Annotated in this window: 94 protein-coding genes, 1 tRNA gene and 1 riboswitch; of the genes, 41 read left to right on the forward strand and 54 right to left on the reverse strand. The window is 57.4% G+C overall.

The window, feature by feature from the left end; translation table 11 throughout:
• Positions 1–93 precede the first annotated feature (93 nt).
• The 5 genes from AC2FHX_RS19955 to glyA all read right to left on the reverse strand — a co-directional run bounded on the left by AC2FHX_RS19955 (position 94) and on the right by glyA (position 5598).
• Positions 94–516 carry a universal stress protein gene (locus tag AC2FHX_RS19955; RefSeq protein WP_496703572.1) on the reverse strand — a complete coding sequence of 141 codons (423 nt, stop codon included), beginning with the start codon at positions 514–516 and terminating at the stop codon, positions 94–96.
• Positions 517–594: 78 nt separating this feature from the next.
• Positions 595–1968 (reverse strand): alanine/glycine:cation symporter family protein, encoded by a 1374-nt coding sequence (locus tag AC2FHX_RS19960; RefSeq protein ID WP_496703570.1) that lies wholly within the window; start codon positions 1966–1968, stop codon positions 595–597.
• 25 nt (positions 1969–1993) lie between these two features.
• Positions 1994–2938, reverse strand: coding sequence for a lipoyl synthase (gene lipA, locus AC2FHX_RS19965; protein WP_281995889.1), 945 nt, complete (start codon positions 2936–2938; stop codon positions 1994–1996).
• A gap of 14 nt (positions 2939–2952) precedes the next feature.
• Complete coding sequence (gene lpdA / locus AC2FHX_RS19970) at positions 2953–4335, reverse strand: dihydrolipoyl dehydrogenase (RefSeq protein ID WP_496692961.1); 1383 nt, start codon at positions 4333–4335, stop codon at positions 2953–2955.
• Between the two features lie 9 nt (positions 4336–4344).
• Positions 4345–5598, reverse strand: a complete 1254-nt coding sequence (glyA, locus tag AC2FHX_RS19975) for a serine hydroxymethyltransferase (RefSeq protein WP_496692960.1) — start codon at positions 5596–5598, stop codon at positions 4345–4347.
• Positions 5599–5778: 180 nt separating this feature from the next.
• Between glyA and AC2FHX_RS19980 the strand changes: the two genes are divergently transcribed.
• A complete protein-coding gene (locus AC2FHX_RS19980; RefSeq protein WP_282022285.1) occupies positions 5779–6348 on the forward strand; it encodes a helix-turn-helix domain-containing protein in 570 nt (189 codons plus the stop codon).
• Positions 6349–6352: 4 nt separating this feature from the next.
• Here AC2FHX_RS19980 and AC2FHX_RS19985 read toward each other — a convergent pair whose 3' ends face one another.
• The gene (locus tag AC2FHX_RS19985; protein ID WP_496692959.1) at positions 6353–7231 is read right to left on the reverse strand and encodes a LysR substrate-binding domain-containing protein; all 879 of its coding nucleotides are present in this window, start codon (positions 7229–7231) and stop codon (positions 6353–6355) included.
• Positions 7232–7334: 103 nt separating this feature from the next.
• On the opposite strand from AC2FHX_RS19985, the gene AC2FHX_RS19990 reads away from it, so the two are divergent.
• Positions 7335–8960: a GMC family oxidoreductase gene (locus AC2FHX_RS19990; RefSeq protein WP_496703567.1), complete on the forward strand. Its 1626-nt coding sequence runs from the start codon at positions 7335–7337 to the stop codon at positions 8958–8960.
• Between the two features lie 62 nt (positions 8961–9022).
• Here the strand turns inward: AC2FHX_RS19990 and AC2FHX_RS19995 are convergent, their stop codons facing one another.
• Together AC2FHX_RS19995 and ychF are read right to left on the reverse strand one after the other, a co-directional pair.
• Positions 9023–9526: a GNAT family N-acetyltransferase gene (locus AC2FHX_RS19995; RefSeq protein ID WP_496703565.1), complete on the reverse strand. Its 504-nt coding sequence runs from the start codon at positions 9524–9526 to the stop codon at positions 9023–9025.
• Between the two features lie 11 nt (positions 9527–9537).
• Entirely contained in the window at positions 9538–10635 is a 1098-nt protein-coding gene (ychF, locus tag AC2FHX_RS20000; protein WP_281995894.1) for a redox-regulated ATPase YchF, read from the reverse strand.
• A gap of 194 nt (positions 10636–10829) precedes the next feature.
• On the opposite strand from ychF, the gene AC2FHX_RS20005 reads away from it, so the two are divergent.
• The 7 genes from AC2FHX_RS20005 (at position 10830) to AC2FHX_RS20035 (ending at position 16849) form a co-directional block, all read left to right on the forward strand.
• A complete protein-coding gene (locus tag AC2FHX_RS20005) occupies positions 10830–11315 on the forward strand; it encodes an acyloxyacyl hydrolase (protein WP_496703563.1) in 486 nt (161 codons plus the stop codon).
• A 78-nt stretch (positions 11316–11393) separates the two neighbouring features.
• Positions 11394–12185 carry a tryptophan synthase subunit alpha gene (trpA, locus tag AC2FHX_RS20010; RefSeq protein WP_142639469.1) on the forward strand — a complete coding sequence of 264 codons (792 nt, stop codon included), beginning with the start codon at positions 11394–11396 and terminating at the stop codon, positions 12183–12185.
• 152 nt (positions 12186–12337) lie between these two features.
• On the forward strand, positions 12338–13504 hold the full coding sequence (locus AC2FHX_RS20015) for an alpha-hydroxy acid oxidase (protein ID WP_282022282.1): 1167 nt from the start codon (positions 12338–12340) through the stop codon (positions 13502–13504).
• Between the two features lie 243 nt (positions 13505–13747).
• Positions 13748–14401: a 50S ribosomal protein L25/general stress protein Ctc gene (locus AC2FHX_RS20020; protein WP_142639464.1), complete on the forward strand. Its 654-nt coding sequence runs from the start codon at positions 13748–13750 to the stop codon at positions 14399–14401.
• A gap of 137 nt (positions 14402–14538) precedes the next feature.
• Positions 14539–15219 (forward strand): aminoacyl-tRNA hydrolase, encoded by a 681-nt coding sequence (gene pth / locus AC2FHX_RS20025; protein ID WP_496703580.1) that lies wholly within the window; start codon positions 14539–14541, stop codon positions 15217–15219.
• Between the two features lie 82 nt (positions 15220–15301).
• Positions 15302–16465 (forward strand): serine hydrolase domain-containing protein, encoded by a 1164-nt coding sequence (locus tag AC2FHX_RS20030; protein WP_496703561.1) that lies wholly within the window; start codon positions 15302–15304, stop codon positions 16463–16465.
• A 9-nt stretch (positions 16466–16474) separates the two neighbouring features.
• Positions 16475–16849 (forward strand): DUF2237 family protein, encoded by a 375-nt coding sequence (locus AC2FHX_RS20035; RefSeq protein WP_496703559.1) that lies wholly within the window; start codon positions 16475–16477, stop codon positions 16847–16849.
• Between the two features lie 42 nt (positions 16850–16891).
• On the opposite strand, the gene AC2FHX_RS20040 is transcribed toward AC2FHX_RS20035, so the two are convergent.
• The 19 genes from AC2FHX_RS20040 to miaB form a co-directional block, all read right to left on the reverse strand.
• Positions 16892–18037 (reverse strand): slipin family protein, encoded by a 1146-nt coding sequence (locus AC2FHX_RS20040; protein WP_496703557.1) that lies wholly within the window; start codon positions 18035–18037, stop codon positions 16892–16894.
• A gap of 401 nt (positions 18038–18438) precedes the next feature.
• A tRNA-Asn gene (locus AC2FHX_RS20045) sits at positions 18439–18513 on the reverse strand.
• Between the two features lie 366 nt (positions 18514–18879).
• On the reverse strand, positions 18880–20127 hold the full coding sequence (trpB, locus tag AC2FHX_RS20050; protein WP_496703555.1) for a tryptophan synthase subunit beta: 1248 nt from the start codon (positions 20125–20127) through the stop codon (positions 18880–18882).
• A gap of 92 nt (positions 20128–20219) precedes the next feature.
• Positions 20220–20870 carry a phosphoribosylanthranilate isomerase gene (locus tag AC2FHX_RS20055; RefSeq protein WP_496703554.1) on the reverse strand — a complete coding sequence of 217 codons (651 nt, stop codon included), beginning with the start codon at positions 20868–20870 and terminating at the stop codon, positions 20220–20222.
• A gap of 8 nt (positions 20871–20878) precedes the next feature.
• Positions 20879–21229 carry a lipopolysaccharide assembly protein LapA domain-containing protein gene (locus AC2FHX_RS20060; protein WP_271951622.1) on the reverse strand — a complete coding sequence of 117 codons (351 nt, stop codon included), beginning with the start codon at positions 21227–21229 and terminating at the stop codon, positions 20879–20881.
• Positions 21230–21235: 6 nt separating this feature from the next.
• A complete protein-coding gene (ihfB, locus tag AC2FHX_RS20065) occupies positions 21236–21520 on the reverse strand; it encodes an integration host factor subunit beta (protein ID WP_037310872.1) in 285 nt (94 codons plus the stop codon).
• 270 nt (positions 21521–21790) lie between these two features.
• Positions 21791–23467: a 30S ribosomal protein S1 gene (rpsA, locus tag AC2FHX_RS20070; protein WP_142639449.1), complete on the reverse strand. Its 1677-nt coding sequence runs from the start codon at positions 23465–23467 to the stop codon at positions 21791–21793.
• A gap of 300 nt (positions 23468–23767) precedes the next feature.
• Entirely contained in the window at positions 23768–25453 is a 1686-nt protein-coding gene (locus AC2FHX_RS20075) for a tryptophan halogenase family protein (protein ID WP_142639447.1), read from the reverse strand.
• Between the two features lie 254 nt (positions 25454–25707).
• Complete coding sequence (locus AC2FHX_RS20080; protein WP_271951586.1) at positions 25708–26223, reverse strand: hypothetical protein; 516 nt, start codon at positions 26221–26223, stop codon at positions 25708–25710.
• Between the two features lie 101 nt (positions 26224–26324).
• Entirely contained in the window at positions 26325–26942 is a 618-nt protein-coding gene (locus AC2FHX_RS20085; protein ID WP_281973467.1) for a (d)CMP kinase, read from the reverse strand.
• A gap of 5 nt (positions 26943–26947) precedes the next feature.
• Positions 26948–28300 (reverse strand): 3-phosphoshikimate 1-carboxyvinyltransferase, encoded by a 1353-nt coding sequence (aroA, locus tag AC2FHX_RS20090; RefSeq protein ID WP_281973466.1) that lies wholly within the window; start codon positions 28298–28300, stop codon positions 26948–26950.
• 69 nt (positions 28301–28369) lie between these two features.
• Positions 28370–29080, reverse strand: coding sequence for a tRNA (guanine(46)-N(7))-methyltransferase TrmB (trmB, locus tag AC2FHX_RS20095; RefSeq protein ID WP_185956732.1), 711 nt, complete (start codon positions 29078–29080; stop codon positions 28370–28372).
• Positions 29081–29209: 129 nt separating this feature from the next.
• The gene (metK, locus tag AC2FHX_RS20100; protein ID WP_142639436.1) at positions 29210–30391 is read right to left on the reverse strand and encodes a methionine adenosyltransferase; all 1182 of its coding nucleotides are present in this window, start codon (positions 30389–30391) and stop codon (positions 29210–29212) included.
• Between the two features lie 5 nt (positions 30392–30396).
• A riboswitch (SAM-SAH riboswitch) is annotated at positions 30397–30445 on the reverse strand.
• Positions 30446–30487: 42 nt separating this feature from the next.
• Complete coding sequence (gene lnt, locus AC2FHX_RS20105) at positions 30488–31984, reverse strand: apolipoprotein N-acyltransferase (RefSeq protein ID WP_496703551.1); 1497 nt, start codon at positions 31982–31984, stop codon at positions 30488–30490.
• The gene (locus tag AC2FHX_RS20110; protein WP_142639432.1) at positions 31981–32868 is read right to left on the reverse strand and encodes a hemolysin family protein; all 888 of its coding nucleotides are present in this window, start codon (positions 32866–32868) and stop codon (positions 31981–31983) included. The genes lnt and AC2FHX_RS20110 overlap by 4 nt, the downstream gene beginning before the upstream one ends.
• Before the next feature lie 35 nt (positions 32869–32903).
• Positions 32904–33398 carry an rRNA maturation RNase YbeY gene (ybeY, locus tag AC2FHX_RS20115; protein ID WP_142639430.1) on the reverse strand — a complete coding sequence of 165 codons (495 nt, stop codon included), beginning with the start codon at positions 33396–33398 and terminating at the stop codon, positions 32904–32906.
• Positions 33399–33437: 39 nt separating this feature from the next.
• Entirely contained in the window at positions 33438–34460 is a 1023-nt protein-coding gene (locus AC2FHX_RS20120; RefSeq protein ID WP_142639428.1) for a PhoH family protein, read from the reverse strand.
• A gap of 142 nt (positions 34461–34602) precedes the next feature.
• A complete protein-coding gene (locus AC2FHX_RS20125; protein WP_282022276.1) occupies positions 34603–35367 on the reverse strand; it encodes an outer membrane protein in 765 nt (254 codons plus the stop codon).
• Positions 35368–35549: 182 nt separating this feature from the next.
• Positions 35550–36869, reverse strand: a complete 1320-nt coding sequence (miaB, locus tag AC2FHX_RS20130) for a tRNA (N6-isopentenyl adenosine(37)-C2)-methylthiotransferase MiaB (protein WP_281973461.1) — start codon at positions 36867–36869, stop codon at positions 35550–35552.
• Positions 36870–36990: 121 nt separating this feature from the next.
• Between miaB and AC2FHX_RS20135 the strand changes: the two genes are divergently transcribed.
• A complete protein-coding gene (locus AC2FHX_RS20135) occupies positions 36991–37854 on the forward strand; it encodes a glycosyltransferase family protein (protein WP_496703578.1) in 864 nt (287 codons plus the stop codon).
• A gap of 5 nt (positions 37855–37859) precedes the next feature.
• Here AC2FHX_RS20135 and AC2FHX_RS20140 read toward each other — a convergent pair whose 3' ends face one another.
• Positions 37860–38657: a phytanoyl-CoA dioxygenase family protein gene (locus tag AC2FHX_RS20140; RefSeq protein ID WP_496703548.1), complete on the reverse strand. Its 798-nt coding sequence runs from the start codon at positions 38655–38657 to the stop codon at positions 37860–37862.
• A gap of 86 nt (positions 38658–38743) precedes the next feature.
• Between AC2FHX_RS20140 and AC2FHX_RS20145 the strand changes: the two genes are divergently transcribed.
• A complete protein-coding gene (locus AC2FHX_RS20145; protein ID WP_496703546.1) occupies positions 38744–39634 on the forward strand; it encodes a LysR family transcriptional regulator in 891 nt (296 codons plus the stop codon).
• 2 nt (positions 39635–39636) lie between these two features.
• On the opposite strand, the gene irrA is transcribed toward AC2FHX_RS20145, so the two are convergent.
• Positions 39637–40053 (reverse strand): iron response transcriptional regulator IrrA, encoded by a 417-nt coding sequence (irrA, locus tag AC2FHX_RS20150; protein WP_142639421.1) that lies wholly within the window; start codon positions 40051–40053, stop codon positions 39637–39639.
• A gap of 187 nt (positions 40054–40240) precedes the next feature.
• Here irrA and fabA point away from each other — a divergent pair, with 187 nt between their 5' ends.
• From fabA to AC2FHX_RS20170, 4 genes are read left to right on the forward strand one after another with little or no spacing between them, the layout of a single operon-like run.
• Positions 40241–40750, forward strand: coding sequence for a bifunctional 3-hydroxydecanoyl-ACP dehydratase/trans-2-decenoyl-ACP isomerase (gene fabA, locus AC2FHX_RS20155; protein WP_142639419.1), 510 nt, complete (start codon positions 40241–40243; stop codon positions 40748–40750).
• 31 nt (positions 40751–40781) lie between these two features.
• Positions 40782–42011: a beta-ketoacyl-ACP synthase I gene (gene fabB, locus AC2FHX_RS20160; protein WP_496703544.1), complete on the forward strand. Its 1230-nt coding sequence runs from the start codon at positions 40782–40784 to the stop codon at positions 42009–42011.
• Between the two features lie 5 nt (positions 42012–42016).
• Positions 42017–42808, forward strand: a complete 792-nt coding sequence (locus AC2FHX_RS20165) for an enoyl-ACP reductase FabI (RefSeq protein ID WP_142639415.1) — start codon at positions 42017–42019, stop codon at positions 42806–42808.
• 59 nt (positions 42809–42867) lie between these two features.
• Positions 42868–43053, forward strand: coding sequence for a hypothetical protein (locus AC2FHX_RS20170; protein ID WP_496692941.1), 186 nt, complete (start codon positions 42868–42870; stop codon positions 43051–43053).
• Positions 43054–43068: 15 nt separating this feature from the next.
• On the opposite strand, the gene AC2FHX_RS20175 is transcribed toward AC2FHX_RS20170, so the two are convergent.
• A complete protein-coding gene (locus AC2FHX_RS20175) occupies positions 43069–43497 on the reverse strand; it encodes an FKBP-type peptidyl-prolyl cis-trans isomerase (RefSeq protein ID WP_142639411.1) in 429 nt (142 codons plus the stop codon).
• A 109-nt stretch (positions 43498–43606) separates the two neighbouring features.
• Between AC2FHX_RS20175 and AC2FHX_RS20180 the strand changes: the two genes are divergently transcribed.
• From AC2FHX_RS20180 to AC2FHX_RS20220, 9 genes are all read left to right on the forward strand, one after another.
• The gene (locus tag AC2FHX_RS20180) at positions 43607–44293 is read left to right on the forward strand and encodes a haloacid dehalogenase type II (RefSeq protein WP_496692939.1); all 687 of its coding nucleotides are present in this window, start codon (positions 43607–43609) and stop codon (positions 44291–44293) included.
• On the forward strand, positions 44293–45120 hold the full coding sequence (locus AC2FHX_RS20185) for an alpha/beta fold hydrolase (RefSeq protein WP_496703541.1): 828 nt from the start codon (positions 44293–44295) through the stop codon (positions 45118–45120). The genes AC2FHX_RS20180 and AC2FHX_RS20185 overlap by 1 nt, the downstream gene beginning before the upstream one ends.
• Positions 45117–46091, forward strand: coding sequence for a threonine ammonia-lyase (locus AC2FHX_RS20190; RefSeq protein ID WP_282022271.1), 975 nt, complete (start codon positions 45117–45119; stop codon positions 46089–46091). Before AC2FHX_RS20185 ends, AC2FHX_RS20190 begins: the two co-directional genes overlap by 4 nt.
• Before the next feature lie 57 nt (positions 46092–46148).
• Positions 46149–46937, forward strand: coding sequence for a 3-oxoadipate enol-lactonase (gene pcaD / locus AC2FHX_RS20195; RefSeq protein ID WP_496692936.1), 789 nt, complete (start codon positions 46149–46151; stop codon positions 46935–46937).
• Between the two features lie 12 nt (positions 46938–46949).
• Positions 46950–47675 carry an alpha/beta fold hydrolase gene (locus tag AC2FHX_RS20200; RefSeq protein ID WP_496703538.1) on the forward strand — a complete coding sequence of 242 codons (726 nt, stop codon included), beginning with the start codon at positions 46950–46952 and terminating at the stop codon, positions 47673–47675.
• Positions 47676–47748: 73 nt separating this feature from the next.
• Positions 47749–48948 carry a TCR/Tet family MFS transporter gene (locus tag AC2FHX_RS20205; protein WP_496703537.1) on the forward strand — a complete coding sequence of 400 codons (1200 nt, stop codon included), beginning with the start codon at positions 47749–47751 and terminating at the stop codon, positions 48946–48948.
• Between the two features lie 82 nt (positions 48949–49030).
• Complete coding sequence (locus AC2FHX_RS20210; RefSeq protein WP_496703576.1) at positions 49031–50125, forward strand: zinc-binding dehydrogenase; 1095 nt, start codon at positions 49031–49033, stop codon at positions 50123–50125.
• Between the two features lie 24 nt (positions 50126–50149).
• Positions 50150–51382, forward strand: a complete 1233-nt coding sequence (locus AC2FHX_RS20215; protein WP_496703535.1) for a mandelate racemase/muconate lactonizing enzyme family protein — start codon at positions 50150–50152, stop codon at positions 51380–51382.
• Positions 51383–51491: 109 nt separating this feature from the next.
• Complete coding sequence (locus AC2FHX_RS20220; RefSeq protein WP_496692965.1) at positions 51492–51785, forward strand: ArsR/SmtB family transcription factor; 294 nt, start codon at positions 51492–51494, stop codon at positions 51783–51785.
• Here the strand turns inward: AC2FHX_RS20220 and AC2FHX_RS20225 are convergent.
• Entirely contained in the window at positions 51782–54778 is a 2997-nt protein-coding gene (locus AC2FHX_RS20225) for an ABC transporter transmembrane domain-containing protein (RefSeq protein ID WP_496703574.1), read from the reverse strand. The two genes, AC2FHX_RS20220 and AC2FHX_RS20225, sit on opposite strands and share 4 nt — an antisense overlap.
• Positions 54779–55022: 244 nt before the next feature.
• Between AC2FHX_RS20225 and AC2FHX_RS20230 the strand changes: the two genes are divergently transcribed.
• Positions 55023–55382: a DUF3307 domain-containing protein gene (locus tag AC2FHX_RS20230; RefSeq protein WP_496692932.1), complete on the forward strand. Its 360-nt coding sequence runs from the start codon at positions 55023–55025 to the stop codon at positions 55380–55382.
• Between the two features lie 20 nt (positions 55383–55402).
• Here the strand turns inward: AC2FHX_RS20230 and AC2FHX_RS20235 are convergent, their stop codons facing one another.
• The 7 genes from AC2FHX_RS20235 to AC2FHX_RS20265 form a co-directional block, all read right to left on the reverse strand.
• Positions 55403–56125, reverse strand: coding sequence for a hypothetical protein (locus AC2FHX_RS20235; RefSeq protein ID WP_496703533.1), 723 nt, complete (start codon positions 56123–56125; stop codon positions 55403–55405).
• 55 nt (positions 56126–56180) lie between these two features.
• Entirely contained in the window at positions 56181–57485 is a 1305-nt protein-coding gene (locus AC2FHX_RS20240) for an NAD(P)/FAD-dependent oxidoreductase (RefSeq protein ID WP_496703531.1), read from the reverse strand.
• On the reverse strand, positions 57482–58156 hold the full coding sequence (locus AC2FHX_RS20245; protein WP_142639389.1) for a TetR/AcrR family transcriptional regulator: 675 nt from the start codon (positions 58154–58156) through the stop codon (positions 57482–57484). The genes AC2FHX_RS20240 and AC2FHX_RS20245 overlap by 4 nt, the downstream gene beginning before the upstream one ends.
• Positions 58157–59701 (reverse strand): trimethylamine methyltransferase family protein, encoded by a 1545-nt coding sequence (locus AC2FHX_RS20250; RefSeq protein WP_142639387.1) that lies wholly within the window; start codon positions 59699–59701, stop codon positions 58157–58159.
• 2 nt (positions 59702–59703) lie between these two features.
• Positions 59704–62106: a GcvT family protein gene (locus tag AC2FHX_RS20255; RefSeq protein WP_496703529.1), complete on the reverse strand. Its 2403-nt coding sequence runs from the start codon at positions 62104–62106 to the stop codon at positions 59704–59706.
• Between the two features lie 111 nt (positions 62107–62217).
• Positions 62218–62847, reverse strand: coding sequence for a glutathione S-transferase (locus AC2FHX_RS20260; RefSeq protein WP_142639383.1), 630 nt, complete (start codon positions 62845–62847; stop codon positions 62218–62220).
• An 18-nt stretch (positions 62848–62865) separates the two neighbouring features.
• Complete coding sequence (locus AC2FHX_RS20265) at positions 62866–63396, reverse strand: class I SAM-dependent methyltransferase (protein WP_142639381.1); 531 nt, start codon at positions 63394–63396, stop codon at positions 62866–62868.
• A gap of 200 nt (positions 63397–63596) precedes the next feature.
• Between AC2FHX_RS20265 and AC2FHX_RS20270 the strand changes: the two genes are divergently transcribed.
• The 5 genes from AC2FHX_RS20270 to AC2FHX_RS20290 are packed head-to-tail and all read left to right on the forward strand — an operon-like array spanning position 63597 to position 70806.
• Entirely contained in the window at positions 63597–65369 is a 1773-nt protein-coding gene (locus AC2FHX_RS20270; protein WP_496690375.1) for an ABC transporter ATP-binding protein, read from the forward strand.
• A complete protein-coding gene (locus AC2FHX_RS20275) occupies positions 65362–67272 on the forward strand; it encodes an ABC transporter substrate-binding protein (protein ID WP_281973447.1) in 1911 nt (636 codons plus the stop codon). The genes AC2FHX_RS20270 and AC2FHX_RS20275 overlap by 8 nt, the downstream gene beginning before the upstream one ends.
• A 14-nt stretch (positions 67273–67286) precedes the next feature.
• The gene (locus AC2FHX_RS20280) at positions 67287–68315 is read left to right on the forward strand and encodes an ABC transporter permease (RefSeq protein ID WP_271951540.1); all 1029 of its coding nucleotides are present in this window, start codon (positions 67287–67289) and stop codon (positions 68313–68315) included.
• Positions 68312–69466: an ABC transporter permease gene (locus AC2FHX_RS20285; protein WP_142639373.1), complete on the forward strand. Its 1155-nt coding sequence runs from the start codon at positions 68312–68314 to the stop codon at positions 69464–69466. Before AC2FHX_RS20280 ends, AC2FHX_RS20285 begins: the two co-directional genes overlap by 4 nt.
• On the forward strand, positions 69463–70806 hold the full coding sequence (locus AC2FHX_RS20290) for a CoA transferase (protein WP_496703526.1): 1344 nt from the start codon (positions 69463–69465) through the stop codon (positions 70804–70806). The genes AC2FHX_RS20285 and AC2FHX_RS20290 overlap by 4 nt, the downstream gene beginning before the upstream one ends.
• Before the next feature lie 97 nt (positions 70807–70903).
• Here AC2FHX_RS20290 and AC2FHX_RS20295 read toward each other — a convergent pair whose 3' ends face one another.
• A complete protein-coding gene (locus AC2FHX_RS20295; RefSeq protein WP_496703524.1) occupies positions 70904–73279 on the reverse strand; it encodes a mechanosensitive ion channel domain-containing protein in 2376 nt (791 codons plus the stop codon).
• Between the two features lie 368 nt (positions 73280–73647).
• Here AC2FHX_RS20295 and AC2FHX_RS20300 point away from each other — a divergent pair, with 368 nt between their 5' ends.
• Genes AC2FHX_RS20300 through AC2FHX_RS20330 form a run of 7 tightly spaced genes read left to right on the forward strand, consistent with a single transcriptional unit; the run spans position 73648 to position 80144 of the window.
• Positions 73648–74862, forward strand: coding sequence for a glycosyltransferase family protein (locus tag AC2FHX_RS20300; protein ID WP_185956733.1), 1215 nt, complete (start codon positions 73648–73650; stop codon positions 74860–74862).
• The gene (locus AC2FHX_RS20305; RefSeq protein ID WP_282022261.1) at positions 74859–76106 is read left to right on the forward strand and encodes a glycosyltransferase; all 1248 of its coding nucleotides are present in this window, start codon (positions 74859–74861) and stop codon (positions 76104–76106) included. Before AC2FHX_RS20300 ends, AC2FHX_RS20305 begins: the two co-directional genes overlap by 4 nt.
• Positions 76106–77182: a glycosyltransferase family 4 protein gene (locus tag AC2FHX_RS20310; protein WP_282022260.1), complete on the forward strand. Its 1077-nt coding sequence runs from the start codon at positions 76106–76108 to the stop codon at positions 77180–77182. Before AC2FHX_RS20305 ends, AC2FHX_RS20310 begins: the two co-directional genes overlap by 1 nt.
• A complete protein-coding gene (locus AC2FHX_RS20315) occupies positions 77179–77763 on the forward strand; it encodes a histidine phosphatase family protein (RefSeq protein WP_496703522.1) in 585 nt (194 codons plus the stop codon). The genes AC2FHX_RS20310 and AC2FHX_RS20315 overlap by 4 nt, the downstream gene beginning before the upstream one ends.
• Positions 77760–78908: a glycosyltransferase family protein gene (locus AC2FHX_RS20320; protein WP_496703520.1), complete on the forward strand. Its 1149-nt coding sequence runs from the start codon at positions 77760–77762 to the stop codon at positions 78906–78908. The genes AC2FHX_RS20315 and AC2FHX_RS20320 overlap by 4 nt, the downstream gene beginning before the upstream one ends.
• Positions 78898–79671 carry a polysaccharide deacetylase family protein gene (locus AC2FHX_RS20325; RefSeq protein ID WP_496678906.1) on the forward strand — a complete coding sequence of 258 codons (774 nt, stop codon included), beginning with the start codon at positions 78898–78900 and terminating at the stop codon, positions 79669–79671. The genes AC2FHX_RS20320 and AC2FHX_RS20325 overlap by 11 nt, the downstream gene beginning before the upstream one ends.
• Positions 79668–80144: a class I SAM-dependent methyltransferase gene (locus tag AC2FHX_RS20330; protein ID WP_496678904.1), complete on the forward strand. Its 477-nt coding sequence runs from the start codon at positions 79668–79670 to the stop codon at positions 80142–80144. The genes AC2FHX_RS20325 and AC2FHX_RS20330 overlap by 4 nt, the downstream gene beginning before the upstream one ends.
• On the opposite strand, the gene AC2FHX_RS20335 is transcribed toward AC2FHX_RS20330, so the two are convergent.
• On the reverse strand, positions 80145–81284 hold the full coding sequence (locus AC2FHX_RS20335; protein ID WP_496703518.1) for an alpha-D-ribose 1-methylphosphonate 5-triphosphate diphosphatase: 1140 nt from the start codon (positions 81282–81284) through the stop codon (positions 80145–80147).
• A gap of 52 nt (positions 81285–81336) precedes the next feature.
• Here AC2FHX_RS20335 and AC2FHX_RS20340 point away from each other — a divergent pair, with 52 nt between their 5' ends.
• Positions 81337–82020, forward strand: coding sequence for a DUF1045 domain-containing protein (locus AC2FHX_RS20340; protein ID WP_496703516.1), 684 nt, complete (start codon positions 81337–81339; stop codon positions 82018–82020).
• On the opposite strand, the gene AC2FHX_RS20345 is transcribed toward AC2FHX_RS20340, so the two are convergent.
• Genes AC2FHX_RS20345 through phnG form a run of 9 tightly spaced genes read right to left on the reverse strand, consistent with a single transcriptional unit; the run spans position 82002 to position 87669 of the window.
• Positions 82002–82550 (reverse strand): ribose 1,5-bisphosphate phosphokinase PhnN, encoded by a 549-nt coding sequence (locus tag AC2FHX_RS20345; RefSeq protein WP_282022253.1) that lies wholly within the window; start codon positions 82548–82550, stop codon positions 82002–82004. The genes AC2FHX_RS20340 and AC2FHX_RS20345 overlap by 19 nt on opposite strands.
• A complete protein-coding gene (gene phnL, locus AC2FHX_RS20350) occupies positions 82547–83230 on the reverse strand; it encodes a phosphonate C-P lyase system protein PhnL (protein ID WP_282022252.1) in 684 nt (227 codons plus the stop codon). Before phnL ends, AC2FHX_RS20345 begins: the two co-directional genes overlap by 4 nt.
• Before the next feature lie 11 nt (positions 83231–83241).
• Positions 83242–84012 carry a phosphonate C-P lyase system protein PhnK gene (gene phnK, locus AC2FHX_RS20355; RefSeq protein ID WP_496703514.1) on the reverse strand — a complete coding sequence of 257 codons (771 nt, stop codon included), beginning with the start codon at positions 84010–84012 and terminating at the stop codon, positions 83242–83244.
• Between the two features lie 5 nt (positions 84013–84017).
• Complete coding sequence (locus AC2FHX_RS20360) at positions 84018–84422, reverse strand: VOC family protein (protein ID WP_282027594.1); 405 nt, start codon at positions 84420–84422, stop codon at positions 84018–84020.
• A complete protein-coding gene (locus AC2FHX_RS20365) occupies positions 84419–85279 on the reverse strand; it encodes an alpha-D-ribose 1-methylphosphonate 5-phosphate C-P-lyase PhnJ (RefSeq protein ID WP_142639343.1) in 861 nt (286 codons plus the stop codon). Before AC2FHX_RS20365 ends, AC2FHX_RS20360 begins: the two co-directional genes overlap by 4 nt.
• Positions 85272–85544, reverse strand: a complete 273-nt coding sequence (locus AC2FHX_RS20370; RefSeq protein ID WP_496703511.1) for a hypothetical protein — start codon at positions 85542–85544, stop codon at positions 85272–85274. Before AC2FHX_RS20370 ends, AC2FHX_RS20365 begins: the two co-directional genes overlap by 8 nt.
• Positions 85541–86632 (reverse strand): carbon-phosphorus lyase complex subunit, encoded by a 1092-nt coding sequence (locus AC2FHX_RS20375; RefSeq protein WP_496703509.1) that lies wholly within the window; start codon positions 86630–86632, stop codon positions 85541–85543. The genes AC2FHX_RS20370 and AC2FHX_RS20375 overlap by 4 nt, the downstream gene beginning before the upstream one ends.
• Positions 86633–86635: 3 nt before the next feature.
• The gene (gene phnH, locus AC2FHX_RS20380) at positions 86636–87211 is read right to left on the reverse strand and encodes a phosphonate C-P lyase system protein PhnH (protein WP_496703507.1); all 576 of its coding nucleotides are present in this window, start codon (positions 87209–87211) and stop codon (positions 86636–86638) included.
• Positions 87211–87669, reverse strand: a complete 459-nt coding sequence (gene phnG, locus AC2FHX_RS20385) for a phosphonate C-P lyase system protein PhnG (RefSeq protein WP_496692910.1) — start codon at positions 87667–87669, stop codon at positions 87211–87213. Before phnG ends, phnH begins: the two co-directional genes overlap by 1 nt.
• A 102-nt stretch (positions 87670–87771) precedes the next feature.
• Between phnG and phnF the strand changes: the two genes are divergently transcribed.
• Entirely contained in the window at positions 87772–88482 is a 711-nt protein-coding gene (phnF, locus tag AC2FHX_RS20390) for a phosphonate metabolism transcriptional regulator PhnF (protein ID WP_496703505.1), read from the forward strand.
• A gap of 118 nt (positions 88483–88600) precedes the next feature.
• On the opposite strand, the gene AC2FHX_RS20395 is transcribed toward phnF, so the two are convergent.
• The 5 genes from AC2FHX_RS20395 to phnC form a co-directional block, all read right to left on the reverse strand.
• Positions 88601–89215 carry an LbetaH domain-containing protein gene (locus AC2FHX_RS20395; protein WP_142639333.1) on the reverse strand — a complete coding sequence of 205 codons (615 nt, stop codon included), beginning with the start codon at positions 89213–89215 and terminating at the stop codon, positions 88601–88603.
• Positions 89216–89238: 23 nt separating this feature from the next.
• On the reverse strand, positions 89239–90606 hold the full coding sequence (gene phnE, locus AC2FHX_RS20400; RefSeq protein ID WP_496703502.1) for a phosphonate ABC transporter, permease protein PhnE: 1368 nt from the start codon (positions 90604–90606) through the stop codon (positions 89239–89241).
• Positions 90603–91484: a phosphonate ABC transporter, permease protein PhnE gene (gene phnE / locus AC2FHX_RS20405; RefSeq protein WP_496698859.1), complete on the reverse strand. Its 882-nt coding sequence runs from the start codon at positions 91482–91484 to the stop codon at positions 90603–90605. The genes phnE (AC2FHX_RS20400) and phnE (AC2FHX_RS20405) overlap by 4 nt, the downstream gene beginning before the upstream one ends.
• A gap of 63 nt (positions 91485–91547) precedes the next feature.
• Positions 91548–92450, reverse strand: coding sequence for a phosphonate ABC transporter substrate-binding protein (phnD, locus tag AC2FHX_RS20410; RefSeq protein ID WP_496703501.1), 903 nt, complete (start codon positions 92448–92450; stop codon positions 91548–91550).
• A gap of 68 nt (positions 92451–92518) precedes the next feature.
• Positions 92519–93340: a phosphonate ABC transporter ATP-binding protein gene (gene phnC / locus AC2FHX_RS20415; RefSeq protein WP_496703499.1), complete on the reverse strand. Its 822-nt coding sequence runs from the start codon at positions 93338–93340 to the stop codon at positions 92519–92521.
• 163 nt (positions 93341–93503) lie between these two features.
• Between phnC and rpe the strand changes: the two genes are divergently transcribed.
• Positions 93504–94193, forward strand: a complete 690-nt coding sequence (gene rpe / locus AC2FHX_RS20420) for a ribulose-phosphate 3-epimerase (protein ID WP_496703498.1) — start codon at positions 93504–93506, stop codon at positions 94191–94193.
• Between the two features lie 272 nt (positions 94194–94465).
• Positions 94466–94930 carry a hypothetical protein gene (locus AC2FHX_RS20425; RefSeq protein ID WP_496692904.1) on the forward strand — a complete coding sequence of 155 codons (465 nt, stop codon included), beginning with the start codon at positions 94466–94468 and terminating at the stop codon, positions 94928–94930.
• The last annotated feature ends 271 nt before the right edge of the window (positions 94931–95201 follow it).

Here is a 95201-nt window from a genome sequence, read left to right on the forward strand (position 1 = left end):
CAGCCCGCAAAATCAACCAACTTCCCACCCAACTCAACATGCAAACCATGCAAAGGCGTGCGCTTAATATCCGTCATTTCAGGTACCTTTCGATCAGCGGGACTGGTCACGAACTACCATGACGGTGCAATGCGCATTGCGCACCACGCGTGCCAGGTTCGGACCAATTTCATAATTCGGGAAATCGCCCTTGGTCGACGCCATGACGATCAGGTCGAAGCCCTCTTTATGAGCAAGCTTCAGAATTTCGCGATAGACGCTGCCCTCTTGGACATGGACAGCTACGCCAGCAGCGCCACAATTGTCCAAAATGGTCTGAACCGCGTTACGCACATGTTCTCTGGCACCCGCGCCATAATTGGCAGGCAGGTTCGGAAGCTGGATGATCTCGGGGATGACGGCGACCGCGTGCAGTTCGGCACCGTAGAATTTCGCCTGTTCCAATGCGACCGGCAATGCCTGTTTCCAGGAACGGTCGTCAGAGTGATCAATCGGCAGCAGGATTTTCGTGGCCATCACGCCTCTCCTCGAGATAGGAATACTGTTTCAAGTCGGGGGGCCGGAATGGCCCCCCGTAGGTTTTCAGTGCCCGGTTTATTCGGCAGGCGTGCCGCCCGGTTCTTCGGATTTGCCACCGGAGGCAAAGAACTCTTTCGTCAATTTGAAGACGATTGGGCTCAGCAATGCCAAGGCGATCAGGTTCGGGATAGCCATCATGGCGTTCAGCGTATCTGCAAGCAGCCAGATAAAGCCCAGATCCGCGGTTGCGCCGAAGTAGATCATGATAATCCACAAGACGCGGTATGGCACCAAAGATTTCACACCCAACAGGAACTCGACGCATTTTTCGCCATAGAACGACCAACCGAGGATGGTGGTAAAGGCAAAGATCGACAGCGCAATGGCGATCAGATAGCCACCAATGCCCGGCAACGACATTTCGAAGGCGGCCGAAGTCAACGCGGCACCGGATTCACCCGTGGTCCACGCACCTGAGGCGATGATTGCCAAACCGGTGATCGAGCAGACGATGATAGTGTCGATGAACGTTCCCAGCATCGCGATCAGGCCCTGGTTTACCGGACCTTTGGTTTCGGCTGCTGCGTGCGCGATCGGGGCGGAACCCAGACCGGCTTCGTTCGAGAAGACACCGCGCGCCACACCAAAGCGGATGGCGGCCCAAACGGCGGCGCCCGCGAAACCACCTTCGGCGGCCGAGGGTGTGAAGGCATGGGTAAAGACCAGCGACAGAGCGTTGCCGATTTCACCGATGTTGATCAGCAGCACGATGAGACCGGCAGTGATATAGGCAATCGCCATTAACGGAACCAGCTTACCGGCAACAGCGCCGATACGAGTGATACCGCCTAGGATTACGGCTGCGGTCAGGACCATCAGCACGATACCGGTGACCGAAGTATTCAGGCCGAAATTGGCTTCGAGAACCTGTGCAACACCATTGGCTTGCACACCGTTGCCGATACCAAAGGCTGCAACTGCGCCGAACAGGGCAAATGCAACACCCAGCCAGGCCCATTTCGCACCCAGACCGTTCTTGATGTAGTACATCGGACCACCGACAAAGTTGCCCAGCTCGTCCTTCTCACGGTATTTCACCGCCAGAACAGCCTCGGCATATTTGGTGGCCATGCCCACCAGGGCGGTCATCCACATCCAGAACAAAGCGCCCGGACCGCCCAGGAAGACAGCAGTAGCCACACCGGCGATGTTACCCGTACCGATTGTCGCCGACAGCGACGTCATCAGTGCGTTGAACGGGCTGATCTGCCCATCGCCCTGACTTTCTCGACCGGCGAACAGCAGCTTAAAGCCCGTGCCGATACGCAGGATCGGCATGAATTTCAGCCCCACCTGCAGGAAGAAGCCAACGCCAAGAATGAGGACCAGCATCAGCGGCCCCCACACGACGCCATTGATGGCCCCTACGATTGAATTTAACGCTTCCATGGTATTCCTCCCTAGCGCGTTTGGATTATGCCCCGGCAGCAATCGCCCGTTGGCGAGCTTGCTTGAGGGCGGCAAAGTCTTCGTCCGCGTGGAACGACGAACGGGTCAGCGGCGTGGCTGACACGTGCAGAAAGCCCTTTGAGCGTGCGATCTGCTCAAGCTGGGCGAATTCTTCCGGTGTCCAGAACCGGTCAATCGGGTGATGTTTTGCGGTCGGCTGCAGGTATTGCCCCACTGTCAGAAAATCAACATTCGCGGCGCGCAGGTCATCCATCACCTGCCGCACATCGCCAAGGCTTTCACCCAGCCCGACCATCAGGCCGGATTTGGTAAAGATCTCGGGGTTGGCGCGCTTGGCATCGTCCAACAGACGCAGCGAAGTGTAATACCGCGCGCCCGGACGCACCGTGGGATACAGATGCGGAACCGTTTCGAGATTGTGATTGAATACGTCGGGGGCGGCCGCAAATACCAGATCGGCCGCGTCCCCTTTGCCCAGAAAGTCGGGGGTCAGAACTTCTACCGTTGTGCCGGGATTCTGGTGGCGCACAGCACGGATGGTTTGGGCAATATGTTCAGCGCCGCCATCAGCCAGATCATCCCGGTCAACCGAGGTGATCACGACATGACGCAGGCCCAGCTTTTTCACCGCAACGGCCACACGGCCGGGTTCGAACTGGTCCAGAGCGTCGGGGCGGCCAGTGGCAACGTTGCAGAAGGAACAGCCACGGGTACAGACCTCGCCCATGATCATCATGGTGGCGTGGCGCTTGGACCAGCATTCGCCGATATTTGGGCAAGCAGCCTCTTCGCAAACGGTAGCCAGATTATGGTCACGCATCAGGCGGCGGGTTTCGTAATATTCTGCACTCTCAACCCGTTTCTTCCGAATCCATTTCGGTTTACGCGGAATGACACTGTCAGCCTTTTTGGCTTTTTCCGGGTGGCGAGGGCGAAGCTGGATGGTCATCTGGCTGATCCTCGTTAAGCGTGAATCGCACGGCCCAGGGCGTCAAGGCAGGCCTCTTTGACCGCCTCGCCCATGGCAGGGTGCGCATGACAGGTTGCGGCAACTTCAGCAACTGTTGCGCCTTTGGTCATGGCCAGAACCAGCTCGGCAATCAGGTCGCCGCCATGCGCGCCGCAGATATGCGCGCCCAGGATTTGACCGTCATCGCCAGCCAGAACCTTGACCGCACCATCCGTTTCACCGGTCGAACGCGCCCGAGAATTGGCCATGAAGGCGAACTTGCCGACCGCGTAGTCAGTGCCAGCCTCTTTCAGCGCCTCCTCGGTCAAACCGACCGAGGCGACCTCGGGGTCGGTGTAAACCACGCCCGGAACGGTGTTGTAATCCACATGCCCGGCCTGACCGGCCAGGATTTCGACACAGGCGACGCCGTCTTCTTCGGCCTTATGCGCCAGCATAGGTCCGGGCACACAATCACCAATCGCATAGATACCGGGCACCGAGGTCTGGAACGCTCCATCGACCTCGATAAAACCGCGTTGGTTGATGGCAACGCCCAGATCTTCCAACCCCAGTCCGCGCGTCACAGGGCGGCGGCCTACAGCGATCAGGACCTTGTCGGCCTCGATCACTTCTTCCTTGTCCTTGCCAACTCGGTCCACGATCAGGGACAGGCCCGCGTCGGTTTTCCCGACCGATTTCAACGCCCTGCCCAGTTGGAATTTCAGCCCGCGCTTTGACAGGGCGCGCTGTGCCAGCTTGGCGATCTCTCCATCAATGCCGGGCAGAACACGGTCGAGATATTCAACCACCGTGACTTTGGCACCCAGACGCGCCCAGACCTGACCCAGTTCCAATCCGATGACACCGGCACCGATCACCACCAGATGATCCGGCACGGTGTCCAGCGCAATCGCCCCGGTTGAGCTGAGGATATCTTGCTCGTCAATCTCAATCCCCGGCAGCGAGGTGGGCTCGGACCCGGTGGCGATCAGGATGTTCTTTGCCTCATGGATCGTGTCGCCGACCTGAACCTGCCCTGCAGCCGGAATACTGGCCCAACCTTCGATCAGGTCGATACCGTTCTTTTTGAACAGGAATCCGATCCCTTTGGTCAGGTCACCAACGATCTTGTCCTTGCGCCCCATCATCGCGCCGATGTCGATGCTGGCCCCCTCGACCTCAATGCCATGGGAGGAGAGATGGCTGATCTCGGCATATTTGGCCGAGGAGGTCAGCAACGCTTTGGAGGGTATGCACCCCACATTCAGACAGGTCCCGCCAAGAGCACCCCGCCCCTCGACGCAAGCGACATTCATGCCCAGCTGAGCGGCACGAATGGCCGCTACATATCCGCCGGGGCCACCGCCAATAACGATCAGGTCATAGGTGCTCATTATTTAACCTCAATAGATCGGATGGCTCGCGCACAGGGCGCGGACTTTTTCACGAGTTTCTTTTTCGACGGTCGCATCCCCGTCAGAAGACTGAGCCAAAGCGTCCAGCACGTTGCCAATCAGATGACCGATCGTCGTAAACTCTTCGGGGCCAAATCCACGGCTGCATCCGGCAGCGGTGCCCAGACGAATACCACTGGTAATCGTTGGCTTTTGCGGATCGCCGGGAACACTGTTTTTGTTGCAAGTAAAACCTGCACGCTCAAGCGCGGCTTCGGCATCTTTGCCGGTCACGCCGATGGGGCGCAGATCGACCAACATCAGATGGTTCTCGGTTCCGCCAGAAACGATGTCACAGCCTCGCGCCATCATCACATTCGCCAAAGCCGCCGCGCTGTCGACTACGCGCTGCATGTAGGTTTTGAACTCAGGCTTCAAAGCTTCACCAAAGGCTACGGCCTTGCCCGCGATCACATGCATCAGCGGGCCACCCTGCAGACCCGGAAACACAGCCGAGTTGATCTTTTTGGCCAGTGTTTCATCATTGGTCAGGATGATCCCGCCGCGTGGTCCACGTAGGGTCTTATGAGTGGTCGACGTCACCACATGAGCGTGCCCAACAGGCGACGGATGCAGCCCAGTCGCCACCAGCCCCGCGATATGCGCCATATCTGCCAGCAGCCAGGCCCCAACCTTGTCAGCGATTGCCCGAAAGCGCGCAAAGTCGATTTTCTGCGAATAGGCCGATGCGCCCGCGATGATCAGCTTGGGCTTCTCAGCTTCTGCCAATGCCTCGACCTGATCATAATCAATCAGCCCGGCATCGTTCAGACCGTATTGCACCGGACGGAACCATTTGCCCGATTGCGCGGGTTTCGCGCCGTGGGTCAGGTGCCCGCCAGCATCCAGCGACATTCCCAATATCGTGTCACCGGGGCTAAGCAGCGCCAGCTTGACCGCTCCATTCGCCTGAGCACCGGAATGAGGTTGTACGTTTGCGTATTCGCACCCAAACAGTTTCTTCAACCGCTCGATAGCTTCGGATTCGACCTCGTCGACATATTCGCAGCCACCGTAATACCGGCGACCGGGATACCCTTCGGCGTATTTGTTGGTCAGCACAGACCCCTGCGCATCAATCACCGCCTGCGAGACGATGTTTTCAGATGCGATCAGTTCGATCTGATCCGCCTGACGGGCACCCTCACGGGAAATCGACGCAGAGATTACCGGATCGGCCTCAGCCAGCGACGTTTTAAACATGGTCTCCTCCCACGGTTCCGAATCCAAATTGCGAAACTTTGTTTCCTATAGTGGAATTTTCATCCTTAAGGCAACATTTTTCTTACAATGGTGAATTTGATTTTGATTGGAAATTATGCAAGCATCGATAAAACAGGGGGATTTCACGTGGCGGAAGAGAATTTAACGGATGTTTCCGGAATGGACGATCAGGACGAGGGTATGGCTCTGGGCCGCTCGATCCGCGACGCGCGCCGTGCAAAAGGCTGGACATTGGAAGAAGCCGGTCGTGCTGCCGGGATCGGTCGATCAACCCTGTCAAAAATCGAAAACAACCAGACAAAGCCCAGCTTTGATATTGTTCGGCGGCTCACACAGGCGCTTGACCTCAGTACACCGCAGCTATTTCTACAGTCCGGTCAATCGGGTATATCAGGCCGTCGCGATTATACGCCCAAGGGCGACGGTGAGATCAAGGACACCTCCACATATATCCATGAGTTGCTGTGTTCAGAGCTGACCAGCAAACGGATGCTGCCCTATATCGCGACAATCAAGGCGCGCGACATTTCCGAATTTGATAACTGGATTCGCCATTCTGGAGAAGAGTTCATGTTTGTCCTCAGCGGAGAGCTGACTTTTGTGTCGGAACACTACCGTCCGCTGCCGATGAAAGCCGGGGACTCGCTCTATTATGACAGTGGAATGGGGCACGGCTGTATTTCAACCAGTACCGAAGATGCCCGTGTGCTATGGGTATCGCTGGAATAGCCCGCTAATAGAGTGACGTCACCCAACTTGCGAAAACCTGTACCTCGATGCGGTCTTCAGCGCCTTTGCGCTTAACCAGATAGTGCGAAGGCTGAATGGGTAGACGGTAATCAAAGGGTGCCACCAGCAAACCCTGCTTAATGTACTCATGGGCAAAGCTCTCTAATACCATGGCCGCGCCCTGCTCCGCCGTGACGGCCTGCAGGGCCAAAAGTGACGAATCCATTCGAAGCGTTCTGGAGGGCGCGCCCAAATTGAGCGTGTATTGATCGGACAATCTCATCCAGTCATTCTCGGACCCTTTGATTGTAACGACCCGGCCCTGAGCCAGATTTTGAATGCTCAGATCTGCGCCAAAAGATGCCGCATAATCGGGATGGCAGACCGGCACCGCACATTCATGGCCCAGATGCGAGACGATCCCGTCATCCCAGTCACCATAGCCGAACCGGATATCAATATCGCTTTCTTCCTCTCCAAACCGGTTCGCCCAGACGAAGGTGGAGAGGTCCACTTTGATGTCGGGGTGCAGGTCTTCAAACTCAGCCAGTCTTGGTGCGATTACCAGCCCCGCACATGAGATGGAGGCCCGTATTTTGACCACCCGCCTGCGGGAATTGGTGAAAAGGCCGCTGGTTGCGTCTCTTAACTCGGAGAACGTCTTTTGAACCGGCATCGCATAGGCCCGCCCGATTTCGGTCAGGGCAACCCCGCGCGGCAAGCGTTCGAACAGGGATACGTTTAGATGCTTCTCTAACAACCGTATCTGTTGACTGACGGCGGCTGATGTCAGCCCCAGCTCTTCTGCTGCCGCAGAGAAACTGTTGTGACGCGCGGCAACTTCAAAAGCCCGCAACCAGGTGACATGGGGCAGTTTCGCCATTTCTTACCTTCAATGTAAATTATGCCTAATGGGTAATATACATTGTTTGTATTGACAATCATTGCGTGCAAATCATGGGGCCAATTACCCAGAACGGTTCGAGATGACGCAGACCTTCGACTATATCATCGTGGGCGCCGGATCTGCCGGCTGCGTGCTGGCAAACAAGCTGAGCGCGTGTGGCAGCCATAAAGTATTGCTGATAGAAGCCGGTGGAACCGATCGCCGTTTCTGGATCAATGTACCGCTGGGATACGGCAAAACCTTCAACGATCCCAAGGTGAACTGGTGTTACTCGGCCCAGGCTGATCCCGGGTTGAACAACCGTCAGGCCTATTGGCCGCGCGGGCGGGTTATTGGCGGATCAAGCTCGATCAACGCCATGGCCTATCTGCGCGGCCTCTCGCATGATTTTGACGACTGGGCCAAGGCAGGTGCCGACGGTTGGAACTGGCAGACCGTGCGCCAGACCTATGAGGCGATCGAGACCCATGTCGAAAGAGGCCAAACGCATTCGCCCGAGGGCGGCCCCCTTGTGGTCAGCGATGTCAGCAAGGGCATGCACCCGTTTTCCCGCCACTTCCTGGAGGCCTCACGGCAGATGGGCTGGCATGTTTCGGACAATCTGAACGGTCAGGACGCCGAAGGGATGATGAACCTGCGCAGCACCGTCAAAAACGGCCGCCGCTGGTCATCCGCTGCTGCGTTCCTGCGCCCTGCGCTGAAACGCAGCAATCTGCGGGTGGTATCCAATGCTCTGGTGCAGAACGTCATTCTGGATCAGGGCAAAGCCACCGGTGTCCGCTATCACGTTGGGGGTCAAATGGCCGAGGCCATGGCGACCCGTGAAGTTATCCTATCTGCCGGAGCCGTAAACTCGCCACAGCTCTTGCAGCTTTCGGGGATCGGGCCTGCGAACCTGTTGAAAAAGCACGGCATCAAAGTGCGCCATAACCTGTCGCAGGTTGGACAGGGATTGCAGGATCATCTTGGCATATCCCATTTCTTTCATGCGACCGAGCCGACATTGAATAATACGCTAGGCAATCGGTTGGGACAGATGTTGTCCGGTATTCGTTATCTGTTGACCCGCAGCGGGCCACTCAGCGTCCCCGTCAACCAGGTCAGCGGCTTTGTGCGTTCGGACGAAACCGCCGAATTTGCTGATATGCAAATCTATTGCAATCCGATGTCCTATAAGACCGACACCAAAGGACAGCCGGGCGTTGATACCGAAGCAGGCTTTCTTCTGTGCGCCCAGCCCTGCAGGCCGACAAGCAGAGGGGAGATCAACATCCGTTCGGCAGATCCCATGGATGCACCCGCCATCCAACCGAACTCTCTCTCCACAAACCATGACTGCGACATGGCTATCAAAGCGGGTCGGGTGTTACAGAAACTGGCGCAGACTGAGGCGATCCGCAGTGTTACGCGGACCAGGATAGAACCAGATGTTACGCGGATGAATGACGACCAGATGTTAGAGAATTTCCGCGCCAACGCCGGAACTATATTTCATCCAAGCTGTACATGTCGCATGGGGACATCGGAACAGGATTCAGTTCTGGATTCTCGACTGCGGGTGCATGGGGTGGCAGGCCTTAGGGTGGTCGACGCGTCCTCTTTTCCGAGCATCACCTCAGGCAACACCAATGCGCCTGTGATGATGCTGGCCGCGCGCGGCGCGGACCTCATTCTGGAAGATGCCACAAAGCGCATGAACGCTTGAAGCAGGGGGAAAGAAGACCATCTTCCAAAATATTTGGTCTGGAAAGAGGCCTCATTCCCTGATCAGGAAAAGTGCAACGCATAGACGTTGTTCAAATACTTCTGATCGTCGATCTGAAAGTGGGTCTCTCCAATGAACTCGAAACCCTTGGCCAGATAGAACTTGATGGCCGAGGCGTTTTCAGCATTGGTCATCAGCCAGACCAAATCTGCCCCCTGATCCCGGCAATGTTCCAGCGCGGCTGCCAAAAGACGACTTCCGATGCCTTTTCCGTGATGGCGCGGCTGGACGTAGAATGTCGATATCTCCATGCCCCACCACCCGGAAACAGGGGCGCTGCGTGCAGGGGAAACACGGATGAACCCGTCAATCCCCTGATTATTGTCGGACACCAGAACTAATTCATCCGGGTTTTGAATCTGTCCTAGGATTTTGCCTAGCGTGAATTCCGACAAGGCGAAATCTGCAAAAATCCCACTGACACCATGTTTGAGGTAGGTTCCGATCCAAACCTCAATCGAGATGGCAGCGATACTGGAGGCATCTGACTTTTCTGCAGTTCGCAATGCCAAGGCGCTTAAGTATTAAACAAGAAGTGCATCACATCGCCATCCTTGACGACATAGCCCTTGCCTTCGGCGCGCATCTTGCCTGCCTCTTTGGCGCCCTGCTCTCCATTTGCCGAAACATAGTCGTCATACGCGATCGTTTCAGCACGGATGAAACCCTTTTCGAAATCGCCATGGATGACGCCAGCTGCCTGCGGCGCGGCGGTGCCGGTGCGGATGGTCCAGGCGCGGGCCTCTTTCGGGCCGACGGTGAAATAGGTTTCCAGCTTCAGCAGGTCGTAGCCTGCGCGAATCAGACGGTCGAGACCGGGCTCTTCCAGCCCCATTTCCTCGAGGAACATCTGCGCTTCGTCCTCTTCCAGCAGGCTAATCTCTTCTTCGATCTTGGCACTGATAATGACGTGCGAGTTGCCTTGCGCTGCGGCCATTTCAGCCACACGGGCTGAATATTCATTGCCCTCGGCGGCCTCTTCTTCCGAGACGTTGCAGACATAGAGAACCGGTTTGGTGGTCAGCAGTTGCAGCATTTTCCACGCCTTGTCGTCTTCGTCGCTAACTTCGACCAGACGCGCGGGTTTGCCGTCTTCCAGCATGGCCTGCGCTTCGGCAAGCAAACGTTCCTGTTGCTGTGCCTCTTTGTCGTTGCCCTTCAGCTTGCGCACCAGATTGGCACGACGCTTTTCGATACTTTCCAGATCGGCCAACATCAACTCGGTCTCGATCGTGTCGGCATCAGCCACTGGATCAACGCGGCCATCGACATGGGTCACATCACCATCTTCGAAGCAGCGCAACACATGAGCGATGGCGTCAGTCTCACGGATGTTGGCCAGAAACTGGTTGCCCAACCCCTCGCCCTTTGACGCGCCCTTTACCAGGCCCGCGATATCCACAAACGTCATTCGCGTCGGGATGATCTGCTTTGAACTTGCAATCGCCGCCAGCTTGTCCAGCCGGTCATCGGGCACGGCCACATCACCCACATTGGGTTCAATGGTGCAGAACGGGAAATTCGCCGCCTGAGCAGCCGCTGTCTTAGTCAGCGCATTGAAGAGAGTCGACTTGCCCACATTCGGCAAACCCACGATTCCCATTTTAAAGCCCATCTCGGCCTCCTGAAGCGATACGACGGCGTCTTCTATTCACGTCCGGGCAAATGCGCAACCCGGACGGCGGTAACAGGTCGAGTCCCAGTTGCAACATCACTTATCTGTTAATCAAACGTGTACTTCGAATACTTGATTCTGCCACTGCCACGTCACCAACTGACAGGGAGTTGAGAAAACCAAGAAGTACTGAGATGAAAACACTTTTCTTAATGAGCACTTTGCTGGCCACCACGACCATGGCACACGGGCAGTCCATCGTATTGGGAGCAGGATATGCGGATTTCACCCACACCAGCAGCAATGATCAGGCGGTCGTGTCACTGGAATATCAGCACAGCCCGTTTCACGAAGCCACGAGCCTCAGTGCTGGCTGGGGTGTGGCTCTGACGGTGGATGCAGATGCCGACACGCATATTGGCGCCGGTTTGGTCGGTCTCTATACGATCTCTGACCGGTGGTTCGCAGAGGCCAGCGTGATGCCTGGCTACTACAACGCCTCAAATGATGACAATGATCTCGGCGGAAATTTCCAGATCCGCAGCCTTTTCGGAATTGGATATGCCCTGGAAAACGGAAACAAGCTCTCGCTGGCCATCACCCATAATTCGAACGCGAGCACGGACAGTTTCAATCCCGGCGTCAACTCAGTGTTCATGCGTTATCACTACGGGTTCTGAAGCAATCTGGCGCGGCGGGATTGATTTCCGTGCAAAGTTTCTGCACATCAGGTTCAAATCCGTATGCAAGGACCGCAGATGACCCGTATCGACGCCAAGTTCGCCGCCCTCAAGGCCGAGGGCAAAAAGGCCTTCGTATCCTACATCATGGCCGGTGACCCCGATTTCGACACCTCGCTTGAGATCGTCAGGGGCTTGCCCGGTGCCGGTGTCGACGTGATCGAACTTGGGCTGCCGTTCACCGACCCAATGGCGGATGGTCCGACCATCCAGGCAGCAGGACAACGCGCCCTAGAGGGCGGGATGACCCTGCAACGCACACTGGATCTTGCACGTGCTTTTCGGGAAACGGATGATACAACGCCTATTGTGCTAATGGGGTATTACAATCCCATCTACAGCCGCGGTGTGGAAAGGTTTCTGGCGGACGCTACTGAGGCTGGCATCGACGGCCTGATCGTCGTTGACCTGCCTCCCGAAGAAGATGACGAACTTTGTCTGCCTGCACAGGCGGCTGGATTGAATTTTATCCGCCTCGCCACGCCGACAACGGATGACAAACGGCTTCCGCGCGTTCTTCAGAACACTTCGGGATTTGTGTATTACGTCTCGATCACGGGGATCACAGGTGCAGCCGAAGCCCAGGCCACGAATGTAGGCCCCGAGGTCTCTCGGATCAAATCCGCCACGGATTTGCCAGTGATCGTGGGCTTTGGAATCAATACCCCGGAAAAATCGCGGGCAATCGCAACTGTTGCCGATGGCGCTGTGGTCGGCTCGGCCATTGTCAGCCAGATCGCCGCCGGGAAGTCGGTTGGTGAAGTTCTGGATTTTGTCAAATCGCTGGCAGATGGGGCACATTCGGCCTGATCCAACGACCGGTTTCGCAATCTTGACCGCAGTCGGCGCAACCCGGCTGCGGTTTTTCTATTGCACCTAACGTTGCGCACAGAAACGTGGCGTTGCGAGGCTTTCGAAAAATTGGTAAAGAAAAAGGACCAATCTTTCGAAAGCCGCATCTCATGCCCGTCATCACCAATATCCAAGACCTCAAACACATCTATGAACGACGCGTCCCGCGCATGTTCTTTGACTATGCCGAAAGCGGCAGCTGGACCGAGCAGACCTTTCGCGACAACAGCTCGGATTTCGAAGATATCCGCCTGCGCCAGCGAGTAGCGGTTGATATGACCGGGCGCACGACGGCGTCGCAGATGATCGGACAGGATGTTACCATGCCTGTTGCCCTTGCCCCCGTTGGTCTGACCGGCATGCAGCACGCGGATGGTGAGATCAAAGCCGCCAAAGCAGCCGAGGCTTTTGGCGTCCCCTTTACCCTGTCCACGATGTCAATCAATTCTATCGAGGAGGTGGCCGAGAACACCACTGCGCCCTTCTGGTTCCAACTCTACACCATGAAGGATCAGGACTATGTCTCTCGGCTGATCCAACGCGCCAAGGATGCAAAATGTTCGGCCCTTGTGATCACCCTGGACTTGCAAATACTCGGGCAGCGCCACAAGGACCTAAAGAATGGTCTGTCCGCGCCGCCAAAGCTGACGCCCAAGACCATCGCCAATCTGATGACAAAATGGACCTGGGGCATCGAAATGTTAGGCGCCAAACGGCGGAACTTCGGCAATATTGTTGGCCATGTTGATAATATCACTGATACAAGATCGCTGGGCACATGGACGGCGGAACAATTCGACCCCAGCCTGGATTGGGGCAAGGTTGAAAAGCTGATGAACCAATGGGGCGGCAAGGTGATCCTCAAAGGTATCCTGGATTCCGAGGATGCCAAGATGGCCGCCAAGCTGGGCGCCGATGCCATCGTGGTTTCAAACCACGGCGGACGCCAGTTGGACGGGGCGCTCAGTTCCATTCGTGTCCTGCCCGAGATTATGGACGCTGTCGGGAACGACATCGAAGTGCATCTGGACAGTGGCATCCGATCTGGCCAGGACGTTCTGAAAGCACTGGCACTTGGCGCGAAGGGCACCTTTATCGGGCGCGCCTTTGTTTACGGTCTTGGCGCAATGGGCCAGAAAGGCGTGACCACGGCACTTGAGATCATTCAGAAAGAACTTGATACGACCATGGCACTTTGCGGTGAACGCAATGTGAGCGATCTGGGCCGGCACAATTTGCTTGTCCCGAAAGACTTCGGAGGGAGCTGGACAGATTGATCGCGCGCATGGGGGCTCTGTCCTTGTCGCCGATTGGCCGCCTCCCCCGAGATATTTAGAGCCAGTTGAAGTAAGGATTCCCTGCTCCATCTGGCCGAAAATACTTCGGAGCGCGAGACGGAGCCTCGTAAAATAGACGAGCTGCAAAAACCCCTTTCCAAACTCAATGAATCAAGCTAAGGACGCGGCTTCACGCGGGTATACAGCCTTGGAGGATACCCGCCCTAACATTGGAGAAATATCATGGCTGGAGAGATTCCTGATCTCGTAGCTCTGGAACGGACGGGGACAGGCAAGGGCGCCGCTCGTCAGGCACGCCGCGACGGCATGGTTCCGGGCATTGTTTTTGGTGGCGACAAAGAGCCGCTGCCGATCCAGATCCCGTTCAACGAACTGTTCAAGCGCCTGAAAGCGGGCCGGTTCAAGTCGACATTGTGGAACCTGAAGGTTGAAGGCCAGGAAGACGTTCGCGTCATCTGCCGCGACGTTCAGCGTGACGTTGTCAAAGACCTGCCGACCCACCTGGACCTGATGCGCCTGCGTCGGACCACCAAGATCGCACTGTTTATTCCGGTTGATTTCATCAACGAGGAAGAGGCCCCCGGCATCAAGAAAGGCGGCGTTCTGACCGTTGTCCGTCCTGAGGTCGAGCTGATGTGTACCGCTGGTGAGATTCCTGAGAAGATCACCGTTGATCTGACCGGTCTGAACATCAACGACGTTGTCACCATCTCGTCGGTCGATCTGCCTGCTGGCACCAAGCCGACCATCGACCGTGACTTTGTGATCGCCAACATCTCGGCCCCAACCGGCCTGGCCACAAGCGATGACGAAGAGGGCGAAGAGGGTGATGTTGCACCCGATGAAGTCGAAGTCGTCGGAAGCGAAGAAGAATAAGGCCCGACCCAAAGTTTCGGTTTTTGTGACGGGGCCCCATTGGGGTCCCGTTTTCTTTTGCCCGTTGGGCTGGAAAATCGGCCCCAATCCGTGCCATCAACCAGTTGCGATATCGCGCTTGAGACAAGGACATGACGATGAAGCTGTTTGTCGGCCTGGGAAATCCCGGATCAAAATATGCTCGAAACCGGCACAATATTGGCTTTATGGCCGTTGACCGGATCGCCGAGGATTGCGGCTTTGGTCCTTGGAAATCCAAATTTCAGGCCGAAATCGCCGAAGGGCGGCTTGGTCAAGAAAAGGTTTTGCTTATCAAGCCTCAGACCTTCATGAACCGGTCCGGTCAATCGGTGGGCGAGGCCATGCGATTTTACAAGTTGGATTCGACCGACGTCACTGTCCTACATGATGAATTGGATCTGGCGCCGGGTAAGGTCCGCGTCAAGGCAGGCGGAGGCCATGCCGGTCATAACGGGCTTCGGTCGATCCACGAACATATCAGCCCAGCCTATGATCGGGTGCGCCTTGGGATCGGTCATCCCGGGCGGAAAGAATTGGTTTCGCCATATGTCTTGGGCGATTTCGCAAAGGCTGACAGCGACTGGTTGGAAGATGTCCTGCGCGGCGTTGCAGATGGCGCAGGGCACCTGGCTAATGGCGATGGCGGTAAGTTCATGAACGCTGTTGCCCAGCGAACGGCACCGCCGCGTTCGTCCAAGTCACCGTCCGAGCACCCAAAACCAACGGCCCAGACCATTACCGAACCCGCCGAGGACAGCAGGTCAGCCATGCAGAAGCTGATGGACAAGTTCAAATAGCGCCCTTTGCCGTTGCCCCTACGTCCGGATTGCGGAATGTTCCCGGGCAGGCTCCAATACCGGCAATCATGGGAGGCGACAAATGAGAGCTTTGTTTAAATGGGTGCTGCGTATCGCGCTGATGCTTGTGCTGGCAGCCGCCGTTGTCGGGTTCTGGAAACGCGAGGAAATTCAACGCTTGATGGCGGTGAACTCATTGTTTTCCCCCGAAAAGATCGTTCACAATTTCTCGCATATGGATGCAGCTTTCAAAACCGTCAACTTGCCGCGCGGGGATGGGGCCACATGGGAATTGCCTTACGGGCCCGGGTTTGACCTGCCAGCAGGCACGGATCAATGGATCGAAGACCGGTCGGTCACATCCTTGCTTGTGATGCAGGGCGGGCAGATCCGGTTTGAGGAATACTATCTGGGCACCACACCAGACGATCGACGCATTTCGTGGTCGGTTGCCAAAAGCTATCTTTCTGCATTGTTCGGCATATTGCTGGACGAAGGCGCAATCGCCTCATTGGACGATCCTGTCGTGCAATACGTACCCAAACTGCAAGGCACGGCCTATGATGGTACGACGATCCGCAACGTGTTGAACATGGCCAGCGGTGTGACCTTCAACGAGGATTATCTGGATTACAATTCTGACATCAACCGGATGGGTCGAGTGGTCGCCTTAGGCCGAGAACTGGACGATTTTGCCGCCTCGCTGCAGGACAGTTTCGCAACACCTGGAGAAACCTGGAAATACGTGTCAATCGACACCCATGTTATCGGTATGGTGGTCCGAGGAGCAACCGGTCGCAGCGTAGCCGAACTGCTTACAGAGCGCATTGTGCAGCCGCTTGGGTTGGAGCGGGATGGCTATTACGTGACCGACGGGGCCGGAGTTGCCTTTGTTCTGGGGGGCTTGAATTTCACCACCCGCGACTATGCGCGTTTCGGTCAGATGATCCTGCAAAACGGGGTTCATGATGGGCAGCAACTGGTACCGGCCGAATGGATCGCCGCTTCGGTCCTGCCCAGTGCCCCGACCGCATCGGGCAAGATCGGCTATGGATATCAGTGGTGGATTCCCGTGGGCGCGCATGAGGGCGAGTTCATGGCCCGCGGCGTCTATGGTCAGTATATCTATTTCGACCAGCCGCGCGGGGTGCTGATCGTGTCCACCGGAGCCGATCGCAAGTTTCGAGACCCTGGCGTGAATGAGATCAACATAGAAATGTTCCGCAAGATTGCGCAAAGCCTGTAAGATGCTCTTATGCAGAAACAGGAAAGCATAAATGTTCTGGGGGGCGTGCTCGCCCCTTGCTCCCGCGATCCGCTGACCGGGTTCTTTCGCGATGGCGCCTGCAATACCTGCCCCGAGGATCAGGGCAGCCACACGGTTTGCGCGGTAATGACAGTCGAGTTTCTGGCCTATTCGAAATATGTCGGCAATGACCTCAGCACGCCGCGCCCCGAGTTTAATTTTCCCGGGCTGCGTGCCGGTGACAGCTGGTGTCTATGTGCGGGTCGCTTCCTGCAAGCCCATGACGAAGGATGCGCGCCCAAGGTTCATCTTGAGGCGACACATCAACAAGCGCTGGACATCGTGCCTCTGCGCATTCTCAACCAACACGCGGTTCAGGACTAGGCAGACCGGCCCGGGATCACCCGGACCAGTCCTTATTCGGGATCAATCCCGCAATTTCACAAGGTCAGACATCAGACCCTCGGTTCCGTTATGAACCGTCAGCCGCTCGACCTTGCCGGCGATGGTTTCCAGCGCTTCCAGCTCTTTCAGTCGCAGCATCACCGGGTTTTCCGCCATCACTTTCGCGGTGTTCAGCAAAGACCGCGTGGCGTTGGTTTCTTCCCTCCGCCGGATGACGTTGGCCTCGGCCTGTTTCTCGGCAGCGACCACGGCGGTCAGGATTTCGCGCATCTCGCCGGGCAGGATGACGTCTTTCAACGCGATCTCACCCACTTCGATGCCGATCCCGGCCATTTGTGTCCGCACCCGATCCGCAGCCTCGGTGTCAACGCCCACCTTCTCGGCAATTAGCCGGTCAAGCGTCATCGACCCAAGGGTCTTCCGGAACGCCAGTTGCAGGGCCCGGTGCAGGGCCTGATCAAAATCCTTCACCGCCCCCATCGCCTTGACCGGATCGACGACCCGGTAATCGGCGCTGAGGTTGACCCGGATGGTCACCCGGTCCTTGGTCAGTATCTCTTGACCCGTTACCTCATGGGTTCGTTGCCGCAGGTCGATCTGCTTGACCTCGACGTTCCGGCCCACCTTCCAGAAGGCATGAGCGCCGGGGTTCAGCCGATCCACCAGCACGCCATCCACCGTCAGCAAACCGACATGCCCTTCGGCAATCTCGACCCGCGTCAGGTGCATCTGCAGCCCCACCCGAACCAGCCGCTGCGCGACTGCTTTGTGCACAACCATGGACTCGGTCAGCGCGTGTTGCTCAACGGCCCAGGGGCCGGCATCCTTCCAAACTAGCGCCCGTACTTCGGGAATCAGCACTCGAGCGGGCACGCCATCCCGAAGCAGAACCAGAACCTCGTTGGGCCCTGCCCGAAACTCGGTCAGGTGCGCCTCGGCCAGTTCGGGCCGGTTCTGCATCAGCGCCCGCTCATAGGGCGACACGAAAAAGAGAGCCTCCAGATCGTGCAGCTCGGTCAGCACATCCCTGCGTGGCAGCCGGTGTTTCCCGGGGCCGAGGATGGTGTCAATTACCCCCTTGCGCAAAACCAGCACCCGCTGGGTCTCGGTCAGGGTCAGCCGTTGATGACCAGTCAGCCGGTCGATCAGATCTTGGAATAGTGTCATTTCATTTCTCCTTTTCGTCTCGCTCTATCGTCGTCGCAAAAGCGAACTCCTTTTCATGTTTTCAGTGGGTTGCACCCCGATTGGGTGACAGGTGTGAAGCCTTCGGATAAAGGCTGTGAAAGACCGGGCATCCCCCGCGCCGTGCCCTTTTGCGAGAGGGTCAGAGAGAGGGGCGCGGGACCAATGCGCCGCCTGTTCCCAAGGGATCAAGCGGGGCGTCAATCCGGCGACACCGTCATCTGCCCTCCGGCCCAAGACCAGAGCAGCGAAGACCCCTGCCCCGCCCGGCCAAAGCCTGACGTAGCGCGGTGCCACCCCTGCTGGGGAACACCCGGACCTTAATGATTTGGACCGTTTTCACGGACCGGCGTTGAAGGCCGGTGCTGACCTAACAGCGTTTGTTCAAATGGCGGGACTCGAACCCGCTACACATCGATTAACAGTCGATTGCTCTAACCAGAATGAGCTACATTTGGAGCTTTGGAAGGAGTCGAACCTTCGCTCACAGATTTGCCATCTGCCGCTCTTCCACCTGAGCTACAAAGCATGTACCAATCCCCGGTTTCGGCCCTGGCATACGGTTTCGGCAGCGCCGTCCGCACCGAGAGAGTGATCACCTCTGCTCGCTAGGGTCCGGCCCGTTTTGACCGGTAACGGCGGGTTTAGGCGAAGAGGCAGGATTCGCTCAATGATATTCTGAGAGGTGGAAATGCACCTGTGGCGGGTGCGCAACAAAATTACCCAGCTGCGCAACATTCGAAAAGCCGCAGGCTGGAAACCAAAGCTGCACACCGTTCAAAGGCACACAGCTTTTGTCAGAAATTTCAAATTTTACCGCCTGGTCAATCGGCGCTGCGACCTTCGGTATCCGACATGTCGAAGTTCAGATATTTCGCCACGGTCTGAACATCCTTGTCACCACGTCCACACATATTCATGCAGATCAGGTGATCCTTGGGCAGATCCGGCGCGATCTTCATCACATGAGCCAGCGCATGGCTAGGTTCAAGCGCCGGGATGATGCCTTCGGTTGCACAGCAAAGCTGGAACGCCTCAAGCGCCTCTTTGTCGGTGATCGACACATATTGCGCGCGGCCGATATCATTCAGCCATGAATGTTCAGGGCCAATGCCCGGGTAATCCAGACCAGCCGAGATCGAGTATCCTTCGAGGATTTGCCCGTCATCATCCTGCAGCAGATAGGTGCGGTTGCCATGCAGAACACCGGGGCGGCCGCCGGTCAGCGAGGCGCAATGTTCCATCTTGTCGTTCACGCCCTTACCACCGGCTTCGACACCGATGATGTTGACGGATTTATTATCCAGGAACGGATAGAACAGACCCATTGCGTTCGATCCACCACCGATGGCGGCGATGAGCGTGTCGGGTAAACGGCCCTCGGCCTTGTGCATCTGTTCCTTTGCTTCCTTGCCGATGATCGACTGAAAGTCGCGCACCATCGCCGGATACGGGTGCGGGCCAGCAACTGTACCGATGCAATAAAACGTATCGCGCACGTTGGTCACCCAGTCACGTAACGCATCGTTCATCGCGTCTTTCAATGTGCCACGACCTGACGTCACAGGGATCACTTCGGCCCCCAGCAGGCGCATGCGGAACACGTTCGGGGCCTGTCGCTGCACATCATGCGCGCCCATATAGACCACGCATTTCAAACCGAACTTGGCGCAAACGGTGGCTGTGGCCACGCCATGCTGTCCGGCGCCGGTCTCGGCAATGATCCGGGTCTTGCCCATGCGCCGCGCCAGAATGATCTGGCCCAATACGTTATTGATCTTGTGCGCGCCGGTGTGGTTCAGCTCATCGCGCTTCAGATAGATTTTGGCGCCACCCAGATGCTCGGTCAGGCGTTCGGCATAATATAATGGCGAGGGGCGTCCCACATAGTTGGCCCACAGATCGTCCATCTCGGCCCAAAATGTGGCATCGTCCTTGGCCTTTTCATATTCCTCTTCCAGCGCCAGGATCAGCGGCATCAGCGTTTCGCTGACAAAACGCCCGCCGAAAATGCCGAAACGGCCCTGCTCGTCTGGGCCGGACATGAAGGAATTGAAAAGATCGTTGGCCATGGGTGTCTCCATCGTCGTACCCGTTGTTCATAGGAGGTAGCGGCGGGATTTGCCATGGCAAAACGCACATGGGAATCCTTAGATGTGATACCTCAGCCGGCCCGAATTGCAGCGTCTACAAACGCACGAACCATCGCGGCATCCTTGATGCCCGGTGCACTTTCCACGCCCGAGGCGACATCGACCTGACGCGCGCCCGTCATACGGATGGCCTCGGCCACATTGCCGGGGTTCAACCCACCGGCCAGCATCCAGGGCTTGCGCCAGTATTTGCGCCCAGCCAGCAAACGCCAGTCAAACGCCAGCCCGTTTCCACCCGGCAGAACCGAGCTCTTTGGCGCCTTGGCATCTATCAGCAACTGATCGGCAACATCGCAATAAGTATCAATGTCGGCCAGGTCTTCGGCATCTGCAACACCAACCACCTTGATAACAGGCAACCCATAGCGCGCCTTGATTTCCTGCACCCGCTCGACAGATTCTGAGCCATGCAGCTGCAACATGTCAAAAGGGGCGACTGCGGTGATACTGTCCAACAACTCATCCGTGGCGTTCACAACCAAGGCGACCTTTGCAACCCCAACGGGGACATGCTCGAACAAAGCTGCTGCCTGTTGAGGCGAAACATATCGAGGCGATTTCGGAAAGAAGTTGAAACCAAGATACCGTGCACCCGCATCAGCTGCTGCGCGCACGTGATCTGGTGCAGTCAGGCCGCAGATTTTAACCGCTACATCCGACATTCCGGGCCTCAGCTGGCCTCATCCAACAGGGCGAGAACTTCGTCCTGTCCTTCGTTCTGCGCTTTCTTGAGCTTCTTGACCTCACGCTCAAGCTTGCGCACTTCACCTTTGCTGGCGGTAGCATCGCGGCGGTGCTTGTGCTCGCGCAGCCATTCCCAAAGAAAGCCAATGACCAGGCCAGCGACGATGCCACCCAGAACCACCACGAACAGCGGCAACGAGGCGCTGAAATTGAAGCCAAGCAAATCGGCTATAGCCGAGGGAATAAGCGTCAGCTCAACCGCTTCGCGGTTGGCCAGAGAGACTGAAATCAAGACGATCCCGAGGACCGCGAGAAAAGCATATCGAAGGTAGCGCATCATGGCCTAGGCTTTACCGTTCAACCGGTCCCTTAGCAACTTGCCAGTTTTGAAAAACGGAACACATTTTTCTTCGACCTGCACAGTTTCGCCGGTGCGCGGGTTACGACCCACACGGGCATCGCGCTGTTTCACTGAAAACGCCCCGAAGCCTCTCAGTTCAACCCGATCCCCTCGCGCCATCGCATCCGTTACTTCTTCGAACACGGTATTCACGATTCGCTCGACGTCACGCTGATAAAGATGCGGGTTCTCGTCGGCGATTTTCTGAATCAGTTCTGAACGGATCATGTGCGTTACCCTCCCAGGCGACCGGTTAACCATGCCTATTATTCTGAACAGTATAGGAAAAAACTGGGTTCGGGGGAACGTAAACTCTGCGGGCAAAGGCTGAAAATTACAGTTAAGTAACGCGAATTTTTGCCAGTTCATGTAATTTGCCCGACAAATGCATGAACCTAAGCCTCAATTAGCCTGAAAATGCGAACATGTTGATTCGCAACAAAAACGGCCCCGCGCTTTCACACGGGGCCGTAAATTCGGCTTGACTGAGGCTCGGACTTAGTCGCCCGACTTCAGCGCTGCACCCAGGATATCGCCCAGTGATGCGCCCGAGTCAGAAGAACCGTACTGTTCCACGGCCTCTTTCTCTTCGGCGATCTCACGTGCCTTGATCGACAGACCCAGACGACGGGTCTTGCTGTCGACATTGGTGACGCGGACGTCGACCTTGTTACCGACCGAGAAACGCTCGGGGCGCTGTTCGGCACGGTCACGGCTCAGGTCGGAACGACGGATGAACGACTTCATACCTTCGTACTCGACCTCGATGCCGCCATCTTCGATCGCGGTGACCTCAACGGTGATGATCGAGCCACGCTTCACGCCGCCCACAGCTTCGGCGAACTTGTCACCGCCCAGGGCTTTGATCGACAGCGAGATACGCTCTTTCTCGACATCCACTTCAGACACAACGGCCTGTACCACGTCGTTCTTGTGGTAGTTCTGGATGGCATCCTCGCCACGCTCGTCCCAGGACAGATCGCTGAGGTGAACCATGCCGTCGATGTCGCCTTCGAGGCCAATGAACAGACCAAATTCGGTGATGTTCTTGACTTCGCCTTCGACTTCGGTGCCCTCGGGGTGTGTTTCTGCAAACACTTCCCACGGGTTGCGCTGAGTCTGCTTCAGGCCCAGAGACACGCGACGCTTGGCGCCATCGATTTCCAGAACCATGACGTCGACTTCCTGGCTGGTCGAAACAATCTTGCCGGGGTGGACGTTTTTCTTGGTCCAGGACATCTCGGACACGTGCACCAGACCTTCGACACCAGCTTCCAGCTCGACGAACGCGCCGTAGTCGGTGATGTTGGTGACGCGACCCTGATGAACCGAGCTCAGCGGATACTTGGCTGCAACCAGATCCCACGGATCTTCCTGCAGCTGCTTCATGCCCAGGCTGATCCGGTGGGTCTCTTTGTTGATCTTGATGACCTGAACGTTGATGGTCTCGCCGATCGTCAGGATCTCGGACGGGTGGTTCACACGGCGCCATGCCATGTCGGTGACGTGCAGCAGGCCGTCAACGCCGCCCAGGTCAACAAACGCACCGTATTCGGTGATGTTCTTGACCACGCCTTCTACGGTCTGACCTTCGGTCAGGTTGCCGATAACCTCGGCGCGCTGTTCGGCACGCGATTCTTCCAGGATTGCGCGGCGCGAAACAACGATGTTGCCACGGCGACGGTCCATTTTCAGAATCTGGAACGGCTGCTTCAGACCCATCAGAGGGCCAGCGTCGCGTACGGGGCGCACGTCAACCTGCGAGCCGGGCAGGAACGCAACTGCACCACCCAGATCGACGGTGAAGCCACCTTTGACACGACCAAAGATTGCACCTTCGACGCGCTGGTCGTCGGCATATGCTTTTTCCAGACGGTCCCATGCCTCTTCACGGCGGGCCATCTCACGTGAGATGACAGCTTCGCCACGGGCGTTTTCTGCGGCGCGCAGGTAAACTTCAACCTCGTCACCAACAGTGATTTCAGGGGCTTCGCCAGGATTTGCGAATTCTTTCAGATCAACGCGGCCTTCCATTTTGTAGCCGACGTCGATGATGGCTTGGCCGGCTTCGATCGCCAGAACCTTACCTTTGACAACAGAACCCTCTTCGGGCGTGTCCATTTCGAAGCTTTCATTAAGGAGGGCTTCGAATTCCTCCATGGTTGTATCAGCCATCTGGCAGTGTTTTCCTTTACATAACGTTTTTGCTGGCCGAGCGGTTGTCTCCGCCGGTCTTAGTGGATTGGTCAGACGACCTGACATATACCGCAAAACAAAGAGGGCCGGTTGGTCCGACCCTGCTCGTCTCATTGTTTTATGGCTCAAATCGCCTTGTCGACGCGCGCTCTATAACGGGTTCGCACAGGCGCTGCAAGTTTTACCGTGCATATCACAAAATAACACGCAAACCCCAGCCTTGCATGGCTGAGGTCGGGTCGATTTGTATTCTTCTTCAGCTCCGAAAGGATAGAGCGACTAAAACAGTTGCAGATCTTTTGAGCCGCTTTGGATTTCGGCAAAATTCGGCATGTTCTGGACCGCCAAAGGTACCGGGGCCGCGCCCGGCATCGCGACTGTTGGCTTCGCTGCTGCGGCCTTTCCAAAGGCAGGGCGCTCTAGCTCGCCCCGGATATCGCGCAGCAGGGTTTTGTGATCAGGCATTGATCTGAGTATCTGCGCAAGATCCACTTTCGCGCCTTTCCACCACTGGAACCAGATCGGTTTCTTCAACGGCCGCAAGCGATCGCGGATGCCGGCACCATAGCCCGTATCATAGACCTGCTTACCCAAAAGAACCGTTTGATAGACGCGGAAATCGAAAAGCGTTGCAAACTCGATATCTCGTTCCAAAGGCAGGCGGTGCTGCCACAGCTCAAGGTTCTCGGCCAGCCGATCCGGTATCTTCATTTCGGTCCGCGCGTCGATCCAATATTGATCATCCGTGCGGTTGCCCAAGCGGTAGTGCAGACAAATGAAATCCAGAACCTCGTCATAGAGCTTATCCATTTGCTTGTTATATCTCGCCCGCAGCGACGGTTCGATGTCCCGCGTAGGCAGATGCTCGGCGAACCAGCGCACCGCATGATCAATCATGTGGATCGCTGTACTTTCCAGCGGTTCGATGAACCCTCCGGCCAGTCCGATCGCCACGCAATTCTTGACCCAGGCATTGCGCACGCGTCCGATACGCATCGGGATCACACGCGGCGTCGCACCTTTGCCGCTGTCGCCCAGCCATTCGAGGTATTCATCCGCCGCCTGTTCATCCGTGCGATGCGCAGATGAGTAAACATAGCCCGTGCCCACACGGTTAAAGAGTGGCACCCGCCAGGTCCACCCCGCGCCAAGTGCGGTGGACCGTGTGACGCTTTCAATTTTTTCTGGATCCGGGTGCTCGATCTGCAACGCCATGGCGCGGTCGTTGGGCAGATAGTCAGAATAGTCCATGAAAGGCTCGCCCAGCGCCTTGTTGATAATCAAGCCGCGAAACCCGGTGCAATCCACGACCATCTCAATGTCATGGCGGCCTTTCTTTTCCAGCATCAGATGGCTGACATTGCCCTGCTCATCCAGCTCGACCGATTTCACCTCGTCCTGGATATGCTCAACGCCGCGCTTGGTGCAAACCCTGGTCAACATGCCTGCAAACTTCACAGCATCCAGATGATAGGCATAACCGAACCGCTGCTCAAACTCTGGCTGACCCAGTGGCCGTCCACCTTTGCACAGGCGTGCCAGATCATCATGGGGCGAGATGGACTGCGTGAAATCCCTATCGCCATTGCCAAAGCGCAGGAAGTATTCTGCAGGCTCTAACCCCTCTAACAACTGGCCATGCGCAAAAGGGTTCACGTAATCAATGCGATTGCCTTTGGCGTCCTTGTTCCAATTACAAAACTTCACGCCCAGCTTGAACGAGGCGTTGGTCTCACGAAAGAAATCCCGCTCTGAAATGCCGGCCTGGCGCAGCGTGACCGGCATCCGTGGAACCGTGGCCTCGCCAACGCCCACAGTCGAGATATTGGGGCTTTCGATCAGGCAGATACGCGGGCGATCCTTGGGTGCTGACGTGCGTGAAAACACCATTTCCAGGATCAGCGCGGTCATCCAACCTGCCGTGCCGCCACCCACAATGGTGATCTTGCGCAAACGATTATTCATATTTTCTGTCCCTGTTGGTTTTGGGGTTTTTTAGCCGCCTGCCCTTTTTGATTTTGGGGCTTGTAAAGCAGCTTTCCCTTTTTGCCTGAGAGAAACTATAACAGCTTTCCTGCATCCAGCTAGGCACTATGACGGCCGAACCTACATACATGTCGGGTCATCAGACCCGGCAACACAGGCCGCTCGCCACTGCGCGACTTTCTTTAGGATGGTGGATGCTGCGAGAAAGGAAATGCGCAAGTACCGGCCCTGCGTCAGATATCCTCGCCTTTTTTCAGAAGCTCTTCGATCAGAGCGCGCTGAAGATCATTGCTATCGCCGCCGCCAAATTCCGCAACTCCGCTGGAATACAAGGTGCCGTAGGTGTTGGCGATGTTCACCGTCTGGGCCAGCCCCGAGATCAACTGATCCCTTTCCAGCCGCGATAAGGGGTGGATGAACGCAGCCCACAAGGTGCCATTGGCAATCGCATATCGCGCATCCAGGGTACTGTCGAAATTCGCCTGCATCATCCGTTGCATGTCCTGAGCACTCAGATCTTCGACACTTTGGATCGACACCATGGCCCGCATCCGGTCCGCATTGACGTCAGTAATCACCAGAACGGGAACCTCCGCGATGGTAAGCTGAAAGCCCGGCCCAAGAGGCTCTGTCTCGGGGTCAAGCGCAAACAATATCTTGCCCAAACGCTCGTAGGTCATTGGCGGTTCTGCCTCTTGCGCTGAAAGCGCACTGGCGAGAAAGGTAAAAATCAAAATCAGGCGGAACATCGATTACCTCCGGCAGATGTCGATACAAAGGTAATCGACGCCTCGGGCACTGGCCAAACAAAGCTTAGTGAACAAAGTTGTGTTTGCTCTGGCAAACGGCCCTAGGGCAGAACTGGTTCGATGACCTCAATCGCGCGGGCGAGAGCTGCGTCAATGCTCAGGTCCGAGGTATCCAGTATGACCGCATCCTCAGCTGGCTTCATAGGTGCCGTGCTGCGTTCGGCATCCCGAGCGTCCCGCTCTCGCACATCGGCCAACACCTGTGCGCGTGTAACCTGATGGCCCTTGGCGTCCAGTTCCAGAAACCGTCTCTCAGCGCGCACTTCGGCGCTGGCGGTGACAAACAGTTTCACCTCGGCCCGCGGGCAAATAACGGTTCCGATATCGCGACCGTCCAACACCGCACCGCCCGCGCGGCGCGCAAAGGCGCGCTGAAAATCGACCAATGCAGCCCGCACCTCGGGGATAACTGCAACTTTTGAGGCCGCTTGCGCGATTTCAGCCGTGCGCAGATCACCCTGATCCAGGTCCTCGGCTGTCAGCGTTTGCGCGGCACTAACCGGGTCGGCACCTTCCAGCGTTCTGCGGCCAACCGCACGGTAAAGCAGGCCGGTATCGAGATGCGCAAACCCGAAATGGGCGGCAACGGCATTGGAAATTGTGCCCTTCCCCGCTGCTGCCGGGCCATCGATTGCTATGGTGAAACTGGCAACTGCCATCGCATTTACCGGTTGTTTCGCTGCAGCCGCGCACCAAGGCCAGCCATCAACGGTTCGAAGATCGGGAAAGACGTTGCGATCGGGCCGCCATCGTCGACCCCGACCGGATTTTTCGCCCCCATACCCATAACCATAAAGGACATCGCGATCCGGTGATCCAGAAAGCTCTCACAGGTGCCGCCACCGGGAACATTGCCAATTCCCAAACCATCCACAGACCACCAATCATCGCCCTCATCGACGGTGACGCCATTAACGCGCAGGCCGCGGGCCATCGCATCAATACGGTCGCTTTCCTTGACGCGCAGCTCTTTCACGCCGCCCATCATCGTGGTGCCCGTGGCATTTGCCGCGACCACAGACAGAACCGGGTATTCGTCAATCATCGAGGCCGCCCGTTCCGGAGGAACCGAGATTCCTTTCATATCGGGGGAATACCGGGCACGTAGATCGGCAACCGGTTCACCACCCTCTTCGCGCTCATTTTCATAGGTCAAGTCAGCACCCATCTCACGCAGAGTGGTAAACAGACCCGCGCGGGTCGGGTTCAGGCCGATGCCCGGAACCAGAACATCGGATCCGGGCGTGATCAGCGCAGCACAGACCGGAAAGGCCGCACTTGAGGGGTCGCGCGGAACGGCAATGACCTGCGGCTTCAGTTCGGGGCGACCGGTCAGGGTGATCACCCGCCCCTCATCGGTATCCTCGACTGTGATTTCGGCACCAAACCCAGCCAGCATCCGCTCGGAATGGTCGCGGGTCGCTTCGGCCTCAATCACCACGGTTTTGCCCGGAGCATTCAGCCCCGCCAGCAAAACGGCAGATTTCACCTGCGCGGAGGGAACGGGAACCACGTACCGTACCGGAACAGGCTCTGCCGCGCCCACAATCGTCATCGGCAGGCGCCCACCGGAGCGGCCCACCGATTGCGTGCCAAACAGCGCCAAAGGATCGGTCACCCGCGCCATAGGGCGCTTGTTCAGGCTGGCATCGCCAGTGAATGTCGCCGAAATCGGACAGGTCGCCATCGCGCCCATGATCAACCGAACGCCGGTGCCCGAGTTGCCACAGTCGATGACCTGATCAGGTTCGGCAAAACCGCCGACGCCCACACCATGGACCGACCATTCGCCGCCTCCGTGATCCGTCACCTCGGCGCCAAGGGCCCGCATCGCCTTTGCGGTGTCCAGAACGTCCTCGCCCTCCAACAGCCCAGTGATCCGGGTCTCACCCACGGCCATCGCGCCCAGGATCAGCGACCGGTGCGAGATCGACTTGTCGCCGGGCACCTCGGCCGTACCGGTCAGCGGACCGCAAGGATGCGAGGTCATCGGGATGGGCGTGCCGTGTCCGGACATGGGGGCTCCTGTTTTCGCTATCAGTTCCCAAGCCGATTAGCGAATTGGAGGCGCTTGGTCCAGCCGCAATCAGTCGTTGCGGCGGAAGGTCAGGTAATGCGGTGTCCGCCCTTCGCGCAGGGCCTTCTGCTCATAACGCGTGGAAATCCAGTCTTCCCAAGGCTCACGCCAATCGGTGGGGCGTTCCGCCAACCATTCGAAACCAGCGCCCGGCACCTCTTCCAACGTTTGGCGGACATAGTCGGGAATATCTGTTGCAACGCGAAAGATCGCGCCCGGTTTCAACGACCGCGCCAACGGCTCCAGATGCTCTGGGGTCACGAACCGACGGCGGTGATGCCGGGTTTTGGGCCAGGGATCGGGGTACAGAAGAAAGGCGCGTGATATGCTGGCTTCGGGCAAGACATCAAAAAGATCGCGCGCATCGCCGGGATGCACCGCCAGATTCTCGACCCCAGCCTTGCGAATCTTACCCAACAGCATGGCGACACCGTTGATATAGGGTTCTGCCCCAATGATACCGATATCGGGATTGCTGGCCGCCTGATGCACCAGATGCTCGCCGCCGCCAAAGCCGATCTCAAGCCAGACATCCTTGCCACCGAACAGGGCCTTCAGATCCAGCGGACTGCGTTCAGGATTGCTTTCCCAGTCCACAGCACCCGGAGACAGCGCATCGAGGTCTTCGCTTAGATACGTCTTTTGGCTTTGCTTCAGGGTCTTGCCTTTGAAGCGGCCATAAAAGTTTCTGCGGGGGCGTTGGGGGGTCTGGGTGCTCATGGCGGTGCCCATACTGCGGGGACGGCTCAGAGGCAAGGGGCGGCGGCAGAGCAGAATAGCCGCCGCCTCTCATCCATTTCCCAAGAAATAGGCGCGCCCGCAAGGGCGCACCAATTGATAACAGTCAGATCAAACCGCCGCTTTCAACGCGTCTGCTAGATCTGTGCGCTCCCAGCTGAAACCTCCATCCGCTTCCGGCTGGCGGCCAAAATGGCCATAGGCTGCTGTGCGCTGATAGATCGGCTTGTTCAGCTCCAGATGCTGACGGATGCCGCGTGGGGTCAGGTCCATCACCTGGCCGACGGCTTTTTCAATCCGATCATCCGCGATCTGCCCCGTGCCATGCGTATCCGCATAGATCGACAGAGGCCGGGAAACGCCAATGGCATAGCTCAGCTGGATCGTGCAACGCTCGGCCATTCCCGCGGCTACGACATTCTTGGCCAGATAGCGCGCGGCATAAGCCGCCGAACGGTCCACCTTGGTCGGGTCTTTACCCGAAAACGCTCCGCCACCATGAGGCGCTGCACCGCCATAAGTGTCCACGATGATCTTACGACCGGTCAGACCCGCATCGCCATCCGGACCGCCAATGACGAACTTGCCGGTGGGGTTCACGTGCCAATCGGTCTGATCGGTCAGCCAACCCTCGGGCAGAGTTTCGGTGATATACGGCTCAACAATGGCGCGAATATCGGCCGAGCTCAGCGTCTCATCCAGATGCTGGGTCGACAGAACGATCGAGCTGACGCCAACCGGCTTGCCATCCTGGTAGATCACTGACAGCTGCGATTTCGCATCCGGGCCCAGCGCAGGCTCGGTCCCGTTCTTGCGCACCTCGGCCAGACGGCGCAGGATTGCGTGGGAATACTGGATCGGCGCAGGCATAAGCGCGGGTGTCTCGGTGGTGGCATAGCCGAACATGATGCCCTGATCACCAGCACCTTCGTCCTTGTCACCCGACGCATCTACGCCCTGCGCAATATGTGCAGATTGCTCATGCAGCAGGTTCGTAACTTCTACCGTCTCGTGGTGGAACTTATCCTGCTCATAGCCGATATCCTTGATACAGGCACGGGCGATCTCGTCGATGCGGCCCATATAGTCATGCAGCTTGTCCTGATCAGACAGCCCCACTTCGCCGCCGATCACCACGCGATCCGTTGTCGCAAAGGTCTCGCACGCAACGCGTGCCTCGGGTTCTTCGTTCAGAAATGCGTCTAGTACGGCGTCGGAAATACGGTCACAAACCTTATCCGGATGCCCTTCGGAAACGGATTCCGAAGTAAAGGTATAGTTCTGTCGGGACATACAAGTGCTCCATTAAGATTACCCCGTCACGCCAGGAAGCCGTTGTGATGGGCACAAGAGGGGATAAGCCCCCCGAAACTGAGGGTCAATGCGAAATCATAGGTTTCGCCGCCGCAGCCGGTACCATAACAGGCTAAACAGCACCAATAACACGGCAAAGACAGGATTATCCCCCATTCGGGAATAAGCCGTCGGAGAATGAGGCGCCGGAAGTCCGGCATCAATATAGCCCGCCTGCCCAAGCGGCAGGGCCTCGGTGATCCGGCCCAGCGGGTCAATCATGGCGGAGACGCCGGTATTGGCCGAACGCATCATGGGCAGCCCCTGCTCGATGGCGCGCATCTGTGCCTGAGCCAGGTGCTGATACGGTCCCGAGCGCGTTCCGAACCACGCATCATTGGTGATTTGCAGAAGGAAATCAGCGCGCCCCGGCGCGGATAGGACATCTTGGGTAAACACAGCTTCGTAGCAGATCAACGGCAGCGCTTTACCCAATGGGCCTGCATCCAGCAGCGCCGCCCCCGACCCGGCGCTGAACCCATGTCCGGTGGTTGCAGCCATGCCATAGATCCCGAACCGCGCCATCACGTCGCCAAACGGAACATATTCGCCAAAAGGCGCCAGATGATGTTTGTCGTACAGCCCCTGCTGAGCCCCATCCACATCAAGGTAGATCATCGAGTTGTAGATACGCGGCCCGTCGCCTCGTTGAATTCCCAGAACAACCGGCGTGCCTTGCGCCGCCTCGGCGATGGCATCCAGATACGGCTGCGCGCTGCCCAGCCAGGCGGGAACCGAGGTTTCAGGCCAAACGATCAGGTCAGGCTGTGGTTCGGCGGCAGTAAACTCGATCTGACGTGCGAAGAACAGAGGTGCAAACTCTGGATCCCATTTCTGATGTTGCAAAGCATTGGGCTGAACCAAGCGAACGATATGTCCCGTTTCGACCACAGCGGGCCGCGTCCCCGCATAGCCCAAAGCCAATGCGACCGATGCCACACTGATGCCCAAGGGCACGAATACTCTGGAACGCAGCGCCAAAGCCGCCCCTAGTGGCAGAGTCGCCACCAAGGTCAGCGCCCCAAGCCCGTAAGGCCCAAAAAGTGACAGTAGCTGCGCAATAGGGGTCTCGACCCAGACCTGCGCCAGCCCGGCCCAGGGGAACCCGGTCAGAACATAACCCCGGGCACATTCCGCCAACGAGATTGCCAAGGCGAGAAACAACGCCTGTGAAACCCCGCGCGCGCCGGGCCTGCGAGCAACCCAGAATGCCAGCGCCCAGAACAGCGCCAAACCACCAGCCATGAAGACCAAAGCAAACGGAGCCATCCAAGCGTGACGATCGGCGTCCACCAGAAACGGCTCGACAATCCAGCTGAGTGCATGGGCGAAATACCCGGTCCCAAACGCCCAACCGATCCACGCCGCACGCGCACGTGTCTCGGTGCTCTGAAATATCGGTGCGACCAACACCAACGCCAATACAGAAGCCACCCAATACCCAAAGGGAGCCAGACCAAATGCAGCCAGCCCTCCCAACAAACCAGAAAGGACAAATCTAAGCCAAATGGGCCAAGCCCGTATCAGGTTCATGCAACGATATCCGGCAGCATGACACGCAGCCGTTTGATGCGCCGCGGATCCGCATCAATCACCTCAAATTCAGGCCCTTCCGGATGCAGAACAACCTCTCCTCGTGCTGGAACCCGTCCGGACAACATGAAGACCAACCCGCCAAGCGTGTCGATCTCTTCCTCATCGACATCCTCGTGGCTGGTTAGGGATCGCCCGATCTCGGCTTCGAAATCTTCAAGGGGTATCCGCGCCTGCACCACATAACATCCAGGTTTTTCCTGAACCCAAAGTTGGCTTTCATCCGCGTCATGTTCGTCCGCGATCTCACCAACAACCTGTTCGATCAGGTCTTCGATCGTCAGCAACCCGTCGACACCACCATATTCGTCGATCACCAATGCCATGTGGCGGCGCTCGGTTTGCATTTTGGTCATCAGCACACCGATCGGCATCGATGGCGGCACGAACAGCAATGTCCGCAACATCGACACCAGATCAAACTCAGTCGAGCCGCCGTTGAACCCGTGCGTCAAAGCGAAATCTTTCAGGTGGATAAAGCCCAAAGGCGTATCCAGCGTTCCTTCATATACAGGTATCCTGGACAGACCGCTTTCCCGGAAAACCTGGGCCAGCTCATCTTTGGATATCGTCGACGGTACTGACACGATCTCGACCGTGGGAATCGCCACATCCTCGACCCGCATCCGGCGCAGGTTAATCATGCCGCGAGGTTGAGCCGGATCGACCTCTTGCCCATTGACCTCAGAAGCCGAGTCTTCACTCTGCGTTGAGAACGCATCCACTATTCGAGAGAAAAGTCCTGGTCTCTCAGTGACATTTTCGTTGCCGTCCTTCGGTTGCGCGCCCTGCGCCGCCATAGAACTGCCGTCTGTTTCGCCCATTTTCCCATTCCAAATGATAAGCCGAAAGGCTCGCTCTAAGCATTATATGGGTCATCAATACCCAGTTTGCCAAGTATCTCCACCTCAACACCCTCCATCAGCGTGGCGTCGAGATCACGAATGTGATCATAACCCAGCAAATGCAACAGGCCGTGAACGATCAGATGTGTGACATGATCATCCATGTTTTTCCCTGCCTCCGCCGCCTCGCGAGCACAAGTATCATAAGAAATCGCGATATCGCCCAGAGCAATTTCCCCTGAGAAATCGGGTTCAGGGAGTATCGGAGTCTGCCCGGCGGAATCCGCAGCCAAATCTTCGGCTGGCCAGCTAAGCACATTGGTCGGTGACGCCTTTTCGCGGAATTCCGTGTTCAACTGGGCGATCCGTGCATCGTCGCATCCCAGCAGGCTAACCTCACACTGGTCCGCATCAAGATCGCAATGATCCAAAACCGCCCTTGTGGCGCGCTCTGCCAAAAATTCGAGCCCGTCCCAGCGCGGGTCTTCAACCGATAGTTCCAGGTTCATGCCACCATGTCCAAAATCCCGATACCGGGACCCAGAAGATCAACCCGTTTCACGGCCCGTATCGGCCTCATACGCTTCGATGATCGCGGCGACAAGTGGGTGCCGGACAACATCCTTGGAGGTGAAATAGTTGAAGCTGATATTTGGTATCGTGCTCAACAGCCGTTCTGCATCCGCCAATCCCGACTGAACTCCGCGCGGCAGGTCAACCTGTGACCGGTCGCCTGTTATGACCATGCGGCTGCCTTCGCCCAAACGGGTCAGGAACATTTTCATCTGCATGGTCGTGGCGTTCTGCGCCTCATCCAGCACAACGAAGGCGTTCGCGAGCGTACGGCCACGCATGAACGCCAGAGGTGCAATCTCGATGCGCTTTTCCTCGATCAGCTTGGCCAGTTGTTTCCCGGGCAAAAAATCATTCAGCGCATCATAGAGCGGCTGCATATAGGGATCGACCTTGTCCTTCATGTCGCCAGGTAGATATCCCAGCTTTTCGCCCGCTTCGACGGCGGGACGACTGAGGATGATGCGGTCGACATGCCCGCCGATAAACATCGATACGCCAACGGCCACGGCCAGATAGGTCTTACCTGTGCCCGCCGGACCTATGCCAAAGGCCAGCTCATTGTTGAACAAGGACTGAACATAGACCTTTTGGGCGTCAGTACGCGGCTCGACCAGCTTTTTGCGGGTTTTGATCTCAACCGAACCACCCTTGAACATCTCAAGCTGATCGCCATCCCGGCTGCCGGTTCCTGTCTCCGACCCGCCCATGCGAAGTTCGCGGTCTACATCCGCTGCTTCTACGTCACGACCACCTTCCAGGCGGGTATACAGCGCTTGCAGAACTTCGATCGCCTGTTTTTGGGATTCGTCGTCACCCATGACAACCAGTTGGTTGCCACGGCGCACGATCTGCACGGTCAGCTTCTGTTCGATTTCGGTCAGGTTGCGGTCATATTCGCCGCAAAGATCTATCAATAACCGATTGTCTGGAAATTCAACAAACGCTTCCCGCTGGGGCGTTTCATTTTGCGGTGGGTTCAGGGCACCAATGGCCAATCCGCTCTCCTGTCTGGGCGTTTCACCCCAAGCGTAGACAACATTTCTTGGTGGGCGCAAGCCAGAGATTCAAATTTTCCGTACAGAATGGTAAAACCGCCGATCAAGTTGGAGGCACCGCGAACGTTCCATACAGGCAAACCTAGAACTGATAGTTCAGGCCAAACCGCAAACCACGGTAACGGGGCGTCGATTTGGTCGTAAACCCGTTGTCAAATTCGACGGTTTCAGAATCGAACCGGACGTATTCATATTCCCCAGTGATCGACCAGTTCTCATTCAGTTTGTGCTCGGCGCCAATGCTGGCCGAGAACCCTTTTCGACTGTCTTTATCCTGAAAGGACTGGGTTGTTGCCCCGGATGTAATCGAACTGGTCGTGGTTATATCGCCATGCACGTAACCAACGGAAATAAAGTATAACACTCTGCCACTTGGGTTTGTCAGACCGTTCCGAAAGCGAATTGAGATGACATCCGAAATCTCTGAACCGCCATTGACGACCGAGGTTCCGATCTGCGTCGACACTTCATCGTCCAGAGATCCGAAATCATAGCCCAACTCGACCCCATAGACGTAGTCACGCCCGCCTTTTGCGGGCAGGAGACCGCGCCAACCGCCCCGAATACCACCGTAACTGCCGGTGAGGTCCAATTCGCCGACAGCAAACGTATCTGTAGGCGTCGTCAGGCCAAAGCGGTCCGAGCCGCTGGTCGAATAGCCGGCTGTCAAGCCCAGATAGAAGGCGCTAACATCGCTGCCATAACGTGCTGACGATATTACCGGCGGTTCAGATAAATCCGGATCCAGATTCCCTGCGGCAGCGGAATTGAGTACCAGAAACAACGCGGCCATTGCGGGAAGGGCAACCCTGATATTAGACCCTGCACTAAATCTCAAATTTTTCACTCGCACCCTCCGTCATCCCGATCCGACACCAGGATCAGCACTGATATGCCGTTTCAGGAGGCGTTAGCCTAGGCCCCGAAAAAACCTGACTTTTCTCGGAACATAATTCCAAGTGATAAATCAAGGGTAAATCTTGGAAACAAATACCAGCGATGGTATCCGCATCACAGATAAAGGACGGGTCAGAGCAACTGCCCCGCCAGAGAATTCGCACCTGATCCGATGATCAAAACGTCCCGCAACGCGCCGATTTCCACATCCGCATCAGAGACGTGAACCGAATGAAGATATTCAGATTTTCCCACCATCTGTCCCGGCAACCGGCCGGTTTTTTCGAACAGGACGCGGACTTTGCGTCCAACCATGGCATCCTGAATTTCGCGTTGATGACGCGTGATCAATCCCTGCAGCCGCTGTAGGCGGTCATCCGCCACCCCAGGATCAACCTGAGACCGCTCGGCTGCGGGCGTTCCCGGGCGCGTCGAATACTTGAACGAATAGGCATAGCCGTATTTGACTTGCTCGACCAAATCCATGGTGGCCTGAAAATCTTCGTCGGTTTCTTCAGGGAACCCAACGATGAAATCACCAGACATGACAATATCCGGACGCGCAGCGCGGATACGCTCAATCAGACGCAAATAGCTTTCGGCTGTGTGACTGCGGTTCATCCGCTTCAGAATGCGATCCGAACCCGACTGGACCGGTAAATGAAGATAGGGCATCAGTTTTTCGCAGGTGCCGTGCGCCTCGATCAGGTCGTCGGCCATGTCGTTCGGGTGCGACGTGGTAAAGCGGATGCGCTCTAGCCCGTCGACCTTGTTCAACTCCCAAATCAGTCCCGCCAGCGTCATGTCGCCGTTCGGCCCAGCCCCGTGATAGGCGTTGACGTTCTGACCCAGCAGAGTGATCTCGCGCACGCCACGTTCGACCAGATCCTGTGCCTCGCGGATGATACGGTCCACCGGACGGCTGACTTCGGCGCCTCGGGTATAGGGCACGACACAAAAGGCACAGAATTTATCGCAGCCTTCCTGAACGGTCAGAAAAGCGGTGGGGCCACGTTTGGCTTTGGGACGATTCTTGAGCTTTTCGAACTTGTCCTCTTCGGGGAAATCCGTGTCCAGTGCCTTGGCGCCTTCGCGCGTCTTGGCTTCCATCTCAGGCAGACGGTGATAGCTTTGCGGGCCAACCACCAGATCGACCAGGGGCTGACGGCGCATGATTTCTTCGCCCTCGGCCTGCGCGACGCAGCCCGCGACCCCGATCTTGAGATCGGGTTTTTCGGCTTTCAACCCTTTGAAACGCCCCAGCTCGGAATAGACCTTTTCGGCTGCTTTTTCCCGGATGTGACAGGTGTTCAGCAGAATCATATCCGCGTCATCCGGGCTCTGGGTTTCGACATAGCCCTGCCCCCCCAGGGTCTCGGCCATACGCTCGCTGTCATAGACGTTCATCTGGCAACCATAGGTCTTGATGTACAGCTTTTTGGGTTCTGACATGGGGTTGGGCCTTTGCGTTCGCGGGATCGGCGTCATCTATACCCAACGAACGCCGCTTGCAATGCCAGCGCGATTACCCGATTTTGGCCGAAAACTCCAGTTGGACGGGGCCGGACAGGCAATGCAGTACGACAGTCTCACTTCTTTCCTTCAATCCGGCAAGGCCGCGTTGGCCAAAGGTCCGGTTGCGATGATCTTCGTCGAAGACGATGTCGAGATCGACGGTACCATCCGGCACCATCTGAACCTTGGCTTCAAGTCACTGATCGTGTTCATGCCCGAAGCCTTTACGCTGGATCCTGAACTGACCGAGCGTATCCACAGAGTGACACTGACCTGCGCACCGAGAACCGTCGTCTTTGACACGGTTAATCAGGTCATCCAGGCCGCTCCTGACCTTTGGATGTATTACTGCTATAACGCTGAATACCTGTTCTTCCCCTTCTGCGAATCGCGCACGATCGGAGAGTTACTGGCCTTTCACACCGAAGAACGCAGAAACGCCATGCTGACCCATGTAATCGACCTGTATGCTGATGACCTGGGCGCCTTTCCAAACGGGGTTGCCCCTGACCAAGCCATGCTGGACAGCACCGGGTATTACGCACATGCCCGACACAATGCCGAAGGACACCCGCTGGAAAGACAGCTGGACATATCCGGCGGTTTGCGCTGGCGGTTCGAAGATCACATCCCCTATGAACGCCGCCGCATCGACAGAATCGGGCTGTTCAAATCGCGAAATGATCTGTTGTTACTGCCCGACCACACGTTCAATGAGCCCGAGTACAACACCTATTCTTGCCCCTGGCACCACAATCTGACGGCGGCGATCTGCTCCTTCCGCGCAGCCAAGGCGCTTAAAAGCAACGCGGGGTCGACCTTCGACATCCCCAGTTTCCGCTGGCGCAACTCGGCTCGGTTCCAGTGGTCATCCCAGCAGCTGTTGGAACTGGGGCTCATCGAATCGGGGCAGTGGTTCTAGGCAGCTCAGCGTCGCAGCAGAACCGGGAACCAATCTTCCCGCAAACGCTGCCCGGGCTGCATGTCGTGGCCCGGAAACGGAGGCGAAGTGCGCCCCGGACGTTCCACATATCGCGCATCCTCCCCAACCAACCGCAAGGAAAAAGCACGGCGGCGGCTGTCAGACTGATTTCCACGCGCGCCATGCAGCGTACGGTAGTTGAAGGCAACCGCGTCACCGGGTTCCATTTCGAATTCAACCACCCTCATACCTTCGGCATCGGGGTCGGGAATGGGGATGTACTGGCCTTCATCCGCGAAAAACCCTTCTTCCGAGACCCAGCGCGTGGGCAGAACCTCTTTCTCCCATCTATGTGAACCCGCCACACAACGAAGGGTGGCCTGTGTCACTGGGTCCAATGGCGACCAGAAACTGATCGTCTGATTACCCTCGACGAAATAGTATGGCCCATCCTGGTGCCACGGCGTTGCCATCGACGTGCCTGGTTCTTTCACCAGAACATGGTCATGGAACATCTGTACGGTTTGCGACTGCATCAAATCCGCTGCGACCTCGGCTGCTGGTGAATTGTGGATCACGTTCTGGAACTGTTCGATACGCGACCAGTTGCAGTAATCATCAAAGAACAGACCGGTTTCGCCCTGTTTTTGGTTGTCCGACGCATATGGTCCAGGTTCAGCCATATTGGCCGCGATGCCGTCACGCAGCGTATCCACGTAGTCGGCAAACAAACCTTTGATCAGAACCACGCCGTCCTGTTGGTATGTGTCAATCATCTCTTGCGTAACCAGGGGGTGAGCCATCTGTGCCTCCGTTCGAATTTAACCTGAATTTGCTCATGAAATTTTCATCTATTCAAATAATATCTTTGAAATGTATAGTTAACCTTATGTTATACGTTACCCTACGCCAATATGAATATGTCTGCGCCATCGGACGGCATGGCAGCCTGTCTGCTGCAGCGTTGCATCTAAATGTTTCGCAGCCAGCTCTGTCGAATGCGCTAACCCGGGTCGAAGACCAGTTGGGCTATCCGCTGTTTATCCGAAAGCGCGGAGCGGCCATGGCGCTGACACCGCAGGGACGCAGCTTTATTGAAAACGCCGAGGCCCTGCTGACACGTGCCGCACGTTTGGAAAATTCTGGAACAGACGGGACCGCAACCACGCGCCTGCGTCTGGGCTGTTTCGACGACCTCGCGCCTTTCCTGCTGGCAAAAGCTCTGCATAGCCTGCGACAGAACATGCCCGAAGTTGATATCACGTATCGCGTAGACGAATTTCAGGGCCTGATTTCCGGCCTCGTCAATGGTGAGATCGACCTTGCGCTGACCTATGGTCTAACGCTGGATGCCGCCTTTTCCACCACCACCTTGTTCACCAACCGACCCATCGCAGTCATGTCAGAAGGCCATCCGCTAGCACATCATGCACAGGTGTCATTGCACGATATCGTGGCCCACCCGCTGATCCTGTCGAACGAGGGGCTCTCTGCGCAGCATTTCCTTGGTCTGTTCCGTCAACTCGGACAGAACCCAACTGTCGCACATCGGGCCGCGTCGCCCGAGATCCAACGCAGCCTCGCGGCGCATGGCGAAGGCGTTGCCATCAGCTATGCCAACATTCCTGCCAAGACCAGCTATGACGGGATGCCGTTGGTCAGCATACCTGTGTCAGATGAAATCGCAGCAGAACCCGTTGTTGTGGCACGGCATGGAACAGGCCCTATGGATCCGCATAGCGAAAAGGCACAGCACATCCTGACCGGAATGATGACTTAAGTTTACTTTTTACGCAGACGGATCACAACGTCGACTGACGCGATCTCAACCCCTTCAGGCGCGTCGGGCAGTCGCTGGATGACCAGCTGTTCGGACGGAGCATCGCTGAGCCGGCCCTCATCTTCCCAATAGAAATGCGGATGATCATGCGTGTTGGTGTCGAAATAGCTTTTCGATCCGTCAACGGTAATTTCTTGCAGAACCCCGGCATCGCAAAAGGCGCGCAACGTGTTGTAAACCGTCGCCAGAGAAACAGCATCTCCGTTCTGTTTGGCCGATTCAAACAGGCTTTCGGCGGTGACGTGGCGATGGCGGCCATCACCGACCAGCAGCTCTGCCAATGCTACGCGCTGACGCGTCGGACGTAATCCGGCGTGAACCAACCAACCTGTGGCTATGCTCTGGCAATCTGCTGTCATCAGTCCAATACCAATTTGTTGCTGAGGTATATATAAGTGCTGTAGTCAGGTAATTTCAAATGAATTTCATTCGCAGAGAATAATGTAAACACAACATGATGTAGGCCACTGCTCTTGCAGGACCTTGCATACGGGTGCTAGACGAGACCAAATTAGATGGAAAGACCCCTGGCAGGAGAGGCGCAGAATGGCCCAATTCCCAAGCAGCTTTGACAAGGACGATCTGCTGAAATGCGCCCGCGGCGAACTATTCGGCCCCGGGAACGCACAGTTGCCCGCCCCGCCGATGTTGATGATGGATCGGATCACCGAGATTTCGGCCGATGGTGGCGCCCATGGCAAAGGTCATATTCTTGCTGAATTCGACATTACGCCCGACCTTTGGTTCTTTGATTGCCATTTCCCCGGCAACCCGATCATGCCCGGCTGCTTGGGCCTGGACGGTTTGTGGCAGCTGACCGGATTCAACCTGGGCTGGCGCGGCTGGCAAGGGCGCGGCATGGCCGTTGGAGTGGGCGAAGTCAAGCTGACAGGTATGGTACGCCCGGACCGCAAGATGCTGACCTATAAAATCGACTTCAAGAAAGCGATCCAGACCCGCCGCCTGACTATGGGTGTCGCAGATGGTATCGTCGAAGCCGACGGTGAGATGATTTACGATGTCAAGGACATGAAAGTAGTTCTGTCCGAAGCCTGAGCCTGACCGGCCCCAAACAAGGAGCACGCACATGCGTCGAGTAGTTGTCACCGGCTTGGGAGTTGTCTCTTCCATCGGGAACAATGCCGAAGAGGTTCTGACCTCACTCAAGGCCGGCAAGTCCGGCATCGTGGCCAATGACCAGATGGTCGAACATGGCTTTCGCAGCCAGATCGCCGGGTCGCTCAAAATCGACGTTAGCGAACATGTGGACAAGCGCACCCTGCGCTTTATGGGTCCCGGAGCGGCCTATGCGCATATCGCAATGAGCCAGGCGATTGCCGATTCCGGTCTGTCCGAAGACCAGGTTGCCAACCCACGTACCGGCCTTGTCGCCGGATCGGGCGGACCGTCGACCAGCGCCATGCTGACCGCACATCAGACCGTTCTGAAAAACGGGGCAACCAAGCGAATCGGTCCGTTTGCAGTTCCTAAATGCATGTGCTCAACCATTTCGGCCAACCTTGCGACCGCCTTCAAGATCAAGGGCATCAATTACTCGATCACTTCGGCCTGTTCGACCTCGTTGCATTGCATCGGCAATGCCGCAGAACAGATCATGATGGGCAAACAAGATGTAATGTTCGCGGGCGGCGGGGAAGAGCTGGACTGGACCTTGTCCTGTCTGTTCGATGCAATGGGTGCGATGTCGTCGAAATACAACGATGCGCCCGAAAAAGCTTCTCGTGCATTCGACCAAGACCGCGACGGGTTCGTGATATCCGGCGGAGGCGGTATTGTCGTGCTGGAAGATCTGGAACACGCATTGGCACGCGGCGCCAAAATCTATGCTGAAGTGACGGGTTTTGCAGCAACCTCCGACGGTCACGACATGGTAGCCCCCTCTGGCGAAGGTGGCGAACGCGCCATGCGTCTGGCGCTGGATACCCTGCCCGAAGGCCGCAAGGTCGACTACATCAATGCCCATGGCACCTCGACCCCGGTCGGAGATGTCGGCGAAGTCGAAGCTGTGCGCCGTATTTTTGGCGAGGGTAGCGTGCCGCCGATTTCCTCGACCAAGTCGATGACAGGCCACGCACAAGGTGCGGCTGGCGCGCTGGAGGCTATTTTCTGCCTTTTGATGCTGGAACATGATTTTATAACGCCGTCGATCAACGTCGACACGCTTGCCGAGGGCATCCAGCCCGGAGAAATTGCAACTCAGCTAGTTGAAAATGCAGGTTTGGACAGCGTCATGACCAACAGCTTCGGCTTTGGTGGGACGAACGGGTCCATGGTTCTTTCAAAGTATAACGGGTGAATGGAATGTCAGATCTAATGAAAGGCAAACGCGGCCTCGTTATGGGCGTGGCGAATGACCGTTCGATCGCATGGGGCATCGCAAAGGCCATGCACGAAGCGGGCGCCGAATTGGCATTCACCTATCAGGGCGAGGCATTCGGAAAGCGGCTGGAACCGTTGGCGCAGAGCCTTGGCAGCGATTTCATGGTCGATGCGGACGTCACCGATGACGAGTCGTTAGATCGCGCTTTTGACGAGCTTGCCCAGCGCTGGCCCACCATAGATTTTGTTGTCCACGCCGTCGCCTATTCTGACAAATCCGAGCTCACAGGCCGGTTCCTGGACACCAGCCGGGCGAATTTCAAGAATTCGATGGATATTTCGGCCTATTCGCTGATCGAAGTGGCCCGCCGCGCCTATCCGATGATGAAAGAAAACGGCGGTACGATCCTGACGCTGACCTATCAGGGGTCTAACCGGGTTGTGCCCAACTACAACGTAATGGGTGTGGCCAAAGCTGCGCTGGAATCAGCGACCCGTTATCTGGCCAACGATCTTGGACCTGACGGAATCCGGGTGAACGCAATCTCTCCGGGTCCGATGAAAACACTGGCCGGTGCGGCCATCGGTGGGGCCCGCAAGACCTTCAAGTTCTGCGACCAGAACGCTCCAATGCGCAGCAATGCCACGCTTGAGGCTGTCGGCGGCACCGCGGTTTATCTGGCTTCGGATGCGGGGGCATGCACCTCGGGCGAAGTTATTCGTGTTGATGGTGGCTTCCACGTTCTGGGAATGCCTCAACCGGACCATATGTGACCATTTCTTTCCCTGTCAGTGCCAAGATTTGACCATCTTTCGCAGGCAGGGATAGTTGCATGAACAAAGCAGAGCAAATCATCGCCAGCAGCAAGCGGGTTTCCCGCCAAAAACCGGGTTTTCTGGGGTTTAAGGGCCGCGTCGTCTTGATGACCCTAACAATGCTGCTGATGCTGTTTGTATTCTTCACTCAGCCGCATGTACGCGAGATCTTTGCATCATGGACCAGCCTGTTTTCAGGCTGATCCAGATCACGAAACTCAATTCACCGAAACCACTTCGATTTCGAAAATCAGGTCCCTTCCGGCCAGAGGATGGTTCGCGTCTAGCGTGACGGTCACCTCATCAGCCTCGACAACAGTTACCGGCAATGCGTGCCCTTCGGGCGTTTGCATCTGCAACTGGGTGCCGGGTTCAAGCGGGATGTCGTCCGGAATACCTTCGCGTGGAATGCTCTGACGCATTTCGGGATTGATCGGCCCATAAGCATCAACGCAGGCGATCTCGACACGTTTTTTGTCCCCGGCCACCAGACCAGGCATTGCACTGTCCAATCCGGGAATAATCTGCCCGGACCCCACCTCGAATTCCAGTGGATCGCGCCCTTGTGAACTGTCAAAGACATTCCCGTCCTGCAACGTACCGGTATAGTGGATGCGAACTGTGTCGCCCTGTTTTATCGCTGTCATTTTGGCCTCCGGCCGATAAAAAATTGAGCGGTCAAACCTAGGCAATGAAGCAACATTGTAAACCCTTAGCACTTTTGCAAACCTGCACCGAATGAACGGAGGGGAATTGATGCCGATCACAACCTGCATTTTTGATGCATACGGCACGTTGTTCGATGTGGCCGCAGCCGCAAGGCAAGCTGCATCAGAACCCGGCTTTGAGGCGTTACAGCAGAAATGGCCGGATCTGGCCAATCACTGGCGCCTGAAACAGTTGCAATACACCTGGCTGCGTGCGGTGGCCGATGCACATGCAGATTTCTGGGACGTCACGCAAGACGGTCTGGATTGGGCACTAGAGGCAACGGGGCTGGACCAGCACCCGGCCCTACGCCAGCGCCTGCTTGATCTCTACTGGGAATTGCAGGCCTATCCCGAGGTTCCCGAAATGCTGGCCACCCTGAAGGCCGGCGGGATGCAGACTGCGATCTTGTCGAACGGATCACCGCCGATGCTGGATGGTGCGGTTCAATCCGCAGGTATAAGCGGCGTTCTGGATGATATTCTGTCGGTCGAAAGCGTCGGCGTCTTCAAACCGCATGCCAAGGTTTATGATCTGGTCGCGCAGAGGTTCGGCTGCGAGCGCGACGAAGTCTTGTTCGTCAGCTCAAATGGCTGGGACGCAGCGGGGGCCAGTGGCTATGGTTTCGTCACCGCCTGGGTCAACCGAGCGAACGAACCAATGGATCGGTTGCCATGGCAGCCAACGCATGTACTGTCCGACCTGACATCCATTCCGGAACTTGCAGGACTCTGATGCCATTTTTTTCGACCAACGACGGCAAACGCCTCTATTTCAAAGACACCGGCAGCGGCAGGCCGGTCCTGTGTCTGGCAGGCCTTACCCGAAACAGCCGGGATTTCTCATTTCTTGCCCCGCACATGACCGATTGGCGGATGATCGCGATGGATTATCGCGGGCGCGGGCAATCCGAGCATGACTCGGATCACGGGAACTATAGCCTGTTACGCGAATCTCAGGACGTGATCGATCTGCTGGATCATCTTGGCCTGGAACAGGTGACCGTGATTGGGACCTCACGTGGAGGCCTGATCGCGATGACCTTGGCCACCACCCACCCAAAGCGGCTGGCGGCTGTTGTGCTCAATGATGTTGGTCCGGTCTTTAACCCATCGGGCATCGCCAAAATAATGGAATATGTCGGCAAGCAACCGGTCTCGAAAACCTATGACGAGGCCGCGCAGGCGCTTCAGCACATGATGGGCCCGCAGTTTCCAGGGATTTCGCTGGAAAGATGGCGGCAGATGGCTGAATTTCAAAATCATGAAACGACAGAGGGTTTGACCCTGCGCTATGATCCGGCCCTGCGCACAGCGCTGCTGGAACAGGCCGCAGCCGGGGCAATCCCGGATATGTGGATGTTCTTCGAGGCCCTGCACGACATCCCAACGGGTGTCATTCGCGGTGAAAATTCCGATCTTCTGAGCGCGCAGACATTGGCCGAGATGCAGAACCGGCATCCGGGGTTGATCTCGGCTACCGTTCCCGATCGCGGACACGTGCCGTTTCTGGACGAACCTCAATCATTGGGCGTTATTCGCAAAGTACTGGACGCGGCATGAGCACACTTGAAATGATCGAAGCCGCAGCCCTGCGTCTGCAAGGGCACGTCAGAGAAACACCAATCCTGACCTCTCCGTTTTTGGATGAAATCGCGGGACGCCGCGTGTTGGTAAAACCGGAATGCCTGCAGCACACCGGCAGTTTCAAGTTTCGCGGGGCGTGGTCGGCCATTTCGGGCCTCAGTGAAGCAGACCGAAAGAAAGGTGTGATCGCCTATTCCTCGGGCAATCATGCTCAGGGCGTGGCTTATGCCGCCGCACAGCATGGTATTTCGGCTGTTATCATCATGCCCTCGGATGCCCCAAAGCTCAAAATCGACAACACGCGCGCGCTGGAGGCCGAGGTGGTTCTGTACGACCGCGCCAATGAAAGCCGCGAAGAGATCGGCGAAGCCCTGGCATCCGAGCGCGGCCTGACCTTGATCCGCCCCTATGATGAGCCGCTGGTGATCGCCGGACAAGGCACAACCGGGCTGGAAATCGCGCGCCAGGCGGCTGTGCTGGGCGTCGAACAGGCTGATGTGCTGGTCTGTTGCGGCGGCGGGGGGCTGACCTCGGGTATTGCGCTTGCGCTAGAGGGGCACGCACCCGGTCTGCGCGCCCGCCCCTGCGAGCCCGAAGGGTTTGACGACGTCAAACGCTCGTTGGCACTGGGACGAATACAGAACAACGCGGCCACATCTGGCAATATCTGCGACGCCATTCTGACCCCGCAACCCGGCGACATCACCTTTCCGATCCTGCAACGGCTGTGCGGTCCCGGCCTGTCTGTGACCGAAGAAGAGGCGATGCGCGCCATGGCTTTGGCCTTTCTGCGCCTGAAGATCGTGCTGGAACCGGGCGGTGCGGTTTCCCTGGCCGCAGCGCTGTTTCGCAGGTCCGAAATTCAAGGAGACGCCGTTATCATTGTCGCATCGGGTGGCAATGCGGACCCGGACGTTTTTGCCAAAGCTATGGAGTTCCTGACCTGACAACCGCCGTCGGTTCCGGCAGCGTGTCAGTTCAGCATGCAAAGACTGAGGATTTTTATGCAGATAGCTGACCTTGGGGATGTACAGCTTCATTACCGGATCGACGGCGACCCACAAGGCGCGCCGATCGTGTTCGCGAACTCGCTGGGCACTGATCTGCGCCTGTGGGACGCGATGCTGCCATACCTGCCTGATGGGCTGCGAGTCATTCGATATGACAAACGCGGGCATGGCCTGTCCTCGGCGCCTCAGGCGCCCTATTCGATGGGGGCGCTGATCCGCGATGCCGAAGGCCTTCTGGATCACCTAAAGGTCCGAGATTGCGTTTTTGTCGGTCTGTCCATCGGCGGGATGATCGCGCAGGGTCTGGCCGTCAAACGCCTGGATTTGATTCGCGGGCTGGTTCTGTCAAATACAGCGGCCAAAATAGCCACCCCGGCGATTTGGGCGGACCGTATAGAAGCCGTCCGGATCGGCGGCATCGAAATGTTAGCCGACTCAACTATGGAGCGCTGGTTCTCGCGGGCTTTCCACGCGTCGCCCCAGCACCTGCTATGGCGCAACATGATGGTGCGGCAACCTGTTGAAGGTTATCTGGGATGTTGCGCCGCCATTTCCGGAACCGATTTTTACACGCCGACAAGTGGCCTGCGTTTGCCGACTTTGGGCATTGCGGGCAGCGAGGATGGCTCTACCCCGCCGGATCTAGTAAAAGAAACCATTGATCTTATTCCCGGTGCCCGTTTCGAATTGATACGCAAAGCGGGCCATCTGCCCTGCGTCGAACAACCCATTGAATACGCGGCGCTACTAAAAGACTTTTTGACTGGCATCGGTCATATCTGAAGGAGCATTGCTTTGGCGGATTTTCTGTTGGTCCATGGCTCATGCCATGGTGCCTGGTGTTGGAGAGATTTGATCCCAGCACTTGAAACACGCGGCCATTCGGTCCGCGCAATTGATATGCCCAGCCACGGATCTGACCCGACGTCGATCGACCAGGTGACCCTGGACAGTTGCCGGAACACCGTTCTGGCTGCGAGCAGATCGGATACGATCATCGTCGGCCATTCTTGGGGGGGATACCCCATTAGTGCCGCCGCCGAATTGAGACCGGATGCGATGCGCGGACTTGTTTTCCTGTCCGCCTACGTCCCCGAGAACGGATTGTCGATGGTCGAGATGCGCCGGAAATCACCGCGGCAAACAATAGTTGATGCCGTCGAAAAATCGACTGACGGGCTGTCCTATACGGTCAAACCCGATAGCGTGAAGGCCTTGTTTTACCACGACTGCCCGGAAGAGGTCCTGCTTTATGCGCTGGCTCGGCTTTGCCCGCAGGCCATTGCACCTCAGGAGGCACGGCTTACCCTGACAACACATTTTCAGGATATGCCCAAAGCATATATCCGAACACTCGACGACCATACCATCCCGCCTGAATACCAGCACATCATGAGCCTCAGCATGCCCGAGGGAATGCGCCATTCCATCCAAAGCTCTCATTCGCCATTCTTTTCGCACCCTGAAGAACTGGCTGATCTATTGGACGACATCGCGCAGGGCTTTGATACTCTTGACTGATCTGCGAAATCTTGCGGCTTTCCTCTGAACCTGACCCCCGATAGGGTGCCCGAAACTTTCTTTGTCGGTTCCCATGCGCTTACCTTTCCTGTTTGTTCTTGCCACTGTCATGATTGATGCAATGGGGATTGGCCTTGTGCTGCCCATTATGCCCGAGCTCATTATTGATGTTCAGGGTGGTACACTGGCCAGCGCGGCGATCTGGGGCGGCGTCCTAAGCACCGCTTTTGCAGCGATGCAATTTATCTTTGGACCGATCCTGGGCAACCTGTCTGACGCTTTCGGGCGCAGGGGGGTATTGTTGGTATCTCTGTTTGTTATGTCGTTGGACTATGTGGTCATGGCGCTTGCTGGCAGTATCTGGCTATTACTTGCCGGTCGGATCGTCGGCGGGATCACAGCCGCAACTCATTCCACCGCCGCGGCGTTCATGGCGGATGTGTCGAAACCCCACGAAAAAGCTGCGAATTTCGGTCTGTTAGGGGCGGCATTCGGGGTTGGCTTTGTCCTGGGTCCGGTCATCGGCGGATTGCTCAGCGAATATGGAACCCGTGCGCCCTTCTGGGCTGCCGCAGCGCTTTCGGCGATAACATTCGGCGTCGGTTTGATAGTGATGCCTGAAACGGTGAGCGATAAAAACCGGCGCCCGTTCAGCCTGCGCCGCGCTAACCCCTTGAATTCACTGCGTGCCATCGCGGCGCTGCCGGGGATCCGTCCGATGTTGTGGGTCTATTTCCTCTATTCTGTCTCAATCTATGTCTATCCGGCCATTTGGGCCTATTTCACCGCCGAGCGTTTTGGATGGTCACCCCAGATGATTGGTGTGTCGCTGGGTCTTTACGGAATTGGAATGGCCGCGGTTCAGGGCGGATTGATACGCCCCGCCACACGTTATCTCGGCGAACGCGTAACAATCCTTCTCGGGATGGTGTTCGAGATTGTCAGCTTTTTGCTTCTGGCTTTTCTGACCAATGGAATAATCGCGCTGATGCTGATCCCGATCACGGCTATCGGCGCAGTCGCAACCCCGGCAATCCAGGCTCTGGCCTCGCGCGCAACACCAGATTCGCAACAAGGAGAGCTTCAGGGCGTGCTAACTTCACTGCACGCGCTTTCCATGGTGATTTCCCCTTTGGTCATGAGCAGCGTATTTGCCTGGTTCGCAAAGCCCGGCACCGCCATCTATTTTCCCGGCGCGCCGTTTCTTCTGGCCATGTGCCTTATGATTGTCGGCCTTATCCTCTTTTACAGATCTCGCCCCATTTCTGCATAACAACGACATGACGATGACGGTTTCGGCCTTGCAGGTCATTCCGAACCGCGCCACCGTGATTAAAACCGAATACGAGGACATCATGCAATCCATCAAGGCGGCCGTATGTCGGGCATTCGACAAACCCCTGGTCATAGAAGACGTGCTGATCGCCCCGCCCGCCGCCGGCGAAGTCGAGGTCACCCTAGATGCGGTTGCGATCTGCCATTCCGACATTTCTTTCGCCAGCGGCGCCTGGGGTGGATTCCTGCCCGCTGTATATGGCCATGAGGCCGCGGGTGTGATCACCGCAACGGGCGGCATGACCGAAGGGTTCGAGGTTGGCGATTCCGTCGTGGTGACGCTGATCCGTGCATGCGGTTCCTGCCCCTCCTGCGCGGGTGGCAAGCCAACCTTATGTGAAACACCCCACGACACTGTAAAAGGTCCGTTGCGCACCGCTGACGGGGGCCCGCTGGAGCAAGCAATGGCGTGCGGGGCTTTTGCCGAAAAAGTCGTGGTCAGCCACCGGCAGATCGTGAAAATTCCCGAGGCCCTGCCAAAGGATGTGGCCAGCCTGCTGTCTTGCGGGGTGATCACCGGTGTGGGCGCTGCCGTGAATGCCGCCGGTCTGCGCCCGGGTCAGGATGTCGTCGTGATCGGGGCCGGAGGCGTTGGCCTGAACGCCATACAAGGCGCACGGATTGCGGGTGCCCGGCGTATCGTTGCGGTCGACATGACCGAGGACAAACTGGCCATTGCAAAGGAATTTGGTGCAACCCACGGCGTTCTGGCCACTTTGGACGCACCATGGAAGGCAGCTTACCGCGCACTTGGCGGTCGAGGGGCCGATGCCGTGCTGATCACAGTCGGTGCAATCCCGGCCTATGACCAGGCCGTTCGCTATCTTGGCCGAGGCGGTAAGGCCATCATGATCGGGATGCCCCATTCCGGCGACATGGCAAGCTATGAACCTGTTGTCCTGGCCGCACTTGGTCAGGGGCTGATCGGGTCAAAGATGGGGGATGTGGTGATCCAACGTGATATTCCCTGGATGATCGACCTCTATGAACAGGGGCGGCTGAGGCTGGATGAACTGATCTCGGGCCGCTGGCCCTTGTCGCAAATCAACGAGGCGATTGCGGATACCAAAACCGGATCGGCCAAACGAAACGTCATCATGTTTGACAGGGCCTAAGCAGCCCCGGCTGGAGTATATCCTATGAAACTGCAGGATCTCGATATCATTGTCACGGCCCCCCCTGCTCCGGGTTGGGGTGGCCGGTACTGGATACTGGTAAAGGTTACCACCGACACAGGCGTCACCGGTTGGGGCGAATGCTATGCCTCATCCATTGGACCTGAAGCTATGTGTCACGTAATCCGGGATGTCTTTGAACGGCATATGCTCGGCGAGAACCCCGAGAATATCGAGCTTATGTTCCGCCGCGTCTATTCCAGCGGCTTTACCCAGCGCCCCGATCTGACCGTAATGGGTGCGTTTTCAGGGCTGGAAATCGCGTGTTGGGACATTCTGGGTAAAGATCGCGACCGTCCGGTTTATGCGCTTTTGGGTGGGCTGGTTAATCAACGCATCCGGGCCTACACCTACCTTTACCCCCTGCCCCGGCATGACCTGGCCGACTTTTGGACTTCGCCCGACCAGGCCGCGGAATGTGCAGCTGAAATGGTGAGCCGAGGCTTCACGGCAGTAAAATTTGATCCCGCTGGTCCCTACACGATCCGTGGCGGGCATATGCCTGCTATGTCCGACATCTCGATGTCAGTTGCCTTTTGCAAAGCGATCCGTGAAGCGGTCGGCGACAGGGCCGACCTGTTGTTTGGCACCCACGGTCAGTTCAACACCGCAGGCGCAATCCGGCTGGGTCAGGCGCTGGAACCCTATTCACCGCTTTGGTTCGAAGAACCTACCCCACCTGACATGATCGAAGACATGGCCCGCGTCGCTCGCAACGTGCGAATACCCGTGGCAACCGGCGAACGCATGACCACCAAAGCCGAATTCGGTGCAGTTTTGCGCGCAGGTGCTGCAGAAATCCTGCAACCCGCCCTTGGGCGTGCAGGTGGGATATGGGAGATGAAGAAAGTCGCAGCCATGGCCGAGATATTCAACGCCCAGATGGCTCCGCATCTCTATGCTGGTCCAGTTGAATGGGCCGCCAATATCCATCTGGCAGCCTCAATCCCAAATCTGCTGTTGCTGGAAACCATTGATACGCCGTATCACGACGCTTTGATCAAAGGTTCACTGCGCGTTGAAAATGGCTTTGTCGTGGCACCGAATGCGCCAGGGTTGGGGATCGAAGTGGACGAAGATCTGGCCCGCTCACACCCCTATACCGGCGATGGGTTGCACCTTCAGATGCAGGAAGAACCTTGCGACTATGCCAACGGCAACGCCTTTCAGGGCGGTGCCCCTGCTGCAAAGGGGTGACAAGTACTGAAATTCTGAGTCATATTGCGCCAAAGCCAAGTTTGGAACCTATACGCGCGTGACAGTTCAAGACCACGAAACACTGAATACGGACGAAACTCCGCCCGGCATGCAGGAAAGTGCAGCACGTGCCGCCGCGTACCTGAAGACGCTGGCGCATGAAGGCCGCCTGATGATTTTGTGCCATCTGGGTGATGGCGAGAAATCGGTTGGTGAGCTGGAAAAACTGCTGCAAATCCGGCAGGCCGCAGTCAGTCAGATGTTGGCACGCCTACGAGAAGAACAGCTGGTGTCGACACGGCGCGATGGCAAAACCATCTACTATTCCCTGCAGGACGGAAATACAGAGAAAGTCATCCAGTTGCTATACGACCTGTTCTGCAAACCTGAAGCCAACCCCTAGTTCGAAACATAGCCGGCGATCACCTGCATCAGCTTGAAAGCGGTTGCGGCATCGTTTTCGACCACGGCCAGGAATTCTTCCTCACCGATACGCAGACAAGACAGGTCGGTTTCCGCAATCATGCTCAGGGCGCGGGGTTCCTTTCGGATCAACCCCAACTCTCCGACCAATGCGCCGGAGCCAACCGTTGCGATCAGTTGATCGGGACCTTCTGATTGCGGCAAATACAGGCCTGCCTCGCCTTCCAAAACGACATAGGCCCCATCGGTGGGCTGGTCGTCTTTCAGGAACACCACCTCTCCCGGTTGGGCCTGGAACCAGCGCGCACCAAATGCCAGAAGGCGCAGCTGTCTGCGGTCAAGACCGGAAAACAGCGGCGTCTGTTCCAGCGCACGAAGCTTGCGCGCCAAATCGGCTGATGCTGCGCTATCTTCTTCCACGTCGGCGGGTCCTTCGTCTGAAACCACACGACCTTGCCTTATTTCTATGAACATGTCGAATACGTCAGGGTTTTCGTACTGATCGTTCAGATAAATCACCGTCGCATTTGGCAATAGGGCGCGCAGGTTCTTATAGACCGCAATCTGAGTTTCCATGTCATAGCTTGCCAAGGCATTATCAAGGATCAGAATGTCGGGTTTCTTGATCGTAGCCCGCGTAAAGGCCAAAGGTTCGGCGAAAACCGCAGGCAGGTTCTGCCCGCCCAGCGAGACCGGTACATCGTAAATCAGCTCGACCACCAAAGGTCGGGCTCCGTTTTCAGAAAGGACATCAACGATCAGCTTACGGACCTCATCTGATCGCGCGCCGCCGATCTGGCTGACCTTACCGAACAAAGCGTTCTCCATCACGGTCAGACCGGGGGCAAACTCGGTTTCCTTCAGCGGTACGAAGACATCATTCAGATGTTGCAGCAGTTTTTCGGAGTGGCTTTGCCGCAATTCAAGTATGCGGTTTTTCAATTCATCCGTAAACGCGGGACCAATCTGTTCAGCCGAGATGACAAACGGAACCGCCAAAAGGTTGGCCAGTTGCCCATCATCCAGACCGCTGACACCTTCGTTTCGGGTGCGCTCTACCAGTTCGACGGCGGCTTCGTAGACTTCTGCCTGCAAGCCAAGCTTGCGGAACAACGGGTGGTCCGTGCCGTCCAACCCAAAGATCTGGCGCAACATATCTATGACATCGCGCGTCAGGCTGACCAGGGTTTCGTCCAAGCCCAGCTCGCGCAGCTGCCCCAAAAACACGCCCTGACGGGTCAGTATTTCCTGAGTGACCGGAACGCAGGGTGTCGCGAAAAGCAGGTTTTCCGCAACCGGCAAAGCCGCATTATACTTGTTGCGATCAAAGACCAGAGCCTGCTGTTGCAGCCCAGCCTTGACCACTGCCTCCTGAACTTTGGGCCGTAGTTCAACCAGTTTTCTGACCAACTCGGGGTGCTCGTTGGCTTCGAATGTCTGTTCAGCACCGCGCTGAAACAGGGCAGCGCCCGAACCAAGACCGTCGATCAGTTGTAACCACCAGTCGCGCAGGTCTTCCACGGTGTTCAAACCAGCCAGCGACGGGTCCAGCCAATCAACTCTAAACGGGTCGGTACTGTTGCCCGCTCGTCTTGTTTCAGCAAAGCCGGGGTCGTCTGATTCTGTCGACAGAGGACGAAGACGCATCGGCATCATCACATTGTCGCCCAATGTTCCCTGGAACATAACCGGTCGCGATGAGGCAAAACCGATCCGCGCAGCAATGACTCCCTGATGCAGCTTTGACAAATCTTCCTGCCCGACCGTTACCCTGCCGGAACTGGGCAGGATCTCTCGGGTCAGCAATTCCGAAACCGCGCGCCGGTCTTCTTCGCTGGGCGCAGCGATTCCGATGGTTTTACCGCCTGGGAATGTCAGATCGAGGTCGTCCAGAACCAGATTCCCGTCCATGTCACGAACAGATGCATGTTTCAGAACAATATCCCCGTCCAGCCTGGGATGTTTGTCGGGCTCGCCTTCGAACAGACTTTCGTCCTGCATTCCAGAGGGCGCAAAGCGTTCGATCACAACATCCCAGCGCAAGGACATATCCTGTGTCTGGTTGTAATATGTGAGCAACTCTTTCCAAGGCGAACTGAGATCCTTGTAAGCCGCCAAAGCCGCAACCAACGCCCCCAACGAGACCGAGCCCTGCAAGACCAGAATGCCGCCAACCAGATAGAACAGGAATGGGGTAAGCTGCGAAATGAAGTTGTTGATGAACTTCATAAAGAACTTTTTCTGGTAGATATCGAAGCGGATTTCAAACAACCGGCCCAGCTGATCCGAGATCATTGCCCGGCGATACCGCCAGCCACCATTTGCCCGCAGCGTTGACGCACCTGCTGCGTTTTCACCAATCTGTGCAGCCAGCACGCGCACTTCCTGGATGCGGCTTTTGTTCAACAGATTGATCTGGCGCTGCAGCTTTGGGATCAACCAGGCCTGTAACGGGATCAGAGAAACGGCAGCAAGCCCGAACCAAAAGCTCTGTAGGAACAGGAAGGACAGGATCGTGATCATCTGTCCCGCCTGCAATACCGGCTGGCTGATCGCATCGCCCATCAGCCCACCCATCGGCTCGCTTTCAGCGGTGATCATCGACACCATTTCGCCTTGGCTGACCCGTTCGAAATAGGGTTGCGGAAATCTCAAGGCGCGGCTGATCATCTGATACCGGAATCGGCGCAGCATCCGTTCGCTCAGGACGCCTTTCATGGTGTTGATGCGCATTTTCATCAAACCATGCGCCAGAACGGCGAGCAGAAACCCAATGCATAATATGATCAGAAAATTCGTTTGCGACAGGCTGTAGCCCAGCACATCAACAACAGGGGTCGCAGCCCCGATCGCGTCATTGATGATGCGCTTGGGCAGTTCCAGCGTCAGGTAAAGCAGCGGAAACAAAGACGTGGTTACGGCCAGCAAAATTAGCTGGTCGCGCTTTGAATATTTCCAGATAAAACGGAAAATCGTGCGTTCTATGGAACCTGCCCCTGCTGCGGATCACTGACCCGGTCTTTACGAAATTCTCGTAAATTCAACAGCCTGAATTTACCGCAATCAAGCCTGCAGACGCAAATAGTTTCCGAATTGAACAGATATTTGCCGAATGTGAACAAGTTCATTTGCGCAACCTCACATTAGCCCCTACTGTTCGCTTTAGGACGATATCGGGAGGAGTCTTTTGCCTGCCACATTAGGCACTGTGTTATTGATGCTCTGCTTATTGCAGATCAAACATATGTTTGCAGATTTTTACCTCCAGACGCCCAAGATGCTGTCAGGCCGGGGTGAGTATTTTCACTGGGGACGCGCGCAACATGCTGCTGTGCATGTTGTTGGTTCGGTATTGGTCTTTTTGGTTTTCGGCGCTCCGCTGCCGTTTATCCTGATCATTGCCGCGCTCGAGTGGATAGTTCATTTCAACATCGATTTTGCCAAAGCCAGCTATTCCGACAAAAAACAGCTTATGCCGACTCAGGCAGCCTTTTGGCGGGCAGCCGGGCTGGATCAGTGCATGCATAATCTGACCTATGTGGCAATGGTCTGGGCCTGGGCGACATTCGCGGCCTGAACCAGAAATACCACAGCAATTCAGAGCTGAGAGGCCGATGGATAGAGCGATAGCCACCGCTGGTCCAAGGCATCAATCTTCTGCGGGTCGAACTCGGTCTCAACCTCCCAGTACCGGCCAGACTCCACGAAATATCCAAGATCCGACTCCGACCGTATGATCTCAGCCATCCCCGATGTAGAAGGCATCTCGACCGAAGACAAATCTTCGCTGTCGACCGAGGGGTAAACCAGTCGGCTTGGCCCTTCGGACAATCGCACTGTGCGACAGCCCTGCGCTGCAGCAAACAACCCTAGTCGCGCCGACTTCGCCTCGAGCAGTCGCAAGGTCACATCGGGTCGCAACGGATCTGCGGCTCCGTTGCCGTAGAAATGTGTCCGACCCTGTCCGGAATAGATCATATCGCAACCGCAATAAGCCAGAACCGAGGGCTGTAATGCAGACAAAGCCCAGTATCCGGCGGTAAAGGCCATCGTACCCCCGGCATAGACAAACCCACCGAAATCGTTCTGTATCGGAACGTATTCATTTGCAGTGACTATACGCTGAATGTCACTGACAGATGTGGGCATGTTCTTGGTCGGGAAATCCTCGGGGTGGATCAGAAAATCCCAGTCTGCGCGGACCCGCCAGGCATTGTTGATAGCGACGATATGCGTGAACGGCGTACGCGCCCAGTCCCGCGCACGCAGCGCGGTGGGGGCACTGCCGAGGATCAGAACCTTGTTCTTCGATTTGGTCATTATGCGTCCGGGCTCAACTCGATCCCGTGAATGCTAGTGCATCAGGACGTGTCGGCTAGCCCAAAACGGAAAAACTGCTTTCTTTGTTGATCGGGCGCTTGCGGGAATAGAAACCGACGTCGATTGTGCGTCCAATATAGGGCAGTTCAAATTGTAGCGGCGCACTGTCATGATCCGCCCCGTCTTCGCAATACCCGATCAGCGCCGTCATCATCTTGCCTGCAATCGGCGCGTTCTTGTACTGATTTCCACTGGATCCGCAGGCCATATAAAAACCGGGAAGGCTGGATTTGTCATAGATCGGAATCCAATCCGTAGACGCATCATACAGGTCGACCACACCGCGGGTCTTGGAAGGGATGCCAAGGCTGGGCACTCTCTGGGCATAGCGCATCGCTTGCGTCGTCCACTGGTCGGTAAAGTCACGATTATAGGTTACGTCATCTTCGCACCATTGATGTGGGTCGCATTCGGGGTCTTCCGAGCCCACCAGGATGTGGTTGCCATGCTCTGGCCGGCAATAGCAGGCGATATCGCTGTCCGACACGATTGTCCCGTCATTTTCAAAGTCAAACCCCTCGGGCGCAGGGACGTGAACGACCTCTTGGCGCAAGGGGCGGGTCTGAATGGTCATGTCATCCAGAACATCTGCCATCCCGTTGATGATGGCCGAACCCGGCCCGGCTACGTTAACCACAACTTTCGCATGAATGTCTTCTCCCGATGCCAACCTGACACCAGAAACTCGCCCGTCATCAGTCAAAATCTCGACCACTTCGGCCCCGGTCCGCACTTCGGCCCCGTGCTGTTTGGCGGCATCCATCAGGTTCTGTGCGGATAGGGCCGGATCGGTGACATACCCGGCCTGAGGCCAGTAAACGCCGCCTTGCATCTTGCGTCCGTTGGGCTGCCCAAACTCGGGGTCATCCATGCGACGAGCGGGGGCAAAACTGTCCTGCGAATAGACCGGCAGCCGGTCGGTGACCTGTTCGGGGGACCATTCCTCGAACGGGCAATTCAGCGCGGAGCTGTTCTTCATGTGTTTTTCCAGCAGCCCGTTCGCCTCGGTCTTCATGACCAGACAGCCGGTTTCGCGGAATTGGGCCAGATCGGCGCCTTGCGGCAGGCCAAGATACTCGGCCCAGTCGCGCCAATAATGATAGCCTTCCCAGGCGAATGCCGTGCCGTCAAAGGTGGAATAATGCATCCGAATGATCGCGCAGGATCCGGCGGTTGAGCCATGGCCAACCTGAGCGTTTCGGTCAAGAGATACGGTTTTCCACCCGACCTTGGCCATTTCAAATGCGATGGCCGCCCCGATCACACCGGTTCCGATGATGATTGCATCTGGTTGACTCATGATGGCTCTCCTTTCCAGTGATGGCGCGAATAGGCGCTGAATTCTTCTACTTCCTCTGGCCTCGGCTCGACCCCGGTGAAGACATATAGATAATGCGGCACCATTGATATCCGTGTGGACATCGGTTCATTCAGCTGCGCCAGATCGTATCCTATCTGCATGTAATACAGCACGCGCCCACGGGTTTCCGCCTCGACCTCGGAATAGCCAAAGCGGGCAAACATGGCGTGCAGCGCTAGCAACCGTCGGGCGTCAGACTGGTCCAGCGCGCGCCGCACCTTGCCCGATTTGCGCGCCCAGTCGCGCACCGCGAAATCCAGCGCGGTGTCAAACAGGTCGGTATTGACGACACAGCGATGCACATTGCACACCGCACCGGTTATCGTCTTTGCCGGAGCTTCGGCCTGCGCGACCAATGCCGCGGTATTGGTGGCCTGCCACCGTGCCAGAAGAGCATCCAGCAGTTCCTGGCGCGATTTGAAGTACCAATAGAAGGACGACCGAGACACGGCCATCCGTTCCGCCAGATTCATCACCTTGATCTGATCGACCCCGTCCGAGATTAGCACATCCAACGCCACGTTCAGCCAGTCGTCGCGCGTGACCTTGACATTTCCGATCAGCGGTTCAGCTTCCGGGTCGTCCCGGTGCAGGATGGGTTTCGTATTCATTTAACTCTCCGGCGGCGCGCCGCCCTCTTCGGTACGTTTGGCAATAAAGTCCTTCAGCGCGCCAATCTGGTCGCTGTTTTGCTCAGGTGGCTGAAAATTGGCCAAAATCTCCTTCCATACACCGGTCGCACGACTGTTTGCGTCCAACGATCCACGCTCGGCCCAGGTGCCGAAATTGGCATAATCATGGACATGCGGCTCATAGAATTCGGTATTATAGCGGTCCATCGTCTGGCTGGATGCAAAGAAATGTCCGCTGGGCTCGACCTCGCTTAGCGCGGTGTCGAACCCAATTTCAGCCTCGCCAGCCTGCGCCCCGGTGCAGAGCTCGGCCACCATGTTCAGCACTTCGGCGTCGCAGACCAGTTTTTCAAAGGACACGGTCAATCCGCCCTCTAGCCATCCCGCCGAGTGAATGATCACCGTCGCCCCGGCCATCAGGCACCCCCACAGGCCAAACTGGTTTTCATTTGCCGCCTGCACATCATTGATGTTTGAAGCCGACCCCGCAGCCGAGCGCCACGGCAGGCCCAGATGCCGCGCCAACTGCCCGGCCGCCAGTGAGGCCTGAAAATGCGAGGGCGTTCCAAAGGCCGGAGCACCGGATTTCATATCCACATTGCTGGTGAAAGTGCCATAGCACACAGGCGCACCGGGACGTGCCAATTGCGTCAGGGTCAGTGCGGCCAACGCCTCGGCATGGGACAGGGTGATGGCCCCCGCCACCGTGATCGGTGCCATCGCCCCCATCAGCGTGAAGGGCGTGATGATTGACATCTGCCCGTGCCGAGCAAAGTCGATCAGCCCCTGCGCCATCGGAATGTCCAGCGTGCGCGGGCTGTTCGTGTTGATGATCGTATAGCTGTGCGGGTGGGTCCTAAATTCGTCATCCGACAGGCCCCGCGCGGTCGTCAGCATCTCAAAGCAATCCATCACCTGCGGTGTCCCGCGCGAGAAGAAGAATGGGAACTTGTCTGTCAGCTCCATCTGCGCCTGCGTGGTGAAATAGTGCCGCAGAGGGGTTGGGACATCCTGCGGTTCGACCTGCGGCGAGATCATTTGAAAGACGTCGAAATGATGGGTGAGTTTCAGGAACTCCAGATAATCCTGCCCCGTCGCCGGGCGACGCCCGCGCACCAGATCGGTGGCATTGGGGGCCCCTGCCCCCGGTTGAAACACAAGGCTACCCAGTTCCAATGTGAAATCCCTCTGCCGAGCACCGGCCCGGCAGGCAATGGATTTCGGCGCCGAGGCCACCGCAGCCTCGACCATATCGCGACCGATATAGACCATCTCGCTATCGGCATCTACGCGCGCGCCGGCTTTGGCAAAGATATTCCGCGCCTCGGGCAGCAGAACTTTCACACCCAGCTCTTGCAAGATGCGCAGCGCGGTTTCGTGCATGTCGGCGATCTGGTCTGCGGGAAAGACCTCCATCAGTGGAAAAGGATTTTTCAGCTGGCGATAGTTGATATCCCGACCGGGCGGCGGCGCGGCATCCACGCCGCGCCGTCTGCGCCTGCGTCCCTGATCGCTGGCCGACACGCTCAACCCCGCATCGCTTTGCCCTGTGGATCATAGGGCGACGGCGCGATGACCCGCGCAGGTCGTTCGACCCCAACCACATGGACAGACAGTTCAGTGCCTGGTGCGGCCTTGTCACGATTGACCAGCGCCATCGCCAGGGACTTGCCAGTGTAGTGGCCATAGCCGCCCGAGGTGACAAAACCCACGTGCTCTGCCCCTGACCAGACAGGTTCGTATCCGCTGGCATCTGCGTCCAGAGCATCGACCTCAAGCGTCACCTGAACCTGCGCAGGACCATTGCCATCGCGTTCGGCCAAGGCGGCCTCTTTACCGACGAAATCCTTGTCCCAATCGATCCAGCGATCCATACCCGTCATGCCCGGCGTGTAAAGCTGAGTGAATTCAGCCGACCAGATGCCAAAGCTTTTCTCAAGCCGCGTGGACAGCATCGCGTTGAACCCACATTCACGAATGCCCTCATCAGCCCCGGCCTCAAGCAACATCCGACGCAGCTTGATGTGATCGCCATAGCGGCAGTTGATCTCATAGCCTTTTTCACCTGTGACTGACATGCGCGCAACGCGAGCCCTGACAAGACCGATATCAAAATCACTACAGCCCATGAATCTCAGGCCGGAGATGTCTTGCTCGGCCAGTTTTTCGATTACCTCCTGCGATTTTGGCCCGACCAGACCGAACCCGCAATACTCCTCGCCCAGATCGCGAACCTCGACTCCGTCGATCATATGATCGTCGAACCAGCGCATATGCCAGGCGCGCAGGTAATAGCTGCCCATGATCCACCAGGTGCCATCGCCCCAATTCAGAACGGTCAGATCCCCTTTTAGCCGCCCATTCTCACCCAGCATTGGTGCCAACTTGGCCCGTCCCGGCGCGGGCAGTTTCGAAGCCATCACGCGATCCAGCCACAGCTCGGCATTTGGCCCGGTGACCTCGAACCGGGAAAAGCCAGAGATGTCCATCAGGCCGACGCCCTCGCGGATCACCTTGCATTCCTTGGCCACGATGTCATGCGCGTTTGATCGCTTGAGGGTCGGCGTTTCTTCGAACCCTTTCGGCGCGAAGTACAGCGGCACCTCAAGGTCCCAGCTGACACCCCATTTGCATCCCGCTCCAGTCATCGCGTCATGAGCTGGCGCCATCTTCAGCGGACGACCGGCAGGCAGCTGTTCGTTCGGATAAGTCATCACGAAACGGCGGGAATAGAATTGCCCGGTGGTTTCACGAATATAGCGTTTGTTCTGGGCAAAATCGCCATAGCGGGCAATGTCCATCGGCCATGCATCGGCCTCGGGCTCGCCATGGATCATCCACTCAGCCAGCGTTTTGCCAACGCCGCCGCCCTGCAGGAACCCGGCCATGACAGCGCAGGCGGTCCAATACCCGCGTTTGCCTGGAACCGGCCCGACCAGCGGGTTACCATCAGGCGAGAATGTAAACGCCCCGTTGACCCAGGTTTTGATACCGACATTCTGGATCGACGGATAGCGTTCAAAGCCCAGCGTCAGTTCATTCTCAATCCGGTCAAGCTGCTCCTGAAACAGTTCCTCGCCATAATTCCACGGAGCGCCGTCCATGGCCCAATGTTCATGGTCGACCTCATAGATACCGACCAGAACGCCCTTTTGGTCTTGCCGCATATAGGTGAACCCCTCGAGGTCCACGGTCATTGGCATCTCAAAATCCGCCGCCGCCACTTCGGGCACTGTATCCGTGATCAGATAGTGATGTTTCAGCGGCGACACTGGCAGCTCAACCCCCGCCATGCGCCCGACCTGCTTGGCCCAAAGCCCCGCGGCATTGACCACGTGCTCGCAAGTTATTGTGCCCCTGTCCGTCACGACCTGCCAACCATCATCGGTTTGGATCAATTCCTCGACCTTGGTCTCCTCGTAATACTCGGCACCGCGTTTCTTGGCGGCGGTTGCATAGGCCTGAACCGTACCGGTCGTGTCGATATAGCCCTCTCGATCGGCCCACATCGCGCCCAACACGCCGTCGGTCGACATGATTGGGCAGCGCTTTTGCGCCTCTTGTGGGGTCAGCAACTCGCAATCATCGATGCCGATGGACTGGAAGATACGATAGTTGGCCTGCAGCCACTCCCACCGCTCGGGCGTTCCAGCCAAAGTCAGACCACCAGTCATGTGCAGGCCGATATTCTGCCCGGATTCCTTTTCGATCTCGCTGAGAAGGTCGATTGTATAGGCCTGCAGCGATGCCATGTTCGGATCCGCGTTCAGCGCGTGAATACCGCCCGCCGCGTGCCAGGACGATCCCGACGCCAATCGCCGCCGTTCCAGCATGACCACATCTGACCAGCCGAATTTGGCCAAGTGATACAGAACCGAGGCGCCCACAACGCCGCCACCGATGACCACAACGCGATACTGAGATTTCATTATGCTCTCCCCTGCATGACTCGAGGGAGACGCTAGTGATACTGTTCACATCTGTCTAGACATTTCTGTACAGTGCAAGTGAGCAAGTTCAGACAGCTCAATTTCAACGCATTAAAGCTGTGCGCTTGGACGCGATGCGATCTTGTCGAACCAAGACAGCGTCGCGGTATTTTCCTGTGGAATCCGCATCTTGATCACGCGGGCAAAGTCAACGAACACAAAGGTCGAGATATCGGCCAGCGTGAACTCAGCCCCCGCAACAAACGCGCTATCCTTCAGCCGCGTTTCAAGCAAATCGAAAAACCGGCCCACCCGAGCCGTGCCGCGCTGAGCCAGTTCGGGAATCTGGGCATAGTTCGCAGGGCCTGGAATCGCCCGATCCTTGAACGCTGGATGGGTGTTGCGCAGAGCCTCGGCAATAGGCACTCCACCCTGCTGCTCGACAATGCTGTTCCACATCAGGACCAGCCCCTTTTCATCTGGCGTACGTCCCATCAAAGGTGGTTCGGGAAAGCGCGCCTCAAGATAGGCGGCAATGCCCAGGTTTTCGGTCAGCGTTGCACCCTCATCCGTCACCAGAACAGGGATCGTCGCATTGGGGTTTACCGCAAGGAAAGCGCCATCCAACTGTTCCGCCTTTGCTATCGAGATATTGCGCGTTTCAATCTCCAGCCCTTTTTCTGCGATGAACATGCGCGCGCGGCGCGGGTTTGGAGCGGTCGTGCAATCATAGAAAAGCATTTGGTATCCTTCTCGCGCTTAGCGGCGGTAGATAAAGCAACGTCCGTCCACCGCATGTTCAGGCAGCGGGATTTCGGTCAGGTTTTCGAAATACATCCGGTCGCTGGACACCATCAGCCCACCTTCTGCCAACAACGGTTCTATCAGGGGGGAAACCAACCGCGCGAAAGCATCGTTCTTGTCCCTGTTATGGCCGCCAAGATCCGCATGGATCAAACTGGCCGTCGCCCCAAACCGTTCCAGCGCCGCAGGCAGAGTCTCACGCACATCCCCCAGAATCACCAGATCCTCGGGCGGGGTAGAGTCCGGATGGGAGGCCACGGCGCGCTCGAACACATAGACCGGACGGTTTTGAATGTACTGAACCATGTGATGATAAGTACGACCATTCCCTAATCCCAGCTCGAACACCGGACCGGACATGGTGCTTGTCTGTGCAATGGCATGGTCCAGGCAGGCACGCTGCGACACCATACGGTCGATGAACAGGTCAAGACGGCTTTGGGGATCGGGCACTGGGAAATCTCTCCTTGATATTTGACGACACATAACCTGTGACCGACATCGCATGTGATGACAAATCCTCAAGGCATTGTGTAGGCAAATCGGCCTCAGTTTCACGTTTTCGCGACATTTCACCCTAAGAACGGGTTTGACTATACAGGCACAACCGCGCGAAACTGCGACAAAAAACACAGGGAGTTGATCAAGCCTATGCCGAGCTACGGCCTAACGGGTGGAATACCCGCATGACTGCGTTGTTGTCTGTCCGGGACCTCAGCATCGGATTTGGTGCCGGAGAGTCTGTGGTTCAAGGCGTCAACTTCGACGTCGAAGCGGGACAGACACTTGCGCTTGTGGGTGAATCAGGGTCGGGGAAAACGATCTCATGCCGGGCTGCTTTACGCATTCTTCCCCGAGCAGCCCAAATTCGAAGCGGTACGATTACTCTGAATGATTCTAAAGGCATGGAGGAACTGACCCAGATCAGCGAACGTCAGATGCGCGGCATTCGTGGCAATCGGATCTCGATGATCTTTCAAGAGCCGATGCGCTCGCTCTCTCCCCTGCACAAAATTGGCAATCAGGTCAGCGAAGTTCTTTGGCTGCATCGCAATGCCTCCGAGGCACAGGCCCGCAAAACGGTTCTGGAACAGTTCGAACGCGTGGGTTTTCCAGACCCTCAGCGCGCCTATGATTCTTACCCGTTCGAGCTGTCCGGCGGGATGCGCCAACGCGCCATGATCGCTATGGCCATGGTTTCCAAACCGGAATTACTGATCGCGGACGAGCCGACGACAGCATTGGACGTTACGACACAGGCCCAGGTGCTGGGGCTGATCAAAGAGCTTCAGCGTGAAACGGGAATGGCACTGATCCTTGTGACCCATGATTTGGGGGTCGTCGCCAATATGGCCGAACAGGTCGTGGTCATGCACAAAGGCCGCGTGATGGAGGCTGGAGCTGCGGCACCGATCCTGACCAGCCCTGCTCACCCCTATACCCAACAGTTGTTCAACGCCGCGCCCGAGATTCCGGATCAGGATGCGGTTGGCATCCCGATGCCCGACGAAGATCTGATCCTTCAGATGAAGGCCGTGTCGAAAACCTATACGATGCGATCCAGCAAGGGCTGGCAGGGCGAACGCCTGATCCATGCCTGCCGCGGAGTCGATCTGAACCTCGCGCGGGGCAAGACGCTGGCGATCGTCGGCGAAAGCGGCTCGGGCAAAACTACGGCCGCCCGCATCGCACTAGGGGCTGAGCCGCCTGATCCGGGCGGAGAGGTTCTGTTTCGAACCTCCCCCGATGAAGAAGCGATCACCGTTCACAAGATGACGCGGACCCAGCGCACCGCGTTTCAGCGCAAGGCGCAGATGGTGTTTCAGGATCCCTACAGCTCGCTCAGTCCTCGCATGCGCATTCAGGATGCGATGACCGAACCGTTGGAGATTCATCGTATCGGATCGACCGCCGAGCAGCGCGAAAAAGCGGCCGAGATGCTGACACGTGTTGGCCTGAACGCCGATATGCTGAAACGCTATCCCCATGCTTTTTCCGGCGGCCAAAGACAGCGCCTGTCGATTGCCCGCGCAATGATGCTCGACCCTCAGCTTATTGTCTGTGACGAACCCACTTCGGCTCTGGACGTATCGGTTCAGGAACAAATCCTGACGTTGCTGGAACATTTGCAGGACAGCCTGAATTTGTCGTATTTCTTCATCTCGCACGACCTTGCGGTTGTTGCACGCATTGCCGACGAAGTTGCTGTGATGCGTCGTGGGCTTGTCGTGGAACAGGCCCCGCCCGAGACACTGTTTTACAACCCTCGTCACCCTTACACCAAGGCACTGATTGCTGCGCAACCAGAGCCCGACATCAACCGCCCCATCGACCTGAATTTGGTTGCTTTGGGTGCTGGTTCACCTGACAGTTGGGATGACGCCTTCCGATTTACCGACTCCGTGGTACCTTCATTGGTAGAGATGGAGCCCGGCCATAAGGTACGATGCCATGTTTAAGACCACTCGCCCGCTGTTACTGGCCGTTGCGCTGGCCGCAACATGGGCCCTGCCCGCCACGGCAGACATGCCCGAGTTGCAAGAAAGTACTTTCTGGGAAACCGAAGTGAATGCGGGGAACCTTCCGCCCATACAGGACCGAATTCCCGCCGAACCCCTGATTGTGGATCTTGCTGCAAAAGGCAGGGAATTCGGCAAACAGGGCGGCACTTTGCGCACAATGATTACTCGGTCCAAAGACATCCGGCAGATGGTGGTTTACGGATATGCCCGCCTTGTTGGGTTCGACCAGACCTATCAGGTCGTTCCAGACCTGCTTGAATCCTTCCAGAACGACGACAACCGCAAATACACCCTCAACCTGCGTGAAGGTCACAAATGGTCGAATGGCTCTCCGTTCACTTCCGAGGACTTCCGATACTGGTGGGAGGATGTGGCAAATAATGAACTGCTCAGCCCGTCGGGACCACCGGATTTTCTGATCGTCGAAGGCAAGACTCCGACCGTGACCTTCCCCGATGAAACGACCGTTGTGTTTGAATGGGAAGATCCCAACCCCGGCTTCCTGCAGGCTCTGGCACAAGCGCGCCCGCCTTTCATCTACCGCCCTTCCGAGTTCCTGAAACAGTACCACGAGAAATACGCTGACGCAGAAAAGCTTGCCTTTCAGGTTGAAGATGCCCGCGTCAAAAGCTGGGCAGCTTTACACAACAAACTCGACAACCTTTACAAGTTTGACAACCACGAGTTGCCAACTTTGCAGCCCTGGTTGAATGCAAGTTCGGGCAAAAAGATCCGTCACAACTTTGTTCGCAATCCCTATTTTCATCGCATCGACAGCCATGGGGTGCAGCTTCCCTATATCGACGTGGTCGAGATGGAGATCGTGGCCGGGGGTCTGGTTGCTGCAAAAACCAATGCTGGCGAATCCGATCTACAAGGGCGCGGACTGGCGTTCCGCGACGCTTCGATCTTGAAAAAGGGCGAGGCTGGTGGAGACTACAAAACCTTGCTGTGGAAAACCGGGGTTGCCTCACAGATCGCGATTTACCCCAATCTGAACTACGAAGACGAAGCATGGCGTGCCGTTTTGCGTGACGCGCGTGTTCGTCGCGCGCTGTCTCTGGCAATCGACCGCAAAACGATAAATCAGGCGCTGTATTTCAAACTGGCCCATCCCGCCGCGATGTCGGTCTTGCCCGCTTCGCCCTTCTTCAACGAAGAAAACGCAAAGGCATGGGCACAGTACGACATCGAATTGGCGAATGCGCTGCTTGACGAGGCCGGCCTGACCGAGCGCGACAAAGACGGCACGCGACTGTTGCCCGATGGCCGCCCGATGGAGCTGGTCATCGAAACCGCAGGTGAGCGGCAAGAGGTCGAAAACGCCTTGCAAATCGTCACGGACACATGGCGCGACATTGGCGTCGATCTTATTATGCGCCCATTGGACAGGGACATTCTGCGCAACCGAGTGTTTGCCGGCAGCACAATGGCGTCCGTCTGGTTCGGCTGGGATGACGGCATCCCGCAACACCACACCTCACCAGCTTATCTTGCCCCTACCGATCAGGTGTTTTTGGCCTGGCCAAAATGGGGGCAGTACTATCAGACTGGAGGCGATGTTGGCGAGAAACCCGATATGCCTGAGGCCGAGCGCCTGATGGAACTGGCCCATAACTGGGAGGTCGCCTCGACTGATGAGGAACGCAAGGCCGCATGGGATGAGATGCTGAAAATCCACGCTGACCAACTTTATGCCATTGGCATTCTGAACGGTGCGCCTCAGCCTATCGTCGTATCGAACCGCCTGCGCAACGTCCCCGAGCAGGCCATGTGGGCCTGGGAACCCGGCGCACATTTCGGCATTCACCGGCCGGACGAATTCTTTTTCGCCGACTGATCAGGAGCAGCCACATGGTCATGCTGCGCTATGCAGTCTATCGCTTTTTCACGATGCTGCTGACCCTTCTTGTGGTGTCGGTTCTGGTATTCGTGATTATCAACCTGCCCCCGGGCGACTATCTCAGCAATCAGATCGCGGAACTGCAGGCGTCCGGACAATCGGCGGGTGTGGCCAAGGCAGAATTCCTGCGCGCGGAATATGCGCTGGATCGCCCCATGTGGGAACAATATCTGATCTGGATCGGTTTCTGGCCCGGCCCGCATGGGTTCGATGGGCTGGTGCAAGGCAACTACGGCTGGTCCTTTGAATTTGACCGCCCGGTCGCAGAAATCGTGGGCGACACGCTGTGGCTGACCGTCGTGGTCAATCTGGCCGCCATCCTGTTCGTATATGCGGTGGCCTTGCCACTGGGTGTCCTTGCAGCCGCGAAGTCGCGGACCTGGATCGACTATACCTCGGCCTTTGTGGGCTATTTGGGCCTGGCAACGCCGAACTTTCTACTGGCACTGATCCTGTTCTACTATGGGCACCGCTATTTCAACCTACCAATCGGAGGCCTGATGGACCCGTCCTTTGAAGGGCTGCCGATGAGTTGGGAAAAGCTGAAATCCATCCTCGTCCATTTGATCGTACCGACCTTTGTGATCGGCACATCTGGCGCCTCGGCCATGATGCAGCGGCTGCGGGCGAATATGCTGGATGAATTGGGCAAGCCCTATGTGGAAACCGCCATTGCCAAAGGCATGGCCCCGTCGCGGATGCTGACCAAATATCCGCTGCGTGTGGCCTTCAACCCCTTTGTCGCGGATATCGGAAACCTGCTGCCTTCGATGGTCTCCGGTTCGGTTCTGGTATCGGTTGTTCTGGGCCTTCAGACAATCGGCCCGACATTGCTGACCGCGCTGAAAACCCAGGACCAGTTCCTGTCCGCCTTCATCCTAATGTTTGTGGCTTTGCTGACACTGATCGGTACGATGATCTCTGACATTCTGCTGGTCATGCTGGACCCTCGCATCCGATATGAGGGGCGTGAAGCATGACCCAACATCCTGATGGTCGCTATGTCGACGACGCCCCATTCGATCCCGATGCCGCCCTGCAACAACTTGAGCGCGCCGATTTGGATGCTCCGAACTGGATTCTGGTCTGGCGCAAATTCCGAACCCACAAGCTGGGCCTGATTTCCGGCGTCTTCCTGTTGCTGTGCTATCTCATGCTGCCCTTTGCGGGTTTCATCGCGCCCTATGGCCCGAATGAACGTAATGACGAGCACCTCTATGCCCCGCCGCAAAGCATCAACTGGTTCCATGAGGGCGAATTCATCGGCCCCTATGTCTATTCGATGGTGGCCGAGGCGGATCTGGAGACCTTCCAGTGGAAGTTTGTCGCCGACACCGACACCCCGCGGCCAATCAAGTTTTTCTGCGAAGGGGCCGAGTACAAGCTGGCGGGTCTGATCAAGTCGGACACGCATCTGTTCTGCGCGCCTGAAGACGCGACTTTGTTCCTATGGGGGTCGGATCGTCTGGGCCGTGATGTATTCAGCCGTATCCTCTTTGGCGCCCAGCTGTCATTGACGGTGGGTCTGATCGGGATTTCAGTGTCCTTCTTTCTTGGTATCCTGTTCGGCTCGATTGCGGGATATTTTGGCGGCAGAATCGACTGGGTGATTAACCGTATAATCGAAATTCTGCGCTCACTACCTGAATTGCCCCTTTGGCTCGCGCTATCAGCGGCGGTCCCCTCGAATTGGAGCCCGGTCGCGGTATTCTTCATCATCTCGATTATCCTGGGGATTCTCGACTGGCCTGGCCTTGCGCGATCTGTTCGTGCCAAATTCCTTTCGCTGCGCGAAGAAGAATACGTACGTGCAGCCGAAATGATGGGAGCAAGCTCGGGCCGGGTGATCCGCAAACACCTGCTACCCAACTTCATGTCGCACCTGATCGCATCGGCAACCCTGTCGATCCCGGCAATGATCCTGGGCGAAACGGCGCTCAGCTTCCTTGGGCTTGGGCTGCGCGCCCCGGCCGTCAGCTGGGGTGTGATGCTGAACGATGCGCAGAACCTTGCCTCGATCGAGATCTACCCCTGGACGGCCATCCCGATGCTGCCGATCATTGTCATCGTGCTGGCATTCAACTTTCTGGGTGACGGGCTTCGTGACAGCCTGGATCCGTATCAGCAATGACGCTGTTATCCGTACTGCCATCACCCGAAGGGTATCGGACAACCGGCACCGGAGCGCGACCCAGCGTGTATGCAGTCTCCGAACTGGCGACCGCCAGCTTTGCGGCTGTTGGTCAGGAACTGGCACGCTTGATGGGCGCGCTGAACCTGACCCAAAGCCCGCCCGAGATTTTGGTCGATCACCGGTTGGCGTCTCTCTGGTACGGATATTCTTTCAAACCCGATGGCTGGGAAATGCCCAACCTCTGGGACAGTATCGCCGGTGATTACCTTGCCAATGATGGTTGGATCAGGCTGCACACGAACCTGCCTCAGCACCGTGCGGCCGCCCTGAAAGTCCTGAAGGTCAAAGGAGATCGGGACGCGGTTACAAAGGCTGTTGCAACTTTGTCGGCGGCCAATCTTGAAAACGCTGTCGTGGCTGAGGGTGGTGTGGCAGCCGCCATGCGCAGCCGTGGGGAATGGCAGGATCATCCACAGGGGCGCGCGGTTTCACGGGACCCGCTGATCGGATGGCACAAACCCCGACAGATTAAGCTTCGCGACCGGCCAAAGGCAACGGCCAAGCGCCCGCTGGCAGGTCTGCGCGTGCTTGATCTGACCCGCGTTCTGGCCGGTCCGGTTTCAACTAGAACTCTGGCGGGGTTCGGGGCAGAGGTCCTGCGCATTGATCCTCCGGGTTGGGATGAACCCGGTGTGATCCCGGACATTTCCCTGGGCAAGCGCTGCGCCTATCTTGACCTGAAATCGCCGGAAGGTGCCAAGACACTTCACGCGTTGCTGGCTCAGGCGGATGTTTTCATTCATGGCTACCGCCCTGGCGCATTGGACGCGCTGGGCCTCACCCAAGCCAAACGGGACGAGATTGCCCCGAACAGAGTAGAAGTCACGCTGAATGCCTATGGCTGGCAAGGCCCTTGGTCTTCGCGGCGCGGATTTGACAGCCTCGTACAGATGAGCAGCGGGATTGCCGATGCAGGTCGGGTATGGGCCGGTGCAGACAAGCCGACACCCCTGCCGGTGCAGGCGCTGGACCACGCGACTGGATATCTGATGGCTGCCGCCGTCCTGTCAGCATTGTCCGAAGCCGCGATGGGTGCGCCGATCATGCAGGCCCGATTGTCGCTGGCACGCACGGCTGACCTGCTGACCATTCTAGGCAAGTTCGACACCAAGACAGAAATTGGCGCTTCGGTTCCTGCGGATTTCACGACCAAAACCGAAACCTCTGGATGGGGACCTGGCCACAGGTTGAAGCCCGCGCTCTCGGTTGGTCCGGCCCAGATGTCGTGGGACCTGCCCGCAAGCAAACTGGGCACGTCGAGCGCCACCTGGTCATAGCCCTACGCCTACGCCCTCGCCGGCAGCCGCGCGGTCCGGCCCAACGCTTTGGAAGGGGTCTCGTCAGAGACGCAGTCCAAAGAGGCGGGAGCGGTCCCTAGCGATCGTCGCCTCCAGGACCGATATCGTCCAGATAATCCTCGTCGATGGCCGCATGCACTGCACCGGTCACCGCTTCGCGTTCCTGCGGTGTCAGGTTTTCGGCCTCTTTTCCGTCAGCAAGCCTGACGGTCACCTCACGATGCGCAAACTTGATCCCTTCGCGAGCAAACAATTCGCGGATATCCTGATAGACCTTCTTACGCACCAGCCACTGGTCGCCCGGCTTGGTCATGAACTTGACCCGAATGATCATCGCCGAATCCTGCATTTCGATCACGCCCTGCGATTTCAACGGCTGGATAAAATTATCCCCAATCACCGGATCGCTCAAAAGCTCTTGGCCCAAATTCTTGATGAGTTTCCGCACTTTTTCGACATCGGTGTCATAGGTCACCCGCAGGGGCAACTTCATGATCACCCAATCACGCGAATAGTTGGTAAGAACCTTGATCTCGCCAAAGGGGATCGTATTCAGTGCGCCCAGATGGTGCCGCAACTGGAACGACCGGACCGAGATTTTCTCGACCGTCCCCTTCACATCGCCAATGTCGATATATTCGCCTTTGCGGAAGGCATCATCCATCAGGAAGAACGCGCCCGAGAATATATCCCGGACAAGCGTTTGCGACCCGAACCCAACGGCCAGACCCACGACACCGGCACCGGCGAACAGCGGGCTGACATTGATACCCAATTCCATCAGGACAATCAGAACGATGGTCACAACAACAACCGCCAGAATTGCGCCACGGAACAACGGCAGCAGTGTCGCAAGACGGCTTTGCCCGCCTTCCCCGCCCTCGTCGCCCAGTTCAACCTCTCCACCGGCTACGTCTTCTTCCTCAGCAATCTTGGTATCAATCCAGACACGAAAGAAATGGAACAAGATATAGCCCATAAACAGGATAACCATCACGTCCAGAGCCCGTTCAATAGGCAGGTCTTCGCTCCAGCTTGCGTCAGGATTCCAGATCACAACCAGAGCATATAACCCGACGACAAATGCCAGGATACCGGCCACACGTCGCGCCAGATCCTCATAGGTGACGATCGAGTGCTTTCTCTTTTCCGCTTGCGGGGTTTGAGGAACCTCATCCTCTTCAACACCGACACCAGTCTCTGCGTTCAGCTCTTCAATCTGGCGATTGCGGACGAAGTAGCGTTCAAGCAGATAGTTCATCGCGCCATAGGCAATGACCACAGACATGAAGATGGCATAGCTGCTGGCAACAATCGGAATGGAATTCTCGTTCTCAAGCACCAGATCAACAGCCAGTTTGAACCAGCTGAACACGATATAAACTGCCAGAACCGGCGCCCAGGCAATCGATATCAGGCGCAAAATCCAGGATACCTGTTCCTTTGACCGCCCGCCTCGGATCGCGTTCGAGATGGCGCGCGCGTTGAACAGAATCATCAGAACATTGCCCAAGGCGCCAAACATGGTCAGGCCGCCATAGACCATCGCATAGACATTGTAGTTCAAACCAAAATCCGCAACCCAGGTAGAAAACAATACCACCGAGATATCATATGTCGCGATTGCCGAGGCCCAGACGTAAAGGCGTTTTGCCTCCCGGTCGGAAAAGGGCGGCAGCCGGTACTGACTGAGGTAAGGAGACAACACCATACGCCAAAGATCGGAAACTGTGCGTGCAAGAAAGAATGCCGTAAATATGGCGGTGGTCGTGAACTGAATCGAAAGATCTTCAGCCTCGCCAAAGATCAGATAGCCCACGATCAGGGCCATCAGCATCGCGAAGATCGTGGCCCCAACACCCATGAAAAAGCGAAAGACCAGAAAGGGCATTTTTTCGCGATAGCCCTGCGGATCTTCTTTTGACCGCGCCACCACCAGCCTTTTTGCAAGACGCTTGCCGTAGATTTCTATCGACAGCCAGCGCCCCAGAAGAAGGAAGAGTATATTCCAGCCCAACACTTCGACATAGGTCTGTATTCGGCCGTCCGGGCTGGTCTCTCGCAAAACATATTGCACTTCGAAGATCGAATACGGCAAAGCCTGCAGGCGCGACTCCATCGACTCGCGGAACTTCGAGAACCGCTCTTGCGCCTTCATCAACTGTGACCCTTCGGACATCGGGTCATGGGCGATATCGTCGTGCGTCGAGGCGGTATTGCCACCAGATGAGACAAGCTGACCGGCGCTGTCGATGACGATGACGCTTGCACCCGCTTCGGTGGCCGATCGGATCGCGTCAGCCAGATCGCTTTCCTTATCTGCTTCGGATGTCGTGCCAGACCCCGAGCCATACCCGGGTATAAGCGAAGTCTGCGCCGTCGCTTCCGACCCCAGAGATAGCATAGCCACCCAGACGAACAGGGCCATTGCAGCCAATAGGTTAAATCTCATGAATTCTCGCTTCCGGGTCGCATGTTGTGGCAGGTTACAGAAGCTTTCCGAACACTTCAATTTGTGCGCCGCTGCGGTCCCGATAAAGTGCACAGGCGTGTTCCGGGTGCAATGAGTTGGAATCGGATGTTTTCATCCGCTTCAAAACTGAATATGACGGGCTGGGCATACACTTTCGGGCAAGCAGCTAAGGTCTTTGCGCAAAAACGAAAAGGCACCTTGCGGCTTACCAGAGGAATGGCTGACGTTTTATGCAGTCCCTTCCAGTCGGCGGGTCACAAGGCCCTTTGGCAAGACGGGTGAAAGACGATAAGCTAACAGGTGCCGATGCGCGGACCGACACCAAGACACTTAAGACAGGCGAAGGCATGAGCCTAGGAAGACAAAACGATACTACTGGCCGCGCGCCACGGATCCTGTTCTACAGCCATGACACGTTCGGGCTGGGCCATCTGCGCAGGTCTCGTGCACTGGCCGCCGCAATTACGCAGGCGGATCCAACGGCATCATCCCTGATCCTGACCGGATCGCCCGTCGCTGGCCGGTTCACATTTCCGCGCAGGGTCGACCACGTGCGTCTGCCTGGCGTGACCAAACGGGCGGACGGGTCATACGCGTCTCAGACAATCGGGATGGGGATCGACGAGGTGACCGAGTTGCGATCGGGGTTGATTCAGACCGCCGTTCAGCAGTTCGACCCGGACATTCTGATCGTAGACAAAGAACCCACCGGGTTCCGCGGCGAGCTATTGCCAACACTCGAAAACCTGTTGCTCTCGCAGCGCACCAAACTGGTGCTGGGTTTGCGTGATGTTCTGGATGAACCCGAAGTTCTGGCCGCAGAGTGGGAACGGAAAGAGGCAACTGCAGCGACTGAAAGATTCTATCATGAAATCTGGGTTTACGGGCTGCGTTCGATCTATGATCCGACCAAGGGGCTGCCTCTGAATCACGCGGCCCAGTCGCGCATTCACTGGACTGGCTATTTGCGTCGTGATCTGGGGCCAATCGGTACCCCACCGGAACAGCCCTATATCCTGATTACCCCAGGTGGTGGTGGGGACGGCAAGGCGATGGTGAACCTGGTTCTTTCGGCTTACGAAAAGGACCCCGACCTGTCACCACGCGCGGTATTGGTCTATGGCCCGTTCCTGTCTGGTGATCTGCGGGACGAATTCGAAACCCGTGTGGCCGCCTTGAACGGGCGTGTGACCGCCGTCGGCTTTGAATCCCAGATCGAAACGCTGTTCCACGGCGCGGCTGGCGTTGTCTGTATGGGCGGGTATAATACGTTCTGCGAGGTCCTGTCCTTTGACAAACGCGCCGTCATTGTTCCACGGACAAGTCCGCGTATGGAACAGTGGATCCGTGCCTCACGCGCCGAGGATCTGGGACTGATCCGGATGTTGGACGAGTTCCGTGACGGGCTAACAACCGATTCCATGGTCCGTGCCATTCGCGATCTACCACATCAGCCATTGCCGTCTCAGGCCATTGAACAGGGCCTGCTGGACGGGTTGGACTATGTCACCGGGCGCATTGAGGTATTGCTGAATCAGGAACAGGAACGGGCAACCGGATGACCGCAGGCGCATCCAATCTGGCGGTGTTGGTCAAAGGGTGGCCGCGCCTGTCCGAAACGTTCATCGCGCAGGAACTTGTTGCTCTGCAAGAGGCCGGCCATCAGTTCGACATCTGGTCCCTGCGTCATCCAACCGATGTGAAACGGCATCCGCTGCACGACAGGTTTCGTGGCCAGGTTCGATATCTGCCGGAATATCTGTATCAAGAACCTCAGCGCATATGGGCTGCCCGCGAACAAGCGCAGTGCCTTCCGGGATACGGCGCGGCCTATAAGATCTGGCGCGCTGATTTGCGCCGCGATCCCACGCATAACCGCATCCGTCGGTTCGGTCAGGCCAGCGTTCTGGCTGCGGAATTGCCCGCCAGCACACAGGTTCTGTATGCGCATTTCATGCATACGCCCTCGTCGGTCGCGCGCTATGCCGCGATCATGCGCGGCCTTCCGTGGAGCTTTTCAGCCCATGCAAAAGATATCTGGACGTCACCGGATTGGGAAAAATCGGAAAAGTTGCACTCCGACACTTACGGAGCAGCTTTTGGTGCAACCTGCACCGCGATCGGCGCCCAGCATCTGCGCAGCCTAGCCGACGATCCGGCACGGGTTGAACTGATCTATCACGGGCTGGATCTGGGCCGCTTTCCAGCCCCGCCGGAACGCGGCTTACGCCCCGCTGACAGCCCTTTTCATATGCTGTCCGTTGGGAGGTTGGTCGAAAAGAAAGGCTTTGATCGCCTGATTGATGCATTCGCCATGCTGCCGGAAGATCTTGACTGGCACTGGACGCATATCGGCGGAGGCAGCCTGAGTGATACTTTGCAGAACCGGGCCGCATCGGCCGGGTTGTCCGGGCGCATCACCTGGAAAGGGGCCTGTGACCAACCCGAGGTCATCGCCGCGATGCGCACAGCAGACCTCTTTGTTCTGCCCAGCCGGATCGCCGCAGATGGGGACCGGGATGGCCTGCCCAATGTGTTGATGGAAGCCGCCTCGCAATATCTGCCGATCCTGTCGACCCCCGTTTCTGCGATTCCTGAGTTTATCGAGACAGGCACGCATGGCGTCCTGACGGATGACGATCCGGTCGCGCTGGCAAATGCGATTGCACAGCTGGCGGCCAACCCCGCGCAGGCTGCTGGTATGGCGGGCGCTGCCTATGATCGCCTGATCGCCGAATTCCGCATGGACCCGGGCATAGCGCTTTTGTCTGCCAGGTTAAGCGCGCTGGGCGCGCATAAGAGCTGATGCCGCGCATCGCCTTCTATGCCCCGATGAAATCCCCCAACAGCCCGGTGCCGTCGGGGGACCGGGAAATGGCACGAAATCTTCTTCTGGCAATCCAAGCCCGAGGGGATGCGGTGGATCTGGCCTCGGACCTGCGCGTATTCGACAAGCACGGCGACAAAGAGGTCCAGGCCAAGCTGCGCCATGAGGCTGATGCCGAGGTGCTGCGCCTGACCTGCGACCTGCCTGCTGACACTGCACTATGGGTGACCTATCACAATTATTACAAGGCCCCTGATCTGATTGGACCCCGTGTAAGTACGGCGCGAAACATACCCTATGTTCAGCTTGAAAGCACCCGTGCCTACAGCCGCATTCAGGGGCCATGGTCAGGGTTTGCCCAAGCGGCCCATCAGGCCTGCGACGCGGCCCGGGTGATCTTTTATCACACCGCCAATGACCTCATCACGCTGGAACGCGAGCAGTTCGGAAATCAGGCGCTTGTCGAGCTTCCACCGTTTCTTCCCGCCTCCTCGCTGCCGCAGGCCTCTAGCTGCGATGGCCCGATGCTGGCCGTGGGCATGATGCGACACGGCGACAAGCTGGCCTCTTACCGGGTGCTTGAACAGGCACTGCGCCACCTGCAGGGCGATTGGTCCCTGTCTATTGCGGGCGATGGTCCCGCCCGCGCCGAAATCGAAGCGCTGATGGCCAAGTTTGGCACGAAAGTCCGGTTTCTGGGGCAGCTTGATCGCGACGCGCTGCGCAAGACTTATGCTACCGCATCCCTGATGGTCTGGCCCGGCGTGAATGAGGCCTATGGCATGATCTATCTAGAGGCTCAGGCACATGGTATCCCCGTGGTCGCGCAAGACAGGCCGGGCGTCCGGGATGTGCTTATGCCGTCCGACTATCCTTCGGTTGCTGAAGGGGCCAAGGGGCTGGCTGCAAGGCTGCGCACTCTTCTGGACAATCCGGCACTGCGGTCTTCTCAAGGCAGCCAATCGGCCGCATATATAGCCGCGCGCCACCTGATGCCAGATGCAACTGATCGGTTCTGGACGGCTGTTGATCCTTTGCTGGAGGCATCCACATGAGCAAGCTCGCCCTATTGCGCCACGGGCATACGGCGTGGAACCGCGCCGGGCGCATTCAGGGGCGCAGCGATATTCCATTAGATGAACAGGCACAGACAGAACTGGCATGCTATTCCCTGCCCTCCCCTTGGGATCAGGCTGCGGTCTGGTCCAGTCCCTTGGCGCGTGCGGCCCAGACGGCACAACTGGTTTCAGGGCGCGAACCGTTGAAGTCCGAGGCCCTCACGGAAATGAACTGGGGTGCTTGGGAGGGGCAGCACGGCACCGATCTCATTGCCGATCCCGCAAGCGGTTATCGCCATATCGAGGATTGGGGTTGGGATTTCCTACCCCCCGGAGGTGAAAGCCCCGCCGAAATTTGGCAGCGGCTGGAACCTTGGCTTGCCAGTCTTGGCGAAAATACCGTAGCCGTTTGCCATATCGGTATCATGCGGGTCATTCTGGCCCGCGCCTGGGGATGGGATTTTGACGGCCCCGCCCCCTTTAAGATCAAGCGCAACCGCCTCTATATCGTGGACATGGAGTCCATGCGCCCCGAAACTGACCCTATCCGTTTGATCCGGCAGGAGACCCGCATATGAGGGTGATGATTGTTGTGACCCATCTGCTGGGCACCGGACATCTGAGCCGCGCACTTACATTGGGCCGGGCCTTTGCCGCTGAGGGTCACAAGGTCTTGCTGGTCTCGGGCGGAATGTCCGCGCCGCAGCTGGACCATACCGGGATCGACTTGCTAGGGCTGCCGCCATTGCGCTCAGACGGCACCAATTTCACGCGATTGCTGACGCATTCGGATGAGGTCGCAGATGCTGCCTATTTCGATGCTCGCAAGTTTGCCCTGACAGAGGCGCTGCGGAGCTTTGCCCCGGATGTGCTGATCACCGAGCTGTACCCCTTTGGCCGCAGATCTCTGGCGGATGAGTTCGACGCCCTGTTGGAGGCGGCCCACGCACAGGGTCCCCGTCCGGTTATTTTGGGATCTGTCAGGGACATACTGGCGCCCCCGTCCAAACCTGCCAAAGCCCAGCGCACCGAGGAAATCATTCTTGACCTCTTTGACGGTGTCCTTGTCCATTCAGACCCAAGCATGATCCCGCTGAGTGTAAGCTGGCCAGTCTCGGAACGTCTGGCGCATCGCCTGTTCTATACCGGGTTCGTGGCCCCTACGGCACCGACCCCGCATCCCGAAGGGATCGGTAAAGGTGAGATTCTGGTAAGCGCTGGCGGTGGGTCGGTGGGCGAGCCTATCTTTCAGGCGGCCATCGAGGCCGCACGAAAGATGCCCAACAGGCGCTGGCGCCTGTTGGTGGGCGGACAGGACGCCTCGGCACGTATAAAACACCTGACAAAACTGGCTGGCGACGCCCCTGTGACGTTAGAACCGGTGCGCCCGGACTTTCGCCAAATGCTGCCCTTGGCCGCCGCGTCGGTCAGCATGTGCGGTTACAACACTGCGTTGGACATCTTGCAGTCTGGCACACCCTCGGTCTTTATCCCCTTCGACGACGGAAGCGAAGTCGAGCAGACCTTGCGCGGCCAAAGCCTGTCGAAGCTCAGCGCAATAGACGTATTGCCAAGCGACAAGTTGACCGGAGATACCCTGGCGCAGGCTGTCGAGGCCGTTCTGGCCGCCCCCGCGCGGCCAAGTGCCGGTCAGGGTTTTGACGGGGCTGCAAAATCTGTCGAGATTGTACAATCACTTTTGGATCACGCCCATGACCGGTGATTGGCACCCCCTGATGACCGAGCTTGATATGTGGCGACGCGACGGGCTGTCTCTGCCGCTGTGGTGGAGGGATGATGACGCGGTCTGTGTCACGCCACAGTTGGAACGTTTGGAGGCGCTGTCCGCATCACTGGAACTGCCGGTTCATCTGGCGATTATTCCGCGTGACGCAGATGAAGATCTGGTTACCCATGTCGAAGGCTCGCCCGCATTGATACCGGTGGTCCATGGCTGGGCCCATCAAAACCACGCTCCGACAAACGAGAAGAAATCAGAGTTTCGACTGCATCGCCCCTTTCAGGACATACGCAACGATGCACGGGCCGGGCTGACCCGGCTACAGACCCTGTTTCCCGACAAGCTGTGCCCAATGTTCGTGCCGCCGTGGAACCGTATCGCCTCAAAAATGGTGCAGGAACTGCCGGGCCTGGGATATCAAATCCTGTCCACTGCGACGCCCCGAAAGGCAAAGATAGCGGCACCTGGCCTTATGCAGGTCAACACGCATCTGGACCCGATCGACTGGCGCGGGTCACGGGGGTTGGCCCCTCGGGACAAGCTGATCGCTCAGGCCACAGATCTGCTGCGGGACAGGCGCGAAGGGCCTGCGGACAATACCGAGCCGTTTGGGATCCTGACGCATCACCTGGTGCATGATGAAGATATCTGGTCCTTTACGCAGGACCTTCTGACGCGGTTTCTGGATGGTCCGACGACCGTCTGGACCGCCCCAAAAAACGATAAATCACGGAGACCCGAATGAGCCGATTGGATTCAATGCTGCGCCGCCTGACGGCCCAACGCGACGGGCTGAACTGGGCAGTCGATCAGATTATAGATACGAGCGGCGATATACTGGACATGGGTTTGGGGAATGGCCGCACCTATGATCACCTACGTGAAATTCTACCAGACCGGCGCATCTGGGTCATGGACAGGGTTTTACAGTGCCACCCGTCCAGCACCCCTCCGGCAGAGGATTTTCTGCAGGGCGAAGCGGGTCCTATGTTAAAGAAACTAGCAGCCGGTGGCCCGAAAATAGCATTGGCACATTACGATTTCGGGCGCGGTATCAAGCAGGATGATGTGACTGAGGCGGCGATGCTCAGCCCGCTGATCGCTCAGGTCATGCTGCCCGGTGGGCTGCTGATATCCGGCCAACCACTGGTTGGGTTTGAACAGATCACCGGACCGGAGACCATCGCACCCGACCGATACCTTTTCTACAGGGCCTGATCAGGCCACACGTCGCCCTCGCGACCACACTCCGTTCAGGGCAGGCGCCCCTTCACGCATCCGGAACCGAATGACGTCGGCGCGCGCGCCTGCGCGCAGCTCGCCTCGGTCATCCAGCCCGACCACCTGCGCCGGGGACATCGTGACAGTGCGCAGACCACGGGCCATGTTGCCCCAAATCTCACCCAGCCGTGCCGCCGACAGCAACAACGCGGCCGGCACATAGTCCGATGACAGAATATCCAGGTGTCCCAGATCGGCCAGTTCTTTGGCGGCGACATTCCCCGAATGTGACCCGCCCCGGATTACATTCGGCGCCCCCATCATCACCTTGATCCCGTGATCATGGCAAGCCCGCGCCGCTTCGACGGTAGTGGGGAATTCGGCCAGCCGGATACCGTGGCCCGCTGACACATGTACCTGTTCCCGGGTGGTGTCGTCATGGCTGGCCAGCATGGCCCCAAAACGCTTGGCCGCTTTTACGGTTTCCACCTCGTGCTTTTCGCCGTTCCTGTCCCTCATCGCCTTGAGGTCCGCGACATGCTGCTGGAATTCCTTGCCCTCCAACCCCAGCTTTCCTTTCAGATAGCTTTCGAGCTTTGAGATATCACGGAATTGACGCTGACCGGGCGTGTGGTCCATCAGTGACACCAGCCCAACACGGTCCTCGAGGCCGAATTCATCCAGTTCTTCGACCAGCGTTTCTGAACACAATTCGGCCCGCAAATGCAGGAAATGGCTGATTTTTAAGGCGTCTTGCTCTCGTAACTGCCACAGCTCGCGGGACAGGCCACGTGCGTATTTGTTGTAGCGCGGACCAGTCGGGATCGACCCGACGCGCATCGCATCGAACACGGTTGTGATGCCCGTGCTGGCCAGTTCGGCGTCATGGGCAAGAATTGCCGCCGCATGGGGCCAGTCGACCTTGGGGCGGGGCTGGATATGACGTTCCAGATTGTCTGTGTGTAGCTCGACCAGACCGGGGCTGACATAGTCACCCTCACAATCGATTGCACCGCTTGGAACCGCCGCGCCTGTATCGATCTCGGTGATGCTGTCGCCCTGAACCCGGACGCTGCCGGTAATGGTTTCGTCGGGCAGGATCAGCGTGGCATTGGCAAGGATCAATTCTTCTGTCATCTGAACTTCACACAGTTTGAGGTATTGGAAGGCCACGCAATAGGAGGCCAATGTGACATTCACGCGATACGCGATCTATTTTGCGCCACCCGCCACGGCGGAGTGGACGCAATTCGCAACCCGTTGGCTGGGCTGGGACATGGAGGCTGGCACCGCGGTCGCCCATCCTGGGCTGGATGGTGTGGATGTTGCTGCGGTTACGGAGGTACCGCGAAAATACGGGCTGCACGCGACCATGAAACCCCCGTTCCGCCTGCGCGAGGGGCAATCCGTCACAGCGTTGCAAGAGGCCTGCGCCACTCTTGCTGCCAGCCAATGCGCAATCATGATGGAGGGTCTTGAGATTGCCCGCCTTGGCCGGTTTCTGGCCCTGCGACCACTGGGCGACACATCCGCGCTGAACGCGTTGGCCGCCGCCTGTGTTCAAGAGCTTGATATGTTCCGGTCCCCACCGTCGGCGGCTGAACTTGACCATCGCCGCGCCTCCAGACTGACACCGGATCAGGACGCCAACCTGGTCATATGGGGTTACCCTTATGTGCTGAACGCGTTTCGGTTTCACATCACCTTGAGCGGTAGGTTGGACAAGCCCGTGCTGGATTCGGTCCAGCGCACCCTGGAAAACCACCTGGGGCCGCTTTTGCCGAAGCCCTTTCGAATTGCGGATCTGGCCCTGATGGGCGAGGCCGAGGATGGACGGTTTCACCTGATCCATCGCTATGCGCTTTCCAACTGAAGGCGGGACAAAATTATGGCCACCGTATCCTGCAGAGCACCAGAATTGTCGACCTCGATCACCCGGACCAGCCCCTTAGGCAAAGGGGTCTTGGCCTGGCCCAACCGACGCGCCTGTTCGCTGTCACTTTCGCGCCCGCGCAATGACAAGCGTTGCTCTAGAACGCTCGCGTCTGCAGTCAACGAGATAACAATCAGATCGCCAAAGATCTCTTGCGCCTGCAACAACACAGCACGCGATAGGTTGACCAGAACTGCCTCCGCCATCTGACGTTGCTGCGCAATCTCTTTCGGCACACCATAGAGCAACCCATGTGCATGCCAGCTGAGCGCGAATGCGCCCTCACCTTCCATCTGTCGAAACGCGTCATCTGTGACCCGTTTGAAATCTTCCCCCGCTTCGCCTTCGGGGCGGGTGACGACACGGCGCAGCCGCAGGATACCTTTTGCGCGGGCTTCCAACGCCTCAATCACACTGTCTTTGCCGACACCTGACGGACCGACAACCGCTATGACCGGGGCAAGCATCATGCCGCAATTCCCGGCGTGAATTGCGAAACGTTGATCTCGCGATCGCAAACCTGCTTCCGCCCGTCAACATCATGGAAGATGCCGACAATCGCCGCTCCGCGCTCTTTCGCCTCAAGGATCAGAGACAGGACGGTTTCGCGATTCTGCGCATCCAGACTGGCTGTGGGTTCATCCAGCAGCATGGCCGGGTATTCATGGGCAAAGCCGCGCGCGATGTTCACGCGCTGCTGTTCGCCGCCCGAAAAGGTCGTCGGACTAAGGGACCAGAGCCGTTCAGGAATATTCAGACGCTCGAGCAGACCCGCGGCCTTGTCCAGTGCCTTCTGTTTATCGCAACCAACGGCAAGAAGCGGCTCGGCCACGACCTCAAGCGTTGGCACTCTGGGCACAACACGCAGGAACTGGCTGACATAGCCCAGCGTTTCGCGCCGCAGGGTCAAGATCTCGCGCGGTTCAGCCTTGGCGACGTCTAAACCACCGACCAGAACCTGGCCCGAGGCAGCCAGATAGTTGCCATAGATCACCCGCATCAAGGTGGATTTACCTGCCCCCGACGCGCCGGTCAGCGCCACACATTCACCCGGTTCAACCCTGAGCGTAGCGCCCTGCATGACCGGGATCACCGCGCTCCCCTGATTGTGCAGGGTAAAGCTTTTGCTGACATTGTTCAGTTCAATCATTGTCCCGGCCCTCATACCTGCAACACGCTGGACACCAGCAGTTGCGTATAGGCATGCTGCGGATCGTCCAGAACCTGATCAGTCAATCCGGCCTCGACCACATGACCGCTTTTCATCACCATCAGCCGATCCGCCAGCAGACGGACAACGGCAAGATCATGGGTGACAATGATGGCGCTCAGCCCCATTTCCCGAACCAACCCGCGCAACAGGTCCAACAGGCGAGCCTGTACCGAGACGTCCAGACCACCAGTCGGTTCATCCATGAAGACCAGCCTGGGGCCGGTCACCAGATTCCGCGCGATCTGCAGGCGCTGCTGCATGCCACCGGAAAACGCGGTCGGACGATCATCAACCCGCTCCACTTCGATCTCAACCCGACCCAGCCAGTCGATCGCCTTGTCGCGGATATCGCCATAGTGGCGGCCACCTACGGCCATCAGTCGTTCGCCGATATTTCCGCCCGCACTGACAGACATACGCAAGCCATCGCGCGCATGTTGGTGCACGAATGCCCAATCGGTGCGGCTCAGCATCCGGCGTTCAGGTTCCGACATGGTCACGGTATCCACCGGACCGTCTGCACGAGTGTCAAAGATCACCTGCCCCGCATCCGGCTCCAGATGACCCGCCAGACAGTTCAGCAGGGTTGACTTGCCCGAACCACTCTCACCTACGATCCCCATCACCTCGCCGGGATAGAGATCAAAACTCACATCGGTACAGCCGATACGGGCCCCGTAGGATTTTCTGATATCCTGTACACACAGCAGCGGTGTCATTTCATTCACCTTGGGTCATATGAAAACTCGATCCGATTGCCGCCCGGCTCTCGGATCATGAAATGGAGTTTCGGACCTGAACCCGAGGGTTCAGGTGCAAACTCGACAGCGACGGCAGGCCAGTCTTTGACCGCATCGAAAACCGCAGTCAGCGCTTCTTCATCGGGAACTTTCAATGCAACATGATGCAACCCGACGTTCTTGTGCCGGTCAAACCCCTGTAGCCCCTTGCCTTTTTGCTGCCAAAGCGTCAGCTTCGCCGCGCCATTGGTTACATAAACCGCCGGATAATCCGGATTGCTGCCGAAGACCTCCCAACCCAGCGCATCGACAAAGAACGTCCGCGTGGCGTCGAGGTCCGAAACCGTAAGGCCAAGGTGGTCAATTCCAAGCACATCTTCTCGTTTCATGCGGCATCCTCTCTGGCCAAACGGCCCACATGGCCCGCCTCGCGGCGCGACCGGCAATAATCAGTGTCCGAGCAAACAAACATGCGGGTGCCTGCATCATCCATGATGACTTCATCCAGATAGCTGTCCTCGGCCCCGCACAGATCACAGGGATGGTCGGCCTTGGTGGCCTCGAACGGGTAGTCCTGGAAATCGAGGCTGACGACCTTGGTATGCGGTGGCACCGCGTAGATACGTTGCTCGCGGCCCGCGCCAAACAGCTGGATCGCGTCCATCTCAAGCTTTGGGTTGTCGAATTTCGGGATGGGGGACGGGTCCATCACATAACGGTCCGAGACCATCACAGGATAAGCATAAGCGGTTGAGATCGCACCATGCTGGCTGATGTCTTCGTACAGTTTCACGTGCATCAACCCGTATTCTTCGAGGCTGTGCATCTTGCGTGTCTCGGTCTCGCGCGGTTCCAGAAACCGCAGCGGTTCCGGGATCGGCACTTGATAGACAAGAATCTGATCCGCGCGCAGCTTCGCCTCGGGGATGCGGTGGCGGGTCTGGATGACCGTCGCCTTCTCGGTTTCCTCGGTGGTGGCGACGCCCGCCGTATTCTCGAAAAACTTACGGATAGACACGGCATTGGTCGTATCATCCGCGCCCTGATCAATCACCTTGAACGTATCGTCCGGGGTCAAAGTTGCGGCAGATACCTGCACGCCTCCGGTACCCCAGCCATAAGGCATCGGCATCTCTCGGCTGGCAAATGGCACCTGATATCCGGGAATAGCCAACCCCTTGAGGATCGCCCGACGGATCATCCGCTTGGTTTGTTCGTCCAGATATGCGAAGTTATATTCAGTCATTTGATGTAGCTATTTTGTTTCTGGTGTTTTTATGAACGTATTTGGTATTTGTTCGCTCTTTTTGGCGGTTATGCTCTATTTTATTTGGCGCAATTTTCGCGCAAAGTGGCGCCTCGGGGCCATGGCCCGCGACCTTTCGTGCGAATGGGATTCGCTTGAAATCGTGAATTCGCGCGAAGCTTTCGGCAGGAAATCGCCCAATCAGGGCAGCGGCTGGTTTTTGAACCGTAGGACGAGCCTGTAGGGCAAAGCGTTCAGAGCTCATTCCGCAGCCTCCCTCGATGCAATCCGTGCCTCGGCCTCGCGGCGCAGCTTGCGCACCAATTCCAGTTCGGACTGAAAATCCACGTAATGCGGCAGCTTGATATGTTCGAGGAAACCCGTTGCCTGAATATTGTCTGAGTGGCTCAGGACAAATTCCTCGTCCTGTGCAGGTGCGCCCAGATTGTCCTCGCCCAGTTCCTCCCACCGCAGCGCCCTGTCGACCAGAGCCATGGCGATGGATTTGCGTTCAGACTGGCCAAAGACGAGCCCATAGCCGCGTGTAAACTGTGGCGGCTCAGTCTTTGAGCCTTGGAACTGGTTCACCGTCTCACATTCGGTCAACTCGACTTCGCCGATCTCGATGGCAAAGCCCAGTTCGGGAATGTCCATTTCAACCGCGACCTTGCCGATCCGCAGCTCGCCAACAAAGGCGTGGTTGCGGGCATAGCCGCGCTGAGTCGAATAGGCCATGCCCAGCACAAACCCCTCATCCCCGCGCGCCAGCGATTGCAACCGCAGCGGACGGCCCGCCGGAAACTCCAGCGGCTCGCGGGTCAGGTCGCCGGGCGTAGCATCGCTGACCGGCTCGTCCTGAATGATATCCTCACCCTTGAGGAATTCGGTGATATGCGGGGTCGGCTCGTGTCGCGCCGTACCTTCGGGCGCGGGTAGAGTTTCGCCATCCGCAGCCAGTTTGAAATCCAGCAAGCGGTGGGTGTAGTCGAAAGTCGGGCCCAGCACCTGCCCGCCCGGCGCATCCTTGAACGTCGCCGATATCCGACGGTCACAGGCCATATTGCCCGTTTCAACCGGTTCGGAATAACCAAAACGCGGCAATGTCGTGCGATAGGCGCGGATCAAAAAGATCGCCTCGATCAGATCACCACGCGCTTGTTTGATCGCCAGTGCGGCAAGGTCCGGATCATACAGCGATCCTTCTGCCATCACCCGGTTCACCGCCAGGCTCAGCTGCTCCCGGATCTGGACCAGGCTAAGCTCGGCCACATCCGGGGCGCCTCGGCGCTCTTCGGCCAACCAGGCATGGGCATTCTCAATCGCCTTTTCGCCTCCTTTGACGGCAACATACATCGCTTAACCCTCCGCGCTGATCTGGGTACTGCGCGGCAGGGCCGCGACCTTGTCACCGCAGGTAAAGAAGAAGTCACATCCCAAAGGGAAAAGAGCCGCATTACGTTGCAACGCAGGGATATCAGGTAGGTTCAAGCCTGCGCTCTGCTTGATACCGGGACCGTGCAAAATGGCACCGGACTGATCCAGGCCGTCACGCTCAACAATCAGAGTGGTTGACCGGTCCGGATACTCTGCAGTTCCGATGCGATAGCGATCCAGCCCACCAACTTCGCCCCAAGTGCCGACGGCGAAATCCGCCTCGACAGCAGGAACCAGCGGCGCGCCGGTGTGGAAGGTCAGCCATTCGCGCAGCGCGTCGGTGTCGAGCTCACCCGCCAGATGTACCTTGGTTTCCGGGTCGCATAAAGTCAGCAACAAAGTGCCCGCTGCTACCGACAAAGGCGCTGGGGGCACGGCCCCTGACAGGCTGCGGATTTCGCCAGGGCGTGCCATCACCGTCATCGCCGCGCGAAAAGCATGTGCGGAATCAACCGGTATGTTCTGGAACCCGCCCGAGAATTGAGTTTGCGCAGTCATCAATCTTCTCCCCGAACCAGCGTGAAGAATTCTACTTTGGTTGCCGCCGCCTTTGCCGCCCGCGCGATTTTGACCGCCTGCATTTTCTGTTCCAGCGGACCGAGCAGGTTTTCCCGCACATGGTCTGCTGCCGCAGTCTGCATCATCGCATCAATCACAGCTGCAGCTTCGGCCTTGGGCTTTGACCGGCCCTGAACATAGCCATGTCCGACCGTGCCATCCTGCAAGACCACCGAGCAGCGCGTGACCGTCATTTCACCCAGGTTGAAGGGCGCCCCGGTGGCGCCGGTACGTCCGCGCACCATCACGCCGCCCACTTCGGGGCTGCGCAGCCATTCAAAGCCGGGACGGTCCGTGAGGCCCTCCCACAGCGCCAACGTGGCGTCATCTGGCGCGCGGGCCAGCAGGCCCATCCAGGTCTTACGCGCCTCGGTCGCGGAATCTCTCTGTTGTGTCATCAAAGCCTCTTGGCGGGGTTGTCTACTTATCCTATACAACTATACAAATCATAGACCGCCGCCCGGCGACTCGCAATCGCAACTGTGTGAATTTTTGGTGACATGAACAAAACGCCGATCTGGAAAAGCATCGCCCTAAGCCTGACGTCGGACATTGCCGAAGGGCGGTATCAAACCGGTGACCGGCTGCCGACCGAAGCGCAACTGGCCGCAACGCATGGCGTTAACCGCCACACGGTTCGTCGGGCGCTGTCAGATATGGCCGACCAGGGGCTGGTCCATTCTAGGCGCGGGGCCGGTGTATTCGTCGCCGCCCAACCGACCGAGTATCCGATTGGTAAGCGGGTGCGATACCACAAGAGCATCTCAGCCAGCGGCAAGATGCCCGGCAAGAAGATCCTCGCCCTGACCACACGGGCCGCGGATGAAGCCGAGGCCGATGCATTGGGGCTTGAAACCGGCGACACGGTGCATGTCTATGACGGTCTGTCTCTGGCCGACGGGCAACCCATCGGCCTGTTTCAAAGCGTTTTTCCGGCCAAGCGATTTCCTGACATTCTGCAGATTCTGACCGAAACCCAATCCGTCACCAAAGCCCTGCAAAGATGCGATGTGCCGGATTACACACGCATCTCAACCCGCCTGACCGCGCGCGCGGCCACGGCAACTCAAGCTCTGCACCTGCACCTGCCCGAGGGTGCACCAGTCTTGTTTTCGATCGGAATCAATGCAGATCCCGAGGGCAATCCTGTCGAATTCGGAAGAACAACCTTTGCCGGAGAACGGGTCACACTGACCCTGAACGAGGATTGATCCCGTGAATCTCCCGCCCGTCTTCAACCACCTATCGGAGGTTTCATCCCGTTGGGCGTAGCGCCGGGCGAAGCCGATGCTTCTCCGGGTGCGGGAGCACCTGGGGTCACAGGGCCAGCTATTCGTATTTCTCCAAAAACGCCTCGGCCTCTAGTTTGCGAAAATCCGGCAATGCGTCACGCAAGCGGCTGTTGTCCCAGTCCCACCAGGCCAACTGCTCCATCCGATCCGCAACCGCTTGTGGGAACCTGGGGCGGAGTGGTTGGGCCGCCACCCCAGCAACGATCATGTAGGGCGGTACGTCTTTGGTCACCAGCGCCCCGGATGCGATGACCGCACCATTACCGATTGTCACCTCGGGCTTGATGATCGCTCCGTGACCGATCCATGTGTCATGCCCGATATATGCGATCCGGCTTGCGCGATGGGCAAACCACTCCGCATCATCCTCGGCATCGTCCCAATAGTCAGCAGACCGATAGCTAAAATGATGCAGCGAGGCCTTTTGCAACGGGTGATCCGTGGCGCCGATCCGGGTAAAGCTGGCAATGTTCGAAAACTTGCCGATCTGGGCGTTGGCGATGTCGCAGGTCCGGTCGCAATAGGAATAGTCGCCCCAGACCGCGTTGGCGATCCGACTGCCGGTGCCAATCTCGACAAATGCACCAAAGCTGCTGTTGGTAATCTGGCAATCGGGATGGATGAACGGTTCATCCGTGCGCAATCGTGCCATAGTCCTGACCTTTCAAGCTGCGCTCACGGCAGAATAAAATCTTTGGTTTTCGCGTTGCTCGGCTTGCTCTTCTTGCCGCTGTCGCCCTGGATCAGACGACGCCGTAACCAGCCCGAGAACCAATCCATCAACATCACCATGAGAATGATCAGAACGATGTAATAGGCGACCTCTTCCCAATCTTTCTGAGTGATGATCGCCTGCGTCAGCAACAGACCAATGCCGCCGCCAGTAATCGCGCCAATTATGGTCGCGCTGCGGGTGTTGGATTCGAGAAAGTACAAAAGCTGGCTCAACAGCACGGGAGTGATCTGTGGGATCACGCCAAAGCGATAGCGCTGCGGCGCATTCGCACCGGTCGACTGCACGCCCTCGATCTGCTTCTCATCCACATTCTCCAGCGCTTCTGAGAATATCTTGCCGAATGTCCCGGTATCGGTCACCAGAATTGCCAGCGCTCCGGTCAACGGCCCTGGGCCGAAGGCCCGTGCCAGAACAACGGTCCAGATCAAGGCGTCCACACCGCGTACAAAGTCGAACACCCGCCGTGTGGCAAAGCGCACCGACCGCAAGGGGTTAAAGTTCCGCGTCGCCAGGAACGCCAGTGGCAAGGCGATAATCCCTGCCCCCATGGTGCCCAGAAACGCCATCAGGATCGTCTCGAAGATGGCCCAGGCCACATCCTGATGCCGCCAGATCTTGTTGGTCCAGAAATCGTTGAAAATGGCACCGGCCTCACCGGCGGTGGCGCGGCTGACCAACTCGGGGAAAGATTTGCCATAATACGGGCTGTCGAGGGTGAACCAGAACAGCTCCCATCCTGGAAAATAGCAGAACACTTCGGACCGGTTGCGGGTCACGGTCAGACGCCCCGCATCGGTGGTGATCGCCAGCCGGTTTTTCGAGACGTTGATCCAGTCTGGAACCTCGCCCGCCGGTAGCTCGGCCTGCACCCCAGAGGCGCGGGTGGGTGTGGCGCGCACGACGCCATAGCCGGGGATATCATATTCGATTGTCTCAGGGCCGAAACGCACCACGTGACCATCCTCCAGGTCAATGATCGTGGTTTCGCCCAGCGCCACCCAATCGGGTGCGGTTCCGTCGGGATAGGTGCCTTTGCGGTCCCCTTCGACCGCAACGGACACCTCTCCATTGCGATTGTCTCGCGTGACATGGGTTTTGTAACTGTAGGTGTCGGCAACAAGCGTCTTGCCGTTTTCCCAGTTTGCGCGCCCTGCCAAGCCCGGCACGTCAAAGGCAAAGAACACGTAGATCAGGTAAACAGCGACAAGGCCGGGCAACCCGAAATTCACGATCCGTTTGCGGTTGAACAGACGACCGGCCTCGGCCTTGAGGTCATCTGTCGACAGATCAGTGGCAAAGGTCGTCATGCCGAAGCTCCTTTTTCAGACCCGTGGGTCAGGCGATCCCGCAGATAGCCGGACAGCTGATCCACGACCATGATTGTGACAAAAAGCAGAAGGAAGATGGCCGCGGCCTCGTCGTAGCGCCCCTGCCCCCATGACATCGCGTTGCGCAGCTCATAGCCCAGACCGCCAGCACCGACGAAACCGAGGATGGCCGAGGCACGGATGTTGATCTCGAACCGCAGCAAGGCATAGCTGACATAGTTCGGTCCGACCTGTGGGATCACGCCCAAATACATCCGTTGCGACCAGTTCGCGCCCACCGAATGCAGCCCCTCAATCGGCTTCAGCGAAGCGTTCTCGTTCACTTCCGAGAATAGCTTGCCCAATGCACCGGCGGTATGGATGGCAATCGCAATCATTGCTGGAACCGGACCGCCGCCGAGAATAAAGATCAAAACCAGCGCGATAACGATTTCAGGGATGGCCCTGCAGATATCGGAAATCCGACGAAACAATGGGATCAGAGATGGCCACTGCGCCATGCCCCGTGTCGACATCAGGGCAAGAAATGTCCCCACAATCGTACCGATCAGGGTTGATGCTGCCGCGATATTGATCGTCTCGATCAAGGCCGGAAAGAACCGGATCAGATTTTCCGGCATCGCGCCGATCTTTTCCCACGCTTCCGAGAGAACTTCGGCCGGATAGTCGAAAACCCTGCGCCAACCGTCAACGAAACTGCCTGCGTTTCGATCATCCGCAGTGCGGAACCCTGCGGCCATCAAAGCCACAAACAGGATCAGGAGAATGCCACCATAAGCCCGTTTTCGCCGGGTCATTTCTGAGTATTCGTCGCGGATCTGATCGACACTGTGGGACCCTGCGGTCAGGTCTGTCATAGAATGCTCCTGAGAAAACGGGGTCCGGTATAACACCGGACCCCGATCATGTGAGTTGCAGGCTTAGTTCGACTTCAGCTTACGCGCTTCGATGATGACCTCGTAGGCTTCGTGCGTGATGGGATCAAAGCTCTTGGCTTCGCCTGCTGCCACGCCGTAGAAACACTCGCGGTCTTTTTCATCCAGCGTATTCCACAGTTCGGTGACCTGAACTTTGACATCCTCGGGCAGAGCCTTGCGCAGAACAACCGGGCCTTCCGGGATCGGAGCAGATTTCCAGATCTGGACCAGATCGTTCATGTCGACCAGACCGGCATCCACAGCACGGCGCAGCGCGCCCGACTGATAGCCGTCTTCCCAATCGCCCAGACCGTCGGCCCAGGTCACGCCGCCGTCAACGTCACCGTTGTTTACCGCAACGATAGTCTGTTCGTGACCGCCGGTGAACTTGACCTCACCGAAGTAATCGCCCGAGTCCATGGTCGCACCGGTGGCCTGTGGAATCTCGATCGAAGGGATCAGGTAGCCCGAGGTCGAGTTCGGATCACCAAAACCAAAGGCCTTACCCTTCATGTCGTCCAGCGAAGCGATTCCGCTGTCTTTGCGCGCAAAGCCTACCGAGTAGTAGCCATAGCCGCCATCACTGTTGACCTTGACCAGAACCGGCTCAACCGCTTCGGGATCGCTCAGATAGGTTTTGGCGTAACCCGACGCACCCAACCAAGCGACGTCAATCGTGCCACCCAGCAGGCCCTGAATCACACCGTTATAATCGGCAGGGGCGAACAGCTTGGTCGGAACGCCCAGCAGCTCTTCGGTGTATTCGCGCAGGCATTCGTTTTTGCTCATTCGGTCTTGGGCGTTTTCGCCGCCCAGAATACCAATGCGGAATTCGCTTATTTCCTGCGCCATAGCGGGCGCGGCCATGGCAGTGGTCGCAACAAGGGCAGCAATTAGGTTTTTCATCTGTCTCTCTCCAGGTTGATGTCCCCGACCTCTCATCGGGTCGGGCGATGAAAGGTGGTTGGGGTGGCTCAGATGGTGGCTTCGGCTTCCATCAGGGCCTTCTGGGTGGCGTCGAGCGTCTCGATCTCGGTCGAGGTCGCCTCTTCCGAGAAACTCGCATCGGCCCCATAGATCTCGCGGGCGACGCCGGTGGTCAGCTGTTCCGGCAGCCCATCAAAGACGATGCGACCATCGCGCATGCCGACGACGCGGTCGCAATAGCGGCGCGCGGTGTCCAGCGTGTGCAGGTTGGCGATGACCGTGCGGCCGTCCTCTTCGTGGATACGGCGCAGGGCCTGCATCACCACTTGAGCATTCATCGGGTCCAGCGAGGCGATCGGTTCGTCCGCCAGAATGATCTTGGGGTCCTGCATCAGCGCCCGCGCAATGGCGACACGCTGTTGTTGTCCGCCCGACAGGGCCTCGGCCCGTTTCGGCGCGTGTTCGGCGATGCCCAGACGATCCAGAATGTCGATCGCGCAATGGATGTCCTCCATCGGGAACAGGTTGAACATGGTGGCCAGCGTCGATTGGCGATTCAGCGTGCCATGCAGCACGTTCGACACCACATCCATGCGCGGCACCAGATTGAACTGCTGAAAGATCATGGCGCATTCGGCCTGCCACGCCCGCTTGCCTCGCCCCTTCAACTGGGTGACATCGCGGCCTTCGAACAGGATCTTGCCTTCGCTGGAATCGGTCAGGCGATTGACCATCCGCAAAAGGGTGGATTTCCCGGCGCCGGATCGCCCGATGATGCCGATCATGCACGGCTTGTCTACATCCAAGGTCGCCGCATCCACGGCTATGTTTTCGCCGAAGCGTTTGGTCAGTTTCTCGATACGCAGCACAGGCCACCCCCAATTCGTCTTGGCGGTCAGCTACAGCCACTGTTCAACGGCTGTGTGTCAGTAAGGTGAAAGTTTTGTTACGGCGCGATTGTCGCGGGGGCTATCCATCATCTGACCTCAACGCTATACGCATCCTCAACTGTTCAGATGACACGAGGCAACCATGAGCTTTGACCGCAGCATCAAGATCGCCCCGTCGATCCTGTCCGCCGATTTCGCCAATTTCGGTGCCGAGATTCAGGCCATCGAGGCGCAGGGCGCCGACTGGGTGCATATCGACGTGATGGATGGCCATTTTGTTCCCAACCTGACCTTTGGTCCGCCCGCCGTCAAAGCCTTCCGCCCGCATGTCAAAACGGTGATGGACGTGCATCTGATGATCGCGCCGGTCGATCCCTATATTCAGGCCTATGCCGATGCCGGGGCCGATGTGCTGACCGCCCATATCGAGGCAGGGCCGCATTCGCACCGCACCCTGCAGGCCATCCGCGCTGCAGGAATGAAGGCCGGTATCGCGCTGAACCCGGGCACTCCGGCCGAAGCGGTCGAGCATCTGCTGGACCTGACCGATCTCATCTGCGTTATGACCGTAAACCCCGGCTTTGGTGGCCAGAAGTTCATCGACATGACCAGCAAAATCCGCCGCCTGCGCCAGATGATCGGCGACCGCCCGGTGCACATCGAAATCGACGGTGGTGTAGATCCCCAAACCGCCCCGCTGGTCGCTGCGGCGGGCGCAGATGTGCTGGTCGCCGGATCGGCGGTTTTCAAGGGCGGGTCGGTGGACAAACCTGAAATTTACGGCAAGAACATCAAGGCTGTTAGGGCTGCTGCTCAACTGGCGGCGGATTAATCCTTCGCAACTCCGAGCAGGCTGATCACGAGTGGTCACGCTCAAATTGTCGACCCTTACCAAACTGGCACAGGTAAGGACCACTCCTCTTGTTGTCGCATTTCTGGATCTCACGCCTTTTGGTGGCCACAGAAGGGTTCCGGGGGAAATTCCAGCTAACTTCTTGATTTCAAGCCAACCAATATACGATGGTTCACCTCAAATAGGCTTTGCCTGGCATTTTCTTGCGTGCCAATGCCGCAGGTGACCAAACGATGGTGGAGAGTTAGTGAATGGAAACTGCCGATAAGTTGTTGGACATTGTCCAAAAAATTGTTGTGATAACAGCCGCGTTGGTCGCTGGTTGGTATGTTCTTGTTCGACAGGATCATTCTTCCCACGCGACCTTGACCGTTACCTCGAAAATTCACGATGACTGTACGCTTGCCGCCAGAATCCAGGTGAAAAACCCAAAAGGAATAATTATTGAGCCCGTCAGTTTTTCCATTCAGGCATACAAGCTCGACTACCGGGAAATTGTCGATGCGCCGGACAATCAGCTCCGAATATCTGAGCAAGTAATGACTGTGGAAAACGCGGCAAAAATTGGTGAGACCTTTGCCCGAGTTCTGTCACTCAAGCTGCCTGAAGGCATAACCAGCGAAAACGCGATTATGCTGCGAGGACAAATGACACTTGTGGACAGCACCATCTACAACGAAGAAACGATAGTTGAGGTTCCGCGATGCGATTTCTGATTTTGATTTGGATCGGAACTGGTGTCCTGTCTGGTTGCGCCGCCAGAGTTGGGCCCCAGTGCGAAGGGCTATCCAGACAAGCAGGGTACGACCTTCCGGTAACGGTGAACGAACTGCAAAAGATTCGTTTGCGCGGCTTCTCAGAATGCGCTGATTACATTGAAGAAAACGCACTGATCAGAACCTAGCATCAAAAAGGGCGCCGGATGGGCGCCCTTTCCATTTGATCATTCGCTTGCGCGAATTACTCGACGATTTTCGACACAACGCC

Source organism: Ruegeria sp. CDSC042, assembly GCF_059610745.1.

Bases quoted from the DNA above. Each gene is read 5' to 3' on its own strand.
- AC2FHX_RS19955 (WP_496703572.1), bottom strand. From the start codon at position 516: ATGGCCACGAAAATCCTGCTGCCGATTGATCACTCTGACGACCGTTCC.
- AC2FHX_RS19960 (WP_496703570.1), bottom strand. From the start codon at position 1,968: ATGGAAGCGTTAAATTCAATCGTAGGGGCCATCAATGGCGTCGTGTGG.
- lipA (WP_281995889.1), bottom strand. From the start codon at position 2,938: ATGACCATCCAGCTTCGCCCTCGCCACCCGGAAAAAGCCAAAAAGGCT.
- lpdA (WP_496692961.1), bottom strand. From the start codon at position 4,335: ATGAGCACCTATGACCTGATCGTTATTGGCGGTGGCCCCGGCGGATAT.
- glyA (WP_496692960.1), bottom strand. From the start codon at position 5,598: ATGTTTAAAACGTCGCTGGCTGAGGCCGATCCGGTAATCTCTGCGTCG.
- AC2FHX_RS19980 (WP_282022285.1), top strand. From the start codon at position 5,779: ATGGACGATCAGGACGAGGGTATGGCTCTGGGCCGCTCGATCCGCGAC.
- AC2FHX_RS19985 (WP_496692959.1), bottom strand. From the start codon at position 7,231: ATGGCGAAACTGCCCCATGTCACCTGGTTGCGGGCTTTTGAAGTTGCC.
- AC2FHX_RS19990 (WP_496703567.1), top strand. From the start codon at position 7,335: ATGACGCAGACCTTCGACTATATCATCGTGGGCGCCGGATCTGCCGGC.
- ychF (WP_281995894.1), bottom strand. From the start codon at position 10,635: ATGGGCTTTAAAATGGGAATCGTGGGTTTGCCGAATGTGGGCAAGTCG.
- AC2FHX_RS20005 (WP_496703563.1), top strand. From the start codon at position 10,830: ATGAAAACACTTTTCTTAATGAGCACTTTGCTGGCCACCACGACCATG.
- trpA (WP_142639469.1), top strand. From the start codon at position 11,394: ATGACCCGTATCGACGCCAAGTTCGCCGCCCTCAAGGCCGAGGGCAAA.
- AC2FHX_RS20015 (WP_282022282.1), top strand. From the start codon at position 12,338: ATGCCCGTCATCACCAATATCCAAGACCTCAAACACATCTATGAACGA.
- AC2FHX_RS20020 (WP_142639464.1), top strand. From the start codon at position 13,748: ATGGCTGGAGAGATTCCTGATCTCGTAGCTCTGGAACGGACGGGGACA.
- pth (WP_496703580.1), top strand. From the start codon at position 14,539: ATGAAGCTGTTTGTCGGCCTGGGAAATCCCGGATCAAAATATGCTCGA.
- AC2FHX_RS20030 (WP_496703561.1), top strand. From the start codon at position 15,302: ATGAGAGCTTTGTTTAAATGGGTGCTGCGTATCGCGCTGATGCTTGTG.
- AC2FHX_RS20035 (WP_496703559.1), top strand. From the start codon at position 16,475: ATGCAGAAACAGGAAAGCATAAATGTTCTGGGGGGCGTGCTCGCCCCT.
- AC2FHX_RS20040 (WP_496703557.1), bottom strand. From the start codon at position 18,037: ATGACACTATTCCAAGATCTGATCGACCGGCTGACTGGTCATCAACGG.
- trpB (WP_496703555.1), bottom strand. From the start codon at position 20,127: ATGGCCAACGATCTTTTCAATTCCTTCATGTCCGGCCCAGACGAGCAG.
- AC2FHX_RS20055 (WP_496703554.1), bottom strand. From the start codon at position 20,870: ATGTCGGATGTAGCGGTTAAAATCTGCGGCCTGACTGCACCAGATCAC.
- AC2FHX_RS20060 (WP_271951622.1), bottom strand. From the start codon at position 21,229: ATGCGCTACCTTCGATATGCTTTTCTCGCGGTCCTCGGGATCGTCTTG.
- ihfB (WP_037310872.1), bottom strand. From the start codon at position 21,520: ATGATCCGTTCAGAACTGATTCAGAAAATCGCCGACGAGAACCCGCAT.
- rpsA (WP_142639449.1), bottom strand. From the start codon at position 23,467: ATGGCTGATACAACCATGGAGGAATTCGAAGCCCTCCTTAATGAAAGC.
- AC2FHX_RS20075 (WP_142639447.1), bottom strand. From the start codon at position 25,453: ATGAATAATCGTTTGCGCAAGATCACCATTGTGGGTGGCGGCACGGCA.
- AC2FHX_RS20080 (WP_271951586.1), bottom strand. From the start codon at position 26,223: ATGTTCCGCCTGATTTTGATTTTTACCTTTCTCGCCAGTGCGCTTTCA.
- AC2FHX_RS20085 (WP_281973467.1), bottom strand. From the start codon at position 26,942: ATGGCAGTTGCCAGTTTCACCATAGCAATCGATGGCCCGGCAGCAGCG.
- aroA (WP_281973466.1), bottom strand. From the start codon at position 28,300: ATGTCCGGACACGGCACGCCCATCCCGATGACCTCGCATCCTTGCGGT.
- trmB (WP_185956732.1), bottom strand. From the start codon at position 29,080: ATGAGCACCCAGACCCCCCAACGCCCCCGCAGAAACTTTTATGGCCGC.
- metK (WP_142639436.1), bottom strand. From the start codon at position 30,391: ATGTCCCGACAGAACTATACCTTTACTTCGGAATCCGTTTCCGAAGGG.
- lnt (WP_496703551.1), bottom strand. From the start codon at position 31,984: ATGAACCTGATACGGGCTTGGCCCATTTGGCTTAGATTTGTCCTTTCT.
- AC2FHX_RS20110 (WP_142639432.1), bottom strand. From the start codon at position 32,868: ATGGGCGAAACAGACGGCAGTTCTATGGCGGCGCAGGGCGCGCAACCG.
- ybeY (WP_142639430.1), bottom strand. From the start codon at position 33,398: ATGAACCTGGAACTATCGGTTGAAGACCCGCGCTGGGACGGGCTCGAA.
- miaB (WP_281973461.1), bottom strand. From the start codon at position 36,869: ATGTCAGAACCCAAAAAGCTGTACATCAAGACCTATGGTTGCCAGATG.
- AC2FHX_RS20135 (WP_496703578.1), top strand. From the start codon at position 36,991: ATGCAGTACGACAGTCTCACTTCTTTCCTTCAATCCGGCAAGGCCGCG.
- AC2FHX_RS20140 (WP_496703548.1), bottom strand. From the start codon at position 38,657: ATGGCTCACCCCCTGGTTACGCAAGAGATGATTGACACATACCAACAG.
- AC2FHX_RS20145 (WP_496703546.1), top strand. From the start codon at position 38,744: ATGTTATACGTTACCCTACGCCAATATGAATATGTCTGCGCCATCGGA.
- irrA (WP_142639421.1), bottom strand. From the start codon at position 40,053: ATGACAGCAGATTGCCAGAGCATAGCCACAGGTTGGTTGGTTCACGCC.
- fabA (WP_142639419.1), top strand. From the start codon at position 40,241: ATGGCCCAATTCCCAAGCAGCTTTGACAAGGACGATCTGCTGAAATGC.
- fabB (WP_496703544.1), top strand. From the start codon at position 40,782: ATGCGTCGAGTAGTTGTCACCGGCTTGGGAGTTGTCTCTTCCATCGGG.
- AC2FHX_RS20165 (WP_142639415.1), top strand. From the start codon at position 42,017: ATGTCAGATCTAATGAAAGGCAAACGCGGCCTCGTTATGGGCGTGGCG.
- AC2FHX_RS20170 (WP_496692941.1), top strand. From the start codon at position 42,868: ATGAACAAAGCAGAGCAAATCATCGCCAGCAGCAAGCGGGTTTCCCGC.
- AC2FHX_RS20175 (WP_142639411.1), bottom strand. From the start codon at position 43,497: ATGACAGCGATAAAACAGGGCGACACAGTTCGCATCCACTATACCGGT.
- AC2FHX_RS20180 (WP_496692939.1), top strand. From the start codon at position 43,607: ATGCCGATCACAACCTGCATTTTTGATGCATACGGCACGTTGTTCGAT.
- AC2FHX_RS20185 (WP_496703541.1), top strand. From the start codon at position 44,293: ATGCCATTTTTTTCGACCAACGACGGCAAACGCCTCTATTTCAAAGAC.
- AC2FHX_RS20190 (WP_282022271.1), top strand. From the start codon at position 45,117: ATGAGCACACTTGAAATGATCGAAGCCGCAGCCCTGCGTCTGCAAGGG.
- pcaD (WP_496692936.1), top strand. From the start codon at position 46,149: ATGCAGATAGCTGACCTTGGGGATGTACAGCTTCATTACCGGATCGAC.
- AC2FHX_RS20205 (WP_496703537.1), top strand. From the start codon at position 47,749: ATGCGCTTACCTTTCCTGTTTGTTCTTGCCACTGTCATGATTGATGCA.
- AC2FHX_RS20210 (WP_496703576.1), top strand. From the start codon at position 49,031: ATGCAATCCATCAAGGCGGCCGTATGTCGGGCATTCGACAAACCCCTG.
- AC2FHX_RS20215 (WP_496703535.1), top strand. From the start codon at position 50,150: ATGAAACTGCAGGATCTCGATATCATTGTCACGGCCCCCCCTGCTCCG.
- AC2FHX_RS20220 (WP_496692965.1), top strand. From the start codon at position 51,492: ATGCAGGAAAGTGCAGCACGTGCCGCCGCGTACCTGAAGACGCTGGCG.
- AC2FHX_RS20230 (WP_496692932.1), top strand. From the start codon at position 55,023: ATGCTCTGCTTATTGCAGATCAAACATATGTTTGCAGATTTTTACCTC.
- AC2FHX_RS20235 (WP_496703533.1), bottom strand. From the start codon at position 56,125: ATGACCAAATCGAAGAACAAGGTTCTGATCCTCGGCAGTGCCCCCACC.
- AC2FHX_RS20240 (WP_496703531.1), bottom strand. From the start codon at position 57,485: ATGAGTCAACCAGATGCAATCATCATCGGAACCGGTGTGATCGGGGCG.
- AC2FHX_RS20245 (WP_142639389.1), bottom strand. From the start codon at position 58,156: ATGAATACGAAACCCATCCTGCACCGGGACGACCCGGAAGCTGAACCG.
- AC2FHX_RS20255 (WP_496703529.1), bottom strand. From the start codon at position 62,106: ATGAAATCTCAGTATCGCGTTGTGGTCATCGGTGGCGGCGTTGTGGGC.
- AC2FHX_RS20260 (WP_142639383.1), bottom strand. From the start codon at position 62,847: ATGCTTTTCTATGATTGCACGACCGCTCCAAACCCGCGCCGCGCGCGC.
- AC2FHX_RS20265 (WP_142639381.1), bottom strand. From the start codon at position 63,396: ATGTGTCGTCAAATATCAAGGAGAGATTTCCCAGTGCCCGATCCCCAA.
- AC2FHX_RS20270 (WP_496690375.1), top strand. From the start codon at position 63,597: ATGACTGCGTTGTTGTCTGTCCGGGACCTCAGCATCGGATTTGGTGCC.
- AC2FHX_RS20275 (WP_281973447.1), top strand. From the start codon at position 65,362: ATGTTTAAGACCACTCGCCCGCTGTTACTGGCCGTTGCGCTGGCCGCA.
- AC2FHX_RS20280 (WP_271951540.1), top strand. From the start codon at position 67,287: ATGGTCATGCTGCGCTATGCAGTCTATCGCTTTTTCACGATGCTGCTG.
- AC2FHX_RS20285 (WP_142639373.1), top strand. From the start codon at position 68,312: ATGACCCAACATCCTGATGGTCGCTATGTCGACGACGCCCCATTCGAT.
- AC2FHX_RS20290 (WP_496703526.1), top strand. From the start codon at position 69,463: ATGACGCTGTTATCCGTACTGCCATCACCCGAAGGGTATCGGACAACC.
- AC2FHX_RS20295 (WP_496703524.1), bottom strand. From the start codon at position 73,279: ATGAGATTTAACCTATTGGCTGCAATGGCCCTGTTCGTCTGGGTGGCT.
- AC2FHX_RS20300 (WP_185956733.1), top strand. From the start codon at position 73,648: ATGAGCCTAGGAAGACAAAACGATACTACTGGCCGCGCGCCACGGATC.
- AC2FHX_RS20305 (WP_282022261.1), top strand. From the start codon at position 74,859: ATGACCGCAGGCGCATCCAATCTGGCGGTGTTGGTCAAAGGGTGGCCG.
- AC2FHX_RS20310 (WP_282022260.1), top strand. From the start codon at position 76,106: ATGCCGCGCATCGCCTTCTATGCCCCGATGAAATCCCCCAACAGCCCG.
- AC2FHX_RS20315 (WP_496703522.1), top strand. From the start codon at position 77,179: ATGAGCAAGCTCGCCCTATTGCGCCACGGGCATACGGCGTGGAACCGC.
- AC2FHX_RS20320 (WP_496703520.1), top strand. From the start codon at position 77,760: ATGAGGGTGATGATTGTTGTGACCCATCTGCTGGGCACCGGACATCTG.
- AC2FHX_RS20325 (WP_496678906.1), top strand. From the start codon at position 78,898: ATGACCGGTGATTGGCACCCCCTGATGACCGAGCTTGATATGTGGCGA.
- AC2FHX_RS20330 (WP_496678904.1), top strand. From the start codon at position 79,668: ATGAGCCGATTGGATTCAATGCTGCGCCGCCTGACGGCCCAACGCGAC.
- AC2FHX_RS20335 (WP_496703518.1), bottom strand. From the start codon at position 81,284: ATGACAGAAGAATTGATCCTTGCCAATGCCACGCTGATCCTGCCCGAC.
- AC2FHX_RS20345 (WP_282022253.1), bottom strand. From the start codon at position 82,550: ATGATGCTTGCCCCGGTCATAGCGGTTGTCGGTCCGTCAGGTGTCGGC.
- phnL (WP_282022252.1), bottom strand. From the start codon at position 83,230: ATGATTGAACTGAACAATGTCAGCAAAAGCTTTACCCTGCACAATCAG.
- phnK (WP_496703514.1), bottom strand. From the start codon at position 84,012: ATGACACCGCTGCTGTGTGTACAGGATATCAGAAAATCCTACGGGGCC.
- AC2FHX_RS20360 (WP_282027594.1), bottom strand. From the start codon at position 84,422: ATGAAACGAGAAGATGTGCTTGGAATTGACCACCTTGGCCTTACGGTT.
- AC2FHX_RS20365 (WP_142639343.1), bottom strand. From the start codon at position 85,279: ATGACTGAATATAACTTCGCATATCTGGACGAACAAACCAAGCGGATG.
- AC2FHX_RS20370 (WP_496703511.1), bottom strand. From the start codon at position 85,544: ATGAGCTCTGAACGCTTTGCCCTACAGGCTCGTCCTACGGTTCAAAAA.
- AC2FHX_RS20375 (WP_496703509.1), bottom strand. From the start codon at position 86,632: ATGTATGTTGCCGTCAAAGGAGGCGAAAAGGCGATTGAGAATGCCCAT.
- phnH (WP_496703507.1), bottom strand. From the start codon at position 87,211: ATGACTGCGCAAACTCAATTCTCGGGCGGGTTCCAGAACATACCGGTT.
- phnG (WP_496692910.1), bottom strand. From the start codon at position 87,669: ATGACACAACAGAGAGATTCCGCGACCGAGGCGCGTAAGACCTGGATG.
- phnF (WP_496703505.1), top strand. From the start codon at position 87,772: ATGAACAAAACGCCGATCTGGAAAAGCATCGCCCTAAGCCTGACGTCG.
- AC2FHX_RS20395 (WP_142639333.1), bottom strand. From the start codon at position 89,215: ATGGCACGATTGCGCACGGATGAACCGTTCATCCATCCCGATTGCCAG.
- phnE (WP_496703502.1), bottom strand. From the start codon at position 90,606: ATGACGACCTTTGCCACTGATCTGTCGACAGATGACCTCAAGGCCGAG.
- phnE (WP_496698859.1), bottom strand. From the start codon at position 91,484: ATGACAGACCTGACCGCAGGGTCCCACAGTGTCGATCAGATCCGCGAC.
- phnD (WP_496703501.1), bottom strand. From the start codon at position 92,450: ATGAAAAACCTAATTGCTGCCCTTGTTGCGACCACTGCCATGGCCGCG.
- rpe (WP_496703498.1), top strand. From the start codon at position 93,504: ATGAGCTTTGACCGCAGCATCAAGATCGCCCCGTCGATCCTGTCCGCC.
- AC2FHX_RS20425 (WP_496692904.1), top strand. From the start codon at position 94,466: ATGGAAACTGCCGATAAGTTGTTGGACATTGTCCAAAAAATTGTTGTG.